This window comes from Bacteroides sp. 2_2_4 (assembly GCF_000157055.1).
Lineage (GTDB): Bacteria > Bacteroidota > Bacteroidia > Bacteroidales > Bacteroidaceae > Bacteroides > Bacteroides ovatus.
In genome coordinates this window covers 234,484-324,366 of sequence record NZ_EQ973356.1, presented here as the reverse complement: position 1 = coordinate 324,366, position 89,883 = coordinate 234,484, and the positions used below count along the sequence as shown (strand labels likewise).

General features: G+C 40.9%; 72 protein-coding genes and 1 pseudogene. 34 read left to right on the top strand and 39 right to left on the bottom strand.

Features of this window, described 5'->3' with window-relative positions:
* Positions 1-44: 44 nt before the first annotated feature.
* Positions 45-887 (bottom strand): aldo/keto reductase, encoded by an 843-nt coding sequence (locus BSCG_RS22865; protein WP_008774954.1) that lies wholly within the window; start codon positions 885-887, stop codon positions 45-47.
* A 236-nt stretch (positions 888-1,123) separates the two neighbouring features.
* On the opposite strand from BSCG_RS22865, the gene BSCG_RS22870 reads away from it, so the two are divergent.
* Positions 1,124-2,740 (top strand): alpha/beta fold hydrolase, encoded by a 1,617-nt coding sequence (locus BSCG_RS22870; protein ID WP_004308579.1) that lies wholly within the window; start codon positions 1,124-1,126, stop codon positions 2,738-2,740.
* 25 nt (positions 2,741-2,765) lie between these two features.
* Here the strand turns inward: BSCG_RS22870 and BSCG_RS22875 are convergent, their stop codons facing one another.
* Both BSCG_RS22875 and BSCG_RS22880 read right to left on the bottom strand, forming a co-directional pair.
* Positions 2,766-3,149 carry a DUF3037 domain-containing protein gene (locus BSCG_RS22875; protein WP_004305884.1) on the bottom strand — a complete coding sequence of 128 codons (384 nt, stop codon included), beginning with the start codon at positions 3,147-3,149 and terminating at the stop codon, positions 2,766-2,768.
* Positions 3,127-3,909, bottom strand: coding sequence for a HipA family kinase (locus BSCG_RS22880; protein ID WP_004308580.1), 783 nt, complete (start codon positions 3,907-3,909; stop codon positions 3,127-3,129). The genes BSCG_RS22875 and BSCG_RS22880 overlap by 23 nt, the downstream gene beginning before the upstream one ends.
* Before the next feature lie 164 nt (positions 3,910-4,073).
* On the opposite strand from BSCG_RS22880, the gene BSCG_RS22885 reads away from it, so the two are divergent.
* The 13 genes from BSCG_RS22885 to BSCG_RS22945 all read left to right on the top strand — a co-directional run bounded on the left by BSCG_RS22885 (position 4,074) and on the right by BSCG_RS22945 (position 28,486).
* A complete protein-coding gene (locus BSCG_RS22885; RefSeq protein ID WP_008774953.1) occupies positions 4,074-6,008 on the top strand; it encodes a glycoside hydrolase family 127 protein in 1,935 nt (644 codons plus the stop codon).
* Between the two features lie 15 nt (positions 6,009-6,023).
* Positions 6,024-7,949, top strand: a complete 1,926-nt coding sequence (locus BSCG_RS22890; RefSeq protein ID WP_004325497.1) for an alpha/beta fold hydrolase — start codon at positions 6,024-6,026, stop codon at positions 7,947-7,949.
* A 21-nt stretch (positions 7,950-7,970) separates the two neighbouring features.
* Entirely contained in the window at positions 7,971-10,238 is a 2,268-nt protein-coding gene (locus BSCG_RS22895) for a heparinase II/III family protein (protein WP_008774951.1), read from the top strand.
* Positions 10,239-10,474: 236 nt separating this feature from the next.
* On the top strand, positions 10,475-13,309 hold the full coding sequence (locus tag BSCG_RS22900) for a two-component regulator propeller domain-containing protein (RefSeq protein ID WP_032849317.1): 2,835 nt from the start codon (positions 10,475-10,477) through the stop codon (positions 13,307-13,309).
* Between the two features lie 699 nt (positions 13,310-14,008).
* Positions 14,009-14,524, top strand: coding sequence for an RNA polymerase sigma-70 factor (locus BSCG_RS22905; RefSeq protein ID WP_004305890.1), 516 nt, complete (start codon positions 14,009-14,011; stop codon positions 14,522-14,524).
* 69 nt (positions 14,525-14,593) lie between these two features.
* Positions 14,594-17,881: a SusC/RagA family TonB-linked outer membrane protein gene (locus BSCG_RS22910; protein ID WP_008774949.1), complete on the top strand. Its 3,288-nt coding sequence runs from the start codon at positions 14,594-14,596 to the stop codon at positions 17,879-17,881.
* A 12-nt stretch (positions 17,882-17,893) separates the two neighbouring features.
* Entirely contained in the window at positions 17,894-19,633 is a 1,740-nt protein-coding gene (locus BSCG_RS22915) for a RagB/SusD family nutrient uptake outer membrane protein (RefSeq protein ID WP_008774948.1), read from the top strand.
* Positions 19,634-19,663: 30 nt separating this feature from the next.
* Complete coding sequence (locus BSCG_RS22920) at positions 19,664-21,121, top strand: Ig-like domain-containing protein (protein WP_004305894.1); 1,458 nt, start codon at positions 19,664-19,666, stop codon at positions 21,119-21,121.
* A gap of 33 nt (positions 21,122-21,154) precedes the next feature.
* Positions 21,155-22,357, top strand: a complete 1,203-nt coding sequence (locus tag BSCG_RS22925; protein WP_004305895.1) for an alginate lyase family protein — start codon at positions 21,155-21,157, stop codon at positions 22,355-22,357.
* 134 nt (positions 22,358-22,491) lie between these two features.
* Entirely contained in the window at positions 22,492-24,699 is a 2,208-nt protein-coding gene (locus tag BSCG_RS22930; protein WP_008774945.1) for an alpha-galactosidase, read from the top strand.
* A gap of 206 nt (positions 24,700-24,905) precedes the next feature.
* Positions 24,906-26,555: a glycoside hydrolase 43 family protein gene (locus tag BSCG_RS22935; RefSeq protein WP_008774944.1), complete on the top strand. Its 1,650-nt coding sequence runs from the start codon at positions 24,906-24,908 to the stop codon at positions 26,553-26,555.
* 88 nt (positions 26,556-26,643) lie between these two features.
* Positions 26,644-27,864 (top strand): glycoside hydrolase family 88 protein, encoded by a 1,221-nt coding sequence (locus tag BSCG_RS22940; protein WP_004305903.1) that lies wholly within the window; start codon positions 26,644-26,646, stop codon positions 27,862-27,864.
* 64 nt (positions 27,865-27,928) lie between these two features.
* On the top strand, positions 27,929-28,486 hold the full coding sequence (locus tag BSCG_RS22945; protein WP_004296965.1) for a TlpA family protein disulfide reductase: 558 nt from the start codon (positions 27,929-27,931) through the stop codon (positions 28,484-28,486).
* A gap of 88 nt (positions 28,487-28,574) precedes the next feature.
* On the opposite strand, the gene BSCG_RS22950 is transcribed toward BSCG_RS22945, so the two are convergent.
* The 4 genes from BSCG_RS22950 to BSCG_RS22965 all read right to left on the bottom strand — a co-directional run bounded on the left by BSCG_RS22950 (position 28,575) and on the right by BSCG_RS22965 (position 33,782).
* A complete protein-coding gene (locus BSCG_RS22950; protein ID WP_004296964.1) occupies positions 28,575-29,051 on the bottom strand; it encodes a copper resistance protein NlpE N-terminal domain-containing protein in 477 nt (158 codons plus the stop codon).
* 57 nt (positions 29,052-29,108) lie between these two features.
* Positions 29,109-30,401 carry a hemolysin family protein gene (locus BSCG_RS22955; protein WP_008774942.1) on the bottom strand — a complete coding sequence of 431 codons (1,293 nt, stop codon included), beginning with the start codon at positions 30,399-30,401 and terminating at the stop codon, positions 29,109-29,111.
* 187 nt (positions 30,402-30,588) lie between these two features.
* Positions 30,589-31,371 carry a M48 family metallopeptidase gene (locus BSCG_RS22960; RefSeq protein WP_008774941.1) on the bottom strand — a complete coding sequence of 261 codons (783 nt, stop codon included), beginning with the start codon at positions 31,369-31,371 and terminating at the stop codon, positions 30,589-30,591.
* A 32-nt stretch (positions 31,372-31,403) separates the two neighbouring features.
* Positions 31,404-33,782, bottom strand: coding sequence for a TonB-dependent receptor (locus tag BSCG_RS22965; RefSeq protein WP_008774940.1), 2,379 nt, complete (start codon positions 33,780-33,782; stop codon positions 31,404-31,406).
* A 181-nt stretch (positions 33,783-33,963) separates the two neighbouring features.
* Between BSCG_RS22965 and BSCG_RS22970 the strand changes: the two genes are divergently transcribed.
* Both BSCG_RS22970 and BSCG_RS22975 read left to right on the top strand, forming a co-directional pair.
* Positions 33,964-34,398 (top strand): DUF2007 domain-containing protein, encoded by a 435-nt coding sequence (locus tag BSCG_RS22970; RefSeq protein WP_004296960.1) that lies wholly within the window; start codon positions 33,964-33,966, stop codon positions 34,396-34,398.
* A 25-nt stretch (positions 34,399-34,423) separates the two neighbouring features.
* Positions 34,424-35,242: an alpha/beta hydrolase gene (locus BSCG_RS22975; protein ID WP_004296959.1), complete on the top strand. Its 819-nt coding sequence runs from the start codon at positions 34,424-34,426 to the stop codon at positions 35,240-35,242.
* Between the two features lie 408 nt (positions 35,243-35,650).
* Here BSCG_RS22975 and BSCG_RS22980 read toward each other — a convergent pair whose 3' ends face one another.
* Both BSCG_RS22980 and BSCG_RS22985 read right to left on the bottom strand, forming a co-directional pair.
* Positions 35,651-36,445 carry a DUF4595 domain-containing protein gene (locus tag BSCG_RS22980; protein WP_008774939.1) on the bottom strand — a complete coding sequence of 265 codons (795 nt, stop codon included), beginning with the start codon at positions 36,443-36,445 and terminating at the stop codon, positions 35,651-35,653.
* A gap of 6 nt (positions 36,446-36,451) precedes the next feature.
* On the bottom strand, positions 36,452-37,897 hold the full coding sequence (locus BSCG_RS22985) for a S41 family peptidase (RefSeq protein WP_004305925.1): 1,446 nt from the start codon (positions 37,895-37,897) through the stop codon (positions 36,452-36,454).
* Positions 37,898-38,077: 180 nt separating this feature from the next.
* Between BSCG_RS22985 and mnmA the strand changes: the two genes are divergently transcribed.
* Entirely contained in the window at positions 38,078-39,145 is a 1,068-nt protein-coding gene (gene mnmA, locus BSCG_RS22990) for a tRNA 2-thiouridine(34) synthase MnmA (RefSeq protein ID WP_008648405.1), read from the top strand.
* Between the two features lie 40 nt (positions 39,146-39,185).
* Here mnmA and BSCG_RS22995 read toward each other — a convergent pair whose 3' ends face one another.
* The 7 genes from BSCG_RS22995 to BSCG_RS23025 form a co-directional block, all read right to left on the bottom strand.
* Positions 39,186-39,845: a LuxR C-terminal-related transcriptional regulator gene (locus BSCG_RS22995; protein ID WP_004319560.1), complete on the bottom strand. Its 660-nt coding sequence runs from the start codon at positions 39,843-39,845 to the stop codon at positions 39,186-39,188.
* Positions 39,846-39,934: 89 nt separating this feature from the next.
* A complete protein-coding gene (locus tag BSCG_RS23000) occupies positions 39,935-40,525 on the bottom strand; it encodes a DUF4251 domain-containing protein (protein WP_004305931.1) in 591 nt (196 codons plus the stop codon).
* Positions 40,526-40,593: 68 nt separating this feature from the next.
* Positions 40,594-42,021 carry a Na+/H+ antiporter NhaC gene (nhaC, locus tag BSCG_RS23005; protein WP_008774937.1) on the bottom strand — a complete coding sequence of 476 codons (1,428 nt, stop codon included), beginning with the start codon at positions 42,019-42,021 and terminating at the stop codon, positions 40,594-40,596.
* 156 nt (positions 42,022-42,177) lie between these two features.
* Entirely contained in the window at positions 42,178-42,612 is a 435-nt protein-coding gene (locus BSCG_RS23010) for a hypothetical protein (RefSeq protein ID WP_004305936.1), read from the bottom strand.
* Positions 42,613-42,658: 46 nt separating this feature from the next.
* On the bottom strand, positions 42,659-43,834 hold the full coding sequence (locus tag BSCG_RS23015) for an MFS transporter (RefSeq protein WP_004305938.1): 1,176 nt from the start codon (positions 43,832-43,834) through the stop codon (positions 42,659-42,661).
* A 26-nt stretch (positions 43,835-43,860) separates the two neighbouring features.
* Positions 43,861-46,284 (bottom strand): penicillin-binding protein 1C, encoded by a 2,424-nt coding sequence (gene pbpC / locus BSCG_RS23020; protein WP_008774936.1) that lies wholly within the window; start codon positions 46,282-46,284, stop codon positions 43,861-43,863.
* Between the two features lie 111 nt (positions 46,285-46,395).
* A complete protein-coding gene (locus tag BSCG_RS23025; RefSeq protein ID WP_008774935.1) occupies positions 46,396-52,026 on the bottom strand; it encodes an alpha-2-macroglobulin family protein in 5,631 nt (1,876 codons plus the stop codon).
* Between the two features lie 99 nt (positions 52,027-52,125).
* On the opposite strand from BSCG_RS23025, the gene BSCG_RS23030 reads away from it, so the two are divergent.
* Positions 52,126-52,527 (top strand): FKBP-type peptidyl-prolyl cis-trans isomerase, encoded by a 402-nt coding sequence (locus tag BSCG_RS23030; RefSeq protein WP_004305948.1) that lies wholly within the window; start codon positions 52,126-52,128, stop codon positions 52,525-52,527.
* A 24-nt stretch (positions 52,528-52,551) separates the two neighbouring features.
* On the opposite strand, the gene BSCG_RS23035 is transcribed toward BSCG_RS23030, so the two are convergent.
* From BSCG_RS23035 to BSCG_RS23120, 20 genes and pseudogenes are all read right to left on the bottom strand, one after another.
* Positions 52,552-52,938 (bottom strand): LytTR family transcriptional regulator DNA-binding domain-containing protein, encoded by a 387-nt coding sequence (locus BSCG_RS23035; RefSeq protein WP_004308611.1) that lies wholly within the window; start codon positions 52,936-52,938, stop codon positions 52,552-52,554.
* Between the two features lie 165 nt (positions 52,939-53,103).
* Complete coding sequence (locus BSCG_RS23040) at positions 53,104-54,216, bottom strand: AraC family transcriptional regulator (RefSeq protein ID WP_004325522.1); 1,113 nt, start codon at positions 54,214-54,216, stop codon at positions 53,104-53,106.
* Between the two features lie 129 nt (positions 54,217-54,345).
* Positions 54,346-54,699 carry a DUF1622 domain-containing protein gene (locus BSCG_RS23045; RefSeq protein WP_008774934.1) on the bottom strand — a complete coding sequence of 118 codons (354 nt, stop codon included), beginning with the start codon at positions 54,697-54,699 and terminating at the stop codon, positions 54,346-54,348.
* 341 nt (positions 54,700-55,040) lie between these two features.
* Positions 55,041-55,217 (bottom strand): annotated as a pseudogene (locus BSCG_RS28540) (GGGtGRT protein); the annotation flags it as partial.
* A gap of 166 nt (positions 55,218-55,383) precedes the next feature.
* Complete coding sequence (locus BSCG_RS23050) at positions 55,384-55,974, bottom strand: hypothetical protein (RefSeq protein ID WP_005832800.1); 591 nt, start codon at positions 55,972-55,974, stop codon at positions 55,384-55,386.
* 193 nt (positions 55,975-56,167) lie between these two features.
* A complete protein-coding gene (locus BSCG_RS23055) occupies positions 56,168-56,623 on the bottom strand; it encodes a lipocalin family protein (RefSeq protein ID WP_005923901.1) in 456 nt (151 codons plus the stop codon).
* Between the two features lie 51 nt (positions 56,624-56,674).
* Complete coding sequence (locus tag BSCG_RS23060) at positions 56,675-57,313, bottom strand: hypothetical protein (RefSeq protein WP_004310782.1); 639 nt, start codon at positions 57,311-57,313, stop codon at positions 56,675-56,677.
* 6 nt (positions 57,314-57,319) lie between these two features.
* A complete protein-coding gene (locus BSCG_RS23065; RefSeq protein WP_004310783.1) occupies positions 57,320-57,730 on the bottom strand; it encodes a hypothetical protein in 411 nt (136 codons plus the stop codon).
* A 1-nt stretch (position 57,731) separates the two neighbouring features.
* Complete coding sequence (locus BSCG_RS23070; protein ID WP_004310784.1) at positions 57,732-57,980, bottom strand: hypothetical protein; 249 nt, start codon at positions 57,978-57,980, stop codon at positions 57,732-57,734.
* 871 nt (positions 57,981-58,851) lie between these two features.
* On the bottom strand, positions 58,852-59,439 hold the full coding sequence (locus tag BSCG_RS23075; RefSeq protein WP_004310785.1) for a tyrosine-type recombinase/integrase: 588 nt from the start codon (positions 59,437-59,439) through the stop codon (positions 58,852-58,854).
* A 150-nt stretch (positions 59,440-59,589) separates the two neighbouring features.
* Positions 59,590-60,036: a JAB domain-containing protein gene (locus BSCG_RS23080; RefSeq protein WP_032849316.1), complete on the bottom strand. Its 447-nt coding sequence runs from the start codon at positions 60,034-60,036 to the stop codon at positions 59,590-59,592.
* Between the two features lie 85 nt (positions 60,037-60,121).
* Positions 60,122-61,141 (bottom strand): DUF3871 family protein, encoded by a 1,020-nt coding sequence (locus BSCG_RS23085; protein WP_004310787.1) that lies wholly within the window; start codon positions 61,139-61,141, stop codon positions 60,122-60,124.
* 468 nt (positions 61,142-61,609) lie between these two features.
* Positions 61,610-62,266 (bottom strand): hypothetical protein, encoded by a 657-nt coding sequence (locus tag BSCG_RS23090; RefSeq protein ID WP_032849315.1) that lies wholly within the window; start codon positions 62,264-62,266, stop codon positions 61,610-61,612.
* Positions 62,226-62,411, bottom strand: coding sequence for a hypothetical protein (locus tag BSCG_RS30355; protein WP_004310789.1), 186 nt, complete (start codon positions 62,409-62,411; stop codon positions 62,226-62,228). Before BSCG_RS30355 ends, BSCG_RS23090 begins: the two co-directional genes overlap by 41 nt.
* Positions 62,412-62,432: 21 nt before the next feature.
* Positions 62,433-62,606, bottom strand: a complete 174-nt coding sequence (locus BSCG_RS29875) for a hypothetical protein (RefSeq protein WP_008144210.1) — start codon at positions 62,604-62,606, stop codon at positions 62,433-62,435.
* Positions 62,607-62,811: 205 nt separating this feature from the next.
* Positions 62,812-63,879, bottom strand: a complete 1,068-nt coding sequence (locus BSCG_RS23100) for a hypothetical protein (RefSeq protein WP_004310790.1) — start codon at positions 63,877-63,879, stop codon at positions 62,812-62,814.
* Positions 63,880-64,162: 283 nt separating this feature from the next.
* Positions 64,163-65,005 carry a hypothetical protein gene (locus tag BSCG_RS23105; protein WP_004310791.1) on the bottom strand — a complete coding sequence of 281 codons (843 nt, stop codon included), beginning with the start codon at positions 65,003-65,005 and terminating at the stop codon, positions 64,163-64,165.
* An 80-nt stretch (positions 65,006-65,085) separates the two neighbouring features.
* A complete protein-coding gene (locus tag BSCG_RS23110) occupies positions 65,086-66,303 on the bottom strand; it encodes a site-specific integrase (RefSeq protein ID WP_004310792.1) in 1,218 nt (405 codons plus the stop codon).
* 344 nt (positions 66,304-66,647) lie between these two features.
* Positions 66,648-67,658, bottom strand: a complete 1,011-nt coding sequence (locus tag BSCG_RS23115) for a GGGtGRT protein (RefSeq protein ID WP_004310793.1) — start codon at positions 67,656-67,658, stop codon at positions 66,648-66,650.
* 19 nt (positions 67,659-67,677) lie between these two features.
* Positions 67,678-68,379, bottom strand: coding sequence for an iron-sulfur cluster assembly scaffold protein (locus BSCG_RS23120; protein ID WP_004296942.1), 702 nt, complete (start codon positions 68,377-68,379; stop codon positions 67,678-67,680).
* Positions 68,380-68,617: 238 nt separating this feature from the next.
* Here BSCG_RS23120 and BSCG_RS23125 point away from each other — a divergent pair, with 238 nt between their 5' ends.
* The 9 genes from BSCG_RS23125 to BSCG_RS23160 all read left to right on the top strand — a co-directional run bounded on the left by BSCG_RS23125 (position 68,618) and on the right by BSCG_RS23160 (position 77,189).
* Positions 68,618-69,022 carry an HsmA family protein gene (locus tag BSCG_RS23125; RefSeq protein ID WP_004310794.1) on the top strand — a complete coding sequence of 135 codons (405 nt, stop codon included), beginning with the start codon at positions 68,618-68,620 and terminating at the stop codon, positions 69,020-69,022.
* A 596-nt stretch (positions 69,023-69,618) separates the two neighbouring features.
* On the top strand, positions 69,619-70,119 hold the full coding sequence (locus BSCG_RS23130) for a DMP19 family protein (protein WP_004310795.1): 501 nt from the start codon (positions 69,619-69,621) through the stop codon (positions 70,117-70,119).
* Between the two features lie 82 nt (positions 70,120-70,201).
* Positions 70,202-70,960: a hypothetical protein gene (locus tag BSCG_RS23135; RefSeq protein WP_004310796.1), complete on the top strand. Its 759-nt coding sequence runs from the start codon at positions 70,202-70,204 to the stop codon at positions 70,958-70,960.
* Positions 70,961-70,992: 32 nt separating this feature from the next.
* Positions 70,993-71,538, top strand: a complete 546-nt coding sequence (locus tag BSCG_RS23140; RefSeq protein WP_004305955.1) for a Yip1 family protein — start codon at positions 70,993-70,995, stop codon at positions 71,536-71,538.
* A gap of 9 nt (positions 71,539-71,547) precedes the next feature.
* Positions 71,548-72,000, top strand: coding sequence for an SsrA-binding protein (gene smpB / locus BSCG_RS23145; protein ID WP_004310798.1), 453 nt, complete (start codon positions 71,548-71,550; stop codon positions 71,998-72,000).
* A gap of 89 nt (positions 72,001-72,089) precedes the next feature.
* A complete protein-coding gene (gene metH / locus BSCG_RS23150; protein WP_004310799.1) occupies positions 72,090-74,837 on the top strand; it encodes a methionine synthase in 2,748 nt (915 codons plus the stop codon).
* 11 nt (positions 74,838-74,848) lie between these two features.
* Positions 74,849-75,448 (top strand): nitroreductase family protein, encoded by a 600-nt coding sequence (locus BSCG_RS23155; protein ID WP_008774926.1) that lies wholly within the window; start codon positions 74,849-74,851, stop codon positions 75,446-75,448.
* A 71-nt stretch (positions 75,449-75,519) separates the two neighbouring features.
* Positions 75,520-75,645 carry a symporter small accessory protein gene (locus BSCG_RS30350; RefSeq protein WP_004296931.1) on the top strand — a complete coding sequence of 42 codons (126 nt, stop codon included), beginning with the start codon at positions 75,520-75,522 and terminating at the stop codon, positions 75,643-75,645.
* Positions 75,642-77,189, top strand: coding sequence for a sodium:solute symporter family protein (locus tag BSCG_RS23160; protein WP_004296930.1), 1,548 nt, complete (start codon positions 75,642-75,644; stop codon positions 77,187-77,189). Before BSCG_RS30350 ends, BSCG_RS23160 begins: the two co-directional genes overlap by 4 nt.
* 36 nt (positions 77,190-77,225) lie before the next feature.
* On the opposite strand, the gene BSCG_RS23165 is transcribed toward BSCG_RS23160, so the two are convergent.
* Together BSCG_RS23165 and udk are read right to left on the bottom strand one after the other, a co-directional pair.
* On the bottom strand, positions 77,226-78,617 hold the full coding sequence (locus tag BSCG_RS23165; RefSeq protein ID WP_004305959.1) for a transglycosylase SLT domain-containing protein: 1,392 nt from the start codon (positions 78,615-78,617) through the stop codon (positions 77,226-77,228).
* A gap of 17 nt (positions 78,618-78,634) precedes the next feature.
* Entirely contained in the window at positions 78,635-79,246 is a 612-nt protein-coding gene (gene udk, locus BSCG_RS23170; RefSeq protein ID WP_008648370.1) for a uridine kinase, read from the bottom strand.
* Between the two features lie 108 nt (positions 79,247-79,354).
* On the opposite strand from udk, the gene BSCG_RS23175 reads away from it, so the two are divergent.
* Positions 79,355-79,654: a Dabb family protein gene (locus BSCG_RS23175; protein WP_008774925.1), complete on the top strand. Its 300-nt coding sequence runs from the start codon at positions 79,355-79,357 to the stop codon at positions 79,652-79,654.
* A gap of 15 nt (positions 79,655-79,669) precedes the next feature.
* On the top strand, positions 79,670-81,727 hold the full coding sequence (locus BSCG_RS23180) for a protein-disulfide reductase DsbD family protein (protein WP_008774924.1): 2,058 nt from the start codon (positions 79,670-79,672) through the stop codon (positions 81,725-81,727).
* Positions 81,728-81,832: 105 nt separating this feature from the next.
* On the opposite strand, the gene BSCG_RS23185 is transcribed toward BSCG_RS23180, so the two are convergent.
* Positions 81,833-82,537 (bottom strand): pirin family protein, encoded by a 705-nt coding sequence (locus tag BSCG_RS23185; RefSeq protein WP_004296925.1) that lies wholly within the window; start codon positions 82,535-82,537, stop codon positions 81,833-81,835.
* A 195-nt stretch (positions 82,538-82,732) separates the two neighbouring features.
* Between BSCG_RS23185 and BSCG_RS23190 the strand changes: the two genes are divergently transcribed.
* From BSCG_RS23190 to BSCG_RS23210, 5 genes are all read left to right on the top strand, one after another.
* On the top strand, positions 82,733-83,335 hold the full coding sequence (locus BSCG_RS23190; RefSeq protein WP_004305965.1) for an RNA polymerase sigma-70 factor: 603 nt from the start codon (positions 82,733-82,735) through the stop codon (positions 83,333-83,335).
* An 86-nt stretch (positions 83,336-83,421) separates the two neighbouring features.
* On the top strand, positions 83,422-84,411 hold the full coding sequence (locus BSCG_RS23195) for a FecR family protein (protein ID WP_008774922.1): 990 nt from the start codon (positions 83,422-83,424) through the stop codon (positions 84,409-84,411).
* 208 nt (positions 84,412-84,619) lie between these two features.
* Entirely contained in the window at positions 84,620-88,063 is a 3,444-nt protein-coding gene (locus BSCG_RS23200) for a TonB-dependent receptor (RefSeq protein ID WP_008774921.1), read from the top strand.
* Positions 88,064-88,086: 23 nt separating this feature from the next.
* Complete coding sequence (locus tag BSCG_RS23205; RefSeq protein WP_004305970.1) at positions 88,087-89,478, top strand: RagB/SusD family nutrient uptake outer membrane protein; 1,392 nt, start codon at positions 88,087-88,089, stop codon at positions 89,476-89,478.
* A 27-nt stretch (positions 89,479-89,505) separates the two neighbouring features.
* A partial coding sequence (locus BSCG_RS23210) for a fibronectin type III domain-containing protein (protein WP_008774920.1) occupies positions 89,506-89,883 on the top strand: 378 nt, incomplete at its 3' end.

Sequence of the window (89,883 nt, the reverse complement as noted above, 5' to 3'; positions counted from 1 at the left end):
CTAAATTCCCATTTGTAGTCTTTATTGGGATTTACTACTTACCACTATTTACCATAATTAATCAACCACTTCACCATCTCCGGATCATAGTGGGAGAAAAAGAGTGTTTTAGCTGTATCAAGCGCAGCGATAGCCGCCATATCGTCCGGTGTTAACGAAAAATCGAAAATATTGAAATTCTCAATCATACGTTCTTTATGAGTCGATTTAGGAATCACGATGATATTGCGTTGAATCAGATAACGCAGTGCGACCTGTGCCACTGATTTGCCATATTCTTTACCGATTTCCTGGAGAGTCGGGTTGGTAAAGAAGTCGTTTCGTCCTTCAGCAAACGGTCCCCATGACATAATTTTAGTACCATATTCTTTCATTACTTCCTGCAACTTTATCTGTTGGTTGAAAACGTGTGTCTCTACCTGATTGACGGCAGGAGTAATTTCACAGAATTCTGCCAAGTCTATAAAGCGGTCAGGATAGAAGTTGCTGACACCGATTGCACGGAGTTTACCAGCCTTATATGCTTCCTCCATAGCCCGGTAAGTTCCATAATAATCACCGAATGGCTGATGAATGAGCAGTAAGTCTATATAATCACTTTTTAATTTGTGAAGTGATTCATCAATAGAAGCTTTAGCTTTTTCGTAACCGGCATTTGAAATCCATACTTTTGTAGTGATGAACAGTTCCCCACGTGGTACGCCGCATTTACTGATTGCATTTCCAACACCTTCTTCGTTATGATAGGCTTGTGCCGTATCAATAGAACGATAGCCCACACTGATTGCATCCGACACGCAACGTTCACACTCTTCAGGCGTAACCTGATAAACACCATAACCTAAAATAGGCATTTCAATGCCATTGTTCAATTTTACTTTTTCCATAATCGAGTATATTATTAAAATAAAAGCGTATTCTAATGTTTTTATTATCTTTATTTCCTCTATACAAAGTTAGTCTGTAAAAGGTAATCTGTTTTTATATAGATTACGGGTTTTGCTACCTTTTTTACGGATAACTCTATCTTTGCATTTAATATCTACTATTATATAGTCGTTTTTTGAGTATTTTGTTCTTCATATTCGTAGTATAGGAAGTTAAATCAATTAAAAGAAGCATTATGAATAAATATTTTCTTGTTGTATTGTTGTCATTATTCATGCAGGTTGCTAAGGTGGCAGCAGCCCCCTGGCAATGGTCAGTGGAAATAAAAGAGCTGATTTCAGAAGAGACAAACGCCCACCCTTCTGCCTATCTATGGATACCGGAAAACTGTAAACAAGTCCGTGCCGTCATCATCGGGCAACACAATATGACCGAAGAAACAATTTTCGAGCATCCTGAATTTCGGAAGAATATGGGCAAACTGGGAATTGCAGAGATATGGATCACTCCCGGAATAGACCAACGCTGGGACGTGACAAAAGGTACCCAACAAATCTTTGAAACAATGATGAAGAACTTGTCTGAAATAAGCGGATATACAGAACTGGAGTTTGCCCCGGTTATACCCATCGGACACTCGGCAATGGCTACTTATCCGTGGAACTTTGCCGCCTGGAATCCTGAACGTACATTGGCCGTACTCTCTATTCACGGTGATTCTCCCAGAACTCATTTGACGGGTTACGGGCGTGCGAATTTGGATTGGGGAACCCGTACGATTGAAGGTATCCCCTCATTAATGGTAATGGGAGAGGACGAATGGTGGGAAGACCGGTTGATAACCTCTTTCGATTATCGTCGTGAATATCCGAATGCTCCCCTTTCATTTCTTGCTGATGCAGGACACGGACATTTCGACATATCCGATGAATTGATTGATTATCTTTCTCTCTTTCTGAAAAAGACAGTGGAATATCGGTTGCCGGAGCATTCGTCATTGGATGCTCCGATTCAGTTAATTCCGGTAGAAGCAAAGAATGGCTGGCTGGCAGACCGTTGGCGAAAGAATGAAAAGCCTACAGCCGAAGCCGCTTCCTATGATAAGTATAAAGGAGACAAGAACCATGCGTTTTGGTATTTTGATAAGGAAATGGCAGATGCCACAGAAAAATATTACGCCAATGAGCGTGGAAAGACAGAGCAGTATATCGGCTTTGAGCAAAAAGGAAAACTGATAACTTTCAATCCGAAATCCCATGTACGTATGTCTCCTTCTTTTCAACCCGAAGCGGACGGAGTCACTTTCCACCTGAAAGCAGTGTACACAGATACGTTAAGGAACGAATATTCAAAAGAACACAGTACGCATCCCATTCGAATGTCGAGAATTTGCGGTCCGGTGGAAGTGGTGAATGATACAACTTTTACTGTTCGTTTCTATCGGATGGGATTGGATAATCCTAAACGTACAGGAGGCATCTGCCTGATGGCTTCCGTAAAACAGGATCATAAATACCGGAGTGCCGTTCAGCAGGTAGAGATTCGTATTCCTTACCGGAATAAGGAAGGGATACCCCAAAGTATAATTTTCCCGAAACTATCCGATGTAAAAGCTTCAGTGAAAGAAATAAGTTTAAATGGAACTGCTGACTCCGGCCTTCCGGTTTACTATTATGTAAAAGAAGGTCCGGCAGAGATAAAGGGAGATAAACTGGCATTGACTAAAATTCCCCCACGTGCAAAATTTCCGGTAAAGGTGACAGTGGTAGCCTGGCAATATGGGCGTAGCGGAGAACCTAAAGTGCAGACTGCTGAAGCAGTAGAACAGAGCTTTTATATTACTGCCCGTTAGTTTGACAAAGAGATTGTCCAAGGAATCAGAGTACTAATTCCTTGAACAATCTTTCCAAAGTCTTATCTAAATCAGTAGAAAATCCCGGATGTGGGCGAGATACTTGTATGCAGGAACTTTTTACTGCAGTCAGCCAACGAAATCTGTCAGGAATATCCATATTGGCTATGGCTCCTCCCTCTTTATTTCCCATGCATATCTTGTCAAAGACCTGTAACCCTTCTTTCAGGCAATTCATATCCAGTTCGGAAGAAAACAGTTTTAGTTTGTTCTCATCTATCGTATAGAGGGATTTCAGGTATTTGGCTTGTTTGGAAAACAACACAATCCCCATATTGATAAACTCCTCCCGTTCTACTTTAGGAACGAAACGGATGACTGCGTATTCATATAAGTGCCTTTCTTGCATTTTGCGCTTCATTTACAAATGTTTCGGAATGTTTCATCCTTTCTTCTAAGAATCGAATATAAATGTCTCTCAAATCCTGTGGAGTTTCTGTGCCTTCTGTCCAGTTCAACCAGTCGTCGGGAATAGCATTGACTATCTCACGGATTTTATCAGAAGTCAATATCTGTCTGAATTCGATATCTACTTCTTCCAGTCTATCGGCAAACGGTAATAATACATGATCTTTTATCTGTACAAAAGGAACCAGTGCCTGTTTTTGCCAGTTAGTCCAGGAATGGTGGAAATAAAGGGACGCCCCATGATCTATCAGCCATAGTTCTTTGTGCCATATCAACATATTGGTGTTTTTAATGGTACGGTCTACGTTAGTCAGCAAGGCATCCAGCCATACTACTTGCGAAGCCGTTTTTCCATCTACTTGATGTACTATCGGATCAAAGGTCAACGAACCGGAAAGGAAATGCAATCCCATATTCAGTCCTCGACTCCATTGAAGTAAATCCTGTATCTCTTCGTCTGCTTCCGTTCGTCCGAAGGCCTCGTCCAGATTCAGAAAAACTATTTCGGGGACTCTGAAACCCAGTGCACGGGCTATCTCCCCACCAATCAGTTCGGCAATCAGCGCTTTTGTTCCGTGTCCTGCCCCCCTGAATTTGACTACATACTTAAATTCATCGTCAGCTTCGGCTAGAGCAGGCAATGAGCCTCCCTCACGCAGAGGAAGAATATATCTTGTAACATTTGCCGTACGTAAATCCATGTAGCTCCTTTCTTTAATTTGGGGAATAAAGATAGGACGTTTTAGATGAATTTTATAAGAAAGTGGGCTTTAAATTAAAGAATTGTAGCTTAATTAAATAATTTTGTGGCTTTGAGTGTTTAAGGCACCTTGTTCGTATCTTATAGATAAAAGATAGAAATAATATGAATAAGAAAGTTTTAGTTACGGTAATCTTGTTTGGTTCATTGACAGTATCGGGTATAGTGTCAGCTCAATCTGTATATCCCGGACAACATCAGGGAAAGTTGAAAAAGGAAACAGTCGCTCCCCTTCAGGCGGAAAGTTTTGATTTGAAAGATGTTCGCCTGTTGCCAAGTCGTTTCCGTGATAATATGCTTCGGGATTCTGCCTGGATGACGTCAATAGATGTGAATCGTCTGCTACATAGCTTCCGTACCAATGCCGGTGTATTTGCCGGACGTGAAGGCGGATATATGACAGTGAAGAAACTGGGTGGTTGGGAATCTTTGGATTGCGAACTTCGCGGACATACTACCGGACACATGCTCTCGGCACTTGGTTTGATGTACGCAGCTACCGGCAGTGAGATATTCAAACTGAAAGGCGATAGCTTGGTTAACGGATTGGAAGAAGTGCAGAATGCACTGAAAAACGGGTATTTGAGTGCCTGGCCCGAAGAACTGATAAACCGGAATATTCAGGGAAAAGGTGTATGGGCTCCCTGGTATACTCTGCACAAACTTTTCTCCGGGCTGATAGATCAATATCTGTATGCGGATAATAAGAAAGCATTGACTATCGTCACCCGAATGGGTGATTGGGCATACAATAAATTGAAACCCCTTAGTGAAGAAACACGTAAACTTATGATCCGCAATGAATTTGGCGGTATCAATGAGTCATTCTATAATTTATACTCAATAACGGGAGATGAACGTTATCGCTGGCTGGCGGAATATTTCTACCACAATGACGTAATCGACCCATTGAAAGAACTTCGTGATGACTTGGGAACGAAGCATACCAATACTTTCATCCCGAAAGTGATAGCCGAAGCCCGCAACTACGAGTTAACCCGCAACGAGACAAGCAGGAAACTATCGGAATTCTTCTGGCACACCATGATTGACCATCATACTTTTGCTCCGGGATGTAGCAGTGACAAAGAACACTACTTTGATCCGAAGAAGTTATCCCAACATCTGACCGGCTATACCGGAGAAACTTGTTGTACCTATAATATGCTCAAACTTAGCCGCCATCTTTTCTGCTGGACGGGCGATTCATCTATTGCGGATTATTACGAAAGGGCATTGTATAATCACATCTTGGGACAACAAGACCCTGAAACAGGTATGGTAGCTTATTTTCTGCCTTTGCTTTCCGGGTCTCATAAACTGTATAGCACAAAAGAGAACTCTTTTTGGTGTTGTGTCGGTAGCGGATTTGAGAATCATGCAAAGTTTGGAGAAGCCATCTACTACCATAACAATCAGGGAATATATGTAAATCTATTTATCCCTTCACAGGTAACCTGGAAAGAAAAAGGACTGACAATCCGTCAGGAAACGGAATTCCCACAGGAAGAAACAACACGTTTTACTCTTCAGGCAGAAAATCCTGTCCGCACGACTATTTATCTGCGCTATCCTTCGTGGAGCAAGGATGTAAAAGTTTCGGTGAATGGTAAGAAAATATCTGTAAAACAGAAATCTGGTTCTTATATTGCCATTACCCGTGAATGGAAAGATGGCGATCAAATCTCGGCTACTTATCCGATGCAAATCAAACTGGAAACTACTCCGGATAACCCGGATAAGGCAGCCCTGTTATATGGCCCGTTGGTATTGGCGGGAGAACGGGGAACTGAAGGTATGCAAGCCCCTGCTCCTTTCTCAAATCCTGCTCTTTATAATGATTATTATACCTATAATTTTCATGTCCCAGCACATTTGCGTACCTCTTTGAAACTAGATAAGAAACACCCTGAACGTGCTTTGCAACGTGTAGGAAGTGATTTGAAGTTTACGACAGAACAAGGAGATGTGATTCGTCCGCTATACGATTTGCATCGCCAGCGCTATGTCGTATATTGGGATTTACAATCAGAAGAATAGATAGTAAACAACGAAATGAATAATCGTTTATTAATTGCCGCTTTTGTAAGTATCTGCTTTTTGTCCGGTTCTTGCAAAATATCATCCGGTCAGGGAAGTCGGTATGACTTCTCTTCTTTGGATTCTGTTATCCAAGGATGGGTAGACAAGGGATATTACCCCGGAGCATCCATTTGTGTAGTGAAGAATGATACCGTCATTTTTCAGAAGAACTATCGGGATTATACACCCGATACAAAAGTATATGTCGCTTCTGCCGGAAAATGGGTAGCGGCTGCTGTCATAGGCGCGGTGGTAGACCGTACTGATTTGGGATGGGATGATCCGGTAGAAAAATGGTTGCCGGAATTTAAAGACGATGCTAAAGGTAAGATTCTTCTCCGGCAATTATTATCCCATACATCAGGAGTACGTCCATATCTTCCCGAGCCCCGTGTAGATAACTATAATCATTTGGATTCGGCAGTCACTGAAATTCTCCCTTTGGATACAGTCTTTACTCCCGGCACTCGTTTTGAATATGGTGGACTTGCCATGCAAATTGCCGGAAGAATGGCAGAAGTGGCGATGGGAGAGGAGTTTGAGACTCTTTTTCAAGAACTGCTGGCGCAACCTTTGGAAATGAAAAACTCTCATTTTACCCCAATCAACACGGACGGCGGACATGCACCCATGTTAGGGGGCGGACTGTGTACTACAATGAATGATTATCTTCACTTCCTGTCCATGATTTATCACGATGGAATGTATAATGGCAAGCAAATTATATCAGCAGAAACTGTGAAAGAAATGCAGGCCGACCAAGTGAAAGGCGCCATAATCCCTTCGAATAACTCGGATAATTATGTAGCGAAAGGACTGGGACAATCCCACAATGGAATCTACGGATTAGGAGAATGGCGTGAATTAATAGATAAAAAGACAGGTGAAGCTTATCAGATTAGTTCACCGGGATGGGCCGGTGCTTATCCGTGGATAAATAAACACGATAAAGTTTACGGATTCTTCATCTCCCATGTAGCAGGTTCTTCTGCTAAAGAAGACGGTTTTTCTTCTTTCTTTGGCAGCCCTGTCATTTCACGGACCGTTTCAGAAATACTGAAAGGTAAGCCATTGGTTGTCAAACAAGGACGTATCAATGTAGGAAACGGCTCTCTATACTATGAGGAAGCCGGTCAGGGTGAACCGATCATCTTTGTACACGGTCATTCGCTTGACCATCGTATGTGGGATGAGCAATTTTTAGTGTTTGCGAAAAAGTATCATGTCATTCGCTATGATTTAAGAGGATACGGCATTTCTTCTTCCCAAACAGAAGATTATCAATTTATGCATGTTGAAGATCTGGTTACTTTGATGGACTCTTTGCACATCAAGAAAGCGCATATCGTCGGACTTTCTTTGGGGGGATTTATCACTGCTGATATGTTGGCGTATTTCCCAGACCGGATGTTATCGGCTTTTTTAGCCAGTGGAAACATCCGAAAGTCCAAAGGTCCCAGTGAACCGATGACTAAAGAGGAAGCAAAGGTACGTGATGACGAAATAGCTGCCCTGAAAAAGAAAGGAGTGGAAGTGATGAAGAAAGAGTGGTTTGAAGGATTAATGAAATCCGGTAGTAGCCAGCGTGAACGGATGCGTGTGCCTTTGTGGCAGATGATTGACGAATGGGATGCGTGGCAACCGCTACACAAAGAAGTACGGGTAGTAGCAGGGCTGGATGCTATTGAAGAATTGAAGAAGAGTCACCCTGCTGTACCTGCCTTAATTGTAGAAGGTCATTCTTCTGATAACAAATTTTCAAAAAATCCTCCCATATTGGAATATCTACCTAATGGAAAGCTGAAAATCATAGAGGATTGCGGGCACATGATGAATATGGAGCGACCGGAGGAATTCAATGCAGCTTTAGAAGAATTTTTAATCAATATTGAACAGTAAAATGAAAAAGCAATAAATATCATGAAACAAATAGTTCTATGCCTGATCGGAATATTATTAGCATCGTTTGTATCTGCACAAAAGATAAATCATCCTTCACTTTTGTATACCCCTCAACGCATTCAGCAGGTAAAACAACGTATGCAGAATGAACCGAAATTGCGGGAAGCCTGGGAGGATATTCAGAAAACCGCCGATGAAGCCTTACAAAAGAAAGATTTCAATCGGTTGGATTATTTGTCGTTGGCCTATCTGATGACGGATAATAAAGAGTATGCAAATATAATCAAAGAGATTCTTTTGAAAGCTGTGGAAGCCGAATCCTGGGGAGATATGGAAATGATGGCACGTATTCCTGCCTGGCGTTCGCAACTGGGCATGGCACATAAGAGTTTCCTTTCTGCCATAGGATATGATGCAGCTTATAATATAATGTCTTCTTCGGAAAGAAAAAAGATTGCCGAAGGCTTGAAACGATTGGCTGTAGAACCTGCATTGGGAGACTGGCTGCTGGAACCTACCCGTATCCATTCTTTGAATTCTATGGGACATAACTGGTGGACTTCTTGTGTATGCCAGGGTGGAATATTAGCATTAAGCCTACAGAATGAACTTCCCGAAGTAAAAGATTGGGTGGAGCAACTTCATGAATCACTACCCGAATGGTTTGACTTTGCAGGCGATGCCTTGCAGCAGAAAGCAAAGAGCTTTGATGAGGCCGGAGGAATGTATGAAAGTCTCAATTATGCAAATTTTGGTATTCAGGAAGCTCTTTTGTTTCGGATCGCCTGGATAAACACTCATCCGGGACAAAATCCCGGTGATATACCCCAATTAGCAAAACTTCCGAACTACTTTTCTCAAGTATGCTATCCCCGTACAGGTGTGCTGCATAGTTTGAATTTTGGTGATAGTCATAAGAACGTATCAGCAGAATCCAGTATGATGTTATTGTATGCATTGGGACTGAAAGACCCGACTATTCTGTGGTATATAGCCCAAGTAGAGCAAGGACAGCATCGTGATGGATTTTTCCTGAATCGTCCGATGGGCTTTCTCTATACCCCTGATTTGAGTAAAGCTCCCATAACTCCCGATTTGAAAACCTCACAGCTATTCTCGGATTTCGGTTGGGCCACCATGCGTACTTCTTGGGAGAAGGATGCTACGATGCTTGCTGTGAAAAGCGGTCATACGTGGAATCATTCCCATGCGGATGCCAACTCCTTTATTGTTTTTCATAAAGGCGTTGATATTATCAAGGATGGAGGAAACTGCTGGTATCCCAATCCTGCCTATCGCAACTATTTTTTTCAAAGCCAGGCACATAATGTAGTCCTGTTCAACGGGGAGGGACAACCTCGTGAACAACAGTATAGCGGCTCTACTTTGCGAGGAAATCTTTATCATCTCTTGGATGCGGGCAATGTGAAATATGTTTTGGCCAATGGAACAGGTCCTGTCTCTAATAATTTCAGCCGTAACTTCCGTCATTTCCTGTGGATGGATAATGTGATTTATATGATCGATGATTTGAAGACACATAAGGTAGGACAGTTCGAATGGTTATGGCATACCAATGGAACTTATAAGAAATCGGGCATTGACGTGAATGTGACAAACGGAAATTCTTCAGTAGTCATCCGTCCTTTATATCCCCGCATGCTGGCTAAGTCCGATTTTGTGCACGACTATCCCGAAGATTTATATTGGGAAGAAATAGAAGCTCCTACGGAAGATTTGAAAGGAACCGAAAAATATTATTCATTCCATTTACCAGCCGAGGTGAACCGTGTGAAAGGACTGACAGCTATTATTCTGAAAGACGCTCCCGATGAAAAAGACCTGCCTCAAATGGAAAGACGTGAAGGGCAGGACTGGATAGGGCTTCGTATCCGTCATAAAGGTAAAATTACCGATTTATATATCAACCAACTGGCGGACGGAAGATTAATGCACAGTAATTCATGGATTATGCCCGACGGCTGGATGACAGATGCTTATATGTTTGCAGTTTCTTACCCAGAAGGTACTGAAGCAAAGAACGCTAAGGACTTCTTTATTGCTTATGGAAGTGCATTGAGACGGGGTAATGAAACTTACTTTTCATCATTGGCTAAGCTGTTCGTTATTCAGAAAGCAGAAGATAAGAAACTTGATCTTTGGATAAACGGACAGCCGAAGATAAATACCACCTTTAGAAGCACAAAGAAGCCTGTGTCTGTAGAAGTGAATGATAAGAAAATCCCGGTAGTTTATCAGAAATCGCAGGTGAAGGTGAAATTATAAATTCTACAATATCGTTCTTGTATATATGCTGTTATCTTTTTCTAAGGTAGTAAATTCTTTATTTTTGTTACTCAAATATTTTTCAAATAACATTGAGTAAATAATTTAATCCCTTCGTATTTGTCTATGTGCATATAGAGAATACGAAGGGATGACTTTTTTAATTATAAGTACTTCCTTTTGGAGATTTTTATGTATGTTTGTCACATGTTTAATATGAAAGGAAGCAGTTGTAAGTGAAAGACACGATTAAATATCTGATTCTTATATTAATATATTTGGCTTGTGGTGTGGAACTACAAGCTAAAGACTATATATTCCGTAATATTGTCATGTCTGACGGGCTGTCAGGACTGTTGGTCAATGCTATTTATAAAGATTCCGAAGGTTTTGTGTGGTTAGGGACAGATAATTGTCTCGACCGTTTTGATGGAGTGAAAGTACGCCATTTTGAATTCCGGGGTATTGAGTCAGGAAGAAAGAAGCGGGTGAACAGCGTTACAGAAACAGCCAACAAACAACTGTGGGTAGGAAATGGAATCGGACTTTGGCGATTGAACCGTACAAACAGTCAATTGGAAAGAATTGTCCCCGAAAAGATTGATTTTGCCGTAAATACTTTGTTGGCTAATGAGGATGGTCTTTATATCGGCACAGAGAAAGGCTTATTCATTCATAAAGACGGTCAATTACTACAGGTCTTGACAGACCGGAATATGCTTGCTGCCTGTAACAGAATCATGGATATTTGTCTGAATGAAGACAAAACCGTATTATGGCTGGCTACGGTGCAGGGGCTGTTCTCTTATTCACTGAAAGACGGAAAGATTGATTCCTGGCATTTTCAGGAGAATGTGCCCGAAGCCGATTATTTCCGTTGCCTGACCCGTATTGGAGAAACGCTTTATCTAGGCACAATGAGCCAAGGTGTAGTACGTTTTGATATAAAAAAGGAAACATTCTCTCATACAGTATCTTTAGGCTGCGATGTCATTTCTGATATATCCAGCGATGGGAAAGAGACTGTTTATATAGCTACTGACGGTAATGGCGTCCACTTCCTTTCACACAAAGACCAACAAGTGACACGTCGTTTTTACCATGATGTCAATGATAAGGAAGGAATTCGCAGTAATTCTATTTATTCCTTACTTGTAGATGATAGAGGTGCCGTCTGGGTGGGGCATTTTCAGGCAGGGCTGGATTATTCACTCTATCAGAACGGCCTTTTCCGTACGTATGCCTATCCACCTTTATTCAATTCGGCAAATCTTTCCATTCGTTCTTTCGTAAACAGAGGACAAGAGAAAGTTATCGGTTCACGTGACGGTTTGTTTTATATAAACGAAGCCACCGGAGTAGTGAAAAGTTTTGTAAAGCCCGTTTTGACTTCAGATCTGATACTGACAATCAGCTTCTATCAAGGAGAATATTATATCGGTACGTATGGTGGCGGTATGATGGTACTGAATCCGGGAACATTATCTCTGAAATATTTTGCACAGGGCGATACGGAGCTTTTTCAAAAGGGACATATATTCTGTGTGAAACCGGATGCAAAAGGAAATCTTTGGATAGGGACTTCACAAGGACTCTTCTGTTATAACGGACAGACCAAACAGACCAAACAGATCAAACACTTTACTAGTGCTAACTCCCAACTGCCGGAGGGCAATGTGTATGAAGTAAGTTTTGATTCTACAGGCAAAGGATGGATTGCCACCGAAACCGGTATGTGTATTTATGACCCGGCTTCTCAAAGTTTACGCTCTAATGTGTTTCCGGAGGGATTCGTTCATCGGGATAAAGTGCGTACTATCTACGAAGATGCTGGACACAATCTCTATTTTATCCGTGAGAAAGGGAGCTTGTTTACATCTACTTTAACGATGGATCGTTTCCAGAACCGCTCTATCTTTTCTACTCTTCCGGACAATTCGCTAATGTCTGTTATAGAAGATAATCAAGGCTGGTTGTGGGTGGCTTGCAATGACGGGTTATTGCGTATCAAAGAAGAGGGAGAGGAATATGATGCTTTCACTTTTAATGATGGAGTGCCGGGACCAACTTTTACGAATGGAGCTGCTTATAAAGATGAAAAAGGACTATTGTGGTTTGGTAACACTAAAGGACTGATTTATGTCGATCCGAAACGTGTGGACGAAGTGCGTGGCAAGGTCCGTCCGATCGTATTTACTGACATATTAGCTAATGGTGTCCCTTTTACCAGCTCCTCTTTGAAATACAATCAGAATAATTTGACTTTCTGTTTCACAGACTTTGCTTATGGTCTCCCATCTGCCTTACTATATGAATATCGACTGGAAGGAGTGGACAAGGACTGGAAATTATTGGCAGCACAGAACGAAGTTTCTTATTACGGACTTTCTTCCGGGACTTATACTTTCCGTGTACGTCTTCCGGGAAATGAGCAATCCGAAGCTAGCTGTCAAGTGACAGTACGCCCTATGATACCTTGGTGGGGATGGACACTTTCCATTTTATTAATCGTAGGAATTATAGCCTTTATACGGTATTATGTTTGGAAACGTATGCGTCGTTTGCTTGCTTCCTCTGCTTCGTCGATTTCGACATCAACGGAGGAGGAAATACAACAGAGAGAACAAACAGTAGAACATTCGGAAGTAATTTCAGAGCAACAATCTTCCACTGTTGAAGAGAAATATAAGACCAATAGACTGACCGAAGAGGAGTGTAAAGAACTTCGTAAGAAACTGGTGGCTTATGTAGAGAAAGAAAAGCCATATATCAATCCCGACTTAAAAATGGGTGACTTGGCTTCTGCATTGGATACTTCTTCACATTCATTATCGTATCTTTTGAACCAGTATCTTAATCAGTCTTACTATGACTTCATCAATGATTACCGTGTTACCCAATTCAAAAAGATGGTAGCGGATAGCCAATATTCCCGCTATACTTTGACTGCACTGGCAGAACTTTGTGGTTTTAGTTCGCGTGCTTCTTTCTTCCGTTCATTTAAAAAGAGTACGGGAGTTACTCCGAATGAATACATCCGTAGTATAGGCGGAACAGCCAAAGAAGAGTAACTTTTCGACTTATTATCTCTGAAATCTATTTTGCGCCCATATTCCCTTCACCCTTCACTTCTCCCTGTTCATCGGGGATAGAGGGTGAAGGTTCTCGATTCACTAAGTGACTTTCTTCCTTTCACTTGTTTCTTTCCATTATCTATTAATAGATAAGTTCTTCTTCTCCCTATATAAACTTCTTTTGGTCCTATTGCAAAGTTGTTTTTTATAGGGAGTAATCTATAAACGCAAGCTTTGTTTTTATAAATGCAACTTGCGTTTATAAAAACAAAGCTTGCAATTATATAATTGAAGCTTTCATTTATAGTTTACCCTTAATCAAATGTAACTTTGCAATAAGTGCAAAACAAGTTTGTCTTTAATGAAATGAAAGTTTTCTCTTAATGTTTATGTCTCATCAAAGCCGTTGATGAGACAATGAATCGGTAAGATCGTGAAATGGTGAGATTGAAAAGGAGAGAAAGGTAAGGGCAAACAGGTGTAAGTGGAGCGAAAATGCGTAGATTTTAGTGTGTAGAGTCTCATTTTATAAAGTGATACTCTATTTGATGTGAATGTAAATTGTTGATAATGAGAAGAGTGTGTTTAAATAAGTCTAACTAGATTCGTTGAGATTGATCTGCTTTATTTTACGACTGTTATATCCGAAATCCCCTCTATATTTGCATCGTGATTAAAACCGAAAAAGATAGTATTATGGAGACAATAGCTAACACTTACGACGACATTATCACCCGTTCTTATGAAGAATATTATCAGGTGATTCTTACCTATATTACTTATCGTATCACTCATCGCTACGAAGCGGAGGATCTAACCCAAGATGTATTTGTACGTCTGCTCGACTACAAACAAATGCTCCGTCCCGACACAGTGAAATATTTCCTGTTCACTATTGCCCGCAATATTGTAATCGACTATATCCGTCGCTATTATAAGAAGCAGGAGATAGACAGCTACATCTATGATACTATGTCTACTTCTACCAATGAAACCGAAGAAAAAATTATCGGTGATGATTTAGTGACAATGGAACGGACCCGTTTGGCTGCCATGCCCGAACAACGTCGGTTAATTTATACATTAAACCGTTTTGAAAATAAAACTTCTCCGGAAATCGCTAATGAACTGAATCTAAGTTGTAGGACGGTAGAAAACCACCTATTTCTTGGACGTCGTGAAATGCGCGAATTCTTCCGAAATTGTATATAATCTTATTCATTAATAAATAACCCTTTGTGCTTATGGAAAAGGAGTCAGAATTTACAAAGAGGTGTTTGTATGCCTCATCTTATTTTAGAGAACAAGAATTTAATACTATTTTTAAACCTCAAATTTAATTTTATGAAACAGAGAAGATTTATGTTTAAACTACAATCTAACAAGGCGGTTACGCTTGCTTTAGGACTGATGCTAGGATTATGTCCTGTTTCAAGAGGGTATGCAGCTCTGGATGATAGTCAAATAGTAACACAAATGCAGAAAAAGGTCAAGGGGCAAGTACTTGATGCTACTGGAGAGCCTTTAATAGGTGTGAATGTGAGTGTTATAGGGCAGACCGGAGGTACAATAACAGATATAAATGGAAATTATTCATTAGATGTGCGTAAGGGAGCCAAGCTGAAATTTTCATATATTGGCTACAAGGAGCAGGTTATTGAAGTGGGAGATCCGACTGTAATTAATGTGAAGATGAGTGAAGATTCGGAAGTACTTGATGAGGTCGTAGTCGTTGGTTATGGTGCGCAGAAGAAAGAATCATTGACTGGTGCTGTAACTGTTGTAAGCGATAAAATGATAAAAGATAAAGGTACCCTTTCTAATCCGGCACAAGCATTGCAGGGACAGGTTCCAGGTGTTATTATTACCCGAAATTCAGCGGCTCCCGGTGATGAAAGTTGGAATATGAAACTACGTGGATCATTCTCGAAAAACAATTCGGATCCCTTGATAATCATTGATGGTGTAGAAGCAGAATCATCAGTGTTTGGCCAGCTGAATCCATCTGATATTGAATCCATTAACTTCTTGAAAGATGCGTCTGCTGCGATTTACGGAAGTAAAGCAGCTGGCGGTGTTATTTTGGTACAAACTAAAAAGGCAAAAGCCGGTAAAACCAAAATAGAGTACAACGGATCAGTAACAGCTAAACTTGTGGGATTGCAGCCTACTCTGATGACTTTGGATGAATGGGGAGATGCAGTTATTCAAGCTCGTACTAATGATGGTTACAAGTCAGATGATACTTGGTTAAGATATGTAGCGTTGGCAAAGGCCAACCGAGGACACTATATTGATCTGAACCATAGCCAAAATCCTTATGCTAATGCATTTACTGATGTAAAGGACTTTGTGTTTTTTGATACGGATTGGCAGGATATTTTGTGGGGTACTACAGCATCTACTTCACATGAATTAAGTGTAGCTGGAGGAACAGACAGAAATACTTATCGGTTGTCGGCACGTTACATGTACGATGGAAGTAACTTGAAATGGGGAAATAACAATAACCAGAGATATAATCTTCGTTTAAGTAATACGTTCCATGTGACAGATGCTTTTGAGATAGAATCGGTTATCGCCTATTCTCGTCAAGATCAGGTTGCTCCGACACAGATTGGTGCAGCATTGACCTCTTCGGTGCAGCAACCTGGATTTCCATCATCAACGATAGATGGCAAACCTTATGCCTGGGGTACTTGGGGAGCTCCAAACTGGTATTGCGAATTGGGTGGTGACAATAAATTGAAAGTTTCCGGAGTGAACATCAGTGAGACCTTCAAATATAAGTTTAACAAACATTTTGATGCTGTAGCTACCCTGGGGTATAATACATCTACCTCTACGCGGGATATTCAAGGTAAATCTATCGATTGGTATAATTATGCCGGTACAGAAGTGACAATGACCAATCCGACGGCTGATAAGAATTATTATTATAAGACTTTTTCGCGTACGGATATGTACACGTTGAATGCTTATTTAAACTGGCATCAGACATTTGCGGAAAAACATAATCTGGCAGCTATGATCGGTACTCAATACAATCTGAAAGAGTATGATTATACACCGGTTAAAGCACAGAATATATTACCCTCACTGGAAATTATTAATGGTACGGGCGAAGTACTATTGAAGAATTCATCCAATGATGGTCCTGAAAAATGGCACGAAGGCCTATTATCTTATTTTTCCCGCTTAAACTATAATTATAAATCAAAGTATTTATTGGAAGGTAATTTCCGTTATGATGGTTCATCTAAATTCCAACCGGAAAACCGATGGGCATTTTTCTGGGGAGTATCTGGCGGTTGGCGTCTTAGTGAAGAAGAGTTTGTTAAGAAACTGAATCTTTTTGATGAGTTAAAGTTGAGATTGTCTTATGGTACAGTTGGTAATCAGGGAGGTATTGATCGTTATGACGGCGTTCAGCTTTATAATTACTCGCAGAATTCAGGTGCTTTAATCGGAAGTAGCAAGATTTCTTACATTGACACGAATGGTAAACTGTTGAGCACAGATCGTAGTTGGGAAACAATTAAGAACTATAATATAGGTTTGGATTTCGGCCTGTTCAACAATAGATTGACAGGAACTGTTGAAGTTTTCTGGAAAGACTGTAACAATATGCTGATTGATGTCACTTATCCTGGAATATTGGGTGACAAAGCGCCTACTGCAAATGTTGGAAGCTTTAAAGCCAATGGTTGGGAAGGTACATTAAACTGGTCTGATAAAATAGGTAAAGTCTCTTATCATGTTGGTGGTACTTTTACATATACCACTAATGAATTGACAGATAATGGAGGTAGTGCTACGATTAAAGACGGTGTACGTTCCGATCGTGAAGGATATCCATTGAATTCAGTATTTGGTTTAAGATATTGTGGAAAGATTCAAACGCAGGAAGAATTGGACAAATATATGAATCGTTATGGAGAAAATAACTCTATAGATATGCCGGCTATGTTGCGTCTGGGTGATAATATGTTTGAGGATGTGAACCGTGATGGCAAATTGACTGAAGAAGATTTTGTATATTTAGGAACGGATGATCCGAAAATATCTTTCTCATTCAATGCCGGTTTAGAGTGGAACGGCTTTGATGTATCTGTCATTTTCCAAGGAGTAGGCAGACGTACAGTTTGGCGTGACGGGGACAATAGCAGTAATGTAAACTGGCGAGTTCCGATGAGATCTGTCTATATGAATACGACTAATCAGTCTGTAGGAAACGTATGGTCTCCGGAAAACCCGAATGCACATTATCCTACTTATACAAATACGTCGCAGATTAATAACTATAACTACAGATGTTCTTCCTGGTCTGTTGAAGATGGTTCTTATCTTCGTTTGAAGAATATAACTTTGGGTTATACACTACCATCTGCTCTGCTTGCAAAAACAAAGGTATTGAGTTATGCCCGTTTGTATATCTCTGGAGCTGATTTGTGGGAGACGTCTAAGATTAATGATGGCTGGGATCCGGAAGCTTCTCGTAAAGTATCGACTTATGGCCGCTATCCTTTCACCAGAAATATAACAGTTGGATTAAATTTAACCTTTTAAACATTGAATAATATGAAATTACATAAGATAAAAAGTTTCCTCATACTTGCAGCAGGACTGATGCTACACTCTTGTCTGGATTTGGACCCGCAGGATCAATTAGCTGAAACAAATATCTGGAGTTCTCCTGCCGATTATAAATTGTTTGCTAATCAGTTCTATAGTTGGACACGTGACTTTAGCTCACTTGATAATAATTCAACGAAACCTTTACATTCGGATTATAACTCCGACCTGTTTACATGCAAAGACGACCGCAATCGTTTTAGCAACGGAACAAACTCTGTTCAAGAGTCAGATGGTAATTATGGCTCGGCTTATGCACATATCAGACGTACGAACCTGTTATTGCAAAATGCAAGTAATTACGCTAATCAAACGGATATTGCACAATACGTAGGAGAGGCCAAATTCTTCCGTGCCTATTTCTACTTTGAATTGGTTCAGCTTTATGGAGATGCGATTATTGTAAAGAAACCATTGGATGTGACAGACCCGGAACTGAAAACCGTCAGAAATGATCGTAGTGAAGTAATTGATTTCGCTATTGAAGATTTAGAGGCCGCAGCAGAACTATTACCTAAATTTTCGGAGTTAAGTACTGAAGATAATGGCCGAATCAGCCAAGAGGGTTGTTGGGCTTTCTTGTCGAGAGTGGCTTTGTATGAAGGGACTTGGCAAAAGAGCCGTGGCAATGCAGAACGTGGCAAAGCGTTGCTGGACATTGCAGCGAAAGCTTCCGGAAAGGTAATAGCTAGTAATACTTTTAGTTTGTTTAAACCGGAAGCATTGGGAGATAGTGCGCAGAAATATATGTTCATCCTGGAAGATGTCAAATCAAATCCGGCTGGATTACAGAAGAGTGCGAATAAAGAGTATATATTCTCACGCCGTCATGATGAAGTATTGGCTCCTATTGGTACAAATATAACCAAAGGTAGTTTGATAAATGTAATATGGGTTAGCCGGAAATTTGCTAATATGTATCTCTGTCAGGATGGTTTGCCTATTGAAAAGTCGGAGATGTTTGATCTTTCTAAAGGATATGATAAAATGGATTCGGAATTCATGAACCGTGATAATCGTATGCGATATACTTTGGCTCGTCCACATGATAATTTTTGGAGTAATAATAATCCTCGTGTAACATGGAAGAGTGATGCTGAAGATCTGAAGTCAGCTTCCATTAAGAATTACATCCCGGATACCGGCACTGGTTATCATAATCAGAAATGGGCATCAGAGCGTGCCGTAAAGGATAAGTTTGAAGGTTATGATTATCCTATCATTCGTTATGCAGAAGTTCTGTTGAATTATGCCGAAGCTGTATTCGAACGTGATGGAGCGATTTCGGATGATGATTTGAACCTTTCTCTGAATCTGGTTCGTTGCCGTGTCAATACTAAAATGCCTAAGTTAACAAACAGTTTTGTGTCGGAACATGGATTGGATATGAGAACAGAAATACGTCGTGAACGTACTATCGAACTCTATAATGAGGGTTTCCGCCTGGATGATTTGAAGCGTTGGAAAACAGCGGAAACAGAGATGCCGCAGGATATTTTAGGTGTTAAGTGGAAAGGTACTGAATATGAAACAACTTGGTCTAAGTGTCCTCATCCTAGAAATGATGATGGTATTCTGGTTCTTGAAACCGGACGGAAATGGGCTGAAAAGAATTACTTGTTCCCATTACCAAAAGATCAGTTGCAACTGAATCCTAATTTGAAGCAGAATCCGGGATGGGAATAAATAGATTGAAGAATTAAAAACATGAATCGTATGAAAAATAGATATTCTTTTTGGATGAATAAACTTTGGATAGTTGGTTTTATGACCGGATGTCTGACCTTGTCTTCATGTGACGATGAGAAAGACCTGACGACTGGAATGCCCGAGAATCAATTAATTAATAATATAGTTTTAAAAGTTACGAAACAATTGCCGGTAGCAATTGGTATGGATACGACTATTGTACATAGTATTGTTCCGGCAAATCCTACGAATCCTGAATTGCTATGGACTTCCTCTGATGAGTCTGTTGCCACTGTTGCTCAAGATGGGACAATCACTGGTAAGGCGGTGGGAACAGCTGTCATTACTGTAATGCCGGCTATTGGATTTGGGGTGACAAACTCTACCTTACAGACTGTTGAGGTAACGGTAGTACCTGAAATTATAAAAGCCACTTCCATCGAATTTACTAATGAAGATGCCGATGGTAATCCGTTGACTGAATTATATCAGATGGATGACGTGCAATTGACTTACAATATTTTGCCGGAAAACCATACTTACTCCTATTTGACATGGAAGAGTAGCGATGAAGGCATTGCAACAGTTGATGAAAATGGTAAAGTAACAGGTGTTGAACCGGGTAATGTCACTATTTACGCTTACACACATGACGATAGCGGAGTCATTGGTAAAATTGATTTGAAGATATTGCCATATATTCCAGTAGAGGATATAACTATTCGTCCGTATGATGATATGTTATATATGGATGAAGTAATCACTTTAGATTATACATTTACTCCTGAATCGGCAACTGCAAGTACAGTTGAATGGACTTCTAGTGATGATAAAATTGTCACGGTAAAACAAGGTAAAGTTACCGCAGTAGGCTTTGGAACAGCTGTTGTTACGGCAAGATGTATTGCGAATGATAAATCGGCTTCAGTTACGATTACTGTTGAGGCAGGAGCATGGATCTGGGATAAACGTAATAACTTTAAGAACTGGGAAATTAGTCAGGCTTATTCAAGTTTTGTCATTCAGGATGGTAAGATGGTAGTAACTTGCGGTCAGCAGAATGCGGATATGAAACGTGCCGATTTAAGACTTGCGGCCAGTGCGACGGCACCTGTTTACATGAACTGGGGAAATTATCCGGTACTTGCATTGCGAACGGATCTTCCTGGTGGTGGTAAAGGCGTAGGCAAAGGCGGTGTTTATACCTTGAATCTGGCACCTGTTACCGGAAGTGGTGCAAATAAAGCTGAAAATAATGGACTCTTGCTGGATGATGGTACCCGAATGTTATATTGGGATGTTTCAGCTTGGGGAAATGTTTCGACAACAGAAACAATTCCGTACAGAACATTTGAAGTCAAAGTTGCTGATATTTATAACCAGAACTTGCCAACAAGTAAATATACTGTGTATTGGATTAGAACCTTTAAGAGTGTAGCAGAAGCGGAAGCCTTTGCTAAGGCTGAAGTGAAAGCTGAAAACTAAGTATTTAATATATAAAATAATATATTGTATTCCATGAAAAAGAATTTTATACTAACAATAGCTTTGTTCGCAACTGTCACATTGAGTGCATGCAGCGAGATTGAAGATGGAGTAAATAGAATGGATGAATGGGAAGATGAAAAGATAGAAGTCGACTATCCTGCCAGTTTCGTACATCCGGGTATAATGCATACGAATAATGATATTGAACGTCTTCGTGAAATAGTGACGAACAGAGAGCAACCGGGGTATGGTTGTTATGAGATTTTTGCCAGTGATGCTCGTTCGAAAGCAGATTATACACTTCAGGGACCTTATAAAGAAATTTATCGGGGAAATGATAATGGGACTCGTCCGAGTATTCAGGGTAAATATGAAAGTGATTTTAATGCAGCTTATCAAAATTCTGTAATGTATGCAGTAACACAGGACGAGGCTCATGCTAAGAAGGCAACAGAGATTCTTATGGCTTATGCCAATACATTGGAAGCTATTGTTGCAGGAGATCAGCCATTATTAGCTGGTATTATGGGAGTGAAATTTATGTATGCTGCTGAAATGATGCGTTACTTGTATCCTAAGGGAATGACTGATGAAAATTTTGCCAAGGTCTGCTCCATGTTTAAAAATATATTTGTTCCGATACTCGATGATTTTATGGCAACTCCGGCTTATACGAATGGTAACTGGGGAGCATCTGTCAGCATGTCTTATATAGCAGCTGCCGTACTTTTCAATGATTTGGACATGTATAAGAAAGCTGTAGACTTTTATTGTAACGGGATAGATAACGGAACAATCCGGAATTATATAGATGGGGAGACCGGACAGTGTCAGGAGAGTGGGAGAGATCAGGCTCATGCTCAATTGGGCTTGGCATGTTTATCTGTGACTTGTGAAATCGCATACAAACAAGGTACCGACTTATATGGAGTGTTGGATAATCGCTTGCAGAAAGGTTATGAATATACTGCGCAATATAATGCCGGGCATGATGACGTGCCTTTCAAAACATGGAAAGATATTACTGGCAAGTATTGTAGTTGGACGAAGATTTCAAGTGACCAGCGAGGCGTATTCCGTCCGGTTTATGAAATGGTGTACAATCACTATGTGAACCGCAAGGGGGGGAGTATGAAATACACAAAAGAAGTGATTGATAAGATCCGCCCTGAAGGTTACTATTATGAGCACTTTGGATTTGGAACTTTCTTATTCAACGATAAGGCAAAATAAAGATCGTTTTATCTTGAAATTCTGATATAAAGGGGAAGATATCAAAGTGAAAAAGAGCCTTTGGTATCTTCCTTGTTACTGTTATCCGTATGATGACATAGAGTCTGTGAAACATTATAATAGAAAAAATATATATGAATATAAAGAAGAGAGTGTTTTCTTTGCTCAGTTCATGCTATGTAGTAGGTTGTCTGCTTGCCCAGAATATACTGATATCTACTCCGGCAACTTCATTAGTATTGTCGGCTCCAGAAAAAGGAGAGCTGAAATACATATATTATGGCGCCAAGCTGTCTGATAGAGATTTTCAAACTATCGGAAGTCTGGATAAAGGCAAATATGCAGCTTATCCGGTTTATGGGCTGAACTGCCCGTCTGAAGTTGCTTTGGCAGTGAAGCATAATGATGGTAATATGACTCTTCAACTTGAAGTTGTGAAAGTTGAAAGTTCCCATCAGGACGAAGTGAACCTGACCATCATTTCTTTGAAAGATAAAGTTTATCCTTTTTATGTGAAAATGTACTATAAGGCATATCAGGATACAGATATTATTGAAATATGGAGTGAAATCAGCCATCAGGAGAAGAAAACAGTAGTACTTAATCAATTTGCTTCAGCTTATTTGCCTATTCGTAAGGGAGATGTCTGGTTATCACATTTGTATGGTGCCTGGGCCAATGAAGGACGCTTGGAAGAGGTACCGTTAGATGCCGGAATGAAAGTAATTAAAAATAAAGATGGAGTACGCAATTCGCACACAGCTCATGCAGAAGTAATGTTTTCTCTTGATGGAAAACCTCGGGAGAATGAAGGACGTGTTATTGGTGCCGCTTTGTGTTACAGCGGAAATTATAAATTGCGGATTGATACGGACGAGAGTGATTATCATCATTTTTTTGCAGGTATTAACGAGGATAACTCCACCTATAACTTAAAAAATGGAGAAGTTTTTCGTACACCGGAACAGGCTTTGACCTATAGCGATGAGGGTTTAAGTGGAAGTAGTCGTAGTTTTCACCGTTGGGCCAGGTTGCATAAATTGGCTAACGGTACAAAGCTGCGTAAGATTTTGTTGAATAGCTGGGAAGGTGTTTATTTTAAAATTAATGAGGATGGCATGAATCAAATGATGGCAGACATTGCTTCCATGGGAGGTGAATTGTTTGTCATGGATGACGGATGGTTTGGCGACAAGTACCCTCGTAGAACGGATAAGACTTCCTTAGGGGATTGGGTCGTAGATAGAAAGAAACTTCCGTCAGGGATAGGAGGATTGCTTGAAAATGCACGGAAAAATGGAGTAAAGTTTGGTATCTGGATTGAACCGGAGATGGCAAATACGACAAGTGAATTGTATGAAAAGCATCCTGACTGGATACTCAAAGCTCCTAATCGTGAATTGGTTTTAGGCCGTGGAGGCACACAAGTTGTGCTCGATTTAGCTAATCCGAAAGTTCAGGACTTTATTTTTGGTATGGTAGATAATTTGATGACAAATTATCCGGAAATAGATTATATTAAATGGGATGCTAATATGTCTATAATGAACCATGGCTCCAATTATTTATCAGATAATGACCAGAGCCATATGTATATCGCATATCATAAAGGCTTCGAGACGATTTGCCAACGTATTCGCGCTAAATATCCGGAGGTTACCATACAAGCTTGTGCTAGTGGCGGCGGGCGTGTCAATTATGGCCTGTTGCCTTATTTTGACGAGTTTTGGGTAAGTGATAATACGGATGCTTTGCAACGGGTTTATATGCAATGGGGAACATCTTATTTTTTCCCGGCAATTGCAATGGCTTCTCATATCAGCGCATCTCCCAATCATCAGACTTTCCGTCGTATTCCATTAAAATATCGCATAGATGTGGCTATGAGCGGGCGTTTGGGAATGGAGATACAACCACAGGATATGACAACAGAAGAGAAAGAGCTTTGTAAGAAAGCGATTGCAGAATATAAAGAAATTCGTTCGGTGGTACAGTTTGGGGATATTTATAGATTGATTTCCCCTTATGAAAAACAGGGAGTTGCTTCGTTGATGTATACTTCACCGGAGAAAGATAAGGCTGTGGTATATTGGTGGAAATTAGAGCATTTTCATAATCAACACCTGCCACGTGTGCAGCTATATGGTTTAATTCCGGAAGCGAACTATCAAATCCGTGAGCTGAATAGAATTGATACCCAGCCATTGAGTTTTGAGGGAAAAGTATTTAGCGGGGCATATCTTATGGCGAATGGATTAGAAATTCCTAATAATCATATTGTAGATAGAAAGATGCGAAATGATTATTCTAGTAGAGTACTTTATTTGAAGAAGATGGAATAAATCAGGAAATTAAGAAAAAATGATGAAGGGGATTAGGTATTTACCTAATCCCCTTCGTATATATAAGCAAATAGGTTAAGAAATAGATTGTTTGAAATCAGAGATTGGATTCAGTTTTTTAAGTGATTGGTTTTATATAAAGGTAGAAAGAACCTGTTTTTAGGAATAACGAATCTTATTTTGAATGAAATTGATTATTAAGGTATATGCGTAAAAAGATTCTGTTTTTAGCAGGAATGATGGCTTGCAGTTCATTGGCAGGCGCACAAGAAATTTCTAAGACCTGGGTGGCTGATAAGGGGAATGGAACTTATCAGAACCCGGTTCTTCATGCAGACTATTCGGATCCGGATGTATGTGCAGCCGGAGATGATTTCTATATGACAGCGTCCAGTTTTAATTGTATTCCCGGAATTCCTATTCTTCATTCTAATGATTTGGTGAATTGGTCGTTAGTAAACTATGCTTTACCGATTCAGGAGCCGGAAGAATTCTTCGATAAGGCACAGCATGGTAAAGGCGTATGGGCATCGGCTATTCGTTTTCATAACGGAGAGTTCTACATTTACTGGGGTGATCCGGATTATGGAATCTATATGATTAAAACCAAAGACCCGAAAGGAAAATGGAGCAAACCTGTATTGGTGAAAGCCGGGAAAGGTATGATTGACCCGACACCACTTTGGGATGAAGATGGAACAGTTTATCTTGTACATGCATACGCTGGTAGCCGTAGCGGAGTGAATAGCATCGTAGTTATTTGTGAACTGAATGGAGAGGGGACAGAAGTAATTTCCGATCCGGTGATGGTATTTGACGGAAATGATGGAAAGAACCATACAGTAGAAGGTCCGAAGCTCTACAAACGTAATGGATATTATTATATTTTCGCCCCGGCGGGTGGGGTAGCAACCGGTTGGCAATTAGTACTTCGCTCGAAGAACATTTACGGACCCTACGAATCAAAAATCGTAATGGCACAAGGAAAGACGAATATCAACGGACCTCATCAGGGTGGCTGGGTAGACACCAACACAGGAGAATCGTGGTTCGTTCATTTTCAAGATAAAGGAGCTTACGGACGCGTGATTCATCTGAATCCGATGACTTGGGTAAATGACTGGCCTGTGATCGGAGTGGACAAAGATAAAGATGGTTGTGGTGAGCCGGTAACGACTTATAAGAAACCGAATGTAGGAAAGACATATCCGATAGTCACTCCGCCGGAGAGTGATGAATTCAATACCCGTCATTTAGGATTACAATGGCAATGGCATGCCAATAAAAAAGACACTTATGGATTTACCACCGATTTGGGTTATATACGTCTTTATGCAGGCAGCCTCTCGAAAGAGTTTGTTAACTTCTGGGAAGTTCCTAACTTGTTGATGCAAAAGTTTCCGGCTGAAGAGTTTACGGCTACGACCAAATTGACATTTACTGCCAAGCAGGATAGGGAACAAACCGGAATCATTGTAATGGGATGGGATTATAGTTATCTTTCCATTCGCAAGGCGGGGGATCAGTTTATTCTGCAACAAGCAGTCTGCAAGGATGCGGAACTGCAAAATCCCGAACAGATAAAAGAATTGGCAAACATTCCGGTGGAACATCTGGAGATGCCAGGAGTAGCAGATAATGAGTGGCAAACAGTTTACTTGCAAGTAAAGGTTCGTAAAGGAGCCGTTTGTACATTCGCTTATAGTCTGGACGGGAAGAAATATACGACAGTGGGAGAGCCTTTCACAGCCCGACAAGGCAAATGGATTGGAGCCAAAGTCGGACTATTCTGCGTAACTCCGAATGAAGGCAATCGTGGATGGGCAGATGTAGACTGGTTCCGGATGACTAAGTAACTGATGGAGTGACTAAGTAACTGACCGCTCAAGTAACTGACAAAGAGAAATAAAGATTAAGAATTAACGCGAATATATTTGAACTAAGATGAAAAAGATTGTAGTAGGTCTGGCTGTGATGTTAGGTTTTTGTATGTGCACTCACAAGCCTTCCGGTACATTGGATGTGAATAGGGCATTAGACTACTGTGCAGAGCAGACACAACGTACGCTTACGGAACTGAAAACAGATTCCGGCATTGACTATACGATGATGCCACGTAACATTATGGCTGACGAACACCACTGGAACTGTCGTAAGGCAACGAAAGAAGAATGGTGTGCCGGTTTCTGGCCGGGTGTGCTCTGGTATGATTACGAATATACACAGGATAAGCATATTCTGGAAGAAGCGAAGAAGTTTACGAACTCATTGGAATTCCTTTCTCGAATACCAGCTTATGACCATGATTTGGGATTTCTCGTATTCTGCAGTTATGGAAACGGCTATCGCTTGACGAAAGATCCTGCTTATAAGAAAGTGATTCTGGATACGGCCGATTCGCTGGCTACTTTATTCAATCCGGTTGTAGGAACAATGCTTTCGTGGCCTCGTGAAGTGGAACCACGCAACTGGCCTCACAACACAATCATGGATAACATGATTAATCTCGAAATGCTTTTCTGGGCAGCAAAGAATGGTGGAAATCCTTATTTGTATGATGTTGCCGTTTCTCATGCTGATAAAACAATGAAATGTCAGTTCCGTCCCGATTATACATCCTACCATGTAGCAGTCTATGATACCATCACTGGTAATCTGATAAAAGGAGTAACCCATCAGGGCTATGCAGACAGTACCATGTGGGCGCGTGGTCAAGCATGGGCAATCTACGGATATACTGTAGTCTATCGGGAGACGAAAGATCCTAAATATCTTGATTTCGCACAGAAAGTGACAGATGTTTATCTCGAACGTCTGCCGGAAGATAAGGTTCCTTATTGGGATTTCAGTGCCCCGGGAATACCGGATGCTCCGCGTGACGCTTCGGCTGCGGCAGTAGTGGCCTCTGCTTTGCTTGAACTATCTACTTACCTCCCGAATGGAACCGGAAAACGTTATAAAGATGCAGCTATTGAAATGCTGGCAAGCCTGAACTCTGACAGTTATCAGAGTGGCAAGAGCAAACCGTCCTTCCTGCTTCATAGTGTAGGACATTGGCCGGCTCATTCAGAGATAGATGCCTCTATTATTTATGCAGATTATTACTACATTGAAGCATTGCTTCGGTTGAAACGTCTGCAAGAAGGAAAGAATGTAATTAAATAAAGAAGATTTATATAGAATAAAACACTATCTTTATCACAGTTATTTAACAATAAATCTATGTTGTATGAAACAGTGCATTAAAACAAATGGAGTTTTATTCTTTTTTTGTTTGATATCATTAATCATTACTGCACAGGAGCAATCAGTGCAGTCTAATATCAAATGCTTGAATTATCCTAGTTCGTTTGAGTTATTGCTTCGGCATTTTAAAGGAAAAATTGTATATATTGATGTAATGGCATCTTGGTGTAAACCCTGTCTGGCAGAACTCAAAGAATATGAAAAAACAGATGATTTTTTCAAAAAGAATGATATTGTAAGACTTTTTATTTCAATAGATGAACCCAAGGATTGGAATGCCTGTTTGAAAAGATTGGATGAAAGATTATTAAATGGGTATTTTGTCACCTATCATCGACCAGAGAATAGTGTTGAGAATAATAAATTTTCTGTTGAAGTGGAGAAGTTGTTTGTCACTTATGATGAGAAAGGTAATTTCGCTGGGCTTTCAGTTCCTCAGTTTATTATTGTTAATAGGGAGGGAACTATTGTAGAATATAAGGCACAAAGACCAAGCAATCCGGAGGAATTGAAGAATCAGTTGAAACAATACTTGGAATAATATGAGGAAAGACTCCCAAAAACGAAAAGCTCTGCAAGAACGAAGGTTCCGTGCAGAGCTTTTTTTACTGGTTAGGGTTAGGTTTATTTTATTGTTTTACCTTGATGATGTCATAATTCAGATCGCTGACAGCTTCTTGCAAGCTATCGTTCACCAGACGAAGAGTGGTGTCATTTACAATCACGAAATACATCGGAGCTTCACCATCCTTCGGAGTTAACTTAACAGCAGTAACAGGTTTTTTGTTCACAACCTTGTGTACTGTTTGTTGTTTTCCTTTTGAAGTGAAAGTCTTGTTTTGTCCTTGACCTTCAGCATCGAGGTAAGTCATATCCAGTGTATACGCAGTATCTACACCGTCAGTTGCAGCGTTCAAGGTTAGTACATAGTCAATACCCGGACCGTCGGCAGCAGGAAGAGTACCTTCATAAACTTCAGTTAGTTCGGTAATCGGAGTCATAGCAAGAGCTAGACTGTCTGCTTGAGCCTCTGCGGCTTTGTTTGCTTTTGATTGGCATGATGCCAAAGCAGCTACGACTGCTGCTAACATAATTACTTTTTTCATCGTTAAGTGCTTTAAGTTAATATAAATATAGTGAGCTATTGCTCGTTTTTTGCTATCCTATTCCTGCTCTTCGTCCCGTTTGATGACAAGCAATTTGTCTACTCGTCCGCGGTCCATGTCCACCACTTCGAATTGCAGATTCTTGTAGGTGAAGATGTCTCCCGCTTTCGGGATACGGCCAATCAGGAACATGGCTAATCCCCCCAGAGTGGTGAAGTCTTCCGATTCCAGATCTTCATAGGATAAAATACCCATTTCCTCCATGAAGTCGTCGATGTTCATTGAAGCTTCCACCAGCATCGAACCATCCTGCCTTGTGACGATTTCTTCTTCTTCCGTTTCATCCTCTTCAAGGATGTCTCCGAAGATACTTTCGGTCAGGTCGTGCAGTGTGATAATGCCTTCTGTGCTGCCATACTCGTTAACAACAACTCCGAACTTGTTTTTGTTCTTCTTAAATAGCTCTAAAACTTTATTTGCATATAAACTTTCCGGAATAAAGAGGGGAGGACGGGCTATTTCGCGTAAGTTAAACAGCTTTTTACTGCCTATCATCAGGATAATATCCTTTACGGAAACCACACCGATAATCTCATCTTTCCGTTCGTCCACCAACAGATATTTGCTATAATGTTCTTCTTCGATTGTCTTCATCACCTTTTCCTGCGTATCATCAGGGTGAAGGATAATGAGATCTCTGCGATGCGTCATCAGTTCGTTAGCCCGTTTGTCGGAGAAGCGGAACACATCACGTATCATTTCCGTTTCCTCTTTGTCAATCACACCCTGTTCCGAACTTTGATGGAGAATCATTTTGATTTCCTCCTGCGTCATGGGGCGTTCTTCGCTTTTCAAACCGATGAGTTTATTCAGTAGCCGGGTAGAGACACTCAGCAACCATACAAAAGGATAAGAAACCTTTGTCAGGAGAATCATGACCGGGCTGAACAAAGTGGCGTATCGCTCCGGATTACTAAGAGCGATAGATTTGGGTACTAGCTCTCCGATAATCAGAGAAAGATAGGTAATGATTGCTACGGTAGTAATCATTGCCAGGTTGCGTGCATAAGCTTCTGCGCCCGGAATGAGGGAAAAGAAAGGAACGAGGTCGTCGGCAATAGCCACACCACCATACGCACCGGATACGATACCGATCAGCGTAATACCGATCTGAATGGTAGATAAGAACTTTTCCGGTTCTTCCAATTGTTTTAAAACTCCACGGGCTGATTTGTTATCTTTTGCGACAAGTGTTTCAAGACGTGCTTTGCTGGATGATACCAGCGCAATTTCATACATGGCAAAAATGCCATTCAGTACAAGTAAGAGAAGTATGATAAGAAATTCCATAAATGGATTAAAATGGTTATAGGGTCGAAATTACAAGAAATCAGGGCACTATGCAAATCTATGTTATAGATTAATGATTTTTTAATAATAGTGTGTCCTTTTTTATCAAAAACAGAGGAGGAGATACTGCGGTTGACAAACCGCAGTATCTCCTCCTCTGTTTTTGATTTAGGAACGATGTCCGTTATTATTTAGCGTAGGTTGCTGCTTTTGCTTTTGCACGTTCGATACGTTTCATGGTATCCGGGTGTGACGAGAACATCTTTTGCAGGTAAGAAGCTTGTGGAGCATCTTTCGACAGTTCGGACAACTTAGTCAGTGAGTTAGCCATTGCATACGGGTCGATACCGTTCTTTACACAGAACTCTACTCCGTAATCATCCGCTTCGCTTTCCTGCTTCTGTGAATATTGTGCGCCTGCCAGAGCTTCAGCCATAGCTCCCAGCTCGGAGTCGGTCAGTTTGGCTACTTTATCGCTGCTGGCACCTGCTGCATTCTTCACGGCTGAACGGAGATAAGCATTCTTCATGGCATCTTTAGAATCTGTGTGAACTACGTGGCCAATCTCATGTCCTACCACTGCCATCACTTCTTCATCCGTCATCACATCCATCAGACCGGCGCAAATACGTACACTACCGTCGCCACAAGCGAAAGCATTTACGTCTACCACTTCATATACACCAAAGTTAAGTTTCAGTCCATCCACTTCTTTGATATGTCCCGTCAACTTCTCCAGACGTTTGCCATATTCAGTATCAGGTTTGGTCAATGGATTATGAGCATCCATCCATACCATATACTCCTTACTCATGTTGGCGATGTCCGCATCAGATAAAGTAACGGCTGATACTACGTCTTTACCGGCTTGTAACGCTTTTCCCAAATTAATCTTCTTGCCGAATTGTGCAGAAGCTGTCATACCCATGCCTAACAATACGAAGGCAATCATAGCGATTTCTCTTTTCATACTCTTTTCTAGTTTACAGTTTTATGCATAAATTAATACTCAAATGTTATTCCTAATGTGGGGAGCAATGTCCCGCTCGATTGTTTGAGGCGTTTCATTTTATAGTGTTGACTGTCGGCAGGGGCTTCCGGATTTTCAATGATATCGGTGCTCATCAGTACATCTTGCTGTTTCAGTTTGCTTACCGTGATATTTTGCAAATCAAGATAGAATCCCAGCATACAATGTTTCAGATAAAATGTCTTGTCGATACGGAGGTCTACCTGTGCAAAAGCCGGAAGACGTTCTTTATTATATTTAGAATAGTCGTAATATGCTTTACCTTGTGCATCCCAGGCAGATACCAGAGATGACTTTTCTTCATCATAAGGCGTATAAGGAGCACCGCCGATGCAACTGACTTTCATCCCGACACTCCATTGGCGCGGCAGATTGTAGGTTCCCCGTAAGTTGAAGATATACCGGTTGTCCCATGCGGATGCAATGTATTCACTCTCTTTGTCGTTGCGGTATTCGCTTTTAAAGATGGTAAAGGAAGAAGCCAGATTCAGTTTCTTGGCGATCAGCCATTTCACCAGAATCTCCGCACCATACGAACGTCCCTGGGCGGTGGAGGTCAGCAATTCGTTGCCAATCACCCCGTAGTCATTCCCTTTGCAGGTAAGAGGAATGCCATCTACAACGGAGAGCGGAATTTTATCATAATCTTTGTAGAATCCTTCCACGGAAACTTCGAAAGTATCTCCTTTGCGCCAACTGATACCCAAGCTTTCCTGGCTGACTTTCATATAGCGGAGATTGTATTTGTTGACATACGTTCCGTTATTATCCTTAAAACCGAGAGCCGTGTAAGGAGGCAACTGGTAATAAAGTCCTGCATTTCCGCTTAAAAACCAGTGATCGGCAAGTTGATAGGAAAGCGATATGCGCGGTGAAAGCTGGTCGGAGAGTGATTTCATCGCCGATGAATAATTGTTGGCATCCGCTCTCAATCCCAAAGAAGCAGTGAAGCGTTCGTCCATCGAAGAGTAGCTGATAGTGCCGAAAAGTCCCCAGCGCATCATCCCCAAATAAGTATGGTAATCAAACGTTTGTGCCTGATTGGTATATGCCTTTTGAAAGGTGGTGTTGGTATATTGGCTGTAATCCAGGTTCAATCCGAGGTTGACCTTCCAGTTGCGGAAAGAAGAATTGTTTTCGAAACGGAATTTTGTCTCTTGTTCGGTAGAACGGAGGCGGAGCATCAGATTCTCCGGAATACTTTCATCATTCTGACGGTATTTGGTGTTGCGGTTGTTCAGATAGCTGTGACTGACTACCACTGACTGCACATGTGCGCCTGCATAATGACGATAAACGGCTCCCAATGTAAATGTCTCCTGCTTGATTTTCGGCAGGTAACTAAGAATATATTCGTTGTCTTCGCTATCCGCTTTCGTGTTCAATCGCATATTGTCGATTCCTCCGAGTCCCAGCACTGTCAACTCGTTCTGTTCGTTAAACCGGGTTTTCAATTTGAACTGCGCATCGGTGAAAGTCGGCAGGAAAGGGAGGTCGAGCATATCAAACAGGAATTGCAGATAAGATTGACGTATAGATACCAGATAAGAGGTCTTTTTCCCGATATGCCCGTTGGAGGCGAGCGAGACTTCGGATGCTCCGAGGGTAGCCTTTACAGAGTTGTGCTCCATATCTCCGTCGCGCAACTTGAAATCAAGAACGGAACTAAGTGCGTTTCCTCTATCAGTGGGGAAAGCACCGGTGTAGAAATTGACTTCACGTATCAGGTCGGCATTGAGGATTCCCACCGGACCACCGGAGGCTCCTTGCGTACTGAAGTGATTGATATTGGGAATTTCCACTCCATCCAGGTAGAAACGGTTTTCAGAAGGAGAACCACCGCGCACAATCAAGTCGTTGCGGTATCCAATTGGTGAGAAGGCAACTCCCGGATAAGACTGTACAATACGTGAAATGTCCCGATTGGCTCCCGGACTTTTTTCTATTTCCTGCAATCCGATAATGCGCAGGCTGACGGGGCTTTCCAAATCACGTCGGAAAGGAGAAGCGGTGACGGTTACTCCTGCGAGTTCGGTCAGGTTCTCTTCCATCTCTATTGAGATGTTCAAATCTTTGGTAGATACAATATATTCGGGAGTAGTGACACTTTTGTAGCCGATGGCAGTTGCTTGCAGGCGGTAGATGCCGGGAGGCACTTGTTCGATGGTGAAATGGCCTTCCGCATTGGTGACGCCACCTTTGTTCAGTCCGAGAACCATTACGTTAATGAACTCTAATGGCTGACGGCTGTTTTTCTCAATAACCGTTCCCCTGATTTGATGTACAGGTTGTGCCTGTAGCAGGGAAAGTAGAAGGTTTGAAAATAGTAGCAGAGTCAACAGTCTTTTCATGTGATTGCGAATTATTGCTGCGAAAGTACGAAAAAAGTATTAAAGAATGATACCTTCCGTGAATAAAAACAGAATCACTTCCTGTTTGGTTCGTTTTACCTACTGATAAAGTTAGCCGGATTTTGTTTCACATTTCATTTTTATATCTTATTTTTGTGGGACATATTAAAACAGATTCCTTATGAAGACTGTAAAATTGATAACTTGTAATGATGCGATGAAGGCACATATCCTTCAGGGAGCGTTGGAGAATGAAGGCATTGAGTCTATTCTGCACAATGAGAATTTCTCTACTTTGTATAAGAGTTGTGTGAGCAATATAGCAGGAGTGGATATATTGGTGGCGGATGAGGACTATGAAAATGCTGTCCAAGTGTTGAGGGATAACGATAGTTGGCCGGAAGAGTTGACGCTTTGTCCGTATTGCGGTTCATCGGACATTCAGTTGGTTCTAAGAAAAGGAAAGCGGTGGCGCGCTTTGGGTGCCGCTATCATTTCTGCATTGATGGTCACTCCTCCGGGAGATAACCACTGGAACTATACCTGTAAACAGTGTCATAAAACCTTTGAAATGCCGGTTTCTAAATTTAATCCTTCTGCAGAGACAGAGGAATAACTATATCTAACTATTATAACACACAATGAAAAAGAAAAAACTTCTATTAATTGCTCTTCTTTTAGTATGGGTGGCTCCTTCGTTTGCTGCCAAAGTAGATACTTTATTAATTAAAAGTCCTTCCATGAATAAGGATGTGCAAGTGGTGGTGGTAACGCCGGATGCTGCGCTGGGGAAGAAAGCGGTAGCTTGTCCCGCCATTTATTTGTTGCACGGTTACGGTGGAAATGCTAAAACATGGATTGGAATTAAACCGAATCTTCCTCAAATTGCGGACGAAAAAGGAATTATATTCGTTTGTCCGGACGGAAAGAATAGCTGGTACTGGGATAGTCCGCTCAATCCGTCTTATCGTTATGAAACTTTTATTTCATCGGAACTGGTGAAGTATATCGACGAACATTACAAGACGATTGCCGACAGAAAAGGACGTGCCATCACCGGATTAAGTATGGGTGGACACGGAGCGATGTGGAATGCAATCCGTCATAAAGATACGTTTGGTGCCAGTGGAAGTACAAGCGGAGGGATGGATATTCGCCCGTTCCCGAAAAACTGGGACATGTCCAAGCAGTTGGGAGAATATGAATCTAACAAGGAAGTATGGGATAATCATACCGTTATCAATCAGATTGATAAGATAGAGAATGGCGATTTGGCTATCATTGTCGATTGTGGAGAAGGAGATTTCTTCTTGAATGTGAACAAGGATTTGCATAACCGCCTGTTAGAAAAAAAGATCGATCATGATTTTATTACCCGTCCGGGAGGACATACAGGGCAGTATTGGAATAACTCCATTGATTATCAGATTCTGTTCTTTGATAAGTTTTTCAAGAAATAAAACCGGGAATACTTGACTTTGGCTTTTCAATGTTGTATCTTTGGTACAGAATCATAAAATAGATTGAGGTTAAACTACGATAGAAGGAGGGAGCGGAAGCTTTCTCCTTTTTTGTTGTATACTTGGGAGGCGTGAGCTTTATCCCGGCTTATAAAAGGGATGAAACCAGAGATTAACGTGTTTTATACCGCAGCTTTATAAAAATTAGACGGTGCGTTACGACTCATTAAACGCTGCGTTAGGAGAAGTTGAAGCCTTTGTTAGGTAAAATCAGAGCCTTTGTTTCGGAATAAACAAAGTTGAGGTATGAAAAGGGGCTTTATAGGTTAAGAATCTATAATTCTGCTCTTGACAGAAATAGAGTGATTGTGCTACTTTAAAAGAGAATTCGATGTTCGGAATGAAAGATTATTCGAAAGAAACCGAAATGTTGCGTGTGTATGGATAATAGCTGGCCTGTCCTCCGGCATAGGTCGTTTGACAAATCATCCTGGATGGATTCCCTTTTTTATCAAACTCATACGAATAGATTGTCTTTTCATCGTTACTTCCTGCAAGACAACTGCGTATGGTGAAATGGCGCGGGTCCTTACCCAATAACCCAGCGTAAAGAGCTTCAATATGGAATGTCAGAGGGTGTATTTCTAATAAACCGAGGCAGGGCAAATGGTATGTCGAACTTTCTTCTCCCGGTTCATAAATGAACTTGTTTTCAAGGCCGTTCATCTTGGAACTGATAGAGGTTATATCTCCGTTCTCGTATGTAAGTGATGTTGATGAGTATTCTGTATTGTCAATATTCTCGACAATTCCGGTTAAGTATCCTTCTGCAGAGTAAGAAAATTGATAAATACGATTTTGTGAAGACAAACTGTATACACATTGACTGGCATAGCCTTCGCTATTTAATGTATATACTAAAGTGAGATAGTCAGTGGTAACTGTTACCTGATTATCAGAGTAGCTCAAGTTTACTTCGTTGCTGATTTCTTCTTCGAAATAACGTTGTTTTATAATATGTTGAATCAGGCGCTCACCATCGAACATAAATTTCTCTGTCTTATCTACAGGGTTTGAATCGTTCTTGACGGATTCATTGAAAATCATAGCCCATTGCCCTTTATTCTCTACTGTGCCCTTTTCGTCATCATCCGAACAACTGAATATCAGTATTGCCAGCAATAAAATAGCTACTTTTTTCATCCTTTCTTATTTTAATCGTAATCCGTTACTACTAAAACGTCTACTTGCCGGACTTATTACGCTTTTCTCTATTTTGAATTGCGCTTTTGTGGTCTCTTCGGTTTCTTCATCCTTTGGTGGATAACTTCCGTCAATAACACCGATGGCTACTTTTAACATTCTTTCGTTAGGATCACCGAATGGTAAAAATTCACTATAATTAGTAACTCCATCAATAGTAGTTTCACTGATTTTAAGATCTGTTGCAGGGGAGATAGCTCCTCCGGCATCGTGGTTGGAATCATAGACAGTGCATACTACCGGGTTGATTGACCACAGAAATTCTTCATTAATGAATTGTTCTGTTGCTACATTTTGTCCTTTAGTGACACCACCGATGGTTACGACAGGATAACTGTCTTTCAGTGAAAGACTCCTAATTAACATTTCCGGTGCTCCGGCTGTTGTACTGCTTGTAATAGCAAACAGAGCGGGCAGGTCTAAATTAACACCGCTCTTTAATATCTCACTATCAAAGTTGATGGTAGCATCCTTGTCTCTGTTTTTATTATTATATTCCAGATAGGCCATCGGCTTATTTAATCGTGCCTCTGAAGTCAGAATTGTACCTAATAACTGAACACAATCCAATGAACCACCGGTGTTGTAACGTAGGTCAAGTATAACATATTTCACGCCAGCTGTCTTGAACTCTTGTGAGATTTGTCGCAGTTCGTTATTGTATTTGTCCGGATCACTATTGGTTCCGGCTGTGAAGCTATTGTACATGAGATACCCTACTTTAATATCTCTATTGTTTTCTTTTACCGTAAGTATTTTGGTCTTATGCACTGGATTATCCTCAACGGATCGTGCCGCAGGTAGTTTTAATGTTATGTCATTAGGTACTACCTTGTATACAAATTCTTCTTCTCCTTCTTCCCCTTCTTCCGGCTCAACAGGAACTTCTTTCCATACTCCCATCACCAAATCCCGGGCTTGGGTTCCTTGCAGTAATTGAGTCTCGTATTTCTTGCTGATGTAAGAAGTATCGACTTTCATAATCCAGTTTCCACGTTCCAGTCCGGCTGCTTCTGCCGGTGAACCGGGGATGACGTAAGTAATTAATGCATTATATGCTGTATCGATATCCGCACTTCGAACCAGTGAATAATCAAATCCATAGGTAGGCAGCGGAGTCTCCATCACAGAGTCCACAAACGAATAGCTGTCGTTTTTTGATTTTACTTTAGATAAAAATGAGGCAGGTTCCAGAAACAGATTCACATCATCGTAGGAAGGTAGATCTTGATACCACAGATAGTTCTGCTGCATGATGTCGTACATCCATGTATCCAGTGCGGTCTGATGGGCATACTCCGGCCAGCGGTCGACACCACAGGAGAAAAAGCCACTGATAAATACGATGCTCAGGGCAGGTATGAGGATTATCTTTCTTAATTTCGTCATCATAAAAAGCTTTTTACTGTGCAAATGTAGGAAATACTTTGCTTATCTACCACATTTATGGTATAAAAATACCTTCAATATGTGATTGGCTGTTAGAGATTCTTGCCTTATCTTTGTAGCATAGAATTTTTTAATAGGTATTAGCTTACATATAGAACGTTATTAATAGACGAATCATTATTCATGGATATAGCTGCATTATTATCAGGAGGTGTCGACAGTTCGGTTGTTGTACATCTCCTTTGTGAGCAAGGATATAAGCCCACTCTTTTTTATATTAAGATAGGCATGGACGGAGCGGAATATATGGACTGTTCGGCAGAGGAAGATATTGAATTATCTACTGCTACGGCACGTAAGTACGGTCTGTCTTTGGAGGTAGTGGATTTGCATCAGGAGTATTGGGAGAATGTAGCGGCCTATGCCATTGATAAAATCCGGCAGGGACTGACGCCTAATCCGGATGTGATGTGTAATAAGCTTATCAAATTCGGTTGCTTTGAACAGCGTGTTGGGAAAGACTTCGACTTTACGGCAACCGGTCATTATGCCACCACCTTGCAACGCAACGGTAAAACTTGGTTGGGCACAGCGAAAGACCCTGTGAAAGACCAGACAGACTTTCTCGCACAGATTGATTACTTGCAAGTTTCCAAACTCATGTTTCCCATTGGAGGTTTGATGAAACAAGAAGTACGTGAGATTGCCAATAAAGCCGGATTGCCGAGTGCCAGAAGGAAAGATAGTCAGGGTATCTGTTTTCTCGGGAAGATAAACTACAATGATTTTGTCCGTCGCTTTTTAGGAGAAAAGGAAGGGGCGATTATTGAATTGGAAACCGGAAAGAAATTGGGTACACATCGCGGCTATTGGTTTCACACAATCGGCCAGCGCAAAGGGCTTGGATTGAGTGGTGGTCCCTGGTTCGTAGTCAAGAAGGATATTGAAGAAAATACAATTTATGTGTCCCGCGGTTACGGTGTGGAAACACAGTACGGCAATGAATTCCGGATGCATGATTTCCATTTCATTACTGATAATCCCTGGAAAGGGCAGGAGAAGGAGATAGACATCACTTTCAAGATTCGTCACACTCCCGACTTTACCAAAGGAAAACTGATACAGGAAGGAGAGAAGCAATTCCACATTTTGTCCTCTGAAAAGCTGCAAGGCATTGCTCCGGGGCAGTTTGGGGTGATTTATGATGAAGAGACGAAAGTTTGCGTGGGAAGCGGAGAAATCGTCTGTTAAATAGTTCCCTTAGAGGGGTAGAGGTTAGTGAATAGCGGTGTCAGATATAGTATTCGGCTAAATCCACAATCCCTGCTCTCATCGCATATTTAGTAGCCTCGTGCACATTATTCACTCCCAATTTACGAAAGATATTTTTACGATGGCTGTTGATCGTATGGAAACTAAGATTTTTCTCTGCGGCAATCTCTTTCGTTGTTTTCCCTAATGCAATTTCTTTTAGGATATTCTTTTCTGTCTGCGTCAGCAAATGGTCGTCCATGCTTGACGCTGCCAGCGGAGAAGAAGTTCCCGAAAGCAGCAGATTGCTGACATGATTGCAAATATACCTTTGTTTGCGGGTGGCGCATTGAATGGCAGTCATGATTTCTTCTTTTGAGTTATCTTTCATCACTACCCCGAAAGCCATGCTGCTGAATAATACCTGACGGAGAAAGTTCAGGCTTAGTTCGTCAGAGAATAGAATCCAGTCGGCTTCCTTGAATCTTTCCTGCAGGACAATCAATTCATCTGCCCCCGCAAAATTGAACAAGGTGTAATCCAGGATAATCACTGCTTGCGGATACAATCGTAGCTGCTGAATCAGTTCAGCTTTGTTGTCAGCTTCTAAAAGAAGGGATACCTCCTTTTGTTTACTCAACAGGAACATCATTCCTGCCTTACTGATATCCTGATTGTCTGCAATGATAAATTCTCTCATAAGCCATACTGAATAAAAAAAACTCCGCTACAAATGTACGCATTTTGCGTGATTTGTAGCGGAGTTATGATAAGATTCTTGTATCCGGATTACCAGGAACGTCCCTTGAAGATATTTGACTGGTCAAGCGGAACGATATTTCCGTTCAATGTCAGGTTGTTATTGCTGAAGTTCGGGCTGATACTAACCGAAGCTGTATTGTTTCCACTGCTCATATTAATAAATACTTGAGCGGAGATGCCGATACCCTGAACACTGAATGAACAGTTCACATTTCCTTTTTTGTCGATATTCATCTTCATATCCGAAGAATTACCATCTACTGTCACACCACCGATTCCGTTAGGACCTGGGTAAGGAGTGTTGAAAGCAGTCTGTACGGTAGCTCTGTTGCCGTTCATCAGGACGAAGTTGGTGTTTGAAGTAACAAAAGCACTCATACCGTTGCGGAAGACAACCTGATTAGCTTCCAATACAAATTGCTTGTTTTTCAAAGCCTGTACAGCTTGTTGATAGGCTGCCATGTCCTGCACCTCTTCTTCGGCACGGAGTTTCGCTCTCTCTGCATCTCTTTGAGCTTTTCTTTCTGCGCGGCGTGCTGCTGCGTTACTTTCTTGTGCATACATCATTGTGCTTGCACTCACTAATACTAATGCTACTAATGCAATAAACTTTTTCATAACTTTTTTTTGTTTAGGTTTAATATGTTGTTCGTTTATTGCAAAAACAAAAGTGTATGCCAGATTGTTCACGAACGTCGTGCAATTTTATATCCGATGGCTGCCACGGTGATACTCATTAAAGGACTGATAATGTTGAAAAAACAATAAGGGAGATACACAAGTGTGGGTACACTCAAGATGGTGGCTTGAGTCATTCCGCAGCTGTTCCACGGGATCAATACGGATGTAACGGTTACTGCATCTTCCGTGGTACGGCTTAGTAAGCAACTTTCATACCCTTTCTTGGCATAAATATCGCGAAACATATTTCCCGTCAGAATAATACTGATATATTGATCGGCAGTGGTCAGATTAAGAAACAGACCGGAACAAACCGTCGCACTGACCACGCTGACTGTTTTCTTCATAAAGCGCACAAAGATGGAAGTGATACTTCCCACCATGCCGCTTGCTGTCATTGCTCCGCCGAAACACATGGCACATAGTATCAACCAAATCGTATTCATCATTCCTGACATGCCGCGTGTGGCAATTAAATCTGTCAGAACGGCATTATCCGTGTGCAAATTTGTCTCTCCGTAGATAGTCATCATCAGTCCTTTAAACAGTGAATCGAATCCGGAAGCGGCAATTCCTGAAATTTCTTCCAACAAATCCGGCTGAAAGATTAAAGCAAAAACAGCAGCCAGCAGGGTGGACAGGAACAGCGTAACGATAGACGGCACTTTCTTCGCTATCAATATGCCGGTTGCTACGGGAACTATCAACAGCCATGGAGTGATATGAAACTTTTCATTCAGAGCTGTTGCCACTTCTGCGATGTGTTGTGTATTGTTGGCATCATGAGAGAATCCTGCTACGGTGAAAATAATTAGCGTAATGACAAGAGATGGAACCGTAGTAATCATCATGTAACGGATGTGACGGAACAAGGGAGTGTCTGTGATAGAAGAGGCTAGGATGGTGGTTTCGGATAAAGGAGATATTTTATCTCCGAAGTATGCTCCTGAAATAATGGCTCCGGCAATCCAGCCGTCTTCAAAACCTTGCGCCTTTCCGATACCCATCAGGGCGATACCGATGGTAGCAATGGTAGTCCACGAACTTCCGGTCATAACGGAAATCAATGCGCAGATGATGCAGGTAGATGCCAGGAAGAAACTGGGATGGATAATTTGCATCCCGTAGTAGATTAGCGTAGGCACTACTCCACTAATCATCCAGATCCCGCTCAACGCACCGATTATCAATAGAATAATAATGGCTGTTGCCACTCCGGCAATATTGTTGGTTATGGCAAGCTCGTAATCTTTCCAGGGAATTTTATAAAACACCATACCGATAAGGATACAAATAGCTGTAGTGGTGAGTAGTGACACTTGGCTTCCGCCGCTTAGGGCATCACTGCCAAATGTGCGGATAGTGGCAAACAATAATAACACCAGTACAATGATCGGCATCAATGATACAAAGGGAGAGGGGGCTTTCTTCATGTTGATTCTTATAACCTTTTATTTGTTTTCCGGCTACTGTTTTGTTTATAGCCGCGCAAAGATACAACAAAAAAGAATGAAATCTTTTGCTTCAAAACGTCAGGCAATAAAAATTATTATAAGTTTGTATTTGATTGGAATATGTATAAGACCGGCTTAATTAGCGAAAGTCTTACGCCTTATCCACCAGTAACGGATGAAAAGTACCCCTGTCAGGATGAGGGCAATGGATAATCCGGTATAGAAAACAGAAATGAACGTTTCGGGCAGAAGATGGAAGCTACGTATAGTAATTCCCAGAGAAATCATGAAGATCATTGTAATCCAGCTTTTCACATCGAAAAAGGAGAACGGGCAATTTTTGTGTTCTTTCTTTTGTTCGATTCGTTGGGTATGTTTATAATAAAGTCTTCTGAACACCAGAACGAAGAATAACAAGAAAACGACGGTGGCTTCTCCTATTTTGAACATCCAATCTTGGGAGGTGTTTAACCAGGTTACAATTCCTATTCGCAGAATATTCGCACCGGCTATAATCCAGACGGTGCCGGCTGTGATAAGTAAGATTTGTCTGTTAACTCCGTATTTCATTGGCTTTTTTATTGTAATAAACGGTTTGATCGTCCGTTTTGTTGACTCACTTCTTGTAGAAAGTCGTAATTAATAAAGAAATTCCGGTTAAAACGACTCCGGTACCGATAACTCCGTGCCAACCATACAGTTGCCAAAAGCTGCCCGCCAGAAATGTTCCCATTGAACCGCCAATAAAGTAAGTAGTCATGAAAACTGTATTGATACGGTTCGAAGCGCGCGGGTCTAGTTCGAAGATACTTGTTTGGTTGCTAAGTTGGATGCATTGCATCCCTATGTCAATGATGATGATTCCGGCAATGATACCAATAAAAGTGTTTTCACCGATGAAGAACAGTAACCAGGCAAAGAGAATCAATCCGCAACCGATAAAGTTAAAGCGGCGTACACCTACTTGCTTTACGTATCTTCCTACGAAAGAAGCAGTCAATGCTCCGGCCACTCCGCAAAGTCCTAGCATACCGATTACGTCGCTGTTGGCGAAGAACGGGGCTTGTCCCATTTTAAAAGCCAGACAGGACCACATGGCGAGGAGGGAACCGAAATTCAGTGCCGCCCGGATCGAATAAATGCGCAGTTGCGGGTATTCTTTCACTAAGGCTAACAGAGATTTCATCAGGCCGCTATACTTTCCCTGAAAGTTGGTCTGAATGTCAGGAAGGACTTTTAATACAACGATTGCGCAGATAAACATCATGCCTGCAGCGATGTGATACATTTCCCGCCAGCCAATCAGTTCACCGATAAATCCGCTGACGACACGTGAAGCCAGAATGCCGGTCAATAGTCCTGATAAGACAATCCCTACATTTCTGCCTTTATTTTCCGGACGGGAGAACTGGGCGGCTATCGGAATGAATATTTGTGGAATCATCGAACAAACTCCCGTGAGGAATGAAGCGATAAGTATCAAATGAAAATTGTGCGTCAGGGCGATAGTCAATAGAGAGAATATCAGAACGGTGAAGTTGACCAGGATGATTTTCTTACGCTGATATAAATCTCCCAGAGGGGTGATAAACAACAATCCTGCCGCATAGCCTATTTGCGTGACCATGGCAATCAGGTTAGTTCTGAACTCTGATATGCCAAGTTCATGGCGTATCATATTTAATAGAGGTTGAATATAATAGATGTTAGCTACCGAGACACCGGCCACAATAGCAAGTGTCCAGAGGATAGATGCCGGTAGTCCACCGTTTTCTTTTAATGGCTGTTTCATGCGGCAAAGATAATAAAATAAGATGTTTATTCGATGAAGAAAGTGGTGGAAACTGTGTTACCTTCTCCGTCTACTGCCGTCAGGGAATGTTTGCCGGGAGCAGGTTGCAGGGAAATTTTGTGGAAATCCTGTGTCTGTGTCTGATAGGTGTCGTCGAGATGCCAGAAGATAGTGGCATTGGGATTGCTGTGTGCCAGTTCCACCGTGATAAAGCCTTTGCTGCCGTCCAATTGCTTGGGCAGCTTGATGTGGGCGTTCATCGGAGGGTAGATGAACTGCATGGGTTGGAAAGAATCTTCTCCGCAGCCGGCTTTGAAAGGTGGCAGCGGTTTATATTCCGGATGATGCTGTTTATAGTACCATTCCCATACGGGCGGCAGGGCAAACCATGATTTCTGAATGGTAGGTTCCGTGTTTGCACAGTTTTCATAGATGCGGTGGCTTTCGTCGGCGGATAGTGTGACGAGATGATGGTAAGGACAAGCCTCTGTCCGTAATCCGACGGGAAGGATCAGTACGGTGTCGGTTTCTTCACAGAAACGTCCTTTCAGATGACCGGATTGACGGCATATCTCTGCATCAACAAAAATTCCTGTGGGACGTTCGAACCAGGGTGAAGATGGGAGATAATTGAATATATCGAATAATACGGGACCGGCCGTTTGTGCACCGACCAATCCGGGTTTTCCCTCTCCGGTTGCATTTCCTACCCATACGCCTACTGCATAGCGGGGAGTTACGCCAACGGCCCAGGCGTCACGGAATCCGTAGCTGGTTCCGGTCTTCCATGCGATAGCCTGCATCGAGGGGATTGATTTCCAGTCAATTTCTTCAGGGCGGTTGACTTCTGTTAAGGCGGAAAGGGTGAGCCAGGCCGCTCCTGCCGAAATGACTCCTTCTGAAATAACTCCTTCTAATATATCCTTTCTCGAAGTTGTTTTTCTTGAAATGGTCTTTCCTGAAGTAACTTTTCTTGAACCATCTCTTTCCGAAACTGTCTTTTCTTCTGTTCCCAGTAGTATCTGCACTTCCTTTTCTTGGGGAAGGTCGTTGGAATGACTGTTGGAGAGGATTCGTCCCATTTGTGCATAAGCATTCGTCACATCCCATAAAGTAGCTTCGGCACCTCCTAAAATGAGTGATAATCCATAATGGGCGGCTGATCGGTTGATAGTCTTGAACCCCATTTGTTGCAGCATGTGATGAAATTTGGGTACTCCATATCTTTGTAACATGGTGACAGCCGGGATATTCAATGAGCGGGCAAGAGCTTCGGAAGCGGGGACGGCTCCTTCAAACTGCAGGCTGAAGTTTTGTGGAGTAAAGCCGTTGATATTAACGGGTACGTCCGGTAACAGCATTTGCGGTAATAGACTTCCCTCCTGTAGCATGGCACCATAGAGAAAGGGTTTTAAAATACTGCCTGTACTTCTGGGAGCTTGAATCACGTCTACTTGATTCCCCCCTTGCTTACGGTCGAAATGTACATTTCCGCAGTATGCTACCACTTGATTGGTGGGAATGTCTATAATTAGGATAGCCAGGTTACGGATATCACTTCGATTAAATTCATTGCTCCACCGTTCCGCCAAACTCTCTATATGGGTTTGTATTCCTTTATCGATGGTTGAGCGGGTATATAATCCGTTTCTTTCTTGATAAAAGCGGGTAACCAGGTGGGGGGCTATTTGAGGAAGAGGATGTGGTTCGTCGGGTAACGGTTCGCTGATAGCCAATTCATAGGTGGACGCATCAATAATCTCTTCTTCAAAAAGTTGTTTTAATAAACGGTTGCGTTTGGAAAGTAGTGTTTTTCGTCCTTTGGATAGATGAATCATGGCGGGGGCATTGGGCAGGACGGCCAGCATGGCTGATTCCGCCCATGATAAATCTTCGGCAGAATGACCGAAGTAGCGCCAGGCAGCAGCATCCAGTCCTACTACATTTCCTCCGAATGGTGCATGAGAGACATACATGGATAAGATTTCCTCTTTGGAAGTCCGAAACTCCAAACGGGTAGCCCAGATCATTTCGATGACTTTCTCTCCGATAGTTCTGGGTTTGTTCCGGGCGAGACGGATGGTCTGCATGGTAAGGGTACTGCCTCCGCTTACAACACGTTTATTCTTTAAATTCTGATAGAGTGCTCTTCCGGTAGATAGCGGATTAACTCCCCAATGGTGGTAAAAGTGTTTATCTTCAAAGGTAATAAGACATTGCTTGATTTTTTCAGGTGTTGTCTTTCGGGGAGGAAACCGCCATTGACCATTCGAAGCGATACGTGCTCCCAGTAATTCTTCGTTTCGATCAGTCACAACGGTGGAGTAGGGTACATGAAACAGTTGCCGGGGAAGGCAAAAGATGTATCCTATCATCAAAAGAGCAATGCTTATTGTCATTACTTTCTTAGTAACAGATAATCGTTTGAAGAATTTATATATAGGATTCATTTAAATGTTAAGAGCTAAGAGACATATCTTTGTGACAAATAATTAGGCACGAATTACACGGATTACGCATTTTTGGTTAACGAGTAGAACCGTGTAATCCGTGCCTGAAATTTATCGACTGACAGTTGTTCTTCCCGCTTTGCTGCGTGCCTGTACGTTTACATCATACATTGCTTCACATTGAACAGCAGGAAGAATAAAGTTACCAGCATAAGTCGCTTGCAATCTGACAGTGAACACTTTTGTTTCACCACGACGCAAATTGAAATAAGTCAATACCCTGTCATCGCGTATATCCAGATAATTATATTTGCTGACGGATTTACCGGAACCGTCGGCTGCTACGTTTTCCGTTTCGGGGGCAACCATTCTTTCGTTGTATATTTCCCAACCGGACGGTATGATATGCGTCAGTGCCAGATTGGTGTAATCGGAAGTTCCGCTAATATTGGATATGGAAGTGATAGCCATAAAGTCAGTTCCCTGTATAATATCATTGACAGAGATTGGTGTACCGTTCAGGTTGGCATATCTTATATCCATGCGAAGATTGTCGCTGATGGCCGGTAATGTATCGTTCAACAACTGTGTGCGTGTGATAAGGTCTACGCTAAGCGCTCCTTTTCCTTGATTCTTCACAGCAATCATACCGGATTTGGGAGTGGTGGCGATTTCCTTTTCAAACACAGCTTTAGCCGATTTCACAGCAGGTTGTTGTTTGTCGTTCCATGTCCATACGAAATCCAATGTGCCTGACAGCTTTTCAGCCAGACGTCCCATTGCCATAAGAGCAAAAGCGGTGGATTGTGTACTGAACCACTCCTCTTGTGACAGATTCTTTGAAACGACTTTTGCCTGCTGCAAAGCATCCCGTTCCCGGTTCATCAGGATCAGTGTTTCCAGAATCATAGCTTCATCACGGTCGGAGGAACCGTAAATCTGATTCATGGAAGAGTAGGGGCTTACTGTTGTTTCCGCATTATACACCAGTTCTTCAGCCGGTTTCATCTTTCCGGTCAGTGCATAGGTTGCTGCCAGTCTCCATTTAGCCTGAATGGATAATCCTGCCTGTTCTTTCATCCGGTTCATGGCCCCATATTCCGGTACTCCTGCCAATGCAAGCGTATATAAGCGGAAAGCCTGTTGCAATTCCGACTGCCATTGTTGCCAGCCGCTTGCATCCTGCGGCATCCGCCAGTTCTGTGCGGCGGCACGTTGGAAACGCTTCCACTTGTTCAGTACATTCGAATGAACGGCGTATCCTTTTTCTTGTGCCAGTGTCAGGAACATTCCTGCATAAGAACTGATCCATTCGTCGGCAACAGCATTTCCCGGCCAATATACAAATCCGCCATTGGGGAGTTGACGACCATAAATCTGCCGGATAGCTTCCTGTACATTTGTCTTTATCTTTTCGGCTTCTATCTTATCTATTGTTTTGAATTGGCCGACAAACAGAAGAGGCAAAGCCTTGGAAGTCAACTGTTCTGTACAATGATGCTGATAGTTGTATAAGAAGTCGAACCGGCGGCTGATATCAACCGAAGGTATGCGTGATACTTCCAGCTTTATCTGGTTATTTGCAGAAGAACTGCTTAGATTGTATGAAAGTTCTTTGCTTTGTCCGGCTTCTACCCATTGACTGTTGCGCAGGGTTACTACCGGATTCGGGTTGCGTACTTCTATTTCAATGGTTTCTTTAGTTTGTTGTCCGCCACCATTGGCTGTCAGATGGATGGTAGCCTTTCCTGTTTTACTACCTGTTTTTAAGGTAAAGAACACGAGCTGGTCACTCGGTTGGCTAAATTTGAGCGACTGTTGATTGGCCCCTACAATCTGTACTCCTCCACCGGACGCCTGAAGTGATACGGTTACATTCTTCACTTGATTTTCCATCGCAAAGATATTTACCGGAACGGTGATTTCTTCCTGAATACTAAGCACACGGGGCAAGGTGGACAACATCATTAACGGAGTCCGCACGAAAGCCGTTTTTTCCGCATTGCCGTACGCTCCCTCTTGTCCGGCAACCACCATGGCACGTACCGAACCTACATACATCGGAAGTTTCAGCGTATGCGTCTGGCTCTTACCTTTTCCCAGATAGAAAGGACCTATAAACTTGACTACCGGTTTGAAGCGGTTTGCTTTTGCATCGGCAGGTTTTAATGTGGCGTCTCCACCCGTACTGAAAAGTGAACTGTAACTTCCGGCGGAAGCTCCCAATACATTATCATACATATCCCATGTCCGGATGCCGAGTGCTTCGCGTGAATAGAAATCATTCCATGGGTCCGGGGTTTTGAAATTGGTAAGATCCAGCAAACCGTCGTCTACAATAGCTAATGTATAAGTCATCGGTTTTCCGGTCTTTTCGCTGACGGTCACATTGAAGTTGGTTTCCGGGCGTAACACTTCCGGCATCTGTATCTGCGGTTGCAACACCGTCTGACTGTTAGTCACGAATACCGGAACGACGCCATACATACGGATAGGCAGGTCATTGACTGTTTGCGCGTGAGGCTGTAACAGACTGATATGCAGATATACATTCGGAGTCATCTCCGGTGTAATCTTGAATGTATATTTCGTATCTCCTCCGTTGGAAACCTCTATCCATTCTTGTCGTAATACGGTAGAACCGTTTTCTATGGATACCAGTGCACGTCCTCCCGCTGCTGCAGGAATGATTGCTGTGGCTGTTTCTCCTATTTCATAAGAATCTTTGTTCAGCGAGAAAGCAAGCATTTTGATACCGCTGGGATCAGTCTTGCTCGAACGTCCCCGCCATTCCGGCCAGTCAACATAAACTGTACCTCCGGTGGCATGTCCACTCTCTTTATCTTTCACGTAAACCAGGTAGCGTCCCCATGACGGATAATCGATACGGAATTTGAAAGATGCTTTTCCGCCTCTTGTCTGTAAATTGCCGCTGGCAACAGGAGTGATGGAACTGTTGTTGATATACGTTCCGAAAGATTCACCACTGTTTTCCCACCACCAACTCCAGCCGATGCGGTATATTTTGTATTCCAGATTAGAACTGTTCACTAACTGTCCCTGCGTGTTTACAGTTACAATATCGAATACATGATCTTTGTCAGTTTCAATATATTTGCCTTTTGGCTGGTTCAGATTGATACCGACATAAGAGGTGAATGGTGAGAATGGAATTGTTTGAGTGTAGATGCTGGCATCTCCTCCCGGTTCGAACACGCGGGTGGTGAAAGTGGCGTTCAGCATACCCGGCGCTTCCGTTGCGGTCGGAACTTTCAGCATGACATTTGCTTTTCCTTCTGCATCCAGTGTGCCGTCAAATATATCTGTTTTGATAGTCGTGAAATCCGTAGCCGGATTGTTAAAGATATATTGTCCGTAATTCTTAAACTGTGTATTCACTTTCGATAAAGACATTTCTACTTTGGCTTTCAGTTTGGAGGCAGTTGCTCCTGTCAGCCAGGTTGAAGTGAGTGGGGCATAGAAATCCTTGTCCGTGGCTTGAAGCACCTTCGGCAATGCCAGATTTATTTTCAAGCGGTTGGGCTTTATGGTTTCGATACGCAGACCTTTGTGGAAGGTGGTTCCTCCCACCTTAATATACGCATTCCAAAGTCCGGTCGGGTCTGTTGCCTGTGTCGGAACGTCGAATGTATAGAATCCGTTCATTCCTTGTGTTGAAATCATTTTCGTGTAGAACTGTCCTCTCGGATTGTAAATCTCCAGTGCTACGGGGTGCTTGTCGGGGATTCTCTTTTCGCGGTCTTCCAATATAAAGGAAATGTGCAGCGTGTCTCCCGGGCGCCATACCCCTCTTTCGCCATATATAAATCCTTTCAGTCCCTTTTGAATATCTTTTCCTCCCACGTCGAATCTGCTGACGGACTGTTCTTCACCGTCCACAACGCGGACGTACGCTTTTTGCTTGTCCGATTCTGCCACGATAATGAAAGGCACACCGTTCGGAGTGATTTCAACGAATCCTTCTCCATTGGTTTCTCCTTTCCCTATGGGTTGTAACTGGAAGTTATACGCTGTTACCTGTGCTTTCCCTATCGGTTTTGTATCCAAAATATTACTAACGGCAATCCACAGTTTATTCAGTGAGTTCCGTTTTACAATCATTCCCAGGTTGGAAGCAAAAACGTTGCAGGCAGCTGCCCGGTCTGAATCCATATAATAAGACGGATGGCAGGGGTTGTCGCGTTCCGTCCATCGGTACACACTCCAGTCCATTGTTCCGCCATTGTAATAATAGTAGGCTTCGGGGGTATTCCAGATTGCTTCATCTTCTTCGGACAAAACACTTCCACTTACTTTGGTCAGCCCGTCGGAGGTGCTGCTGTCGGCGAATTTCATATCCTGATTCTCGCCTCCTCCACAAGGATAAGCGGAGTATTCCTGACGAAATGAAAGTATGACACGATAGATGGCACCCGGTTCCTGGTGGATTAATCCGGCAAGGTCTATCGAGTAATCTCCCCAATGATGAATGTCTTTGGAAGCATCTTTGGCAAGCCATAATGTTTTCTTGTAAACCAGTCTTCCAGAACGGCGTAGCTCATTGGCCGAGGCCAGTGAATTGGTTTGCATAAACATCAATACATTGTTCTCGAAAATGCGGATCACGCTCAAATCCACAGCATATAGGTTGACAGCCCTGAAAGGAATAATCAGACTTTTCGAATCGGGCAGGATAGCGGCGGTAGTAGACATTTCCACTTGTGGCTTCAGACTTACTTCACTGAATGAGATCGTATGAGAAGTTCCCAATGCTTTACCTTGACTGTCTTTGACTCCTTCATGGATATTCAGCGTCAGTTTGTTCTGTGTGTTTGCTTCGAAATAGATAAAAACTCTGTTCTCACTGATTTGGAAGATCGATGAGGAGATTTCCGGGATCTCAATCAGTCCTTTTAAATCTTGAGTAGTGGATAAGGGAGCGGAGAAAACAATCTCGATTCCATTTTCCGGTTGGTCGATGCGTTCGGCAGACATGAAACGGAAACAATCTTTCGCCGGTATCAGTACTTCTTCGGTTTGTTTACGGTCGATGCCGGCCGGGTTGCCGTTGGCTGTGATAGTCAAGGGGTAATCATCAGCTTCTCTGGGGATTTGTCTGATACTAAACAAATACCGGGTATGATTGTCGGTTGCGGTGACTTCCACCGGATAACTCTTTTTCCCGTCACTGGCAGTCAGCATCTTTTCTACCTCTTCCTTTTTCACTACGTCGCTGAAACGTATCTCTCCTTTCATATTTATTTCATTCGGTTGGGTAGCTGTAATCGGTAATGATTCCAGTTGCAGGGTGAAGTTACGTTCTTGTACGCGGAATGAGAAGTTGAACTCTTTCAGCTTTTTGTCCACTTCGATGAAGTCTCCGAGCCGGAAAGTTCCTTCGTAAAGTGTTCCCGGTTTCAGCGCTCCTTCTTCGGGCACAAATTCAATGGTATTGTTGCTAACCCAATATGCTTTTCCCTTTAATGAAGGTGAGAAACTGAACGGATTGCTTTTTAACTCATTGTTCAGATCCACCATGGGTTGGTCGTGGGTCAGTTCTATACGTATGGTCGAATTTTGCGAGATGACTCCTCCCGTATACGCATTTACATACGGTGCATAATCGGCAGAAGGAATGATGTCTTTTTGAGTGCGTGTGCATGAATATAGACCCACAGTCATCATGATAAGTAAGAATAGTCCGGTAGCACTGATGCTACGTGTAGTCTTTGTTTGTCCCATAGTGAGAAGTTTTTTATAGTTCAACAAACAAATATACAGTTTTTATGCTAAATCCTTTGTTATTCTGATTATTTTTGCAAGTTCTTAATCAATTTATTTATGGGGAAAAAGAAAGAATACAAAGAGGCCAATCGGCGATTTTTGAAAAAACTGTCTTTTCAGGAAGGTGTTTGCGCGTTGCCGTGTGGAATCTATTACAAAGTTTTGGAAACTGGCGAAAGTACGATTTCTCCGGGTGCGCGGAGTATTGTTACCGTGCATTACAAAGGAAGTCTGATTGATGGTCGGGTGTTTGATAATTCTTATGAGCGTACTTGTCCCGATGCCTTACGTCTTAGTGATGTAATAGAAGGGTGGCAGGTGGCACTTCAGAAAATGCATGTTGGTGATAAATGGATTATTTATATTCCTTATGCAATGGGATACGGTATCAAATCTTTTGATTCTATTCCTGCTTACTCGACATTGATCTTCGAAGTGGAACTGCTTGGCGTTGCATAGAACATAAAGATGAGCTATATACAATCAGATACATGGATATTTTTCTTTTAGCTTTTTCATAAAAGACTTGCTTACTTGTAAAAGTTCCTTCTCATTAAATGGAGGAAGCAATATGCAATTGTTGTCTTCAATCGAAACCAGATAGCTTATATTGATAATGTGTGACTGGCTAATCTGGATAAGATAGGGATGCAGACTCAATATCTTTTGTGAGTTTGTATTTCTTTTGAGTGCCAGGGTATGATTATTATTTAATACAGCTTCCCATAGTTTACTCTTGGAGTTATACCGGAAATAGCCAATCTGTTCTAAATGGATTAGTTGCAAGTTTCCAGTAATGGTAGTATATAAAAAGATCTTTTCTTCTTGATGTTTTTCTGTGTCGGTGTGATTACAATTGTCAATATTCATATTCTATTTATCTTAGTATTCGATTAATCTGTTGATGATGCCAACGTCGTAGTTTTATTTTGCATCAAAAGTAACGGATTGCTTTTAGCTATAAAAATAAAAAGTGTCTCATTCCTGAAATGAGACACTTTTTACTATTAAGAATTGTGCTTTTAAAAAAAGAAATTATTGTTCTACTCTTTGATTCTCAATGAATTTACTGGGTGATACACCATACTTTTCTGAAAAGTTACGATAGAAAGTTGCCCGGGAGGTGAAACCGCATGCAAACATAAGTTCTTTTACATTACTCTTTGGATTTTCGGCGGCTAACTGTCTGAAATATTCCAATCGAAGATAATTAATGTATTCCCGGAAACCTGTAAAGCCCTGACTTTTGATTGCTGCTGAAATATCATGTTCCTGTTTATTCAGGGACTTGGCTAAAAGTTCTATATTATACCGTTGATCGGTATAGGGATGCTGTTCCTGAAGATAGGCTTCAATCGTTGAGAAGAGCGGGAGAGTAGGAGATGGCTTTCCAGCTTGTAGCATTATAGTGCTTTCCGTATTCTTTGCATTATGAATCATGTTTATATGGTTCGAAAACGGATTCTCATAACGTAAATATTGTATGGAGAATAAGACCGTAAAAACGATTGCCATAATGCCGAACAGATTGAAAACAAATTCATTGATATTTAGAGTGAACAAAATGTATATCCCTAAAAATACGAATAGAAAACCGATGAATAGATACATGTTATTATTTATCCTGCGGTAGGTCTTGTTATTCATCATCGGATAAATAAGAAGAACGAGTGGGGTAAAAACGGATAACAGGAATATGCAAGCCCTAAGCTTGACATCTATTTGATGGATATTCGGAATAATTTCATCTATGGAGTGGATGGGGGTGATATTCCCATTGAAACCTAAATAACTGATTCCTACCGTTATCGTAATGATAGGTAATAACAGAAAAGTAAATATCCTGAAATGGTTCAGATAGCCCGGCGATAAAGAAGCGATAGGGAACAGGGCTACAATATTTGCTAAAGCATACCATTTGAGCATTTTCTCTATGTTGAGCAATTCTGTGAAGTTGTATTCCGGAGTGTCTGTGACAATTGTCAACCATCCGATATTTTCCCATGAAAACATAATGCCGATGCCGGTTGCTATAATTCCCCAATATAATTTCGGATAATTGTCTTTAGCACGTATAATAAGGATGATTCCTATAATTAACGCAATCAGATCAAGTGTAAGCTCAATAGATAGATGTGTAATTCCCATTTTTTTTGACGTGTTTCTATTCCTTGCCAGTCAGTGTGTAAATGTTTCCCGTACAAAGGTAGGCAAAATAGAAATATCAGGCAATAAAAAAGATATGGCTTTGGAGAAACTTAGTTGTGCGGCGATATGCTATATTTCTTTCGCTGAATCATTTTTGGCCAATTCTTTGATCTCTTTATTCAAAAATACAGAAAGCACAGTTCTTACTACAACCACTCCACCCAGGATTGCCAATTCGTCCAACGTTGGATCAACCACAGTTTTTAGTATGTCGGAAGCAATTAGAAATTCCAATCCAAGCAAAAGGTAAGTGCCAAAATCCGCCCTCAACTGCCGTATATTGTTAACCGTATATGTTCCGTTGAATCGTTTTATTTCATTGCGTAAAAAGGCGATGAAGCAGACTAATACTCCGTAAGTGACAATTAGTAGACTAATAACACTGATAATAGTGGCAAGTGTATTTAAGAATGTGAGTAGCATTGTTGTATAATATTTTAGTATCTGTTATGTAAACAGGTGAAGTCATACAAAAGTTCTCGAATTAGCTACATTATTTGCTCTTTCAGGTTTATATTTGTATATTCAAGTTAAAAGCTACCTATTTGTCCAGTTTAAATAGTGTCTGGAGGGTATTCAAAGTGGGTTGAAAGTGGATGTAAATCAAACACTGATTGGTATAAAGGAGAAAGAAAAGATGATATGGTTTATATGAAGTAATACATTTCTGAATAAATTTATCCATATCAAATTATTACAAATAAAAAGAACTCCTGTAATCTTAACGATTACAGGAGTTCTTTATCTATATAAAGTAACCTGAATTACTTACCTAAAGCCTGAGCAACATCAACCGCACAAGCTACTGTACATCCTACCATCGGGTTGTTACCAATTCCTAGGAATCCCATCATTTCTACGTGAGCAGGAACTGATGAAGAACCAGCGAACTGTGCATCAGAGTGCATACGACCCATCGTATCCGTCATACCGTAAGAAGCAGCGACACAGCATCCCTGTAAGTATTTGCAAGCTGTTATTAATCAATGCTATAATAGCAATGGGTAAACTCCTTGTTAGTAAATAAAAGAACGAATTATCAAAAAGGGCTGCATCATGGGCAAATGCCTATGCGTTACCCTTTAGATGAGAGTACTCCAAATGGAGTTAAGACCGTAATCTAATTTGCGTGTCAATGAAGTATAAATCTCCGTCTATGCCATAAAGTACATTATTGGGAACTGCATCAAACACTTCATAATCCGAATTATGGTATTCGTCGTAATAGTCCATTTCAAAGCCTAATGCTTGCATATAAGCAGCTATCTCGTCTTCCGTAGCTTCTCGTTCAGCTAATATATAAGGTTGTACGAGAACTGCGCAAAATTCTTGCTGACTGTTATAAGCGAAGCCTATCATTTGATAAGGCACATTGCCAAAGAACTTGTTATGTGCAGCAATGCGGATGAAGAAGTTCTCTAAATCATCCCCTGCGTACTCAAAGTTATTTAATTTTACAACAGACACATTACCATCATGGAACACTTCATTCTCACCACCTCTATCCATATAAGTAATATTGAGGTGTGATAAGTCAATCCATAGACCATTGTCATTGGCAAACTTTATCAGTTCTTCTGTTTGTCTTCTCTTATAGCCCTCTGTTGATTCAGTTTCTCCTGCTGCTTCCTTACTTCTTCTGGCGATGCAGGTCGCTTGCTCCAAGAGGCTATTGATTGACGAGTGCGTTCTATCCATTCTTTGTGAAATTCGTTGATGTATTCCATAATTTGTTTGATTATGAGTTTAAGACAAAGGTAATCATTCCTCTTTTAATAGCAATGCTTTGGTTGTTATATTCTTGCGAATGGGGTGTTGTGGAACATTCTATAAAAGAGAAGCAGCATAAGAGTTCCCTCAAATGCTGCCCTGCCTTAAATTAGTTTGGCAATTAGTTAATCTTCTTGTAGGTGGTCGTAGTAATATCGTCTAACTCTAAACCACCGTCATCCGTATTATCCCAATCCTCAAAGGCGAGAACCAATTTATTAGCTGTAAGCTCATTGATAGTAAGGACATCCGAATAACCGTCATCGTAAGAGATAGTCAGCTTATTGCCTTTCAAAGACCAGCGACTTGTTTCTGTATATCCACCGTCCGCATAGCCTTCTGTGCAAGTACCGTCAGCTTTGAACTCCCATAAGCCATTGGTGTAGGCTTCATCAGAGGTGACAACTTCCTTGCCATTCTCCACTTTGTGAACCTTCTCCCAAGTGGACTGCCATTTACCTATAAGGTTGGCTTGGTCAATGATTGTCTGTTCTTCTTCATCATCGCTACAAGCTGTAAAGTTTACAGCCAACATGACCATTAACAAGGTCATTCCAATTAATCTTAAAGTTTTCATTATTAAATTGTTCTTTAGTTAGTAATATGTAAACTTTTCTCTCAATCGCTCTCATTTGTACTTATATTGACATAAATGTAAGTTCACGTAGTTGCCATCATGATATTCTTTACATTCTACCCAATTATTATGATTGTCGTATTGATATTCAAACTCTTTCTTTATTCTCTTGCCATTCCACCAAGAGTCATATAAGATTATATGTCCTAAATGATTATATTTAACGATAGCTTGTTTCTTTACACCGTTATCATCCCAATCAGATACTATTGTTCTGCCTGCTAACTGTCCTTCCTTTTCTGTGTCTTTAATATAACGAGTTATATTCTCAATAGTAGAACCTTCATGAGTTGGAGCTGGCTGTGGATTCATATATCCTTTAAGCATATATTCTTTAATATGTACTTTGCTGCCTTCAAATGTTCTTGTGTAAAGTCTTGATTGAAATCCATTTAGATAGCTTATTGTGTCACAACTCGCAATCTTTCCATTAGTAAAAAGCAACTTATGTTCAAGGTGTAATCTTTGAGTTTCCTGCATATTGTTATGAGGTGAGTACCATTTACTAATATCTTTTCTCTCAATAGTAAATGTTTGTGCTATTAATCCTTGAATAAGTTCTTTATTATGCAAACTGCCATATAGTCTGCTGATATGTATTGAGTAAATGTCTATAACTGAATGCCACATGATGATTTATTCTAATGAGAAACCTCCTAATTGCGTATAACTTTTTAAACAATATTGCATTCCCTTTCTTGAAGTTTTACCTGTTACGATAAGAGTATCAAATCCTAAAGTCATCAGTTGTCTTATGAAAGGTTTGTTTGATAATATGTATTGAGATATATCTCTAAATTCAGAATCCTTTATATTATTATCGTTCTCTATGGAGATTTTAAATCCACTTCTTAAAAAGAATGCACTCATTTCATGCGCATAGTTTGTATCTCCAACTGTTATAGAGACTTTGCAGAATCTATCTAACGCACCAGAACAATAGCTGTCTTTGAAAGTTTGATTCATCGTATTTATCAACTTCATTCGCTCCAATGAAGTACCTACTAAAGAATTGAGTAAGTTTTTAAAGAAATCGACAATATTCATATTACACTAATTTATCATTTACTAAATCCTTAATCTTTAAGAGTTCTCTGTAATTGAATCTGTTGTTATTAATCATTGCTGTTAGTTCCTCTGCTACATCTTTATTGTTGGGGTGTTTGTCTGGGTGAGCTTGTTTGATAAGCTCTTTGTATAGCGGTTTTGCTTTAGCCATGCTCTCAACAATATTGTATGCTTCATCACTTGTTGAATGATTCTTAGAACAGAATAGTCTGGCAAATATATTATTCATAGTATGCCTTTCAATTATTAAGAGAACAGCCATGCTGCTATTCCAATTACTACCAGAACTATAAGGATAACAAAGAATTCTGATAATTTGGGGTCTTCCCCATTATATTGCATTTTAGTCATAATTAGGATATTTGCGCTCATCTGTTCCCAAAGATGAGCATAAATAAAAAAGATGTGGGAACACTATTTGCTTTATCTTACTGACGGGCTTCTCGCATTGCCTTTGGAGTAGATAAAACAATAGCGACCCACACCAAAGGGCATATAGAAACCTCGCAACTATGAGGTAGGTATATATCCAAGTGTGGGTGCTACTGCTATCATCTTCACTCCATTTCAAATTTTGCGAGAATTTGTCAGTAGAAGATAATTTCAATAACACCTTTCGTTAACTATGTCCTTCCAACTCCCTAACGCATTAGTTCATTGGAATTGATGCAAAGATAATGAAAGGTTCTAAATTAATAGGCATGAAGTGTGGATTAATAGTAAATTCTATGCCCTCAAACATAGTCTGAATAAGATATTTAAGCAGAATTGCATCTGAACTCTCTAAATCCATGTGGGTATCAAATTCACTTCTCCCCATATAAGGACTAAATTCTGAATATTCTTACCTACCTTGAATTATTATCTTTAGGTCAGCATATTGTTGGATATTCAAGAAGTGCTACCTGTAACATGATTAATAAGAGTTGAGATAGTTATAAACTCTGTAAACTAATGGAATTGCATTACTTCTATAAGGCTGAAATGCCAAACTGTCAAGATTGGGCTTTAGATGTATCTAAGCTCAATATTTCATTGATTTGGGACAGAACCATTCAGACCACTATAAAGATGTATCTTAATAATCCTGTCCCAATCAATTAGAAGCTCAAACAGTCATAAGTCTGTAAGATTTCTTCCTGCCTTAATCCCAAGTATCTTTTAGTAATGGCAACAGAACTATGGTTGAACAGTTCCATCAGCTTTACTAAAGCAAGTTCAGCATTATCACTGTTCATGTTATAGACCTGTCTACCAAAAGTCTTTCTAAGAGAATGGCAGCTAAAGTTCTTAATCTTTAGCCTGTACTTCTTCTTCACCTCTTTAAGAATGATATTGATTCTCTGAATTGTGAAGATAGTGCCTTTCTGACTGATAAGGATTGGCGCATTGATTCCAACTGGATTTATATGCTCGTAGCACTCTTTAATATGATGTTGTAATTGTGGGTTTAGTCTGATAGTCCTTACCTTGCCTGTCTTTTGTTCAATTACTGTAAACTCGTCAGTATCTAATATCTGCTTCCATCTTAGAGATAGAATATCAGATATTCTTAATCCTGTGAAGCATCCTAAAGCTATAAGGAGTGAGATTTTATAATTCTCGTCTTTGGCTAACTTCCTTATGAGGTTCATTGCATCAGACCAAACAAGATAGTCTGCCGTTGTGCTTGAATATTTAAGTGACATAATGTTCTGTTTTATAATGAAATGAATAGAAGTGAATATTAATTCTGAGTTGGATTTACTAACTCACTGATTACTAAAGGAACATTCACTAATTATCAAAGTGAATATGATAAGGACACCCAACTTAAAAATTGAGTGCCATTTACCTTATTATAATTCTCCCTCGTCAGAGAAGCTGTAATATCCTGCATCTGTTAATATGAGGTGGTCTAAAACTGTAATCCTCATAAGTTGGGCTGCATTCTTGACCTGCTTAGTAATCTCCATATCCTGCCTGCTTGGTTTCAGATTACCGCTTGGATGATTATGTGCAAGGATAATGGCTACTGAATTGGTGAGCAATGCAGCTTGTAGAATTACTCTTATATCAGCACAAGTTTCAGTAATTCCACCCTCTGATATAAGAGTGTAACCTAAAACTTGCTTGGCTTGGTTAAGAAACAGTACTTTGAAGTATTCTTTGTAACAGATTGTACCCTCCTTATAGGTAGGAAGCAAGTATTTATAAGCATCCTCTGAACAAGTTACTTGATGCAGACTTTTAAATTTTGGTTTGTAGGACAGTTCCACTTCACCCACAGTATAATCTATATCCATAATGTACAATGTTTAATAAGTTGGTAGAAATAAAGAAAGGACACCAACTTAATGATGTCCCTTCCTCTCTCAATCAACAATCCACTCAGCCCAAGAACCAAGCGTATTCACTATCTCCTAATTTGGCACGTTGAATGCCTTGTACAAACTCTGTACAGTTAAGATTCCTCTCCAAGAAGTTATCAATGTAACTTGACTTTACAGAACCATTGAGCAGGTTTAAGAGCTGCCAGCCTGTAATGCTGTCCCCAGTACTCTTGAAATTCACATCAGAAACGAATGCTCTACAAGCTGCATTAATTTGACTGTCTCCCAACAATAGACGAGGTAAGCGTTTCTGTTGGTTGGGTGTAAGAGCTTGATATAATCTCATCCTGCCTATTATCTGGCAGAACTCACTCGTTGAGATTGACATCTGCCCAAGTGTCCTTAACAGATGCAGGTCTTTGGATGGGTTGTAAGCATGGAACAGATTCAATGCTGCTGCATATAGTTCCTGTACGCTTAGGACTTCTATCTTATCCTGCAAGCCGTCAGTAGTAAGCATTAAATTTGAGCACACACGATTACGAAAGCCTATGAAGATTTTAAATCTCTCAACAGACTTCTTACTGTATAGGTTAATCTCGTTATATGCTCTCACTCCACCAATGGATAACGCTAAACGATTACCGTATTCATCATGTACAATGGATGGAATTTCAAAACAGAAACACATTCTCTGATAGAACAAAGTTTTCTCTTCGTCTGTCAATTCAGATGCTTTCTTACCTAATGCACTTGGTATTCTGCCATTGATAGGGTGTGAGATTCTAATCTCTGGCATATCAAACTGTTCTCCATGAAAGTAATCCTTAGCTGCATCTACTACTGCACCTATAAAGGATTGGTGGCTTATGGTTTCCTCCATTGATGCAAAACTTGGAATGATGCAGTCTTGCTGTAAGTGCTGTAAGGTTACTTCCTGCGTGTTGGCTTCAATGAAATGGTTTACTCTCTTGGGTGCTGCTACTTCTTCCACAATGATTGCTTCTTCTGCAAACTCACCCATGTTTAATGATTCTCTACGCTGTGCCATAGCTGGCATAATTACTAAATCTCTCATAATGAAATTGAATTAAATGGTTATTGATTGAATGGATTTAATAGGAACAAACCTAAAACACAAGTGAATTTCTTCGCTTGTATCTTAGGCTGTCCTATGTCTTTCCCTAAAGATTCTTTCAAAGGAAATGAGGAGCATTAGTAAATTATTGGTTAGCTATGGCAATAGTGCATCGTGCCTGCTCTTGGATTAATAAGAATGCTTATTCCTGCCAACTATCAGACTGCATTTCTAAAGCATTCTTTTTATTTAAGAGCTATGAGGGGGTGTTTATGTGGGTAGGGGTGTCTTGTGCATTACTCTGATGGTTTAAAATTGTCATTACGAAGTAGCATTCATAAGGGCTGCTTACCCTTATCGTAGAAATTCAACTTTAGATGCTTCTAAAGTCAGAATAAGACAGAGTGGGGATTATTCGTACTATCTCTTAATATATTAATAAACAGTACGAAAAATCCTACTTGCCTGTTATTTGGACTTGAAAGCTATCTTAACCACGTTTTTTGAGTTGGTTGGATTCCACTCCTTGCGCTGTTTGGCTATGTTGTTGTCTAATAATAGTTCATTGGGAGTAAGCTCTATCCCTTTGGGTATATATCTTAACAAACCTGCACTATATAATTCCAGATTGTAACTCTCTACATTCTTCTTACCCATTCCCAATTTGTCAGCCAACTTATTAGGAGTAAGCAGTATCTTGTTGTTCTCTGCTATTAATAGGAGCTTGATATAATATCCTTTCACTTTAATATTCAAATCCACTGTCATAAAGAGGTAGGACAGTGTTATGAAGTTGGGATGTTCAATGGGTGGAATGCAGTAAATGCTCCTCATTACAAATTCTATAAGAGGATGGTTGATAGCTTCCCTATATCTCTTTCTAATCAGCACTGCCTCTATATCCTTATTGAAGTTCTTTAATGCGTCCTCTTTCTCTCCAGTTCGTTTGGTTAAGTCTTTGATTCTCCATCTGACCTTATAATAGTCGTTTCTATATAAGGACAGACAGAAGAACCTGTACAAATTGGGTGGATTGAGTTTATCTACAATAGACTTGTTAATGGTAGCATAATCCTGCCTAATGTTACTTGTCCTGTTTTGCAGGTATCTTTGAGGTATCTTCATATTCATTAGTAGCTGATTGAATAGTATTGGTAAACATTAAATCTTTCTTCTCTCGTTCCATCCTGTAATAGTAGGCAGTTCCAAAGTATATCTTGGCTTCCTTTCTGTTGTGAAACTTCTTTCCTGTTGGCAGATGAATTATCATATCAGTTTAAATATCAGTGAATTAATAAGCCAACTTCTGCAATGAGATATAATAGGTAGCAACCTTTCCATTCTTCTTTCTCCTTGTCTTTAGATAGTTATTAAGATTAGCCCACAATCCAATGTGAACCTTGTTATCTTTCACTCCCTGTTTAAGAGCCTTAACTCTTATCTGCTCATAAGTAAATTCTTCCATTTTAGATATTCTGAATAGTTTGTAAGTCCGTCAATCTATGTGGTGGGATTATCTGCTTGTAGTACTGTAAAGATAGTAACTCCATAAGTGAGAAACTAATGATAAGACCACACATTTAGTAATCAGACTTTAGACTATTCAGAATTTCTAAGAACTTGGGGAGAACAAGCCCACCTGTCACATGGGCTTTGCTCCGTAGTATGTATTATGCTTCTAAAGCATTTTGTAGCATTGCTTGAAAATCATCATCTTCCTTTATTTTCTTTAGTTTGTCATCATTAAGTTCTAATTGTTTTAGCTTATCCAAAGCCTTGAATGCTTGTTCTTCGCCATGTACTTTAGCATAACTGTTAAATCCTTTAATGAAGTAACGTTTAGTGAGAAATGTGACGCTGATTTTGGCAGCTTTGCATAGAGTTATAAAATCGTTACCTCTCTTGATGTCAACTATGGCATCTTTTGGTAGATTGTATTCTTCTCTTCTTAAAACCTTGTTCAATATCTTCTCTGGAATGTTCTTCTTGGTATAAATCAGACCTGCTGTCGTAGGATTGAATCCCTGTTGGATTAGTTCAGCCATATTCTCAAAGAGTTCATCTTTGGATGTCAAGGCAGCAACCCCTATCTTGGCTTTCATATCCCAATTACCAACTCTGTTGATTTCTTCCAAATAAGTTCCTATATCCTTAATATCCTTAACAAAGACATTGGGGATAGTCATATTACCTTTGACAGAGTTTAGTTTGGCAAATGCTGTGCTTCTGTGTTGACCGTCCAAGATTACAAAGTAGCCTTCTGCCTCTTCTTCTGTCAGAACTCTACCGTTTACATCTGTTACGACATATCCTGCCTTTATTAGTTTTGAAGCTTCTATCACGATGATGGGATAGGCTTCTTCATATTTGCCATTGTCAATAATAGCAATGAACGTATCTACTTTCTTTGAATCAATGCTTCTGTTATGTTTTACAAAGGCAATCTTCTTAGAGACCTTCTCCTCAGTTTTAGTTAATTGGAATGTAATAGGTTCGTCTTTAAGTGTGAGGGCTTTACTATTCTTCTCTTCAATAGCCTGCTTTAATTGTTTCACAATTAACTCTTGGGCGTGTAGAACGGTTTCTCCCAACTGTCTGTTAACTATGTTCTTCAAATCTCTTTCAGCTTTAATCAACTGTTGTTGTAAGCTGAGAGTGCGCACTGCCTTTCCTGCTTTAGCATTAGCTACTGATTTGCTGGTTGCAGTCTTTCCTGCTGTCTTAGTCATTGTTTTCATTGTCATCTTGTTTTTAATTATCAAATTAAGTTCTTTGTAACCGTCCAACCTATGCGCACTTGGCTTTCTGATTACGCTGCAAAACTACTTGCTTCTGGGCTGATTAAAAGAGAGAAATTAATGGGTGGTTTTACTTCCCCTCTTAATTGTCAGCTCGTCCGCTATCGTTTTGACGCTGCAAAGATGGGATATAATGGCAGGATTAAAAGAGAGAAAAAAAGTCCTGCTCTTATGTACCCTCTTAATGGTACGGAGCAGGACTGTATTAATTATCAGAAGTTTATTAGAAGTATATGCTGTTCGCAGTATCAATTCTCTTGTCTTTATATTGCTTGATGTAACCTTTTAGGACATCTTCATCATCTGAGAATTTACTATGTTTAGATAGCTTAGTGAAGTAGATAAGCCTTGATATGAGCAATGTCTTACTAAGTGATATGGTGCTTCCTTTCTTCTGTCTGACATTAAACAGCTTATTATATGGCTCTAAATTGAAGAAGTCATTGAACATCTTATAGAACAGCCATATCTGAACGGATTCCTTTTCTTCTGCATGGGTGCTTATGCTGACTTGTTGGTTCTGCATCCAAGGATGTTCCTCTATCTCTTTTAGGTTGTTGGCAATGATAGTAGCCAAGTAACCTATTGCATTGGCATTGTCAATTACTATCTGATGCTTGCCTTCAATCTTTACAGAGACGGTAATAGGCTTTTTAAAACTTACTCCAAATTGGTTAATCTCCTTATGGTTGTCAGCTATGGCTTTGGCGAATTTGATGAGTTGTTCTATTCCAATGCCTGTAGCTTTCATTCCGTCCAAGCACGTTCCACAAGTATAGTCAAAGATGAACAGAAGTAGAAACCAGAACTTATCTATATCAACTCCCAAACCTTTCAATGTATTCTGTATGTCCTCATTGGCTATATAATCTTCGTATGTGAAATTACCATATAGTTCATTCTGATTGTATCTTCTTATGAATAGGGGTAAGGCGGTAGTGCCGCAGACGTATCTTTCTCCTGTGGCTGGGTCTATATCTACGTCTGGAACATATTTAACGGCTATGGCTTCCATGTATTCCAAACGAGTATCAATGCTTATGTAATCTTCCTTTAGCTTCTCCATAATTATTAGTTTAAGGCAAAATTAAAAAATAATCCCCACCTGCATTGCTACAAGTGAGGAATTTGTGGATAGGATATGCTTTAGTAATCAGAAGCTCCTGTAAACGTATCCATGAGTTTATCCATCTGCTCACCTATGCACTTGTCTATCAGCTTTGCATAGTGGGCAGTCATTCGTGTATTGGTATGTCCTAACATCTTAGAAACAACTTCCAGCGATATGTTATTGGCTAAAGTAATTGTACTTGCAAAGGTGTGCCTACTTGTGTGGAAGCAAATTCGTTTATTAATTCCACAAAGTATAGCTATATCCTTTAGATATTTGTTGATGTCCGCAGGGTCTTGAATAGGGAGTAATTTCTCTCCACCTTTGTACTTATCCAATATCAGTTTGGCGATGGGGAGTAGGGGAATGCGTGATAGAACCCCTGTCTTAACCCTACGTTTCTTAATCCATATTCTGCCAGTGTTATCTTTCTCAAAGTGTTCTGGTGTCAAGGTCTTAATGTCAATGTAGCTAAGCCCTGTGAAGCACCCAAAGAGAAACATATCTTTAGCTCGTTCCAATCTTGGTAGGGGAGTATCAAAGTTGATAATCTTCCTCAATTCTTCTTCATCCAAGAAATCCACTTCTACGGGTTCGCGTTCTACTTTATAAGCATTTACAGGATTGTAGGATATATAAGAGTTGGCGACAGCTAAATTTAGCAACTTCTTTAAGAACTTTAAATGTTTGGTGCAGGAGTTTTGTCCCATCTTCTTCTCTCCTAAAAGGAAAGCATGGAATCCTTGAATGAAGCCCAAGTTTATCTCTCTTAAATATAAGTCCTTACGCTCATATTTCTTCTGAATAAACTCTTTGAATAATCTGCCTGTATATTCAAACACCCAATAAGTGGCAGGGGCAACAGTTTTACCTACCATTGCTTTGCGCTCTGTATTATGTTCGTTCAGAACATCCAATAAAGTCTTCTCGTTCAGAGCTTCCACCTTATCTGTGATAGCTTCTTTTAATAGTTCAGCAGTGATAAGATACCCCTTTTGGAGTAGCTCAATTTCTTTTTGATATATCTTATTCCGTAGTTGAATCAGATAACCGTTGATTAGCTGCGCTTCTTCACTCTTGCCTTTTACAGCTTGCTTCTCTTTGTTCCAGTCAGCAGCAGGTACGTGTTTACCTGTACTAAAGTAGATTCTCTTTCCGTTAGTGGTGATTGAAACCTCAATAGGTGATAGACCTTTTTTGTTTTGCTTACTTTCTCTTAATGAAAAGTAAACCATTGTACAATGTTTCTCCATTTTAAATTAAATGTTATATGGAGTGTATCGCATTGTATTATAGTTGATTATGCCAATTCTTGCAGCCGTTTTTTAAGAATGGCAAATTCGGCTGCAAATCGGCTGCAAAAGTAACCTGTTTATGGCTTGATTTGAGGGGTAATTGGCTACTCTTTACATGAGTTGTTTGGACTTAAATAAAGCAGGATTTATCTTGTTATCTCCTTACTGATTCACCATTCATTCACTCCAAATAATGAGTGATGCAAGGTGCTTCAATCTGTTATCTAAGTCAAGTTACCACAAATAAAAAACTCCTGCAACCATAAGGATTACAGGAGTTTATCTGTATTAAGTAACTTAAATTACTTGCTCAAAGCAGTAGCCACGTCTACAGCACAAGCCACTGTACATCCTACCATCGGGTTGTTACCGATACCGAGGAATCCCATCATTTCCACGTGAGCAGGAACTGATGAAGAACCAGCAAACTGAGCGTCTGAGTGCATACGACCCATTGTGTCAGTCATACCATAAGAAGCAGGACCGGCAGCCATGTTATCCGGGTGAAGAGTACGACCTGTACCACCACCAGAAGCAACAGAGAAATAAGGTTTGCCAGCAAGAACACGTTCTTTCTTGTAAGTACCAGCAACTGGGTGTTGGAAACGAGTCGGGTTAGTAGAGTTACCTGTGATAGATACGTCTACACCTTCTTTCCACATGATAGCTACACCTTCGCGAACGTCGTCAGCACCATAACATTTTACTTTTGCACGAGGGCCGTCAGAGTAAGCGATTTCGCGAACAACTTTCAGTTCACCTGTGAAATAATCGAATTGAGTCTGAACATAAGTAAAGCCGTTGATACGAGAGATGATCTGAGCAGCGTCTTTTCCAAGACCGTTCAGGATGCAACGCAACGGTTCTTTACGTACTTTGTCTGCTTTTGCAGCGATTTTGATAGCACCTTCAGCAGCAGCGAAAGATTCGTGACCTGCCAGGAAAGCGAAACATTTAGTTTCTTCGCGCAGCAACATAGCAGCCAGGTTACCATGACCGATACCAACCTTACGGTCGTCAGCTACAGAACCCGGGATACAGAATGCTTGCAAACCGATACCGATAGCCTCAGCAGCTTCAGCAGCGTTTGTGCAGTTCTTCTTAAGAGCGATAGCAGTACCTACTACATAAGCCCATTTTGCATTTTCAAAGCAGATAGGCTGAGTTTCTTCACACGTTTTATAAGGATCAAGTCCGGCAGCTTCGCAGATAGCGTTAGCTTCTTCGATGTCTTTGATGCCGTTAGCGTTCAAGGCTTCAATGATACCTTTGATACGACGGTCTTGGCTTTCGAATTTTACTTCTCTAATCATAGTTTCTTTCCTCCTTATATTATTCGTGACGTGGATCAATAGATTTAACTGCTCCCTGTTCTGCTGTTACGCGTCCGTAAGTGCCTGTAACTTTCTTCAAAGCTTCGTTAGCATCAGTACCTTTCTTGATTTCGTCCATGAACTTACCCATGTGTACGAATTCGTATCCGCAGATTTCGTCGTTCTTGTCCAAGAAGATTTGTTTGATATAACCTTCTGCCATTTCAAGGTAACGAGGACCTTTAGCCAAAGTACCATAAAGAGTACCTACTTGGCTACGCAGACCTTTACCCAAGTCTTCCAAACCTGCACCGATAATCAAACCACCTTCAGAGAAAGCTGATTGAGTACGTCCGTATACGATTTGCAAGAAAAGTTCGCGCATTGCAGTGTTGATAGCGTCGCAAACAAGGTCAGTGTTTAATGCTTCAAGAACTGTTTTACCCGGAAGAATTTCAGAAGCCATAGCAGCTGAGTGAGTCATACCAGAGCAACCGATTGTTTCGATCAAGGCTTCCTGGATGATACCTTCTTTAACGTTCAGTGTCAGTTTACAAGCACCTTGTTGAGGAGCGCACCAACCGATACCGTGTGTCAAACCAGAAATATCAACGATTTCTTTAGATTTTACCCATTTGCCTTCTTCGGGTATGGGAGCCGGTCCGTGGTTAGGACCCTTCTTTACAACACACATGTGTTCCACTTCGTGTGAATAAGTCATAATTAGCTCTTTTTTTAAGTGATATAATTAAAAATACGTAGTCACGATTCTCTAAATCGCCCACAAAGGTAGTCGATTTATTTGTTTCTGCAAATCGCCTTTTATTACTTTTTTGTGAAAAGAGACAAATCTGTTTACGTTTTTTCGTCGTTTGTAAAGTCGGGATTGCATTTGTGAAAGATTGAAACCGTGAGAACTATCTATCCTGTGCTTTGTTGTTATTAGAAAAAGAAAATTTATGGAACTGAATCAGATAGATATACATTATTTAATAGCGGCAATTTGTGTTATTTCATCTGCGCTTGTGTTTTATACGATAGGTGTTTGGGGAGAACGTATTCAAAGGAAATTAAAGTTTTGGCATATCATTTTCTTTCTTCTCGGGTTGCTGGCCGACACGGTGGGTACAAGCCTGATGGAGCATATTGCCGAACTGACTCATCTGCATGACGAAATGCATACGGTGACAGGAGTGATTGCTATTCTTCTGATGTTTGTACATGCGTTATGGGCGATATGGACCTATGTGAAGGGAACGCCTGTAGAAAAGAGACATTTTAATCGTTTCAGCATTGTAGTTTGGTGCATTTGGCTTATACCTTATTTAATAGAAGTTTATTTGGGGATGCGATTACATGTATAGGATTAGGCAGCAGATAAATAGGGGGAGAGGGATTATTCCGCTAAAAGCTTACGTTATTTAGTTCAAAAGGATACAAAAATGAGGGTGTTCGGAGAGGGGTGTACAAAGCGCTGAAACACCCACCAGTAAAGGGGGAAAAGCCAATGAAAACCAGTAGAGTAGAGAAGAGTAAAGAAGAGTAAGTAAAAGTATTATTTCTGTTATAAACAACAGCAATAATACTGGGCAGAGAAGATGGCTTTGGCTGCTGCCGTTGTCGGTTCGGATCACTTCGTCGGTGCCGTTTCTGTTCCCGTGTCCCTCATGAACTGTTCGTCCGGCAGATGACCGACTTTTGTCTGGTAGGTTGTTGATGCTCGCCCGGTAGGTAACGGACATTCACACGGTAGATAACCTACGTTTGTACGTTAGGTAAATTCTATATTATTTCACGGGCTACCGTTTCAATACTTGTTTGCTAAAGTATCATTTGCTTCAAAACCGTACCGGAAGGAATGAAACGGATTGATAATTGTTTTTAGTAAGATTGTAGGCGTATCATTATTAGATATGGGATTAAAGTTGTAACTTTGTTGCTTCAAATATTAAATGAAGGTATGATCGAAGTTTTAGAGTCTGCTTTACAGAAGGCTGCGGGTGAAGGAATGGATGAATTTATCCAAGCGTTTACAGATAAATATAAAGAGATTATCGGTGGCGAACTAACTGCCGAAACAATGCCTCTGCTGACAGGAGAACAACATTCTTTGCTGGCATATCAGATTTTTCGTGATGAGGTGATGGTAGGGGGATTCTGCCAATTGATTCAGAATGGCTATGGTGGCTATATCTTTGATAATCCGTTTGCGAAAGTGATGCGTTTGTGGGGAGCGGAAGAATTCTCTAAATTAGTTTATAAGGCTAAGAAAATCTTTGATTCCAACCGGAAAGATTTGGAAAAGGAACGGACGGATGATGAATTTATGGCTATGTACGAGCAATATGAAGCTTTTGATGAGTTGGAAGAAGCTTATTTAGAGATGGAAGAACAAGTCACAGCATTGATTGCAAGCTACGTAGATGATCATTTGGAACTTTTTGCAAAAATAATAAAGTAACGGATGCAGTATTTTTTAAGTACTTGCATTTATTAATTATGAATTAGAATTTATATCTTTGCAAAATCTAAAAAATATGTTTATGAAACAAGTGAAATTTTTCTTGGTGGCTTTGATGGCTGTGGTTATGGGGATGTCGGTTACTTCATGTATGAATGGAGACGATAACCACAATGTTACGATGACTGTTCCTGTTAAGTATAATTATTCATCATTTTTGATGGGTGATGGAACTACTAAGTTGGTTCCAACTACAGAATTAGGTTTATTGGATGGGATTATGTACATAATTTCATGTCAATATGACCAATCACAGGTATCAGCGAATAGTAATAGTATACCAGTAACGCTGTTATCTACTCCACTTTGTATTGATCCTAAAGGTGATGAAAGTTTGTCTACAACAAAGACTAAACCTACTAATCCTCTTTATACATTGGATAAGCAACAGTCAAGTCTGGTTTATTATGATAAAAATACGATTGTTTTAACAATGCCATATTGGGTGAAGGTTACAAACTCTAGTGTTGAAGAATCAGAATTAAAGAAACATTCATTTTGTCTTTCCTATAATCCTGATGAAATAGAAAGCAATGCTACTAAGTTGAATTTATATATTAGTCACCGTGTTGAGGATGGAGAGGAAAGTGTAACTCGTTCCAACTTCACATATGCTTATAGAGCTTATTCAATTAGTTTAGCTCTTTATCAGTTTAAAGAGAAAACTGGTAAATTGCCACAATATTTGGTATTAAAAGCTGAAACCAATAGCTCAAAAGATGAATTGAAAGACGAGAATGGAGAAACTTCAGTTGAATATCAATACGCGTTTACAGAATAACATTGAACTACAAAGAACTATTTAACATAGCAATGAAATTGATTTCCTCTCCGGCCAAGGCCTGGGAGGAAATTTCTATGGAAGAGGATAGGCGAAAAGTATATATAGCTTTTGTCTATCCTATGATTGGTTTATGCGGTCTGTCCGTATTCATTGGTTCGTTATTGACGAATGGATGGGGAGGTCCGCAAAGTTTCCAGATAGCTATGACCAATTGTTGTGCCGTAGCTGTAGCCCTGTTCGGTGGCTATTTTCTGGCAGCTTATGCCATTAATGAAATGGGAACAAGAATGTTTGGTATGCATAGTAATATGCCGTTGACACAACAGTTTGCAGGATATGCATTGGTTGTGCCTTTCCTGCTTCAGATAGTAACCGGACTGTTACCTGATTTTAGAATTATTGCTTGGTTGCTGCAGTTCTACATCGTCTATGTGGTATGGGAGGGAGTTCCTGTACTGATGGGAGTAGAAGAAAAACAACGATTAAAATACACCCTTTTGTCGTCTGTATTGTTAATACTATGTCCGGCGGTGATACAGATCGTGTTTAATAGACTGACGGCTATACTTAATTAATGAGTAAAGATGAAACAACCTCCTGTAAATATAAAGAATAAACGGGCTACGTTTGATTACGAGCTGATAGATACCTACACAGCAGGTATCGTATTGACCGGTACGGAAATAAAATCCATTCGTTTGGGAAAAGCCAGTCTGGTAGATACGTTTTGCTATTTTACGAAAGGCGAATTGTGGGTGAAGAATATGCACATCGCCGAATATTTCTATGGATCGTACAATAATCATACGGCACGTAGAGAGAGGAAGTTGTTGCTTAGTAAAAAAGAATTGGAAAAACTTCAGCGGGAGATGAAAAATCCCGGCTTTACGATTGTCCCTGTACGCTTGTTTATCAATGAGAAAGGTTTGGCGAAACTGGTAGTCGCTTTGGCGAAAGGTAAGAAGGAATATGATAAACGAGAATCTATAAAGGAGAAAGACGACCGTAGAGATATGGCAAGAATGTTCAAGCGGTAAGTAAAAAACGCTATAAGATAAAACGCCGGACTACGAGAGGTCTGGCAGATGTTGGCAGAGTGGTAATTAGGTATTAATGTGATAGGGTAATGAAAAAGACAATTTCTCAGATCGTATCCGAACGCATCCTTATTCTGGATGGGGCAATGGGTACAATGATTCAACAATATAATCTCAAAGAAGAAGATTTTCGTGGTGAACGTTTTGCGCATATTCCCGGACAGCTGAAAGGGAATAATGACTTGTTGTGTCTGACACGTCCCGACGTGATTCAGGATATTCATCGTAAATACCTGGAAGCGGGTGCGGATATCATCGAGACCAATACATTTAGCTCAACCACAGTTTCTATGGCTGATTATCACGTAGAAGAATACGTACGTGAGATGAATCTTGCAGCCGTAAAATTGGCTCGTGACCTTGCTGACGAGTATACAGCCAAGAATCCAGATAAACCACGTTTTGTGGCCGGCTCCGTAGGACCTACCAATAAAACCTGTTCTATGAGCCCGGACGTGAACAACCCGGCTTATCGTGCTTTGAGTTACGACGAACTGGCTGCATCCTATCAGCAACAAATGGAAGCAATGCTCGAAGGTGGGGTAGACGCCATTCTGATTGAGACAATCTTTGATACCCTAAATGCCAAAGCTGCAATTTTTGCTGCCGAACAAGCCATGAAAATGACAGGCATAGAAGTGCCGATCATGTTATCTGTAACAGTGTCTGATATTGGCGGACGAACATTGTCCGGACAAACATTGGATGCATTTCTGGCTTCTGTGCAACATGCCAATATATTTTCAGTCGGTTTGAATTGCTCATTCGGTGCCCGTCAGTTGAAGCCGTTCCTGGAACAGCTGGCATCCCGTGCACCTTATTATATTAGTGCCTATCCGAATGCCGGGTTACCGAATAGTCTGGGTAAGTATGATCAGACACCTGCGGATATGGCTCATGAAGTGAGAGAATATATTGAAGAAGGATTAATCAATATTATTGGTGGCTGTTGTGGTACGACAGATGCTTATATTGCTGAATATCCCGCCCTTGTAGAAGGAGCTAAACCACACGTTCCTGCCTCTGCGCCGGATTGTATGTGGCTCTCCGGACTTGAACTGTTGGAGGTGAAGCCGGAAATAAACTTTGTGAATGTCGGCGAACGTTGCAACGTAGCCGGTTCGCGCAAGTTCCTTCGTCTCATCAATGAAAAGAAATATGATGAAGCCCTTTCTATCGCCCGCCAACAAGTGGAGGACGGTGCTTTAGTGATTGACGTCAATATGGACGATGGATTGTTGGAGGCAAAGACAGAGATGACTATTTTCCTGAATCTTATCATGTCCGAACCGGAAATAGCCCGTGTTCCGATTATGATCGATTCTTCCAAATGGGAAGTTATTGAAGCCGGACTGAAGTGTCTTCAGGGCAAATCAATCGTCAATTCTATTTCTTTGAAAGAGGGAGAGGAAGTTTTCCTTGAACATGCCCGAATCATCCGGCAATATGGAGCCGCTGCTGTGGTCATGGCGTTCGACGAGAAAGGACAGGCAGATACAGCCGCCCGTAAAATCGAAGTTTGCCAACGGGCTTACCGTCTTTTGGTTGACAAAATTGGTTTTAATCCTCACGATATTATTTTTGACCCCAATGTGCTTGCTGTAGCTACGGGGATTGAAGAACATAATAACTATGCTGTAGATTTTATTGAAGCTACCGCTTGGATAAAGAAAAATCTCCCTGGTGCACACATCAGCGGAGGAGTCAGCAACCTCTCTTTCTCTTTCCGTGGCAACAATTATATCCGTGAGGCCATGCATGCAGTGTTCCTTTATCACGCCATCCAACAAGGAATGGACATGGGAATTGTGAATCCGGGAACTTCCGTATTGTACACTGATATTCCGGCTGATGTCTTGGAAAAGATAGAAGATGTTGTCTTAAACCGTCGTCTGGATGCGGCGGAACGGCTTATCGAATTAGCGGAATCTCTGAAAGCAAACATGAGCGAAACTGCCGGACAACCGGCTGTCAAGCAAGATGCCTGGAGAGAAGGAACTGTTCAGGAACGTTTGAAGTATGCCTTGATGAAAGGAATTGGAGATTTTCTGGAACAGGACTTGGCAGAGGCATTGCCTCTTTATGATAAAGCTGTCGATGTAATTGAAGGACCGCTGATGGATGGAATGAACCATGTTGGTGAACTGTTTGGTGCCGGTAAGATGTTTCTTCCCCAGGTTGTGAAGACTGCCCGCACCATGAAGAAAGCCGTAGCTATCTTGCAACCGATCATTGAATCGGAAAAAGTGGAAGGAAGTGCTTCGGCAGGTAAAGTGCTACTGGCAACTGTAAAGGGGGATGTGCACGACATCGGAAAAAACATTGTAGCTGTAGTGATGGCCTGCAATGGTTATGATATTGTAGATTTAGGAGTAATGGTTCCTGCAGAAACCATCGTTCAGCGTGCTATTGAAGAAAAGGTAGATATGATCGGGTTGAGTGGACTGATTACTCCATCTTTGGAAGAAATGGCTCACGTGGCTGTTGAACTTGAAAAAGCAGGTTTGGATATTCCTCTTTTGATTGGTGGAGCCACTACATCGAAGATGCATACGGCATTAAAGATTGCTCCTGTTTATCATGCTCCGGTAGTACACCTGAAAGATGCTTCCCAAAATGCAAGTGTCGCTTCCAAATTGCTCAACCCGCAGGCAAAAGCCGAGCTGGTGAATGAATTGGAAACAGAATATGAAGCACTCCGTGAAAAGAGTGGGCTGATGAAGCGTGAAACTGTTTCGTTGGAAGAAGCACAGAAAAATAAGTTGAACCTGTTTTAAACATTGTCACAATGAAAAAGATTTTCTTTTTCTTATGTCTGATTGTAGCAGTCACTGCTATGACCTCCTGTTCTTCTGCAAAAGAAGAAAAAGGAACATCCGGAACCGGAAATGCTGTGTTGGATAATATTTTCGAGCGCAAAAGTGTGCGTGCTTATCTGAATAAAGGAGTAGAGAAAGAGAAAATCGACTTGATGCTTCGTGCCGGAATGGCTGCTCCTACGGGTAGGGATATCCGTCCATGGGAATTTGTGGTAGTATCTGATCGTGCCAAACTAGATTCAATGGCAGCAGCACTTCCTTATGCCAAAATGCTGACGCAGGCCCGTAACGCCATCATTGTCTGTGGAGATTCAGTACGCTCGTCATATTGGTATTTAGATTGTTCTGCAGCAGCACAGAATATTTTGTTGGCTGCTGAAAGTCTGGGATTGGGTGCTGTATGGACAGCGGCCTATCCTTATGAAGACCGTATGCAAGTAGTGCGTAAATATACTAACCTGCCCGATAATATTCTTCCGCTTTGTGTCATTCCTTTTGGCTATCCGGCTACAAAAGAGAACCCGAAACAGAAATTTGACGAGAAAAAGATACATTATAATCAGTATTAGTAAACAAAAGTTTTGTCTTTTCAATAATTTCCTTACATTTGCGTCTAAATTGATTAAAATCTGATACGCAAATGTTTGGAATAGACGACCCTTTTATTATTCTGCCTTACCTGCTTTCGGTGGTATGTGTGATTTTTGCTGCCTGGTTTGGGCTGAAATATTGGAATAAGGACGACGAAAAAGACGAAACCCGATGAATACATTTACTCTTGGACTAATTGTGGTAGCTTATCTGCTGTCACTGGCCTACCTCGGCTTTTTGGGATATAAGAAAACAACGAATACCAGTGACTATTTGGTAGGCGGACGTCAGATGAATCCTATCGTAATGGCACTTTCTTATGGTGCTACGTTTATTTCTGCATCTGCTATTGTAGGTTTTGGAGGAGTGGCGGCTGCTTTTGGAATGGGTATTCAGTGGCTCTGTTTCCTCAATATGTTTGTTGGGGTGGTTATAGCTTTTATCTTTTTCGGTTTGCGTACCCGGCGTATGGGGGCGAAGTTGAATGTGAGTACTTTCCCTCAATTATTAGGCCGTCATTTCCGTTCCCGTAATATACAGGTATTTATTGCTGCTGTTATTTTCATCGGAATGCCGCTTTATGCAGCGGTTGTAATGAAAGGTGGAGCCGTATTCATCGAACAAATCTTTCAGATTGATTTCAATGTTTCCTTATTGATATTTACCTTGGTTATTGCTGCTTATGTCATAGCAGGGGGAATGAAAGGAGTAATGTATACAGATGCTTTGCAAGGAGTTATCATGTTTGGCTGTATGTTATTTCTGTTGTTTTCTTTGTATCAGGTGCTTGATATGAACTTTATCGAAGCTAATAAAGAATTGACTGCCATTGCTCCGCTAGTTCCGGAAAAGTTTAAAGCGCTAGGACATCAAGGATGGACTGCAATGCCCATCACAGGTTCTCCACAATGGTATTCGCTGGTAACTTCTCTCATTTTAGGAGTAGGAATCGGCTGTCTTGCACAGCCGCAGTTAGTGGTTCGCTTTATGACCGTGGAGAGTAGCAAGCAGTTGAACCGCGGTGTATTTATCGGTTGTTTCTTTCTGATTATAACAGTAGGGGCTATCTATCATGCTGGAGCCTTGAGTAATCTTTTCTTCCTGAAAACAGAAGGAGCGGTTGCTACCGAAGTTGTGCAGGATATTGATAAGATAATTCCATATTTTATTAATAAAGCGATGCCCGACTGGTTTGCCGCACTCTTTATGTTGTGCATCCTTTCAGCCAGTATGTCTACGTTAAGTTCGCAGTTCCATACGATGGGTGCTTCGGTAGGCTCTGATATTTACGGAACTTATAAACCCCGTTCACGGAATAAACTTACCAATGTGATCCGTCTGGGCGTATTATTCTCTATCCTGGTCAGCTATATTATTTGTTATATGTTGCCTCATGATATTATAGCCCGCGGAACTTCTATCTTTATGGGAATTTGTGCAGCCGCTTTTCTTCCGGCCTATTTCTGTGCTTTATATTGGAAGAAAGCTACTAAACAAGGTGTCATGGCAAGTCTTTGGGTGGGAACAATCGGCAGTCTGTTTGCTCTTGTGTTTCTTCATCAGAAAGAATCTGAAGCATTAGGTATCTGTAAAGCGTTATTCGGACGGGATGTGTTGATTACCACTTATCCTTTCCCTGTGATTGACCCGATATTATTTGCCTTACCATTATCTGTATTGGCTATTGTCGTAATCAGTCTGATGACCTATAGGAAATAAGTATTAGGTATTACACCTAATACTTAATACTTTATCTCATGCTTTTATTTTCTTTTTGTAGGATTCGTAGCGCGACATAATATCTCGAACGAAATTGTAAGTCTCGATGCCACGGAAATATCCGTTTTTGCAGACAGGATCGTTGAAGTATTCTTGATTGCTTTTAAGCAAGATGAAGTTTTCTACATTATCTTTCCATACTAATTTGTTTTTCCCGTATTTTTCGGCTAGTGCCATTGCGTCATATATATGTCCCAAACCGGCATTGTAAGATGCCAGGATAAAATTGAGCCGTTCCTGCTTATCGGGAATCATGCTGAAACTCCGGTCGGTGGCAGTAATATATTTGATAGCCGCTTTCACACTTTCCTCCGGATTCTGCTCTTTGCCGGGAGGTACTCCCATTGCACGTGCTGTAGCAGGCATTAACTGCATGAGTCCTTTGGCACCTGCCCAAGATACAGCGGTAGTGTCAAAATTGGATTCTGTATACGCTAATGATGCAAGCATACGCCAGTCCCAACCGATGTCTTTGGAATACTTTTTGAATAAATGGTCATAATGAGATATCTTTCCTTCTTTTAAGGAGAGGATAGGAGAGTGCGGCATCATTTTACTATTCTCAAAATAACGTTTCATACTGGCTGTGTAAGCAGGAGAAGTCATGTTTTCCTGATGCCATTGGGTAGCGGCGGCTGCCAGCTCGGGGCTGTCTTTTCGTACCGCCCACGAAGAACGTTGATCGAAACTGATGGACAGGCCGATATTTAAATTGGGATAATAGGTCTTATTAAGTCTGGCTAAATCATTGTCGGCCACCGTATACAGAATTTTTCCTTGCGCTACTTGCGTAATCAAGTCCTCAATAGTGATACTGTCATTGGTGACTTCATGAATCCGGATACCTCCTCCTAATTCACTATTCAGATTGACGAGGCGGTCATAATATTTCCCTGGTTTTACGTATATATCTTTTCCGACCAGTTCGGTTACATCTTTCAACGGCTTCTGTTTTCCTCTTCCTTGCTGAACAATTACCTGGTGAGTAATTACATCTTCGCCACAATAAAGAAGACTGTCTTTCCACTCTTTGGTGATTGGTAGATTATAGGCAATCATGTCTCCTTCACCTGCCAATAATTTTTGGATCATTTCGTCGACGCTGTTGGCTACTTCAATCCTAAGTTTTAGTCCCAGGCTTTTGGCAAACTGTTCACTAAGTTCATATTGGAACCCCATTTCTTGTCCCCGGTAAATGAAATAGGAAGTAGAGCTATATAATGTCAATACAACGAGTTCGCCACTATCTTTTATTTGTGGAAGATCACGCGCTGTCTCATCCATCTTGTTATGATGCTTATTCCGGCATCCGAGCATACAACAAAATAGAATAAGAAATAAAGGAATACTCAGTGTCTTGACATTCATTTCTTAATTTTTAATTTTTAATTCTTAAGGTGCTTCTTGATGTACATAGTCAGTATATCAATAGCTACCCTATTACTGCCTCCTTCCGGTACAATAAGGTCGGCATATCGTTTGCAAGGTTCGATAAATTGCAGGTGCATAGGTTTTAAAACCCGTGTATAGCGTTCCATTACAGCTTCGGCAGTACGTCCGCGCTCAATGACATCTCTCTGAATGACACGAATCAGGCGTTCGTCGGGATCGGCATCAACAAATATTTTGAGGTCCATCATATTGCGCAGCTTTTTATCACATAAGGCAAGGATTCCTTCAATGATAACCACCTCACGAGGTTCGATATGAATGGTTTCGGGCTGGCGCGTGCATGTGAGATAAGAATAGGTGGGCTGTTCGATACTCTTCCCTTCTTTCAGCGTCATGACATGCTTGGATAGCAGACTCCATTCAAAAGCATCCGGATGGTCAAAATTGATATTCTGGCGTTCTTCAACCGGGACATGACTACTGTCTTTGTAGTATGAATCCTGTGGTAAGAGTACTACTTCTCCTGCGGGGAGGCTTTCTATAATTTTCCGTACGACGGTGGTCTTTCCGGAGCCCGTTCCGCCTGCTATTCCTATAATTAACATCTCTTTAAATGTATATTTGAACCAAATAGAGTATTTTTGCATTACTATTAATGTGGTAAACGCATTAACAAGACAAATATAGAAACAATTCATTAAAATAACAACGTAATGGTAAAACACATTGTATTATTTAAGTTAAAAGACGAAGTTCCTGCTGAAGGGAAACTGGAAGTCATGACTAAATTCAAGGAAGCGATAGAAGCTCTTCCTGCTAAAATTTCTGTAATTCGCAAAGTGGAGGTCGGATTGAATATGAATCCTGGTGAAACATGGAATATTGCGCTTTACAGTGAGTTTGATACACTAGAAGATGTTAGATTCTACGCAACACATCCCGATCACGTAGCTGCCGGAAAGATTCTGGCTGAAACGAAGGAGAGCCGTGCGTGCGTAGACTATGAATTATAAACCCCAAAAATAAAGATGAGAAAAATAATTTCTTTCCTGCTTTTAAGCTTTGTTGTATATGCATTGCAAGCGCAGATCAAAGATCCGGTAAAGTTTAAAACAGAGCTGACAGCTCTCTCCGATACGGAGGCAGAGGTGGTGTTTACAGCTACCATGGATAAAGGTTGGCATGTTTATTCTACCGATCTGGGAGATGGCGGCCCTATTTCCGCAACATTCAATGTTGATAATAAATCGGGTGTCGAGCTTGTAGGCAAACTGAAGCCTGTAGGCAAAGAAGTATCTACTTTCGATAAATTGTTCGAAATGAAGGTACGCTATTTCGAGAATACAGCAAAGTTTGTGCAGAAAGTAAAATTCACGGGTGGAGCTTACGCAATCGAAGGTTATCTGGAATATGGAGCTTGTGATGACGAGAGTTGTCTGCCTCCTACTCAGGTGCCGTTTAAGTATTCCGGAGTAGCAAAAGCCGGAAATGCCGCTACAACAAAAACAGAGCAACCGGAGCAAAAGGTAGCGGATAAGCAAAAAGAAGAACCCGTTCCTGCTGCTACGAAAGATTCTTCTGCGATGATGGAACTGGTGCCTGCAACTACAACCGAAGCTGCTACGGATATTCAGCCTGCTGTTGCATCGGGTGATCTTTGGAAACCGGTAATCAGTGATTTACAAGCCTTAGGAGAAGAACATGGTCAGGAAGACATGTCCTGGATATATATATTCATAACAGGTTTTCTGGGTGGATTATTGGCATTGTTTACCCCTTGTGTATGGCCGATTATTCCGATGACAGTCAGTTTCTTCTTAAAACGTAGTAAAGACAAAAAGAAAGGAATTCGTGATGCGTGGACATACGGTGCATCTATCGTAGTGATTTATGTGGCATTGGGCTTGGCTATTACTTTGATTTTCGGAGCCAGTGCATTAAACGCTTTATCTACCAATGCTATTTTCAACATTCTCTTCTTCCTGATGCTGGTGATTTTTGCTGCTTCATTCTTTGGAGCGTTTGAAATCAGGCTGCCGTCGAAGTGGGGAAATGCAGTAGATAGCAAAGCTGAATCTACGACCGGATTGCTAAGTATTTTCCTGATGGCTTTCACGCTTTCATTGGTATCTTTCTCTTGTACAGGTCCGATTATCGGCTTCTTGCTGGTACAGGTATCTACAACAGGAAGCGTAGTTGCTCCGGCAATCGGTATGTTAGGATTTGCCATCGCTTTGGCATTGCCGTTTACACTCTTCGCCCTGTTCCCGTCTTGGCTGAAATCGATGCCAAAGTCCGGCGGATGGATGAATGTTATCAAGGTTACGCTGGGTTTCCTCGAATTAGCATTTGCACTTAAATTCTTGTCAGTTGCTGATTTGGCTTATGGTTGGAGATTGCTTGACCGCGAAACATTCCTGGCTTTATGGATTGTCATCTTTGCTTTGCTTGGATTCTACCTGTTGGGCAAGATCAAATTCCCGCACGATGACGATGATAATAAGGTGGGAGTAACCCGCTTCTTTATGGCGTTAATCTCTTTAGCATTTGCCGTATATATGGTTCCCGGTTTGTGGGGAGCACCATTGAAAGCCGTATCTGCATTTGCTCCGCCTATGCAGACGCAAGATTTCAATCTGCATAAGAATGATGTACACGCGAAATTCGATGACTATGATTTAGGAATGGAATATGCCCGTCTGAACGGAAAACCGGTTATGCTCGACTTTACCGGATATGGTTGCGTAAACTGCCGTAAGATGGAAGCAGCGGTATGGACTGACCCGAAAGTGAGTGATTTGATTAATAACGACTACGTATTGATTACACTTTATGTAGATAATAAAACTCCGTTGACTGAACCTGTGAAGATTATCGAAAACGGTACAGAACGTACTTTGCGTACTGTCGGCGATAAATGGAGCTATCTGCAACGTGTGAAATTCGGAGCTAATGCCCAGCCTTTCTATGTATTGCTGGACAATCAGGGTAAACCGTTGAATAAGTCGTATGCTTATAACGAAGATATTCCTAAGTATATTGAATTCTTACAGACCGGATTGGAGAATTATAAGAAAGGAAAATAATGATTTCTCCGATAATGACCAATCTTGGATAATGAATAAAAAAGCGGTCTCATCTTTTCGATGAGGCCGCTTTTTGAATAGAATAAATTGAAATTTTAGCGAAAATTACATGGGTACTTCTATTAATAGAAGTTGGGTTCCTTTTAATATATGTATCGGGAATTCTTTTGTATCCCAAACACCGATACCATCACGTTTGGACAGCCGTTCTTCCGCCACTGTGATTTCTCCTTCAAGTACGAAGATATATACTCCGTTACCTTCCTGATGCATCTTATATTCGATTGTTTTTTCCGTATCGAAGCTTCCCATAGAGAACCATGCATCTTGTTTGATAGAAGCTGGAGTCTTCCCGTTCGGAGACAGGATTAGCGCCAGTTCATTTGGTTTCAGGAGCGGACGAATATCGAAGTTGTTATACTCCGGTTTGGTGTTTTCAACTCGTGGAAATACCCATATCTGCAGGAATTCCAGTTGTTCTTTATCACTGCCATTGTATTCACTGTGATAAATACCACTACCTGTACTCATAACCTGAATATCACCTGGAGTGATGGTTTTAGTGTTTTGTACACTGTCACCATGTTTCAGGTAACCTTTCAGAGGGATGGAAATCACTTCCATATTTTTATGCGGATGTGTATCGAATCCCATAGACGGGTCTACACTGTCATCGTTCAGCACTCGTAATGCTCCGAAATGAATTCTTTCCGGATTATAATAGTTGGCAAAACTGAATGTGTGATGGGTCTTGAGCCAGCCGTGATTGAAATAGCCTCTTGATGAAGCTCTGTCGATTACTTTTTTCATAATCTTCCTTTCTTTTTTAATAGAACTTTGGTGTGCGTCTTATTTGCACTTTACTATTACTAATAACAATGGAAAGGTAGATAAAGTTCTTAACGGGAGATTTAATAAGAAGGGAGCTTTATTTTTTTATTTCAGAAAAAATACATACGTTTGTAACATCATAACAATACCTTTGTGGCCAAAAATAAAGAAAGTATGTACGCAACAGACACTCTAATGGATGAACGGGAAGTGGTTCTCCGTCTGATAGACGGAGATGAAGAGGCCTTTTGCGAACTTTATGCCGCTTATAAGAATCGTTTGCTCTACTTCGCCCTGAAATTCGTCAAGTCGCATGAATTTGCGGAGGATATATTTCAGGATGCGTTTACGGTAGTTTGGCAAACCCGTCGTTTCATCAATCCCGAAGCCTCTTTTTCTTCCTATCTTTATACTATTGTGCGTAATCGTATTTTGAATCAGTTGCGGGATATGGCTAATGAAGATCAGCTGAAAGAGCAGATTCTTTCTCAAGCGATCGATTCAACGAACGAAACGAATAATCATATTCTGCTCAATGATTTGAAAGAGATTATTGCCCGTGCATTGGAGCAATTAACGCCCCGCCAGCGTGAGGTATTTAAAATGAGCCGTGAACTACAGATGTCTCATAAAGAAATAGCCGAAGCATTGGGAGTTTCAGTTCATACAGTGCAAGAACATATTTCTCTTTCTCTAAAAGTGATTCGTTCCTATTTGACTAAATATTCAAGTACATCAGCCGATGTACTTTTGATTCTATTGTGCTTGAATTTATAATAAATGTTAATCACACCCTAGCTCTTTCTTACTTTTGTGTATTACTTATACAAAGGGAAGGAAATTAATATCCTTATTTTGAATATATGATGAAAGATACTAAAACAGAAAAAGATAAATTGCATCGCTATCTGGATGATCTTTATATCCGGGATGATGCTTCACAGTTGTTGCAAAGTATTAAGGATTCAGAAAACCAAGATATATTGGACGAACTGGCAGCAGAGGTTTGGGAAGAATCCGGGAACCTGCAACCTGGTAATGATTTGGAGCGGGAAAAATATAAGAGAGAGGCACGCCAATTACTGAAGCGTATTGAACACAAAAAACGTACATGGTTCCGCCGGGCTTCTGTGGTGGCAGTCAGTACAGCGGCTGTAATAGCCATTATCATAGGGAGTGTCAACTTTTTCCGGTATATGAATGAACAACAGGTCACACTGGCTGAAATTACCACTTCCTTTGGTGAGAAAAGACAAGTGACTTTGCCGGACGGGACTCTTTTGGTTCTGAACTCTTGTTCGCAAGTGCGTTATCCGGATCGTTTTGTTGGAGATCTCCGTGAAGTGGAACTTGAAGGAGAGGGATATTTCCGTGTTGCCCGTAATGAAAAGATGCCATTTGTTGTGAGGACGAAGCGACTGGATGTTCAGGTGTTAGGTACCCGGTTTGATGTAAAATCCTATTCAACAGATGAAATAGTGTCTGTGAGTGTGGAGAGTGGTAAGGTGCAGGTCGATTTGCCGGAAGCGATGATGAGGTTGACTGCTAAAGAACAGGTGCTTATCAATACTGTTTCCGGAGAATATAGTAAGAAAACAGAGGATAGGGGAGTGGCTGTCTGGATGAAAGGTGGGTTACGCTTTTACAGTACACCTATCCGCGATGTGGCAAAAGAACTGGAACGGGTATATAATTGCCGGATTACTTTTGCTCCCGGTCAGGATTTCAACAACTTGATTACCGGCGAACATGATAACAAGAGTCTGGAAGCGGTACTTAAATCCATTGAATTTATCAGCGGTGATATCAAATATAAGAAAGAGGGCATCAATGTACTTCTTTATAAAGAATGAGATGAATAATAGATAATGTTCAACCTTTTAAAAAATAATAGATGAAAACAGCTCCTTCATGAACCTCCCCAAAATGATAGAAGCACTCCAAAGGAATGCCTCTATCCGCAATCCGGACGGATATTCATAAGCTTCGACCCAAATGAATAACGTATCGCGCATTGCTTGTTTTTAATAACTTTAGTCAATTACTAAAACGCACAAATTTATGAATAATCTTCTTATTTGTAAAGGGATAAGTAAAAATAGCTGTTCGTTTTTAGCTTTTTTACTATTCACCTTCATTTTAATAGCTCCGGCTGCTGCTCAGACATTGAAAGAGCATGATATTACGCTTCGTGTGCAAAACGAGCCGGTAGAGAGTGTTTTCAATAAAATCAGCAAACAAACTAATTTTAAGTTTCTCTATGATCAGGAGACGGTGAACAAGGCTCCGAGAGTTTCTTTCGACATTAAAAATGCTTCATTAAAACAGATTCTGGGAGAAATTACTTCCCAGGCCAAGCTTTATTTCAATAGGACCGATCATACAATTGCTGTCAGCAAACAGCCGCTTAAGAAAGAAGAAACTGCTCAACGTGCACGCACTATCCAGGGAATAGTTGCAGATGATAAAGGAGAACCGGTGATTGGTGCCAGTGTGCAGATTAAGGGAGAAGGCAGTGGTACGATTACCGATATTGACGGACGTTATTCATTAATGAATGTATCGGAGTCTGCAACATTGACTATTTCTTATATTGGATATAAAACGGTAAATATCTCTGCAAAGGATAAAAATACGGCGAAAATCACGTTGGTAGAAGATAGTAAGATGATTGATGAGGTAGTAGTGGTGGGATATGGAGTTCAGAGAAAAAGAGACGTCTCTACTTCTATTTCTTCCGTGAAAGCTGAACAAATTGCGGATGTTTCTGCTTCAGACTTTCGTCAGGCGTTGGCAGGTAAGATGCCGGGGGTACAGGTTACACAGCCAAGTGGTGATCCGGAGGGAAGTGTAAGTATCCGTGTTCGTGGTATCAGTACGGTTAATGCCGGTAGTGATCCTCTTTATATTATTGATGGCGTGCCGGTGGAACGTGGATTTGCCAATCTGAATAATAATGATGTCGAATCTGTGGAAGTTTTGAAAGATGCTTCGTCGGCAGCTATTTATGGTAGTCGCGGTTCCAACGGTGTAATTATTATCACGACCAAGCAGGGACAGTCGGAAAAGATGAAAGTGCAGTATGATGGATATTATGGTATCCAGAGTGTTTCGAAGAAACTTTCAATGATGAATGCATATCAGTTTGCCGAATTTGCAAAGGATGGTCATGACAACGCTTATCTGGATGCTAATCCCGGAGGTTCACCGGATGACCCGAATGGAATGCGCCCGAATTCATGGGAACGTATTCCTACCGAACTCTTTCCCTATCTGAATGGTGATAAGGGGTTGACGGATACGGATTGGCAAGATGCTATTTTTCGTACTGCTGCTACTACCAGCCACAATGTTTCTATTTCCGGCAGAGGAAAGACAGTCGGCTATTTCATTTCAGCTAACTATTATGATAAAGAAGGTATTATAATTAATTCCGACTTTAAGAAATATAGTATGCGTATGAATTTGGACGGGAAATATAAAAGACTGAAATTCGGTTTGAATTTTTCTCCTTCCTATTCTACTTCCAATCGGGTAGATGCTTCCGGATCTAATGGTATTGTGCAATCGGCATTGATGATGCCTCCGGTATGGCCGGTGTATAATGCGGATGGCAGCTATAATTATCAGGGAAACGGCTATTGGAGAATTGGAAATGACTATCAGCATAATGCCGTATTGAACCCGGTAGCCATGGCAAACTTACAATCGGATGTTGTAGACCGTATGGCGATTGTCGGAAAAGTTTTTGCTGAATTGGAGTTGTATAAGGGGCTTACTTATAACATTTCTTTTGGTGGCGATTATTATGGTTCGCATAATGACCAATATCGTTCTTCGGAACTTCCTTTATTGGGACAAAAGTATTATGATGTAAAGTCAAATCCGACAGCCTACAGTTCATCAGGTTTTTATTTCAACTGGTTGGTGGAGAATAAAATCAATTATAACACAACGATTAAAGATGCTCATTCCATCAATGTGGTCTTAGTACAGTCGGCTCAAAAAGAGACATATAAAGGAGATAATGTGACGGCGACCGATTTCCCGAACGACTATATACAAACAATTTCCGGAGGTACGGTGACGAAAGGTGCATCCGATAAAACCCAATGGACGATTGCTTCTTATCTGGCGCGTATGCAGTACAGCTATAAAGGTAAATATATGGCTTCGGCGGCTATTCGTGCAGACGGTTCTTCCCGTTTTGGCAAGAATAATCGGTGGGGATATTTTCCTTCAGCTTCTTTGGCGTGGAGAATAAGCGGAGAAGACTTCTTTATGAAGGCTAAGTGTCTGTCGTTTGTTGATGATTTGAAGTTAAGAGCGAGTTATGGAGTGACCGGTAACTTCCAGATTGGTAATTATGATCATTTGTCTCTGATGGCTTTGGATAATTATGTGCTTGGCACAGGTAACGGACAATTGGTGAATGGTTATAAGCCAAGTACCATAAAGAATGAAGATTTGAGTTGGGAAAAGAATGCGATGGTGAATGTGGGTGTTGATTTGCAGATGTTCAAAGGATTGCTGGGACTGACTGTGGATTATTATAATACCAATACCTCTAATATGTTGTTGAATGTACCAGTTCCCCACTTGACCGGATATAGCACTGCATTGATGAATATCGGTAAAGTGAATAATAGGGGATGGGAAGTTGCTTTGACCTCACAGAAGAATATAACTAAAGATTTCGGTTATTCGTTTAATGCTAATTATGCCACTAATACGAACGAAGTGAAGGCACTCGGTCCGGGTAATGCTCCTATCATATCTACCGGTAGCGTAGATCATGCTTATTACATAACGAAAGTCGGTGAACCCATCGGATGTTATTATCTGTTGGTGCAGGATGGAATTTTCTCCAATGAAGAAGAATTAAAAAAGTATCCTCATTTCAGCAATACCCAGCCGGGAGATTTCCGCTTTGTGGATGTAGACGGGGATGGAGTGATGGATTTGGATAAAGATCGTACAATCGTGGGTAACTATATGCCCGATTTTACCTATGGGTTTGGTGGTAAAGTCTGGTTTAAGGGATTTGACCTTGATTTTAATTTTCAAGGAGTATATGGTAATGAGATTCTGAATCTGAATCGTCGTTACATTGATAATCTGGAAGGTAATACCAATGGCACCACTATAGCCTTGAATCGTTGGAAAAGTCCGGAAGATCCGGGAAACGGTCAGGTGAACCGTGCCAATCGTAAGTCAAAGGGTTATAATGGTCGTACTTCAACTTGGCATCTTGAAGATGGTTCTTATCTGCGACTGCAGAATGTGACACTAGGATATACTTTGCCGAAGAACTTGACTCAACGCTTTTTCGTGGAAAAATTAAGAGTTTACGTTTCCGGACAAAACTTATGGACTTCGACTAATTATAGCGGATATAATCCGGAAGTAAATGCACGTCCGAGTAATTCTCTTTCACCGGGTGAGGATTATGGAACTTATCCATTGGCTAAAACATTCTTGTTCGGGCTGAACATAACACTTTAATCATCCTTTAAAATACACGTTATATGAAAAAATATAAACTAATACTATTCCTGTCAACTGCTTTGTTATCAGTTGCTTGTACAGATAGTTTCTTCGATTTGGAACCGAGTAGCAGTGTGCCTACCGACAAGGTATATAAGACAGCGGAAGATTTTAATGTAGCCGTGATAGGATGTTACTCCAAATTGCAGACACAAGTTTCCTATTTTACAGAGTGTTGCGAATATCGGAGTGATAATTTGACATTGAGTGCGCCCACTGCCGGAACACAAGACCGTTATGATATCGATCAGTTTGCAGATAAAGCCTCTAACGGAATTTTGGAAGATGCCTGGGCGAACTTTAATAATGGAGTCTATCGTTGCAATCTTGTATTAGATAGAATTGATGAGGCCAACTTCGACGCAACTCTGAAAAAACAATATAAAGGCGAAGCTCTTTTTATCCGTGCCCTTACTTATTTTAATATGTATCGTTTATGGGGAGGGATACCGATGACTAATAAAGTGGTGACGGTGGCTGAAGCTCTTAAAATCGGGCGCAGTTCCGATCAACAGGTTTATGATTTTCTTGTCGGTGATTTGAATCAGGTTATTAATGAAAATATGTTGCCGTCTTCTTATACAAGTGCCGATATGGGACGAGTGACTTCCGGTGCTGCAATGGCATTGCTCGGCAAGATTTACCTGACTTTCCATAAATGGACGGAGGCTCGCAATGTGCTATCTCAACTAGTGGGTCGGTATTCTTTAATGACTACTCCCGAACAGGTGTTTGACGTGAACAATAAAATGAACGATGAGATTATTTTTGCTGTTCGCTTTAATAAGGATGTTGAAGGAGAAGGACATGGATATTGGTTCTCTATTATTAATCTGACTGATGATACCAATCAGACAAAGTCTCTGAAAGAGTGCTACAAAGATGGGGATAAGCGCAAGAATCTGATTACCTATGTAAAGGTGGAAGATAAAGTATGCGTGATGAATAAATTTAAGGATGTCAAAAGTGCGACCTATAATACAGTCGGTAATGACCAGATTATTCTCCGTTATGCCGATGTGCTGTTAATGTACGCTGAAGCTTTGAATGAAATCAGTTATAGTAATTTGCAGAATTCAGAAGCTATGGTTGCTTTGAATGCTGTGCATACTCGTGCCGGATTGTCTCCGCTTCAGATAACAGAGCTTCCCGATCAGGATAGCTTCCGTAAAGCGATTATGTTGGAACGTCAACAGGAGTTTCCTTATGAAGGACAGCGTTGGTTCGATTTGGTACGTATGGGAGGTGCTAAGGAGGCTATGAAAGCAGAAGGACATATTATTCAGGACTATCAATTCCTGTATCCTATTCCAAAAACGGAGTTGGAAAGAATAAACAACACAGAACTGTTGTGGCAGAATACGGGATATTAATAGGATTAAACTAAAAGAAATCAAACGATGAAAAAAATACTATATAGCTTGTTGTTTATTTTCACGGTAGTCTTTACTGCTTGTGAAGAAGATCTGCCAAAGGCAAGTTTCGATTTATATGAACTGAAGTCACTAACGGCAACAGCCGGAGATATGAATGTGACTCTTTCCTGGGAAGCATACGAGAATGCCCGTCCGAATGAATATTTGATTCTTTGGACTTCCGGATCATCAGAAGCGGAAGGAGGCGAGATGACTGTGGATGCAAAAACAATGACTGCCACTATCAATAATCTGGTGAACGATGTTGCTTACACTTTTTCTGTGCAACCTCGTTATGCGGGAGGATTGGCCAGTAAAACTACTGCTGCCTGTACACCGAAGAATGCAAGATATCCGATTTCT

Bases quoted from the DNA above. Each gene is read 5' to 3' on its own strand.
- nhaC (WP_008774937.1), bottom strand. From the start codon at position 42,021: ATGAAGAAAGCCCCCTCTCCCTTTGTATCATTGATGCCGATCATTGTA.
- BSCG_RS22955 (WP_008774942.1), bottom strand. From the start codon at position 30,401: ATGGAATTTCTTATCATACTTCTCTTACTTGTACTGAATGGCATTTTT.
- BSCG_RS23085 (WP_004310787.1), bottom strand. From the start codon at position 61,141: ATGAGAGATTTAGTAATTATGCCAGCTATGGCACAGCGTAGAGAATCA.
- metH (WP_004310799.1), top strand. From the start codon at position 72,090: ATGAAAAAGACAATTTCTCAGATCGTATCCGAACGCATCCTTATTCTG.
- BSCG_RS23110 (WP_004310792.1), bottom strand. From the start codon at position 66,303: ATGGAGAAACATTGTACAATGGTTTACTTTTCATTAAGAGAAAGTAAG.
- BSCG_RS22925 (WP_004305895.1), top strand. From the start codon at position 21,155: ATGAAAAAGAATTTTATACTAACAATAGCTTTGTTCGCAACTGTCACA.
- BSCG_RS23185 (WP_004296925.1), bottom strand. From the start codon at position 82,537: ATGAAAAAAGTAATCGACAGAGCTTCATCAAGAGGCTATTTCAATCAC.
- BSCG_RS22940 (WP_004305903.1), top strand. From the start codon at position 26,644: ATGAAAAAGATTGTAGTAGGTCTGGCTGTGATGTTAGGTTTTTGTATG.
- BSCG_RS23160 (WP_004296930.1), top strand. From the start codon at position 75,642: ATGAATACATTTACTCTTGGACTAATTGTGGTAGCTTATCTGCTGTCA.
- BSCG_RS23155 (WP_008774926.1), top strand. From the start codon at position 74,849: ATGAAAAAGATTTTCTTTTTCTTATGTCTGATTGTAGCAGTCACTGCT.
- BSCG_RS23025 (WP_008774935.1), bottom strand. From the start codon at position 52,026: ATGGGACAAACAAAGACTACACGTAGCATCAGTGCTACCGGACTATTC.
- BSCG_RS22945 (WP_004296965.1), top strand. From the start codon at position 27,929: ATGAAACAGTGCATTAAAACAAATGGAGTTTTATTCTTTTTTTGTTTG.
- BSCG_RS23080 (WP_032849316.1), bottom strand. From the start codon at position 60,036: ATGGATATAGATTATACTGTGGGTGAAGTGGAACTGTCCTACAAACCA.
- BSCG_RS30355 (WP_004310789.1), bottom strand. From the start codon at position 62,411: ATGATAATTCATCTGCCAACAGGAAAGAAGTTTCACAACAGAAAGGAA.
- BSCG_RS23175 (WP_008774925.1), top strand. From the start codon at position 79,355: ATGGTAAAACACATTGTATTATTTAAGTTAAAAGACGAAGTTCCTGCT.
- BSCG_RS23135 (WP_004310796.1), top strand. From the start codon at position 70,202: ATGAAACAAGTGAAATTTTTCTTGGTGGCTTTGATGGCTGTGGTTATG.
- BSCG_RS22875 (WP_004305884.1), bottom strand. From the start codon at position 3,149: ATGCAAGAAAGGCACTTATATGAATACGCAGTCATCCGTTTCGTTCCT.
- BSCG_RS23045 (WP_008774934.1), bottom strand. From the start codon at position 54,699: ATGCTACTCACATTCTTAAATACACTTGCCACTATTATCAGTGTTATT.
- BSCG_RS22920 (WP_004305894.1), top strand. From the start codon at position 19,664: ATGAAAAATAGATATTCTTTTTGGATGAATAAACTTTGGATAGTTGGT.
- BSCG_RS23000 (WP_004305931.1), bottom strand. From the start codon at position 40,525: ATGAAAAAGTTTATTGCATTAGTAGCATTAGTATTAGTGAGTGCAAGC.
- BSCG_RS22870 (WP_004308579.1), top strand. From the start codon at position 1,124: ATGAATAAATATTTTCTTGTTGTATTGTTGTCATTATTCATGCAGGTT.
- BSCG_RS23105 (WP_004310791.1), bottom strand. From the start codon at position 65,005: ATGGAGAAGCTAAAGGAAGATTACATAAGCATTGATACTCGTTTGGAA.
- BSCG_RS23195 (WP_008774922.1), top strand. From the start codon at position 83,422: ATGATGAAAGATACTAAAACAGAAAAAGATAAATTGCATCGCTATCTG.
- BSCG_RS22995 (WP_004319560.1), bottom strand. From the start codon at position 39,845: ATGAGAGAATTTATCATTGCAGACAATCAGGATATCAGTAAGGCAGGA.
- BSCG_RS23165 (WP_004305959.1), bottom strand. From the start codon at position 78,617: ATGAATGTCAAGACACTGAGTATTCCTTTATTTCTTATTCTATTTTGT.
- BSCG_RS30350 (WP_004296931.1), top strand. From the start codon at position 75,520: ATGTTTGGAATAGACGACCCTTTTATTATTCTGCCTTACCTGCTTTCG.
- BSCG_RS23090 (WP_032849315.1), bottom strand. From the start codon at position 62,266: ATGAAGATACCTCAAAGATACCTGCAAAACAGGACAAGTAACATTAGG.
- BSCG_RS23125 (WP_004310794.1), top strand. From the start codon at position 68,618: ATGGAACTGAATCAGATAGATATACATTATTTAATAGCGGCAATTTGT.
- udk (WP_008648370.1), bottom strand. From the start codon at position 79,246: ATGTTAATTATAGGAATAGCAGGCGGAACGGGCTCCGGAAAGACCACC.
- mnmA (WP_008648405.1), top strand. From the start codon at position 38,078: ATGGATATAGCTGCATTATTATCAGGAGGTGTCGACAGTTCGGTTGTT.
- BSCG_RS23070 (WP_004310784.1), bottom strand. From the start codon at position 57,980: ATGAATAATATATTTGCCAGACTATTCTGTTCTAAGAATCATTCAACA.
- BSCG_RS23205 (WP_004305970.1), top strand. From the start codon at position 88,087: ATGAAAAAATATAAACTAATACTATTCCTGTCAACTGCTTTGTTATCA.
- BSCG_RS23030 (WP_004305948.1), top strand. From the start codon at position 52,126: ATGGGGAAAAAGAAAGAATACAAAGAGGCCAATCGGCGATTTTTGAAA.
- BSCG_RS23015 (WP_004305938.1), bottom strand. From the start codon at position 43,834: ATGAAACAGCCATTAAAAGAAAACGGTGGACTACCGGCATCTATCCTC.
- BSCG_RS22885 (WP_008774953.1), top strand. From the start codon at position 4,074: ATGAATAAGAAAGTTTTAGTTACGGTAATCTTGTTTGGTTCATTGACA.
- BSCG_RS23115 (WP_004310793.1), bottom strand. From the start codon at position 67,658: ATGATTAGAGAAGTAAAATTCGAAAGCCAAGACCGTCGTATCAAAGGT.
- BSCG_RS23075 (WP_004310785.1), bottom strand. From the start codon at position 59,439: ATGTCACTTAAATATTCAAGCACAACGGCAGACTATCTTGTTTGGTCT.
- BSCG_RS22950 (WP_004296964.1), bottom strand. From the start codon at position 29,051: ATGAAAAAAGTAATTATGTTAGCAGCAGTCGTAGCTGCTTTGGCATCA.
- BSCG_RS22895 (WP_008774951.1), top strand. From the start codon at position 7,971: ATGAAACAAATAGTTCTATGCCTGATCGGAATATTATTAGCATCGTTT.
- BSCG_RS23200 (WP_008774921.1), top strand. From the start codon at position 84,620: ATGAATAATCTTCTTATTTGTAAAGGGATAAGTAAAAATAGCTGTTCG.
- BSCG_RS23035 (WP_004308611.1), bottom strand. From the start codon at position 52,938: ATGAATATTGACAATTGTAATCACACCGACACAGAAAAACATCAAGAA.
- BSCG_RS23180 (WP_008774924.1), top strand. From the start codon at position 79,670: ATGAGAAAAATAATTTCTTTCCTGCTTTTAAGCTTTGTTGTATATGCA.
- BSCG_RS23190 (WP_004305965.1), top strand. From the start codon at position 82,733: ATGTACGCAACAGACACTCTAATGGATGAACGGGAAGTGGTTCTCCGT.
- BSCG_RS23055 (WP_005923901.1), bottom strand. From the start codon at position 56,623: ATGAAAACTTTAAGATTAATTGGAATGACCTTGTTAATGGTCATGTTG.
- BSCG_RS22985 (WP_004305925.1), bottom strand. From the start codon at position 37,897: ATGATGACGAAATTAAGAAAGATAATCCTCATACCTGCCCTGAGCATC.
- BSCG_RS23100 (WP_004310790.1), bottom strand. From the start codon at position 63,879: ATGAAAACAATGACTAAGACAGCAGGAAAGACTGCAACCAGCAAATCA.
- BSCG_RS23140 (WP_004305955.1), top strand. From the start codon at position 70,993: ATGAAATTGATTTCCTCTCCGGCCAAGGCCTGGGAGGAAATTTCTATG.
- smpB (WP_004310798.1), top strand. From the start codon at position 71,548: ATGAAACAACCTCCTGTAAATATAAAGAATAAACGGGCTACGTTTGAT.
- BSCG_RS22905 (WP_004305890.1), top strand. From the start codon at position 14,009: ATGGAGACAATAGCTAACACTTACGACGACATTATCACCCGTTCTTAT.
- BSCG_RS22880 (WP_004308580.1), bottom strand. From the start codon at position 3,909: ATGGATTTACGTACGGCAAATGTTACAAGATATATTCTTCCTCTGCGT.
- BSCG_RS22915 (WP_008774948.1), top strand. From the start codon at position 17,894: ATGAAATTACATAAGATAAAAAGTTTCCTCATACTTGCAGCAGGACTG.
- BSCG_RS23050 (WP_005832800.1), bottom strand. From the start codon at position 55,974: ATGGATAGAACGCACTCGTCAATCAATAGCCTCTTGGAGCAAGCGACC.
- BSCG_RS22965 (WP_008774940.1), bottom strand. From the start codon at position 33,782: ATGAAAAGACTGTTGACTCTGCTACTATTTTCAAACCTTCTACTTTCC.
- BSCG_RS22935 (WP_008774944.1), top strand. From the start codon at position 24,906: ATGCGTAAAAAGATTCTGTTTTTAGCAGGAATGATGGCTTGCAGTTCA.
- BSCG_RS29875 (WP_008144210.1), bottom strand. From the start codon at position 62,606: ATGGAAGAATTTACTTATGAGCAGATAAGAGTTAAGGCTCTTAAACAG.
- BSCG_RS22980 (WP_008774939.1), bottom strand. From the start codon at position 36,445: ATGAAAAAAGTAGCTATTTTATTGCTGGCAATACTGATATTCAGTTGT.
- BSCG_RS23010 (WP_004305936.1), bottom strand. From the start codon at position 42,612: ATGAAATACGGAGTTAACAGACAAATCTTACTTATCACAGCCGGCACC.
- BSCG_RS22890 (WP_004325497.1), top strand. From the start codon at position 6,024: ATGAATAATCGTTTATTAATTGCCGCTTTTGTAAGTATCTGCTTTTTG.
- BSCG_RS22975 (WP_004296959.1), top strand. From the start codon at position 34,424: ATGAAAAAGAAAAAACTTCTATTAATTGCTCTTCTTTTAGTATGGGTG.
- pbpC (WP_008774936.1), bottom strand. From the start codon at position 46,284: ATGAATCCTATATATAAATTCTTCAAACGATTATCTGTTACTAAGAAA.
- BSCG_RS23065 (WP_004310783.1), bottom strand. From the start codon at position 57,730: ATGAATATTGTCGATTTCTTTAAAAACTTACTCAATTCTTTAGTAGGT.
- BSCG_RS23060 (WP_004310782.1), bottom strand. From the start codon at position 57,313: ATGTGGCATTCAGTTATAGACATTTACTCAATACATATCAGCAGACTA.
- BSCG_RS22970 (WP_004296960.1), top strand. From the start codon at position 33,964: ATGAAGACTGTAAAATTGATAACTTGTAATGATGCGATGAAGGCACAT.
- BSCG_RS23040 (WP_004325522.1), bottom strand. From the start codon at position 54,216: ATGGGAATTACACATCTATCTATTGAGCTTACACTTGATCTGATTGCG.
- BSCG_RS22960 (WP_008774941.1), bottom strand. From the start codon at position 31,371: ATGAAAAGAGAAATCGCTATGATTGCCTTCGTATTGTTAGGCATGGGT.
- BSCG_RS23130 (WP_004310795.1), top strand. From the start codon at position 69,619: ATGATCGAAGTTTTAGAGTCTGCTTTACAGAAGGCTGCGGGTGAAGGA.
- BSCG_RS23120 (WP_004296942.1), bottom strand. From the start codon at position 68,379: ATGACTTATTCACACGAAGTGGAACACATGTGTGTTGTAAAGAAGGGT.
- BSCG_RS22910 (WP_008774949.1), top strand. From the start codon at position 14,594: ATGCCTCATCTTATTTTAGAGAACAAGAATTTAATACTATTTTTAAAC.
- BSCG_RS22930 (WP_008774945.1), top strand. From the start codon at position 22,492: ATGAATATAAAGAAGAGAGTGTTTTCTTTGCTCAGTTCATGCTATGTA.
- BSCG_RS22865 (WP_008774954.1), bottom strand. From the start codon at position 887: ATGGAAAAAGTAAAATTGAACAATGGCATTGAAATGCCTATTTTAGGT.